The organism is Guyparkeria halophila (assembly GCF_034479635.1).
Lineage (GTDB): Bacteria > Pseudomonadota > Gammaproteobacteria > Halothiobacillales > Halothiobacillaceae > Guyparkeria > Guyparkeria halophila.
The window spans coordinates 1657484-1772327 of record NZ_CP140153.1; the positions used below are offsets into that span (position 1 = coordinate 1657484).

The 114844-nt window shown below is 64.7% G+C and carries 101 protein-coding genes (2 of these 101 cut by a window edge); 45 read left to right on the forward strand and 56 right to left on the reverse strand.

Going from position 1 to position 114844, the window contains the following annotated elements; genetic code table 11:
• On the reverse strand, nt 1-119 hold the start of the coding sequence (katG, locus tag SR882_RS07515) for a catalase/peroxidase HPI (RefSeq protein WP_322520637.1). It extends 2101 nt beyond the left edge of the window; 119 of the gene's 2220 nt are visible here — the first part of the coding sequence; the start codon lies at nt 117-119; its stop codon lies beyond the left edge, outside the window.
• A gap of 395 nt (nt 120-514) precedes the next feature.
• On the opposite strand from katG, the gene SR882_RS07520 reads away from it, so the two are divergent.
• Complete coding sequence (locus SR882_RS07520) at nt 515-1978, forward strand: phospholipase D family protein (protein ID WP_322520638.1); 1464 nt, start codon at nt 515-517, stop codon at nt 1976-1978.
• 16 nt (nt 1979-1994) lie between these two features.
• Here the strand turns inward: SR882_RS07520 and SR882_RS07525 are convergent, their stop codons facing one another.
• Entirely contained in the window at nt 1995-2879 is an 885-nt protein-coding gene (locus tag SR882_RS07525) for an ABC transporter substrate-binding protein (protein WP_322520639.1), read from the reverse strand.
• A 39-nt stretch (nt 2880-2918) separates the two neighbouring features.
• The gene (locus SR882_RS07530; RefSeq protein ID WP_322520640.1) at nt 2919-4922 is read right to left on the reverse strand and encodes a protein-L-isoaspartate(D-aspartate) O-methyltransferase; all 2004 of its coding nucleotides are present in this window, start codon (nt 4920-4922) and stop codon (nt 2919-2921) included.
• 218 nt (nt 4923-5140) lie between these two features.
• Here SR882_RS07530 and SR882_RS07535 point away from each other — a divergent pair, with 218 nt between their 5' ends.
• Nucleotides 5141-6334, forward strand: a complete 1194-nt coding sequence (locus tag SR882_RS07535) for an ammonium transporter (protein ID WP_322520641.1) — start codon at nt 5141-5143, stop codon at nt 6332-6334.
• A 23-nt stretch (nt 6335-6357) separates the two neighbouring features.
• Here the strand turns inward: SR882_RS07535 and SR882_RS07540 are convergent, their stop codons facing one another.
• Nucleotides 6358-8730 carry a diguanylate cyclase domain-containing protein gene (locus tag SR882_RS07540; RefSeq protein ID WP_322520642.1) on the reverse strand — a complete coding sequence of 791 codons (2373 nt, stop codon included), beginning with the start codon at nt 8728-8730 and terminating at the stop codon, nt 6358-6360.
• Nucleotides 8731-8881: 151 nt separating this feature from the next.
• Complete coding sequence (locus SR882_RS07545; protein ID WP_322520643.1) at nt 8882-10183, reverse strand: methyl-accepting chemotaxis protein; 1302 nt, start codon at nt 10181-10183, stop codon at nt 8882-8884.
• 253 nt (nt 10184-10436) lie between these two features.
• Here SR882_RS07545 and trpB point away from each other — a divergent pair, with 253 nt between their 5' ends.
• From trpB to SR882_RS07560, 3 genes are read left to right on the forward strand one after another with little or no spacing between them, the layout of a single operon-like run.
• Nucleotides 10437-11630 (forward strand): tryptophan synthase subunit beta, encoded by a 1194-nt coding sequence (gene trpB / locus SR882_RS07550; protein ID WP_322520644.1) that lies wholly within the window; start codon nt 10437-10439, stop codon nt 11628-11630.
• Nucleotides 11623-12831 carry a formate-dependent phosphoribosylglycinamide formyltransferase gene (gene purT, locus SR882_RS07555; RefSeq protein ID WP_322520645.1) on the forward strand — a complete coding sequence of 403 codons (1209 nt, stop codon included), beginning with the start codon at nt 11623-11625 and terminating at the stop codon, nt 12829-12831. The genes trpB and purT overlap by 8 nt, the downstream gene beginning before the upstream one ends.
• A 46-nt stretch (nt 12832-12877) precedes the next feature.
• A complete protein-coding gene (locus tag SR882_RS07560; RefSeq protein WP_322520646.1) occupies nt 12878-13816 on the forward strand; it encodes a zinc transporter ZntB in 939 nt (312 codons plus the stop codon).
• A 14-nt stretch (nt 13817-13830) separates the two neighbouring features.
• On the opposite strand, the gene SR882_RS07565 is transcribed toward SR882_RS07560, so the two are convergent.
• The gene (locus tag SR882_RS07565; protein ID WP_322520647.1) at nt 13831-14664 is read right to left on the reverse strand and encodes a ZIP family metal transporter; all 834 of its coding nucleotides are present in this window, start codon (nt 14662-14664) and stop codon (nt 13831-13833) included.
• 183 nt (nt 14665-14847) lie between these two features.
• Here SR882_RS07565 and SR882_RS07570 point away from each other — a divergent pair, with 183 nt between their 5' ends.
• Entirely contained in the window at nt 14848-15054 is a 207-nt protein-coding gene (locus SR882_RS07570; RefSeq protein ID WP_322520648.1) for a dodecin family protein, read from the forward strand.
• A 97-nt stretch (nt 15055-15151) separates the two neighbouring features.
• On the opposite strand, the gene SR882_RS07575 is transcribed toward SR882_RS07570, so the two are convergent.
• Nucleotides 15152-15499 (reverse strand): 4a-hydroxytetrahydrobiopterin dehydratase, encoded by a 348-nt coding sequence (locus tag SR882_RS07575; RefSeq protein ID WP_322520649.1) that lies wholly within the window; start codon nt 15497-15499, stop codon nt 15152-15154.
• Nucleotides 15500-15769: 270 nt separating this feature from the next.
• On the opposite strand from SR882_RS07575, the gene SR882_RS07580 reads away from it, so the two are divergent.
• Entirely contained in the window at nt 15770-16666 is an 897-nt protein-coding gene (locus SR882_RS07580; RefSeq protein WP_322520650.1) for a DMT family transporter, read from the forward strand.
• 98 nt (nt 16667-16764) lie between these two features.
• Here SR882_RS07580 and SR882_RS07585 read toward each other — a convergent pair whose 3' ends face one another.
• The 4 genes from SR882_RS07585 to SR882_RS07600 form a co-directional block, all read right to left on the reverse strand.
• Nucleotides 16765-17805 carry a class I fructose-bisphosphate aldolase gene (locus SR882_RS07585; RefSeq protein ID WP_322522403.1) on the reverse strand — a complete coding sequence of 347 codons (1041 nt, stop codon included), beginning with the start codon at nt 17803-17805 and terminating at the stop codon, nt 16765-16767.
• A gap of 105 nt (nt 17806-17910) precedes the next feature.
• Complete coding sequence (locus tag SR882_RS07590; RefSeq protein ID WP_322520651.1) at nt 17911-18363, reverse strand: CopD family protein; 453 nt, start codon at nt 18361-18363, stop codon at nt 17911-17913.
• A gap of 31 nt (nt 18364-18394) precedes the next feature.
• The gene (gene djlA / locus SR882_RS07595; protein ID WP_322520652.1) at nt 18395-19177 is read right to left on the reverse strand and encodes a co-chaperone DjlA; all 783 of its coding nucleotides are present in this window, start codon (nt 19175-19177) and stop codon (nt 18395-18397) included.
• A gap of 65 nt (nt 19178-19242) precedes the next feature.
• Nucleotides 19243-21003 (reverse strand): L-lactate permease, encoded by a 1761-nt coding sequence (locus SR882_RS07600; protein ID WP_322520653.1) that lies wholly within the window; start codon nt 21001-21003, stop codon nt 19243-19245.
• A 131-nt stretch (nt 21004-21134) separates the two neighbouring features.
• Here SR882_RS07600 and SR882_RS07605 point away from each other — a divergent pair, with 131 nt between their 5' ends.
• From SR882_RS07605 to SR882_RS07615, 3 genes are all read left to right on the forward strand, one after another.
• The gene (locus tag SR882_RS07605; protein ID WP_322520654.1) at nt 21135-22451 is read left to right on the forward strand and encodes an APC family permease; all 1317 of its coding nucleotides are present in this window, start codon (nt 21135-21137) and stop codon (nt 22449-22451) included.
• Nucleotides 22452-22776: 325 nt separating this feature from the next.
• The gene (locus SR882_RS07610) at nt 22777-23373 is read left to right on the forward strand and encodes a LemA family protein (protein ID WP_322520655.1); all 597 of its coding nucleotides are present in this window, start codon (nt 22777-22779) and stop codon (nt 23371-23373) included.
• An 11-nt stretch (nt 23374-23384) separates the two neighbouring features.
• Complete coding sequence (locus tag SR882_RS07615; protein ID WP_322520656.1) at nt 23385-24389, forward strand: M48 family metallopeptidase; 1005 nt, start codon at nt 23385-23387, stop codon at nt 24387-24389.
• 252 nt (nt 24390-24641) lie between these two features.
• On the opposite strand, the gene SR882_RS07620 is transcribed toward SR882_RS07615, so the two are convergent.
• From SR882_RS07620 to SR882_RS07645, 6 genes are all read right to left on the reverse strand, one after another.
• A complete protein-coding gene (locus tag SR882_RS07620) occupies nt 24642-25091 on the reverse strand; it encodes an REP-associated tyrosine transposase (RefSeq protein ID WP_322520657.1) in 450 nt (149 codons plus the stop codon).
• A 188-nt stretch (nt 25092-25279) separates the two neighbouring features.
• Nucleotides 25280-26425: a hypothetical protein gene (locus SR882_RS07625; RefSeq protein ID WP_322520658.1), complete on the reverse strand. Its 1146-nt coding sequence runs from the start codon at nt 26423-26425 to the stop codon at nt 25280-25282.
• 130 nt (nt 26426-26555) lie between these two features.
• Complete coding sequence (locus SR882_RS07630) at nt 26556-27752, reverse strand: hypothetical protein (protein ID WP_322520659.1); 1197 nt, start codon at nt 27750-27752, stop codon at nt 26556-26558.
• Nucleotides 27753-28045: 293 nt separating this feature from the next.
• Nucleotides 28046-30724: an outer membrane beta-barrel protein gene (locus SR882_RS07635; RefSeq protein WP_322520660.1), complete on the reverse strand. Its 2679-nt coding sequence runs from the start codon at nt 30722-30724 to the stop codon at nt 28046-28048.
• A gap of 220 nt (nt 30725-30944) precedes the next feature.
• Nucleotides 30945-31250: a hypothetical protein gene (locus tag SR882_RS07640; protein WP_322520661.1), complete on the reverse strand. Its 306-nt coding sequence runs from the start codon at nt 31248-31250 to the stop codon at nt 30945-30947.
• Entirely contained in the window at nt 31247-32608 is a 1362-nt protein-coding gene (locus SR882_RS07645; protein ID WP_322520662.1) for an alanine/glycine:cation symporter family protein, read from the reverse strand. The genes SR882_RS07640 and SR882_RS07645 overlap by 4 nt, the downstream gene beginning before the upstream one ends.
• Nucleotides 32609-32792: 184 nt before the next feature.
• Here SR882_RS07645 and SR882_RS07650 point away from each other — a divergent pair, with 184 nt between their 5' ends.
• The 3 genes from SR882_RS07650 to SR882_RS07660 all read left to right on the forward strand — a co-directional run bounded on the left by SR882_RS07650 (nt 32793) and on the right by SR882_RS07660 (nt 37175).
• Entirely contained in the window at nt 32793-35198 is a 2406-nt protein-coding gene (locus SR882_RS07650; RefSeq protein ID WP_322520663.1) for a Lon protease family protein, read from the forward strand.
• Nucleotides 35195-36142, forward strand: a complete 948-nt coding sequence (locus SR882_RS07655) for a universal stress protein (protein WP_322520664.1) — start codon at nt 35195-35197, stop codon at nt 36140-36142. Before SR882_RS07650 ends, SR882_RS07655 begins: the two co-directional genes overlap by 4 nt.
• 118 nt (nt 36143-36260) lie before the next feature.
• Complete coding sequence (locus SR882_RS07660) at nt 36261-37175, forward strand: Tim44 domain-containing protein (RefSeq protein ID WP_322520665.1); 915 nt, start codon at nt 36261-36263, stop codon at nt 37173-37175.
• A gap of 99 nt (nt 37176-37274) precedes the next feature.
• Here SR882_RS07660 and SR882_RS07665 read toward each other — a convergent pair whose 3' ends face one another.
• Genes SR882_RS07665 through SR882_RS07675 form a run of 3 tightly spaced genes read right to left on the reverse strand, consistent with a single transcriptional unit; the run spans nt 37275 to nt 38396 of the window.
• The gene (locus SR882_RS07665) at nt 37275-37613 is read right to left on the reverse strand and encodes a DUF2173 family protein (RefSeq protein WP_322520666.1); all 339 of its coding nucleotides are present in this window, start codon (nt 37611-37613) and stop codon (nt 37275-37277) included.
• A gap of 10 nt (nt 37614-37623) precedes the next feature.
• Nucleotides 37624-37962: a DUF2173 family protein gene (locus SR882_RS07670; RefSeq protein WP_322520667.1), complete on the reverse strand. Its 339-nt coding sequence runs from the start codon at nt 37960-37962 to the stop codon at nt 37624-37626.
• Nucleotides 37963-38018: 56 nt separating this feature from the next.
• Nucleotides 38019-38396 (reverse strand): DUF2173 family protein, encoded by a 378-nt coding sequence (locus SR882_RS07675; RefSeq protein ID WP_322520668.1) that lies wholly within the window; start codon nt 38394-38396, stop codon nt 38019-38021.
• Nucleotides 38397-38529: 133 nt separating this feature from the next.
• On the opposite strand from SR882_RS07675, the gene SR882_RS07680 reads away from it, so the two are divergent.
• Nucleotides 38530-39297 (forward strand): class I SAM-dependent methyltransferase, encoded by a 768-nt coding sequence (locus tag SR882_RS07680; protein ID WP_322520669.1) that lies wholly within the window; start codon nt 38530-38532, stop codon nt 39295-39297.
• Between the two features lie 36 nt (nt 39298-39333).
• Here SR882_RS07680 and SR882_RS07685 read toward each other — a convergent pair whose 3' ends face one another.
• Both SR882_RS07685 and SR882_RS07690 read right to left on the reverse strand, forming a co-directional pair.
• Nucleotides 39334-39990, reverse strand: a complete 657-nt coding sequence (locus SR882_RS07685; RefSeq protein ID WP_322520670.1) for a DUF72 domain-containing protein — start codon at nt 39988-39990, stop codon at nt 39334-39336.
• Nucleotides 39991-40224: 234 nt separating this feature from the next.
• The gene (locus tag SR882_RS07690) at nt 40225-41604 is read right to left on the reverse strand and encodes a GGDEF domain-containing protein (protein WP_322520671.1); all 1380 of its coding nucleotides are present in this window, start codon (nt 41602-41604) and stop codon (nt 40225-40227) included.
• Nucleotides 41605-41820: 216 nt separating this feature from the next.
• On the opposite strand from SR882_RS07690, the gene wrbA reads away from it, so the two are divergent.
• Nucleotides 41821-42420 (forward strand): NAD(P)H:quinone oxidoreductase, encoded by a 600-nt coding sequence (gene wrbA, locus SR882_RS07695; protein WP_322520672.1) that lies wholly within the window; start codon nt 41821-41823, stop codon nt 42418-42420.
• A 10-nt stretch (nt 42421-42430) separates the two neighbouring features.
• Here the strand turns inward: wrbA and SR882_RS07700 are convergent, their stop codons facing one another.
• Complete coding sequence (locus tag SR882_RS07700) at nt 42431-43138, reverse strand: ZIP family metal transporter (protein ID WP_322520673.1); 708 nt, start codon at nt 43136-43138, stop codon at nt 42431-42433.
• 112 nt (nt 43139-43250) lie between these two features.
• Here SR882_RS07700 and SR882_RS07705 point away from each other — a divergent pair, with 112 nt between their 5' ends.
• On the forward strand, nt 43251-44378 hold the full coding sequence (locus tag SR882_RS07705) for a CapA family protein (protein ID WP_322520674.1): 1128 nt from the start codon (nt 43251-43253) through the stop codon (nt 44376-44378).
• Nucleotides 44379-44386: 8 nt separating this feature from the next.
• Here SR882_RS07705 and SR882_RS07710 read toward each other — a convergent pair whose 3' ends face one another.
• The 3 genes from SR882_RS07710 to SR882_RS07720 are packed head-to-tail and all read right to left on the reverse strand — an operon-like array spanning nt 44387 to nt 47497.
• The gene (locus SR882_RS07710) at nt 44387-46195 is read right to left on the reverse strand and encodes an adenosylcobalamin-dependent ribonucleoside-diphosphate reductase (RefSeq protein ID WP_322520675.1); all 1809 of its coding nucleotides are present in this window, start codon (nt 46193-46195) and stop codon (nt 44387-44389) included.
• Between the two features lie 14 nt (nt 46196-46209).
• Nucleotides 46210-46857, reverse strand: a complete 648-nt coding sequence (locus SR882_RS07715) for a dienelactone hydrolase family protein (RefSeq protein ID WP_322520676.1) — start codon at nt 46855-46857, stop codon at nt 46210-46212.
• Entirely contained in the window at nt 46844-47497 is a 654-nt protein-coding gene (locus SR882_RS07720; RefSeq protein ID WP_322520677.1) for a phosphoribosyltransferase, read from the reverse strand. Before SR882_RS07720 ends, SR882_RS07715 begins: the two co-directional genes overlap by 14 nt.
• Before the next feature lie 471 nt (nt 47498-47968).
• Between SR882_RS07720 and SR882_RS07725 the strand changes: the two genes are divergently transcribed.
• Entirely contained in the window at nt 47969-48697 is a 729-nt protein-coding gene (locus SR882_RS07725; RefSeq protein ID WP_322520678.1) for a Spy/CpxP family protein refolding chaperone, read from the forward strand.
• A 100-nt stretch (nt 48698-48797) separates the two neighbouring features.
• Here the strand turns inward: SR882_RS07725 and SR882_RS07730 are convergent, their stop codons facing one another.
• The 4 genes from SR882_RS07730 to SR882_RS07745 all read right to left on the reverse strand — a co-directional run bounded on the left by SR882_RS07730 (nt 48798) and on the right by SR882_RS07745 (nt 50918).
• Nucleotides 48798-48950 (reverse strand): SHOCT domain-containing protein, encoded by a 153-nt coding sequence (locus SR882_RS07730; RefSeq protein WP_322520679.1) that lies wholly within the window; start codon nt 48948-48950, stop codon nt 48798-48800.
• Nucleotides 48951-49089: 139 nt separating this feature from the next.
• Complete coding sequence (locus SR882_RS07735; RefSeq protein WP_322520680.1) at nt 49090-49233, reverse strand: DUF3096 domain-containing protein; 144 nt, start codon at nt 49231-49233, stop codon at nt 49090-49092.
• Nucleotides 49234-49338: 105 nt separating this feature from the next.
• Nucleotides 49339-49953, reverse strand: a complete 615-nt coding sequence (locus tag SR882_RS07740; RefSeq protein ID WP_322520681.1) for an arylesterase — start codon at nt 49951-49953, stop codon at nt 49339-49341.
• Nucleotides 49953-50918: a GGDEF domain-containing protein gene (locus tag SR882_RS07745; RefSeq protein WP_322520682.1), complete on the reverse strand. Its 966-nt coding sequence runs from the start codon at nt 50916-50918 to the stop codon at nt 49953-49955. Before SR882_RS07745 ends, SR882_RS07740 begins: the two co-directional genes overlap by 1 nt.
• Before the next feature lie 229 nt (nt 50919-51147).
• On the opposite strand from SR882_RS07745, the gene SR882_RS07750 reads away from it, so the two are divergent.
• From SR882_RS07750 to SR882_RS07775, 6 genes are all read left to right on the forward strand, one after another.
• Complete coding sequence (locus SR882_RS07750) at nt 51148-51762, forward strand: BMC domain-containing protein (protein ID WP_322520683.1); 615 nt, start codon at nt 51148-51150, stop codon at nt 51760-51762.
• A gap of 12 nt (nt 51763-51774) precedes the next feature.
• Nucleotides 51775-52326, forward strand: a complete 552-nt coding sequence (locus tag SR882_RS07755) for an NUDIX hydrolase (protein WP_322520684.1) — start codon at nt 51775-51777, stop codon at nt 52324-52326.
• Nucleotides 52327-52498: 172 nt separating this feature from the next.
• Nucleotides 52499-53287: a gamma-glutamylcyclotransferase family protein gene (locus SR882_RS07760; RefSeq protein WP_323132076.1), complete on the forward strand. Its 789-nt coding sequence runs from the start codon at nt 52499-52501 to the stop codon at nt 53285-53287.
• A 31-nt stretch (nt 53288-53318) separates the two neighbouring features.
• Complete coding sequence (locus SR882_RS07765; protein WP_322520686.1) at nt 53319-54062, forward strand: MBL fold metallo-hydrolase; 744 nt, start codon at nt 53319-53321, stop codon at nt 54060-54062.
• Between the two features lie 100 nt (nt 54063-54162).
• Nucleotides 54163-59253, forward strand: a complete 5091-nt coding sequence (locus SR882_RS07770) for a diguanylate cyclase (RefSeq protein WP_322520687.1) — start codon at nt 54163-54165, stop codon at nt 59251-59253.
• A 46-nt stretch (nt 59254-59299) separates the two neighbouring features.
• Entirely contained in the window at nt 59300-60658 is a 1359-nt protein-coding gene (locus tag SR882_RS07775; RefSeq protein ID WP_322520688.1) for a hypothetical protein, read from the forward strand.
• Between the two features lie 9 nt (nt 60659-60667).
• Here the strand turns inward: SR882_RS07775 and SR882_RS07780 are convergent, their stop codons facing one another.
• A complete protein-coding gene (locus SR882_RS07780; RefSeq protein WP_322520689.1) occupies nt 60668-63049 on the reverse strand; it encodes an alkaline phosphatase family protein in 2382 nt (793 codons plus the stop codon).
• 5 nt (nt 63050-63054) lie between these two features.
• Nucleotides 63055-63279, reverse strand: a complete 225-nt coding sequence (locus tag SR882_RS07785; protein ID WP_125199027.1) for a hypothetical protein — start codon at nt 63277-63279, stop codon at nt 63055-63057.
• A gap of 422 nt (nt 63280-63701) precedes the next feature.
• On the opposite strand from SR882_RS07785, the gene SR882_RS07790 reads away from it, so the two are divergent.
• Nucleotides 63702-64262 carry an SgcJ/EcaC family oxidoreductase gene (locus tag SR882_RS07790; protein WP_322520690.1) on the forward strand — a complete coding sequence of 187 codons (561 nt, stop codon included), beginning with the start codon at nt 63702-63704 and terminating at the stop codon, nt 64260-64262.
• A 67-nt stretch (nt 64263-64329) separates the two neighbouring features.
• Here the strand turns inward: SR882_RS07790 and SR882_RS07795 are convergent, their stop codons facing one another.
• The 3 genes from SR882_RS07795 to SR882_RS07805 all read right to left on the reverse strand — a co-directional run bounded on the left by SR882_RS07795 (nt 64330) and on the right by SR882_RS07805 (nt 69163).
• Nucleotides 64330-65256: a DUF808 domain-containing protein gene (locus tag SR882_RS07795; protein ID WP_322520691.1), complete on the reverse strand. Its 927-nt coding sequence runs from the start codon at nt 65254-65256 to the stop codon at nt 64330-64332.
• A gap of 134 nt (nt 65257-65390) precedes the next feature.
• Nucleotides 65391-68711: a hypothetical protein gene (locus tag SR882_RS07800; RefSeq protein WP_322520692.1), complete on the reverse strand. Its 3321-nt coding sequence runs from the start codon at nt 68709-68711 to the stop codon at nt 65391-65393.
• A gap of 302 nt (nt 68712-69013) precedes the next feature.
• Nucleotides 69014-69163, reverse strand: coding sequence for a DUF808 family protein (locus SR882_RS07805; protein WP_322520693.1), 150 nt, complete (start codon nt 69161-69163; stop codon nt 69014-69016).
• A 60-nt stretch (nt 69164-69223) separates the two neighbouring features.
• Here SR882_RS07805 and SR882_RS07810 point away from each other — a divergent pair, with 60 nt between their 5' ends.
• Nucleotides 69224-70075, forward strand: a complete 852-nt coding sequence (locus SR882_RS07810) for an HD-GYP domain-containing protein (RefSeq protein WP_322520694.1) — start codon at nt 69224-69226, stop codon at nt 70073-70075.
• Between the two features lie 18 nt (nt 70076-70093).
• On the opposite strand, the gene SR882_RS07815 is transcribed toward SR882_RS07810, so the two are convergent.
• Entirely contained in the window at nt 70094-70999 is a 906-nt protein-coding gene (locus SR882_RS07815) for a formylmethanofuran dehydrogenase subunit E family protein (protein ID WP_322520695.1), read from the reverse strand.
• A gap of 318 nt (nt 71000-71317) precedes the next feature.
• Nucleotides 71318-71635: a cupin domain-containing protein gene (locus tag SR882_RS07820; protein ID WP_322520696.1), complete on the reverse strand. Its 318-nt coding sequence runs from the start codon at nt 71633-71635 to the stop codon at nt 71318-71320.
• Nucleotides 71636-72216: 581 nt separating this feature from the next.
• On the opposite strand from SR882_RS07820, the gene coxB reads away from it, so the two are divergent.
• The 8 genes from coxB (at nt 72217) to SR882_RS07860 (ending at nt 79904) form a co-directional block, all read left to right on the forward strand.
• Entirely contained in the window at nt 72217-73353 is a 1137-nt protein-coding gene (gene coxB, locus SR882_RS07825) for a cytochrome c oxidase subunit II (RefSeq protein WP_322520697.1), read from the forward strand.
• Nucleotides 73350-74981 carry a cytochrome c oxidase subunit I gene (gene ctaD, locus SR882_RS07830; RefSeq protein ID WP_322520698.1) on the forward strand — a complete coding sequence of 544 codons (1632 nt, stop codon included), beginning with the start codon at nt 73350-73352 and terminating at the stop codon, nt 74979-74981. Before coxB ends, ctaD begins: the two co-directional genes overlap by 4 nt.
• Before the next feature lie 150 nt (nt 74982-75131).
• The gene (locus SR882_RS07835; RefSeq protein ID WP_322520699.1) at nt 75132-75872 is read left to right on the forward strand and encodes an SURF1 family protein; all 741 of its coding nucleotides are present in this window, start codon (nt 75132-75134) and stop codon (nt 75870-75872) included.
• Nucleotides 75872-76432 carry a hypothetical protein gene (locus tag SR882_RS07840; protein WP_322520700.1) on the forward strand — a complete coding sequence of 187 codons (561 nt, stop codon included), beginning with the start codon at nt 75872-75874 and terminating at the stop codon, nt 76430-76432. Before SR882_RS07835 ends, SR882_RS07840 begins: the two co-directional genes overlap by 1 nt.
• 4 nt (nt 76433-76436) lie before the next feature.
• A complete protein-coding gene (locus tag SR882_RS07845) occupies nt 76437-77489 on the forward strand; it encodes a COX15/CtaA family protein (RefSeq protein WP_322520701.1) in 1053 nt (350 codons plus the stop codon).
• Complete coding sequence (gene cyoE / locus SR882_RS07850; RefSeq protein ID WP_322520702.1) at nt 77486-78412, forward strand: heme o synthase; 927 nt, start codon at nt 77486-77488, stop codon at nt 78410-78412. The genes SR882_RS07845 and cyoE overlap by 4 nt, the downstream gene beginning before the upstream one ends.
• 27 nt (nt 78413-78439) lie before the next feature.
• Entirely contained in the window at nt 78440-79303 is an 864-nt protein-coding gene (locus tag SR882_RS07855) for a cytochrome c oxidase assembly protein (RefSeq protein ID WP_322520703.1), read from the forward strand.
• Nucleotides 79304-79307: 4 nt separating this feature from the next.
• Nucleotides 79308-79904 (forward strand): SCO family protein, encoded by a 597-nt coding sequence (locus SR882_RS07860; RefSeq protein ID WP_322520704.1) that lies wholly within the window; start codon nt 79308-79310, stop codon nt 79902-79904.
• A gap of 185 nt (nt 79905-80089) precedes the next feature.
• Here the strand turns inward: SR882_RS07860 and SR882_RS07865 are convergent, their stop codons facing one another.
• Entirely contained in the window at nt 80090-80650 is a 561-nt protein-coding gene (locus tag SR882_RS07865) for a GNAT family N-acetyltransferase (protein WP_322520705.1), read from the reverse strand.
• Nucleotides 80651-80999: 349 nt separating this feature from the next.
• Nucleotides 81000-81890 carry a LysR family transcriptional regulator gene (locus tag SR882_RS07870; RefSeq protein WP_322520706.1) on the reverse strand — a complete coding sequence of 297 codons (891 nt, stop codon included), beginning with the start codon at nt 81888-81890 and terminating at the stop codon, nt 81000-81002.
• A gap of 101 nt (nt 81891-81991) precedes the next feature.
• Here SR882_RS07870 and SR882_RS07875 point away from each other — a divergent pair, with 101 nt between their 5' ends.
• Together SR882_RS07875 and ycaC are read left to right on the forward strand one after the other, a co-directional pair.
• A complete protein-coding gene (locus SR882_RS07875; protein WP_322520707.1) occupies nt 81992-82861 on the forward strand; it encodes a pirin family protein in 870 nt (289 codons plus the stop codon).
• Nucleotides 82862-82886: 25 nt separating this feature from the next.
• The gene (gene ycaC, locus SR882_RS07880; protein WP_322520708.1) at nt 82887-83513 is read left to right on the forward strand and encodes an isochorismate family cysteine hydrolase YcaC; all 627 of its coding nucleotides are present in this window, start codon (nt 82887-82889) and stop codon (nt 83511-83513) included.
• 196 nt (nt 83514-83709) lie between these two features.
• On the opposite strand, the gene SR882_RS07885 is transcribed toward ycaC, so the two are convergent.
• A complete protein-coding gene (locus SR882_RS07885; RefSeq protein WP_322520709.1) occupies nt 83710-84336 on the reverse strand; it encodes a hypothetical protein in 627 nt (208 codons plus the stop codon).
• Nucleotides 84337-84714: 378 nt separating this feature from the next.
• Between SR882_RS07885 and SR882_RS07890 the strand changes: the two genes are divergently transcribed.
• On the forward strand, nt 84715-84912 hold the full coding sequence (locus SR882_RS07890) for a CsbD family protein (RefSeq protein WP_322520710.1): 198 nt from the start codon (nt 84715-84717) through the stop codon (nt 84910-84912).
• Between the two features lie 255 nt (nt 84913-85167).
• Here the strand turns inward: SR882_RS07890 and SR882_RS07895 are convergent, their stop codons facing one another.
• The 5 genes from SR882_RS07895 to SR882_RS07915 form a co-directional block, all read right to left on the reverse strand.
• A complete protein-coding gene (locus tag SR882_RS07895; protein WP_322520711.1) occupies nt 85168-86484 on the reverse strand; it encodes a DedA family protein in 1317 nt (438 codons plus the stop codon).
• A gap of 537 nt (nt 86485-87021) precedes the next feature.
• Nucleotides 87022-87411, reverse strand: coding sequence for a hypothetical protein (locus tag SR882_RS07900; protein ID WP_322520712.1), 390 nt, complete (start codon nt 87409-87411; stop codon nt 87022-87024).
• A 681-nt stretch (nt 87412-88092) separates the two neighbouring features.
• Nucleotides 88093-88797, reverse strand: coding sequence for a GDSL-type esterase/lipase family protein (locus tag SR882_RS07905; protein WP_322520713.1), 705 nt, complete (start codon nt 88795-88797; stop codon nt 88093-88095).
• 317 nt (nt 88798-89114) lie between these two features.
• Nucleotides 89115-89594, reverse strand: coding sequence for a hypothetical protein (locus SR882_RS07910; protein ID WP_322520714.1), 480 nt, complete (start codon nt 89592-89594; stop codon nt 89115-89117).
• A complete protein-coding gene (locus SR882_RS07915) occupies nt 89591-90112 on the reverse strand; it encodes a DUF4124 domain-containing protein (RefSeq protein ID WP_322520715.1) in 522 nt (173 codons plus the stop codon). Before SR882_RS07915 ends, SR882_RS07910 begins: the two co-directional genes overlap by 4 nt.
• 520 nt (nt 90113-90632) lie before the next feature.
• On the opposite strand from SR882_RS07915, the gene SR882_RS07920 reads away from it, so the two are divergent.
• Entirely contained in the window at nt 90633-91397 is a 765-nt protein-coding gene (locus tag SR882_RS07920) for a DNA adenine methylase (RefSeq protein WP_322520716.1), read from the forward strand.
• 55 nt (nt 91398-91452) lie between these two features.
• Here SR882_RS07920 and SR882_RS07925 read toward each other — a convergent pair whose 3' ends face one another.
• Nucleotides 91453-91620: a hypothetical protein gene (locus SR882_RS07925; RefSeq protein ID WP_322520717.1), complete on the reverse strand. Its 168-nt coding sequence runs from the start codon at nt 91618-91620 to the stop codon at nt 91453-91455.
• Nucleotides 91621-92009: 389 nt separating this feature from the next.
• Nucleotides 92010-92783, reverse strand: coding sequence for a nuclease-related domain-containing protein (locus tag SR882_RS07930; RefSeq protein WP_322520718.1), 774 nt, complete (start codon nt 92781-92783; stop codon nt 92010-92012).
• Nucleotides 92784-93018: 235 nt separating this feature from the next.
• Between SR882_RS07930 and SR882_RS07935 the strand changes: the two genes are divergently transcribed.
• The 3 genes from SR882_RS07935 (at nt 93019) to SR882_RS07945 (ending at nt 96066) form a co-directional block, all read left to right on the forward strand.
• Nucleotides 93019-94074: a mechanosensitive ion channel family protein gene (locus SR882_RS07935; RefSeq protein WP_322520719.1), complete on the forward strand. Its 1056-nt coding sequence runs from the start codon at nt 93019-93021 to the stop codon at nt 94072-94074.
• Between the two features lie 116 nt (nt 94075-94190).
• Nucleotides 94191-94388: a CsbD family protein gene (locus tag SR882_RS07940; RefSeq protein WP_322520720.1), complete on the forward strand. Its 198-nt coding sequence runs from the start codon at nt 94191-94193 to the stop codon at nt 94386-94388.
• Between the two features lie 319 nt (nt 94389-94707).
• Entirely contained in the window at nt 94708-96066 is a 1359-nt protein-coding gene (locus tag SR882_RS07945) for a hypothetical protein (protein WP_322520721.1), read from the forward strand.
• Nucleotides 96067-96346: 280 nt separating this feature from the next.
• Here SR882_RS07945 and SR882_RS07950 read toward each other — a convergent pair whose 3' ends face one another.
• The 3 genes from SR882_RS07950 to prfB all read right to left on the reverse strand — a co-directional run bounded on the left by SR882_RS07950 (nt 96347) and on the right by prfB (nt 100691).
• On the reverse strand, nt 96347-97636 hold the full coding sequence (locus SR882_RS07950; RefSeq protein ID WP_322520722.1) for an FRG domain-containing protein: 1290 nt from the start codon (nt 97634-97636) through the stop codon (nt 96347-96349).
• Nucleotides 97637-97707: 71 nt separating this feature from the next.
• The gene (gene lysS, locus SR882_RS07955) at nt 97708-99204 is read right to left on the reverse strand and encodes a lysine--tRNA ligase (RefSeq protein ID WP_322520723.1); all 1497 of its coding nucleotides are present in this window, start codon (nt 99202-99204) and stop codon (nt 97708-97710) included.
• Nucleotides 99205-99592: 388 nt separating this feature from the next.
• A protein-coding gene (prfB, locus tag SR882_RS07960; RefSeq protein WP_322520724.1) for a peptide chain release factor 2 occupies nt 99593-100691 on the reverse strand; the annotation gives its coding sequence in 2 pieces (ribosomal slippage) (nt 99593-100615 and nt 100617-100691; 1098 coding nt in all).
• Nucleotides 100692-100955: 264 nt separating this feature from the next.
• Here prfB and dacB point away from each other — a divergent pair.
• Complete coding sequence (dacB, locus tag SR882_RS07965; RefSeq protein ID WP_322520725.1) at nt 100956-102560, forward strand: D-alanyl-D-alanine carboxypeptidase/D-alanyl-D-alanine endopeptidase; 1605 nt, start codon at nt 100956-100958, stop codon at nt 102558-102560.
• 286 nt (nt 102561-102846) lie between these two features.
• On the opposite strand, the gene tilS is transcribed toward dacB, so the two are convergent.
• The 6 genes from tilS to pcnB all read right to left on the reverse strand — a co-directional run bounded on the left by tilS (nt 102847) and on the right by pcnB (nt 108994).
• Nucleotides 102847-104274 carry a tRNA lysidine(34) synthetase TilS gene (tilS, locus tag SR882_RS07970; RefSeq protein ID WP_322520726.1) on the reverse strand — a complete coding sequence of 476 codons (1428 nt, stop codon included), beginning with the start codon at nt 104272-104274 and terminating at the stop codon, nt 102847-102849.
• Nucleotides 104255-105214 carry an acetyl-CoA carboxylase carboxyltransferase subunit alpha gene (locus tag SR882_RS07975; protein ID WP_322520727.1) on the reverse strand — a complete coding sequence of 320 codons (960 nt, stop codon included), beginning with the start codon at nt 105212-105214 and terminating at the stop codon, nt 104255-104257. Before SR882_RS07975 ends, tilS begins: the two co-directional genes overlap by 20 nt.
• 144 nt (nt 105215-105358) lie before the next feature.
• Entirely contained in the window at nt 105359-106234 is an 876-nt protein-coding gene (gene panC / locus SR882_RS07980; RefSeq protein WP_322520728.1) for a pantoate--beta-alanine ligase, read from the reverse strand.
• Nucleotides 106234-107016: a 3-methyl-2-oxobutanoate hydroxymethyltransferase gene (gene panB / locus SR882_RS07985; protein WP_322520729.1), complete on the reverse strand. Its 783-nt coding sequence runs from the start codon at nt 107014-107016 to the stop codon at nt 106234-106236. The genes panC and panB overlap by 1 nt, the downstream gene beginning before the upstream one ends.
• Nucleotides 107013-107618, reverse strand: coding sequence for a 2-amino-4-hydroxy-6-hydroxymethyldihydropteridine diphosphokinase (gene folK / locus SR882_RS07990; protein ID WP_322520730.1), 606 nt, complete (start codon nt 107616-107618; stop codon nt 107013-107015). Before folK ends, panB begins: the two co-directional genes overlap by 4 nt.
• Nucleotides 107619-107641: 23 nt before the next feature.
• Nucleotides 107642-108994, reverse strand: a complete 1353-nt coding sequence (pcnB, locus tag SR882_RS07995; protein WP_322520731.1) for a polynucleotide adenylyltransferase PcnB — start codon at nt 108992-108994, stop codon at nt 107642-107644.
• Between the two features lie 500 nt (nt 108995-109494).
• On the opposite strand from pcnB, the gene SR882_RS08000 reads away from it, so the two are divergent.
• The 4 genes in view from SR882_RS08000 to SR882_RS08015 are tightly spaced (each overlapping or abutting the next) and all read left to right on the forward strand, a layout consistent with a single transcriptional unit that may run on beyond the window.
• Nucleotides 109495-112374: a monovalent cation/H+ antiporter subunit A gene (locus SR882_RS08000; RefSeq protein WP_322520732.1), complete on the forward strand. Its 2880-nt coding sequence runs from the start codon at nt 109495-109497 to the stop codon at nt 112372-112374.
• Entirely contained in the window at nt 112371-112742 is a 372-nt protein-coding gene (locus SR882_RS08005; protein WP_322520733.1) for a Na+/H+ antiporter subunit C, read from the forward strand. The genes SR882_RS08000 and SR882_RS08005 overlap by 4 nt, the downstream gene beginning before the upstream one ends.
• Nucleotides 112739-114364, forward strand: coding sequence for a monovalent cation/H+ antiporter subunit D (locus SR882_RS08010; protein ID WP_322520734.1), 1626 nt, complete (start codon nt 112739-112741; stop codon nt 114362-114364). The genes SR882_RS08005 and SR882_RS08010 overlap by 4 nt, the downstream gene beginning before the upstream one ends.
• A protein-coding gene (locus SR882_RS08015) for a Na+/H+ antiporter subunit E (RefSeq protein ID WP_322520735.1) crosses the window boundary here: on the forward strand, nt 114365-114844 show its 5' portion. It continues 54 nt past the right edge of the window; only the first 480 of its 534 coding nucleotides appear in the window; it begins with the start codon at nt 114365-114367; the stop codon falls past the right edge of the window. It abuts the gene before it with no gap.

Sequence of the window (114844 nt, forward strand, 5' to 3'; positions counted from 1 at the left end):
AGGATGCCGAGGTTGAGCTGGTTCGGCCACCAGTCCTTGGCGCCACCACCGCCACCGCCCATCTTGGTGCGGCTGCCGTGCATGACCGGACACTTGCCTGCGTTCGCGTTCTCGCCCATTTCCTTTTCCTCGTGGTCTTGGCGGAGCCCACCGGTCGTCGACCGATTCTCCTGTTTCGCTCGTGCGAAAAGCCCCGGCGGGGAAACCCCGTCCGGGAACATCATGGTGACCACGCACGCCCATTCTTTTTGACGGGACGAAATGCCTTGATCACCGACTCAGCTCTCAAAGTAGGCCCCCCACTAACCGGCTGCAAATTGATTTTTCACCGCCTTTTCATAGTGAATGCCTATCAGGCACCCGCGCAGGAGCCGCACCGCTCCCATGACTAAGTCGCGGCCATACTTGGCGGGATTCATCTGCGCCGCGCCACGCGTTGCGTGTAGGATTCCAGGCAGCGAACGGCCAACCCGACGGCCGCGCATCAAACCCGCCTCTCCCGAAGCACAACGCCATGCGCCAACACCGCTACCGTCCCGGCAAACGCACGTTGATGATCCTGCTGTCGATCGGCCTGTTCGCCTGGCTGATTGTCGGCAGCTGGCACGTCTACAAGCCGATGCCGGGTGGGCTGGACGTGGCGACCCCGTGGGTGCCCGCCACGGAGGTGACCTTCCTCGCCGATACCACCTACACCGGCCCCGACGGCAAACGCGTCAGCGACCAGCAGATCTTCGATGCGATTGTCGAGATGGTGGACGGGACAAGGGAACGGCTCGTGCTCGACATGTTCCTGTTCAACGACTTTGCCGGCGAGGTCACTGACGGTCACCGCCCGCTATCGGCCGAACTGACCACGGCGTTGGTCGAACAGAAGCGCCGTCATCCCGATCTCGATGCGGCGCTGATCACCGACCCGGTCAATACCGTCTACGGCAGCATCGACTCCGCCCATCTCGAGCGACTGCGGTCTGCCGGCGTGCGGGTCATCATCACCGACCTGGACCGATTGCGCGATCCCAATCCGCTGTGGTCGGGGCTGTGGCGACTGTGCTGCGGCTGGCTGGAAAGCGAGCCCGGCTCCGGCTGGCTACCCAATCCACTGACCGAGGATCGCGCCTCGACCCTGGCCGCCTGGATGCGATTGCTCAACTTCAAGGCCAACCATCGCAAGACCGTGGTTGCCGACCGGGGCGACAACTGGATCGGGCTGGTCACCTCGGCCAACCCGCATGATGCCAGCAGCCGTCACGGCAATGTGGCGCTGCGGTTCGCCGGCCCCGCCGCCCTCGACCTGCTGTCAACCGAGGCGGCCGCCGCACGCCTCTCGGGGGCCGAACGGGCCATCACCCTGCCCTCGCCTCCCCGAGGCGACTATTTCGAGGCGACCGAGGGGCGCCTGCGTGTGCTCACCGAGGCACGCATCCGTGAGGCCGCCGTGTCGATCATCGAGGCGGCCGAAGACGGCGAGCGACTGGACCTGGCGATGTTCTACCTCGCGCATAGAGAGATCATCGAGGCGCTCAAGCGCGCCGCGGCGCGCGGGGTGAACCTGCGCGTCCTGCTCGACCCGAACCACGACGCCTTCGGCCGACAGAAAAGCGGCATCCCCAATCGCCCCGTCGGCATGGAACTGCATCGGGCGGGCGTGGAGGTGCGCTGGTGCCATACCGATGGCGAGCAGTGTCACAGCAAGCTGCTGCTCCATCACGCCGCTGATGGCTCGGCCCGCCTGCTGCTCGGCTCGGCGAATTTCACCCGCCGCAATCTCGACAACTTCAACATGGAGACCAATGTCGAGTGGCAGGCGCCTCCCAATCACCCCGCGCTTCGCGCGGCCACCGGTTTTTTCGACACCCGTTGGAACAACCCCGATGGCGAGCGTCACAGCCTGCCCTTCGAAGACTACGCCGACGACTCGTCGTGGCGTTATTGGCGCTACCGGGTCATGGAGGCCACCGGGCTGTCGACCTTCTGAGCAGCCGCCGGTCCGGTCAGACCGGCGAGAAGATCGTCTCGAAACCGGTCTGGTCGACTTGGGAAAGGCCCATGCGATGGAACTGCTGCCACATCGCCCGCCAGCGCTCGGCGTCCGGCACGACAGGGGCCACCAGGCGATGGCAGGTGTCCAGAACGATCGCATCCATCAGATCACTTCGTTGTTCGCCGCTAAAGCGGTACCAGAGCTGTTTGGCCTCCTCCGGATCGTCGCGGCAGAGCGTCGCCCCCTCCGAGGCGATGCGCGTGACCGACTCGATCACCTCGGGGTATTCCCGGCGGAAGGCCTCACCGGTAAAGAGTTCGAGCGCCGAGAAGTTGGGCAGTCCCACCTCGACGCTGGAGATCAGACGCGCGGCCACGCCCAGCTCGTGGGCCTCGACCCCTTCGAAGTTCGCAAAACACAGCCACGCGCCATGAAATCCCGCCTGAAGGTTCTTGAGATGCTCGAAACCGGCTGCCTCGATCTGCAGCTGCGATGACTCGAAGCGGATACCCTCGCGTTCGCACCAGCGGGCGACGATCAATCGGGCAAGGTCATCGGTCACCTCGCCGGCCACCGGTGAGGCCACCCGGATCGTTTCGCCGCGCGCGAGCGCCTGCTCGCCTTCCGGCGTCAACATCACCCCGCCCTCGGTCTCGAAGAAACACCCCAGCGCCCGCAGTCCCGGCCGGGCCTCGTCGATCATGTGCAGTGGCTCGTTGCAGGCAAACGCCAGCTTGCCCCTGGCGACGTCGGCGAGACCATCGTAGTGACCCTCGGGCTCGATCAAGGTCAGCTCCAGCCCCGCGTCACGGAACCAGCCCTTCTCGATGCCGGCGATGAATGGCAGGTGGTCCGGGTTGAGAAACCACTCCAGTCCCAGTTCGATCGATTTCATGGGGTCTCCTGATGACGTGATAATGCGTTGGCGAACAGTCTAGAGGCCAAACGGATAGGTGTCGGGGGCACCCGCAAGCTCCCGGCTGTCGAGCGGCGTGACCGCCCGGCTGCGATCAACCCAGACGTACTCGTCGAACTGCGCCGGCAACTCGGCGTGAAAGTAGTGGCTGGCGCGTTCGGTTTCCGGGCGGTAGATCACCCCGACGGCGCGCTCCAGGCGTGGCTCGGCCAGGCCCTCACGCACCCGGGCATCAGCATCCCTGCCCAACGGCAACAGGAAACCGGCCCGCCCGGCCTCGTGGCAGAGACGCTCGTAGCTGTCGGGCAGTGACGCGCGCAGGGTCTTGACCTCCATCGGCTCGTCCCAGTTGGAGGCGGCCGCCACCGTGCCGGTGTCCGTGCCAAAGCCGATCGTGTAGGCGTCATCGCCGAAACGCGCCCGGCACAGCTGGCCGATATTGAATTCGCCGCGGCGCGACATGTCGGTGGCCCGCGCATCCCCGACGTGGGAGTTGTGCGCCCAGATAATGCCCCGGCTACCCTCACCGTGGTGGGCCAGCAGCGTCTCGAGGGTCTCGAACATGTGGCCGTCGCGCAGGTTCCAGGCACTGCGTGAACCGTAGAACATCGAGCGGTAGTACTCCTCGGCATTGGCGACCAGGCGCGCGTTCTGCACCGCGTCGAGAAAGCGATCGCCGTCCTGCTCGGCGTACTGGCGGTGACGTTGCTGCAGGTCGCGCAGCATCTCGACCACCGGGGTCTCGCAGCCGGCATAACCCGGGCTCAGCGACATCCGGGCATAGGCGGCCGGGTCGGGCTCGAACGGGGTCAGGCAACCGTAACGCTCGCGCGCGACGACCGCCGCCACGGGATCGACGTCGTCGAGGTATTCCAGTACCGAGGCGATCGAGTTGTAGAGGCTGTAGAGGTCCAGGCCGTGAAAGGCGACACGCTCGGCGGGCGCCCGATCGGCATTGTGCTCGCGCAGCCAGTCGACAAACCCGCACACCTCCTCGTTGCGCCACATCCAGGTGGGAAACCGGGCGAAGGCGGTCCATTCGGACGGCGGATACTCGGCGTGGCGCACGTAGTGATCGATCCGGGCGGCATCCGGCCAGTCGCCCTCGATGGCGACGAAATCGAAGCCCTTTTGCTCGATCAGCGCCCGGGTAATCCGTTGGCGGGCCCGGTAGAACTCCGAGGTGCCGTGCGTGGCCTCGCCGATCAACACCAGGCGCGAATCACCGATGCGATCCAGCAGGCCGTCCAGCGGCAGGTCGTCGACCGAATCGAACCCCTCGGCCACCTCGGCAATGCGGCGACTGAGCGACTGATCGCGTGTGGAGGTCGTGCGCCGGCCGAACCCCCGCTGCGGACGGGCGCGAGCCTTGTCCCAGCCGGCCTCCCCCAGCAGCGGGACGAAGCGCACATCGGCCAGATCCTCGGCGCGATACTCGTTCTCGCCCAGACGCGTGATCCGCACCAGCTCCTGTGCCTCATCATCCTCGCCCACCGGGATCACCAGTCGGCCGCCAATCGCCAGCTGGCGCTTGAGTTGTTCCGGGACACGGGGGCTCGCCGCGGCCACCATGATGGCATCGAAGGGCGCCGCCTCGGGCCAGCCCAGCGACCCGTCACCCTCGCGCACCTCGACATTCCCAATCCCCTGGTCGCTCAACGCGCGACGCGCCTGGTCGGCGAGCTCACCGATGCGCTCGATGCTGTGCACCGCTCCGGCAATACGCGCCAATAGCGCGGCGGCGTAACCCGAGCCGGTACCCACGTCGAGCACCCGCTCGCCCCCCTGAAGATCGAGCGCCTCGATCATCATCGCGACGACCCAGGGCTGGGTGATGGTCTGGCCGGCGGCAATCGGCAGCGCGGTGTCATCGTAGGCGAACTCGCGCAGATCCCTGGGCACGAACGCCTCGCGTGGCACCTGCCGCATCGCCTCGAGCAACCTCGGCGATCGAACGCCCCGCGCACGCACCTGGTAGTCCACCATCGCCTCGCGACGGGCCTGCTGGTCTGGATCGGTCATCACTCCCCCCGTGGTTAAGGAATACGAGGTGAGGAGAGCATAGCCAATGCGCAACCGAGGGTGCTTGCTTGCGCCCATTGCACCCCGACTGTGCGTTCGCGGGCCTGAATGCACCACCGTGATGCACACACGTCGGGATTATTGCCCCGCCATGCGGCATACGGCCATGGAACGATTCCTGCTCATGGTGCAGTCAGCAATTCTGACGGGAGACTTCGATGGAAACGTTTCAGGACGGTGCGAACACCTTCTTTCTCTTGATCGGCGCGGCCATGGTGCTCGCCATGCATGCCGGCTTCGCCTTTCTCGAGGTGGGCACGGTGCGCGAAAAGAACCAGGTCAACGCCCTGGTGAAGATTATCGGCGACTTTGCCGTCGCGACGATCGCCTACTTCTTCATCGGCTACTCGATCGCCTACGGCATGGACTTCTATGCCGCGGCGGCGGAACTCAACGTCGGCAACGGCTACGAGCTGGTGAAGTTCTTCTTCCTGCTCACCTTCGCGGCGGCCATCCCGGCGATCATCTCCGGCGGCATCGCCGAGCGGGCCAAGTTCTACCCGGTGCTCGCGGCCACCTTCCTGATCGTGGCGTTCATCTACCCGGTCTACGAGGGCATGATCTGGAATGGGCGCTTCGGCCTGCAGGGCTGGCTGGAATCGACCTTCGGCGCCGGCTTCCACGACTTCGCGGGCTCGATGGTAGTGCACGGCATGGGCGGCTGGATCGCGCTGGCCGCCGTCCTGTTGCTGGGCGCCCGCCGCGGTCGCTACAACAAGAACGGCATGGCGGCACACCCGCCGTCGAGCATCCCGTTTCTGGCCCTGGGCGCGTGGATACTGACCGTGGGCTGGTTCGGCTTTAACGTCATGTCCGCCCAGTCGGTCGAGGCGGTCTCCGGCCTGGTGGCGCTCAATTCGCTGATGGCCATGGTGGGCGGCGTGCTCGCCGCGCTGTTCGTCGGACGCAACGACCCGGGCTTCGTCCATAACGGCCCGCTCGCCGGCCTGGTCGCCATCTGTGCTGGCTCGGACATCGTGCATCCGCTCGGTGCGCTCGCCATCGGGGCGATTGCCGGGGCGCTGTTCGTCGCGACCTTCATCCTGACGCAGAACCGCTGGAAGATCGACGACGTGCTGGGTGTCTGGCCGTTGCACGGCCTCTGCGGTGCCTGGGGGGCGATTGCCGCCGGCATCTTCGGTCTCGAGGCGCTGGGCGGCATGGGAGGGGTGAGTATCCTCTCGCAGCTGATCGGCACCGCTGTGGGGATTACCATCGCGCTGGCCGGCGGCTTTCTGGTCTACTGGCTGCTCAAGCGCAGCGTGGGCATCCGCCTGACCGAGGAACAGGAGTTCGAAGGCGCCGACCTGTCGATCCACCGGATCAGCGCCACGCCGCCGAACGGCAGCTGATCACGGGTCGCTCGAACCGCTAATCAGCCCACCTCCGGCCCGGCGGCGCCCTCGCGTCGCCGGGCCTTTTCCTGGTACATGGCCTCGTCGGCGACCTGCAGCAAGGCATCCGCGGTCACGCCATCGGCGGGATAGACCGCCGGTCCAATGCTGACCCTCACGCGAAGCGTGCCTTCCGCCACCGAGACGGGCCGCTCGATCTCCTCGCGCAGCTTCTCCGCCACCATCCGGACATCGTCGGCATCGGTCGGCCGCACCAGCAGCACCGCGAACTCATCGCCGCCCAGACGGGCGACACTGTCCGTCTCGCGGGTCGCCTCCTGCAAGCGGCGCACCAGGGTCACGAGCATCTGGTCACCGACGTCATGACCGTAGGTGTCATTGATTGGCTTGAACCCATCCAGGTCGAGATAGAGCACCGCCGCCAGATCACCATGACGTTCGGCCTCGGCAATCACCCGGTTGAGGCGTTCGTGGAACAGCACTCGGTTGGCCGCCCCGGTGAGTGGGTCGTGATGGGCCCGGTGCCACATGTGCCGCTCACGGTCATGGATGTCGGAGATGTCACTGAACAGACCCACCATGCGCCGCTCGCCCCAATCGAGCGTCAACGCGGTCAACGACAACAGGACCGGGGTACCCGCATCCTGCCGGTCGATCAACGACAGTTCCCCCTCCCAGTAACCCTGCTCGCGTGCCTCACGCCAGGCCACATCGAAATCGTCGGCATCCTCCCGGCCGGTCGCCCGAAAGAGCGTCTGGATCGTCAACGACTCCGCCTCGGTCTCGTCGACCCCGGCAAGACGCCGGAAGGAGGCGTTGCAGCGCTGCAGCCGTCCCTCGGTGTCACAGACGAAGATCGCCTCGTGGGCCGACTCGATGATCGCCTCGGCCTCCAGTCGGGTCTCCGCCAGCTCGCGCTGCTCACTAACATCCTGGACCGTGCCGATCATGCGTCGCCGACCGTCCTCACTGGTCTCGACCACGCCACGCTCGAGCACATGGCGCACCTGCCCATCCGGGCACAGGACGCGGTGCTCGATCACATACGGGGCGTCGGTGGCAAACGACCGACTTGCCGCCTGTTCGACACGCTCACGGTCGGCCGGATGCACCAGCGCCATGAACGACTCGTGTGTGGGACGGAAGGTGCTCGGCGAGACGCCGAAGATGTCGTACACCTGGTCCGACCATTGGATCTCACCTTCCGGCCCGTCCGATTCCCAGCTGCCCAGCCGGGCGATCCATTGCGCCTGCTCAAGGCGCTGATGCTCTGCATGCAGATCGGCCAGCAAACGTGCTCGCATTCGGTTGCCGAGGTAATCGCGGCGGTCGAGCACCACCAACGTGCCGAGCACCAGCAGCAGCAACCCCAGCGCGATCCCTATCTTCAGCCACATCCAGCGCCAGGACATCGCCACGTCGGGCGCACGCTGGTAACGCAGGACCCAGGCGGAGGTATCACCCAGGGTGTTCTCGACCGGCAGGGCCGAGATGACTACCGGGCTCGGGTGCAGGGAAATCAAGGAGAACGGGCGCCCGGCGGCCAATTTCCCGGCAGCCCGTCCGGCAACCGCTGCCTCCAGGGCATCCACCTCGTCCGAGGACCAATCACCCGCCGGTGGCAGCAACGCCGGATTGCTGAAGGGATCGGCCTCCTGATCACGCAGGTAGTCCGGGTGGAGCGGCGTGATTTCGTAGTAACGCTCGCGCGCCTCGCCCCAGACCTTTGCATCGACCAGCGACCGCCGCAGGATCAGCCGATAGAGGCTGTCATCGAGATCGACGTGGTGCATCAGGAAGGTGCGAAACGAGAACGAGGCCTCGACCGAGCCGACAAACTCGCCCTCGAACATCAGCGGATAGATGTGCCGAAAGCCGTTGTATACCCGCCCTTCCTCAAAGCCGAAGACCGGCCGGTGCGTCTCGTTGACCAGCCGCAGGCCGGCCCGCACGTCCCAGAGGTCGTCACCGAACGACGCCGGCCGGTGAAAGCGCAGGAAACTCACCGCGCCGGGCAGATGAAAGTGCAACTGGCGAAAGCCGTTGCCCTTCATGCGCTCGTAGATCGGCAGGAGCCGGGCATGCAGTCGCTCACGCAACCGCGCACGCTCGCTCTCCTGCGTGGTCGTCGCGGCCTGGTGCATCAGTTCGACCACCGCGGGAGTGCGCAGGTGATCGATCACCACCTCCTCGGCCAGCGTGCGCTGGTAACTCTTGAGGAGGTCGTACTCCATGGTCAGGTGACTCAAGGCTTCCTTGCCGAGCGATCGCTTGAGGTCACGATGCGAATCGACGAACGTCCACACCAGCACCGAAAACCCCACCAGCACGGTCAGGATGACCAGCGCATGGCGGAGGTAGAGGCGTCTGATGGGGGTGTGACTCTGCGGCATCCGTCGTCCGTCGGTGATCCGTTGCCAGAAGAAAGATCGGCACCGGATACGAGACGACCCGCCCCGGTGGCTGGCACTGGGACGAGCTTACAACATGTGGGCCGATGGGGCCTGAGCCGACCGGCCGTGAAGCCGTTAGCGGTTCGGGTGGTTAACCGCGTGGAATCGACGATACCGAATCGAGGACGTGGGTAGCGCCCTCGCGAATCTCGTCGACGATCGCCTCGACCGAGCGCACCTGCTCCCGGCCGAGATCGGCGACCCGGCTGGCGTTCTCGATCCGCTGGACGATGTCGCCGGTGTAATCGAGGTTGCCGCGAATCACCTCGGCGATCTCGCCGGTGGCGGCACTGGTGCGCGCGGCCAGCTGGCGGACTTCGTCCGCGACCACTGCGAAGCCCCGTCCCTGCTCGCCGGCGCGGGCCGCCTCGATGGCGGCATTCAGGGCCAGCAGGTTGGTTTGATCGGCCACCGCACTGATGGTGGCGACGATGGTCTCGATGTTCTTGGACTCGTCGTTGAGATTGCCGATCACCGCCTTGGCCTCCGCAATCAGATCGCGGATCTGCTCCGAGGTCTCGATCGAGGTGCGCAACGAGTCGGCGCCCCGGGCGGCGATGTCGGCGGTCTGCTGCGCGGTGGTGTAGGCGACCGACGAGGCATCCCGGGTCTGCTCGGCGGCCAGCACCGACTCGGTGATGTCGGACGCAAACTTGATCACCTTCTCCACCCGCCCGTCCTCGTCGAAGATCGGGTTATAGGTGGCCTCAAGCCAGACCTCCTGGCCGTTGGAACGCAACCGGCGGAATTTGCCCGAGCGAAACACCCCGTCGGCCAGCTCCGACCAGAAATCCGGATGCTCGCGGTAGAAGGCCTCGTCACAGAACAGGCGGTGGTGCTTGCCGCGCACCTGGTCGAGTGAGTAGCCCACCGTGTCGAGGAAATTGCGGTTGGCATCGATGATCGTGCCGTCGGGGGTGAACGAGATCACCGCCATGGAACGATCCAGCGCCTTGAACACCGCCTCGTGGTCGCGGAGCTCTTCGGCCCGCTCGGTGACGTCCGAGGCGATCTTGACCACCCGTTCTACCCGGCCGTCTTCGGACTTAACCGGGAAATACGTCGCCTCCAGCCACAGGCGGTCGCCATTGGCCGTTACCCGCGGGAAGGTCCCCGAATGGGATTCCCCGCTACGCAGGATGTCCCAGAAACGCCGATAGGCATTCGACTCGGCGTAGTCGCCATCGCAGAACAACCGGTGATGTGCCCCCATCACGTCGCCACGCGCACGGCCGACCGTCTCCAGGAAGCGCTCGTTGACGTCCAGCACGTAGCCGTCCGGGCTGAACTCGATGTAGGCGACCGAGCCGCGCACCGCATCCAACACGGCATTGCGCTGGCGTAATTGGTCCTGGCAATCGGCCAGTTCGTTGTGCAGACGACGGTTGAACATCTTCGCTTCCTCCCGGCCGGCTCGCCCCCGACCGAAAGGTCGGGGCACGGCCGCCGTATTTGTATCGCTATTGTACATACCTTGTATAACTATGCGCACTTTAGTTCATCAACCCCGAACGTGCTGCATTTCGGGCCAAAAACGGTCCGGCAGCGGCTGTCGGTTGAGCCGGATCGCCGAGGTGGGCTTGGCAACGCCTCTCCGGCGTTGGATCATGCAGACACGCAACACAATCATCTGGCAGGGAGTTTGAATGTCTTATCTAAAGGACTTTCCGAACAAAGAGGGCTACTTCGGTGAATTTGGGGGCGCTTTTCTCCCCCCGGAACTCGAGCCGCATTTCGCCGAAATCGAACAGGCCTACCTGCGCCTGATGCGCTCGGCGGACTTTCTCAACGAGTTGCGCTACATCCGCAAGCACTACCAGGGCCGCCCCACCCCCGTTTACTACGCCCACAACCTCAGCGCCGATGTCGGCGCGCACATCTACTTCAAGCGCGAGGACCTCAACCACTCCGGCGCGCACAAGCTCAACCACTGCATGGGCGAGGCCCTGCTCGCCAAGCACATGGGCAAGAAGAAACTGATCGCCGAAACCGGTGCCGGCCAGCACGGGGTGGCACTGGCCACGGCCGCGGCCTATTTCGGCATGGAGTGCGAGATCCACATGGGCGAGATCGATATCGCCAAGGAAGCGCCCAATGTCACCCGCATGAAGCTGCTTGGGGCGAACGTGGTGCCGGTGGGCTTCGGTGGCCGCAGTCTCAAGGAGGCGGTCGACTCGGCCTTCCAGAGCTATCTCTCACAGGCCGACGAGGCGATCTTCGCGATCGGCTCGGTGGTCGGGCCGCACCCCTTCCCCAAGATGGTGCGCAATTTCCAGTCGGTCATGGGCATCGAGGCGCGCGAGCAGTACCGGGAGATGACCGGTGAATTGCCGGACCACGTCGCCGCCTGCGTCGGTGGCGGCTCCAACGCCCTGGGCCTGTTTGCCGGCTTTATCGACGATGACGACGTCCAGCTCCACGGCGTCGAGCCTCTGGGCCGCGGCACCGAGCTCGGCCAGCACTCGGCCACCATGACCTACGGCAAGCCGGGGATGATCCACGGCTTCAAGTGCCTGCTCTTGAGCGACGAGGAAGGCAACCCGGCCCCGGTGCACTCGATCGCCTCGGGACTGGACTACCCGGGCGTCGGTCCCGAGCACTCGCATCTCAAGACCTCCGGGCGGGTGAACTACCACGCCATCAGTGACGACGAAACGCTGGATGCCTTCTACAAGATCTCGCGCCGCGAAGGCATCATCCCGGCGCTCGAATCCGCCCACGCGATCGCCTGGGCCATGAAGTTCGGCCGCGAGAACCCCGGCACCACCATCCTGGCCAACCTCTCGGGGCGTGGCGACAAGGACATCGACTACGTCACGGAGCACTTTGGCCATGGCTGATCACGGCAGCATCGACACGCGTGCGGCGAGGATCGGCGCCCCCGGTTCGCCCGAGGCGCTGCGGCTGATGCTGCTGGGTGCCGGCGAGCTGGGCAAGGAGGTCGCCATCGAGGCCCAGCGGCTGGGCCTGGAGGTGATCGCGGTCGACCGCTACGCCAACGCCCCGGCGATGCAGGTCGCGCACCGCTCGCACGTGATCGACATGCTCGACGGCGCGGCGCTGAAAAGCGTGATCACCCAGGAGATGCCGGCGTTGATCGTCCCGGAGATCGAGGCGATCGCGACCCAAACCCTGATCGAGCTGGAGGCGCAGGGTTTCGTGGTCACCCCGAACGCGCGCGCCGCACGACTGACCATGGATCGCGAAGGCATCCGCCGGCTGGCCGCCGAGACGCTCTCGCTGCCGACCAGCCGCTTTGCCTTCGCCGAGACCGAGGCGCAATTTCTGACCGCCATCGACGAGATCGGCACGCCCTGCGTGGTCAAGCCGGTGACGAGTTCGTCCGGCAAGGGCCAGTCGCTCGTGCGCGAGCCGGGCGCGGCACTGCGCGCCTGGGAATTCGCCCAGTCCGGCGGTCGGGCGGGTCGTGGCCGCGTCATCGTCGAGTCGTTCATCGACTTCGACTACGAGATCACCCTGCTGACCATCCGTCACCGTGACGGCATCACCCTCTGTCCGCCGATCGGCCACACCCAGGTCGACGGCGACTACCGCGAGAGCTGGCAACCGCACCCGATGAGCGAGACGGCACTGGCACGGGCCGGTGAGATCGCGCGGGCGATCGTCGATGAACTGGGCGGTTACGGCATTTTCGGGGTGGAACTGTTCGTCAAGGACGACCAGGTGTGGTTCAGCGAGGTCTCGCCGCGCCCGCACGACACCGGGCTGGTCACCCTGGTTTCCCAGGATCTGTCGGAATTCGCCCTGCACCTGCGGGCGATGCTAGGCCTGCCCGTCCACGAGATCACCCAGCGCGGCCCGTCGGCCTCCTGCGCCATTGTCCGCGAGGGTGAGACCAGTCACCCTGCCCTGACCGGCACGAGCGCCGCGTTGGCCGAACCGGGCACCGAGCTGCGCCTGTTCGGCAAGCCCTCGTTGACCGGCAAGCGGCGGTTGGGCGTCGCCCTGGCGCGGGCGGAAAGCATCGAGCTGGCCCGGAAACGCGCCCGTCGTGCGGCCGGTTCGGTGCAGCTCAAGTGATGACGGCACGCCGTTCCACAACCACGTCGAGGGAGGACGGCCACGGATGAGCACGCGTCAGGGGATTCGCCTGGATGGCAGCGGCGGCCGGGTCGGGCCGCATCAAAAGCCCGCCGGCACCTGGATTCGATTCAACTGGGAGGACGCCGACGACCGGGAATGGCTCGAGCGGGAGGCCGGCGTCGACGAGCTGGTCGCCGACAGCCTGCTGGCCGAGGACACCCGTCCCAGGGTGGTCGAGCACGACAACGGCCTGCTCCTGATCCTGCGGGGTGTGAACCTCAACGCCGGCAGCCGCCCCGAGGACATGATCTCGCTGCGACTGTGGTTCGACGGCGAGCGCCTGATCAGCACCTCGCGTTTCCCGCTGCGTACCGTCGAGGGGATCGTGCAACAATTGGAGCAAGGCACCGGCCCGGCCACGCTGGCCGACCTGATGATGGCGTTGATGGAGGGGCTGGCCGAGCGCACCGACGAGCTGATCGAATCGATCGAAGAGGAAATCGACGAGTTGGAGGCGCAGCTTCTCGATGGGGCCGATCGAAAGCTACGGGGCCGCATTGGCGAAATCCGCCGCACGATCATCGTCATTCGCCGCTATCTTGCCCCGCAACGGGACGCGCTGGCCCGCCTGTCATCGATCAACCGCCCCCTGCTCGCCGGCCTGGATGGGCGCCGCATCCGCGAACAGGCCGATGCCCTCACCCGCCTGGTCGAAGATCTCGACATGGCCCGCGAGCGTGGTGCGATGATCCACGAACAATTGCTCACGCGGCTGTCGGACCAGCTCAACGCCCGCATGTATCTGCTCTCGATCGTCGCCGCCATCTTCCTGCCGCTGGGCTTTGTCACCGGGTTGTTCGGCATCAACGTCGGCGGCATGCCCTGGGTGGAGACCCCGATGGGGTTCTGGTGGGTCATGCTGGTGATCGTCGGCATCGGTGCCGGGCTGGGCATCTGGCTCAAGCGACGGCGCTGGTTCTAGCCGAGGCGGGAGTATTAACCCAGGGCCACGTCCAGCACCATCATCAGGATAAACCCGCCGATGACGCCCAGCGTGGCGTCATCGGCGTGACCGCTGCGCTGGGCCTCGGGAATCACCTCCTCGACCACCACGAAGATCATCGCCCCGGCGGCAAAGGCCAGCGCGTAGGGCAGGATGGGTTGCCAGAACAGCACCGCGGCCGCGCCGATCACCCCCGCGATCGGTTCGACCACCCCGGATAGCTGGCCGTACCAGAAACTCTTTCTCCGGCTCATCCCCTCGCGGCGCAGCGGCATGGCCACGGCCATGCCCTCGGGAAAATTCTGAATCCCGATGCCCACGGCCAAGGCAATCGCGCCGCCAAGGCTCGCGTGATCAAAGCCGTAGGCCAGCGCGCCGAAGGCCACCCCGACGGCGAGGCCTTCGGGAATGTTGTGCAGCGTGATTGCGAGAACCAGCAAGGTCGTCCGCCGCCAGGTGGTCGGCACGCCCTCTGCCTCGTGCATCGGCGCATTGAGGTGCAGATGCGGCAGGACCAGGTCTGCGCCGCGCAGGAACGCCGCGCCCAATGCAAACCCGACCGCCGCCGGGAACCAGGCCGGCACGGACAAGTCACCGGCCATCTCGATCGACGGGGCCAGCAAGGACCAGAAACTGGCGGCAATCATCACCCCGCCGGTGAAACCCAACAGGATATCGAGCAGACGTCGATTTTCCCGGTCGGTGAAGAAGACGGGCAGCGCACCGGCAGCGGTCATGCCCCATGTAAACAGGGTGGCGACCAGTGCCTGCATGACCGGCGAGGCGCTCAGGAAGGCCTGCCACGGCGCGAGCAACCAGTCGATCACGCCGATCTTCCCTGATTCGTTTCACACCCGACCTGGCCGCGCATCAATTCCCTCCTCACGTTAGCCGGGAAATGATAGCCCAGCGACCGGATGCCGCGCGACCACACGCTCTCGTACGACACCCGGCTTCGTTGTCTAAGCTACTGATGGTAGGAGCCAAACCCGACAGACAGGAGGTGAGCCATGAGCAACGACATGTTGAAGGTCATCGAGGTCCTCGCCGAATCCGACAAGTCCTGGGAGGATGCGGCCGACCAGGCGATTGCCAAGGCGAGTCGCAGTGTCCACGGCATCAAGTCGATCTACATCAAGGACTTCGAGGCCAAGGTCGAGGACAACCGCATCACCAAGTACCGCATCAACGCCAAGATCACCTTCGAACTCGACTGATCGAGACGTTGGTCGAACCGGAAAACCGGCCCGGCGCATAGCGAGCCGGCCGGTTTTTTTGATCGACCCATCGCACTACTAGCCAAGCGGTCCGCGCCTAGTGCTCGGTGGCCAGCTTGTCGGTGCGCGCGGCCATGATGAAGTCGTTGCGATGCAGGCCGCGAATCTTGTGGCTCCACCAGGTGACGGTCGCCCGACCCCACTCGGTCAGCAGAGCGGGGTGATGGCCTTCCGCCTCGGCAATTTCGCCCACGGCGTTGGTAAACGCCAGGGCACTCGCAAAATCGTCAAAACGAAACACGCGCTCGAGCTGACGCACCCCGTCGCGGGTGATCACCTGCCAGTCATCCTGCAGTTCCTTCTGCAGTGCGGTGATTTCGTCATCGTCCAGCTTCGGCGCATCGGCCCGGCAGGCCTCACAGCGATTCGTAGCCAGTTCGCTCATTTCGGTCTGATCTCCTCGATATCAATGCTCAGGGCCCACGTCGTCCCGGCATGAGATCGGCGTCGGGCAGGTAAAGGTTCTCACTGGACTGTAGGCAACGAGCACAAGCACGTCTATCGGTGTCCTTATTCGACCCGGCGTGTTAGTTTGTATAGCTACCTAACTAAAACCGCACGAACCCGCCAAGGACACCGTTGCCGGCATGGACACCGTTACCGGGCTTACGTGACACCGGGCTCGTGCAGAGCCGTCCCGATACAAAGGTGCACCATGACCGAGAACCAACACCATCACCGCCTGGGCCTGATCCTGATGGCCCTTGCCGTGTTGACCATCCCGATGTCGGACACCATCGCCAAGTGGCTGTCGACCGCGTTGTCCGTGGGCGAGATTGCGTGGCTACGGTTCGTGTTCCAGACCCTCTTCCTGCTGCCCTTTGTTGCCATGTACTGGCGCGGTGGGCGACTGCAGCCAATCCATCTCTTACTGGGTGCGCTGATTGCCGCCTCGATCCTGTTCCTCTTCTGGGGGCTGGCCCATTTGCCGCTGGCCAACAATATCGCGCTGTTCTTCGTCGAACCCCTGATCCTGGTCATCTTCTCCGCCCTGTTCCTGGGCGAGCGCATCACCGCCAGGCGCTGGATCGGCGTCCTTGGCGGGCTGGTCGGTGCCGTGGTCATCCTGCGTCCCAACTGGAGTGCCTACGGGCTCGCCTCCCTACTGCCGATCGCCGCGGCCGCCTGCTATGCCGGCTACCTGACCGCAACGCGGGCCTGGGCCGACGCACCTCGGCCCCGCGATGCCCTGGTGCTTCAATTCTGGGTCGGGGCCGCCGCCTCGCTGGTCATGCTGGCCTTCATGCTCCTGGGCGCCGGCCTGGACTGGTCGCTCGCCCGCTGGGACATGCCGGCCACGCATGAATGGTTCTGGCTGGCCATCGCCGGGCTGCTCGCCGCGTTCGCTCACGTCCTGATCGCGATGGCCTTCGCCCGCAGCGATGCCAGCCTGCTCGCCCCGCTGCAATACCTCGAGATCTTCGGCGCCACGTTGCTCGGCTGGTTGATATTCGCCGAGTGGCCGGACGCGTTCACCATCCTCGGCGGCCTGATCATCATTGCCGCAGGGCTGATCGTGATCCGCGAACGGCCGTACGATGCCCACCCCTGAGGTGGGCAACCGGGACGTCGCCGGAACGGCAATCCGGAAACCAAAAAAATCCCGCCGAGTCGGCGGGATCCTTGTGTCCATTCGGCTGGCTGCCGGAATCAGGCGCTTTCCATGTCCTCGCTGTACTTGCCGAGGCTTGCCAGGCCGTTGAACTTGGCCCGCTCGAGCGCACGCTGCTGGGCCTCCGCCACGTTACCCGGCTCGCCCTTCCAGTAGTCGAGCGCCGGACCCTGGATGGCGCGGGCGTAGGAGAAGGTCAGCGGCCACGGCAGGCGATCGCCGTGGCGGGTGTGCATGGCGTTGAGATGCGCGCTCGATTCCTCGACGCCCTGCCCGCCGGAGAGGAACACCACGCCACCCAGCGCCGCCGGGACGGTACGCAACAGGGTCTCGACCGTGCGGTCGGCCACTTCGTCGACGCCCGCCCGGTTCGAGGCATTCTTGGCCGAGATCACCATGCTGGTCTTGAGGATCACGCCCTCGAGCATGACGTTCTGGTGATAAAGCTGACGGAAGACCTCGTTGAGCTCCTCCTCGGTGACCCGCTCGCAGGTGGCGATGTCGTGATCACCGTCGATCAGCACCTCCGGCTCGATAATCGGCACCAGACCAGCCTCCTGGCACAAGGCAGCATAGCGCGCCAAGGCGTGGGCATTGGCCTCGATGCAGCCTCGGGTCGGCAGGCCCTTGGCGGTGTCGATCGCGATCACCGCCCGCCACTTGGCAAAGCGCGCGCCCATCCCGTAGTACTCGGCCAGACGCTCACGCAAGCCGTCGAGGCCCTCGGTGACCTTCTCGCCATCCGAGCCCGCCAGCGGCTTGGCACCGGTGTCGACCTTGATGCCGACCACCTGGCCGCGCTCGCGCATCACGTCGATGAACGACTTGCCGTCGCCGGTGGACTGGCGGATGGTCTCGTCGTAGAGGATCGCGCCGCTGACGTATTCCTCCAGGCTCGGCGTGGTCAGCAGCAGTTCACGGTACTCGCGCCGCTTTTGCTCGGTGGCGTCGATGCCGACGGCCTCGAACCGCTTGTTGCAGGTGCCGTTGCTCTCGTCGATGGCCAGGATGCCCTTGCCGGGGGCGACCATCGCCTGGGCGGTCCGGATCAACTCATCGGCTTTCTCGGGACGATACATGGTCATGCGCGAACTCCTTGATTCCGTATGTGAAATCGTGTCGTGAAAAGAGACCACCCAACACAATAGCCCCTAGCCCGGCGCACTTTCAAACGGTAGCGATCATCACAGGAAGGCACCGCCCCCACCGATCGCGATGCTCACCAGGCCCAGCCACATGATGATGTGCACCAGCCGACGTATGCGCGGAATCATCTCCCCGCCGCGCGACCAGTCCTCGGCCGCCACCGCGAGATGCAGTTGCCGGTAGGGCCCGAAGGCAAGCACGGCGAACGTGATGATCGTCAGCCAACCGAACAGCTGCATTCCGTGCAGGTAGCCCGGCGAGCCGAACCCGCCGAAGCTCGAGAACAGCATCCCGTAGCCACTGATCAACAGGGCGGCAATCAGTACCCACACCCAGCGGAAAAAGCGCGTAAACACCCGATCCCAGAGCGATATCCGCTCGGGGCCGGAAAGAAACCCTACCGACGGGCGCAGGATCACGTAGGCGTAGAAGACCCCACCGATCCACAGAACCGCGGACAGCAGGTGGATTACCATCAGCAAACCGGTCATCACGTCACTCCTTTCTTGTAAAAACGCGTTTTCAGCCTTGTGCCTGCCGCGAACGACGGACGGTCTCGTAGGCGTTCTGGATTTCCTGGCTGCGCTCCTTGGCCAGTTCGACCATCGAATCCGGCAGCCCCTTGGCAATCAGCTTGTCCGGGTGATGCTCGCTCATCAACTTGCGATAGGCCCGCTTGACCTCGGCATCGGTCGCCGAGCGCTCCACTCCCAGCGCCTGATAGGCATTGTCCAGGGCCGCGGCCGTGGTCGGGGCGCCGGGGCCACGCTGGTAGTGCCCGGCCAACAGCGCCTCCAGCCGGGAGAAGTCGGCATCCGACACCCCCAGCGCATGGGCGATACGCAGCAACGCCTCGCGCTCGGCTGGCGCAATCTGGCCATCGGCGAACGCCGCCTGGATCTGAATCTCGAGAAAGACGCGCAGCAACGTCGGCTGGCTGCCGCAAACGCGCACGAAGCGACGAATGATCTCGTCCGGATCAAAATCACTGGCCTTGCCCCGATTGAAGGCCTCGATCGCCTGTCTGCGCCTCACCTTGGTCAGGCGCATCTGCGTCATGATCTGCTCGGCGGCGCGAATCTCCGCCTGCGTGACCTGTCCATCGGCCTTGCAGACATAACCGAGCACGGTGAAGGTCGTCTCGAAGAAGGTTTTCTGCACCTCCAGCAAGCGCCCACCGACCCGCTTGATCCGGCCGAGGAATCGGTCGAGAAAGTGGCCGAGCAGCAGTCCGATCCCGGCCCCGATCCAACCGAATATCCAGAAGCCCAGCCCGGCCCCCACCGCTTTACCAATCCAGGACATGCGTATTCCCATCAATGAACCAAGCGTGCAGTGTGCCAAAAACCACCGGGCGACAGGCGATCACGTCACCGTGGCGATCGCCCGAACCTCATGAAAACCAGCATCGCCAGGACCACCAGCAGCCATCCGCCGTACCAGGGATTGATGCCGCCCACGATCAACGCCATGCCAAGCGTCCCGGCCGCCAGGACATAGTATCCCAGTGGGATCAGGGCCTTGCGGATCAGGTCGCCCTCCCGACCCACCAGCCCCACGGTCGCCGAGGCGGCGACGACGTTGTGGACACAGATCATGTTGCCTGCCGCCCCGCCGACCACCTGCAAGGCAACGACCCAGGCCGCCCCCGCCGATCCCAGGCCGATCGAATCGGCCGAGGCAAACTGGAACAGCGAGAACATCATGTTGCTGATCGTCGCCGATCCCGCCATGAACGATCCGGTGGCGCCGATCAACGGCGCGAACAGCGGCCAGAACGGTCCGGCCAGCCACGAGACCCCCTCGGCAAGCACCAAGGGCATGCTGGCGTAGGGTGAGGCCTGCCCCGAGTGTATGAAGACCTGAACCATGGGCACGGCGAACGCCAGGGCCAGCGCCGCAGAGAACAGCACACGCCCCGACTGACGCCACGCTCGCGCGTACGAGCCGGGGCGTTGATGCATGCGGTGAAGGAAAAAGGTCAGCAGGGAGACCACGACCAGGATGAAACCGGGCAGGTAGAACGGCTGCGCCGACGTCCCAACCTCGGTGCCGAAGATACCTGGCCACTCCAGCGTCAGGGCCGGTGATTGCAGCCACTCGCGCAGGGGCGTCACGGCACGACTCAACACCAGCAAGCCGACCACGAGGACGTAGGGCAGCCATGCCTGCCAAAGGGGCATCCGTGACCCAATCGGCAAGGCCTGGAGCTCGTCCTGAAGGCGGCTGACCCAGTCCGGCTGCCATCGATCGCGCGGCTCGAAGTCGAACACGTGCCGTGGCACCAGAAACCCCCGTCGGGCGGCCGTCACCACGATCAACAGGCCGACCATTCCGCCCACCAACGAGGGAAACTCGGGGCCCAGCCATGCCGCGACGGCCAGGTGAGGCACGGTGAACGCCAATCCGGCGAACAGCGCGAACGGCCAGGCCGCCAGGCCTTCGCGAAACGAGCGCGAGGCACCGAAGAATCGGGTAAGGACGGCCACCATGATCAACGGCATCAGCACACCCACCACCGTGTTGATCACGGCCGCATACAGGGTGATTTGATCGAGATAGTCCGGAAACAGGGGCACATCGAGCAGTGCTTCGACCGACGGATGCCCCGTCAGCCCTGCATTCACGCCCACGAGCAGCGGCGTGCCCACCGCACCGAAGGAGACCGGGGTCGACTGGACGATCAGTGCAGAGAGCACCGCGGCCATGGCGGGAAAACCGATCGCCACCAGCAGCGGTGCCGCGATGGCCGCCGGCGTGCCGAATCCGGCGGCGCCCTCCAGCAACCCGCCGAACAGCCACGCCACGATGATCGCCTGCACGCGACGATCGGGCGAGATGCTCACGAACCCCGCCCGGATCGACTCGATCGCGCCGGATTCCCGCAAGGTGTAGAGCAGCAGGATGGCGCCGAACACAATCGTGAGGATGTTCAGCGCCGTCACCACGCCATGCATGCTCGCCGCGGCCGCAACGGCCGGCTCGGTTCGCCAGACCAGCAGCGCGAGGACGACCGTCATCAGCCAGGCGACCGGCATCGCTCGCCAGGCGGGCCATCGCCGCACGACCAGCAGCACGAAGACCGTCGCCAGCGGCAACAGCGCCAATGTGAACAAGGCTCCCAGCGGCATCCCGACGAACCCTCTCCTGGTGACTGCCGCCCTGATGACGACGTTATATCTTTGCGACGTCTAGGATGGGTATAGCAGTCCTTGCGCGTTTTGCGTCAGAAAGGGTTTCCGGACGCTTTTTCGAGGTGTTCATGGTGGACCACGACGACCGAACCCCGCAGTACCGCGAGAACAGCCTCAGCCTGATCGGGGCCATCGCACTCGGCACCGGGGTGATGATCGGGGCCGGGATATTCGCGCTGACCGGTCAGATGGCCGAAATCGCCGGCCCATTGTTCCCGCTCGCCTTTATCGCCGCCGCGGTAATCGTCGGATTCAGTGCCTACAGCTACGTCAAGATGTCGAACGCGTTCCCCTCGGCGGGCGGTATCGCCATGTACCTCGAGAAGGCCTACGGCAAGGGCCTGACGACTGCGTTTCACGCCCTGCTGATGTACTTCTCGATGGTTATCGCGCAGAGCTTCCTGGCGCGCACCTTCGGCTCCTATACGTTGCAGCTGTTCGACGTCGCCAACATCGACATGTTGGTCCCGACGCTCGGCGTGGGATTGCTGCTGTTCGCCTTCCTGATCAATCTCTCCGGCAATCGGCTGATCGAGGAATTCGCCTCCTGGATCGGTCTGATCAAGATCGGCGGCATCGTGCTCTTCGGGGTGGTGGGGGTGCTCGCTGCCGACACCTTCTCCATCCCTGACGGCAGCGGCGGCGGCCCCGAAGCCAGCATCAGCGGCTTTCTCGCCGCCACCGCGCTGGGCATTCTCGCCTTCAAGGGCTTTACCACCATCACCAACAGCGGCTCGGAAATCACCGATCCGCACCGCAATGTCGGTCGGGCCATCGTGATTTCGATCCTGCTCTGCGTTGGCATCTACGCCCTGGTCGGAACCGCCGTGGCCATCAACCTCTCCCTGCCGGAGATCATCGAGAGTCGCGACTACTCGCTCGCGGCCGCCGCCCGCCCGGTCGCTGGCGAATGGGGGCTTTGGTTCACGGTCATCCTCGCGATCATCGCCACGGCCGGCGGGATCGTCGCCAGCATCTTCGCCGTCTCGCGCATGCTGGCGATGCTCACCGAAATGAAGCTGGTGCCGCACAGCCATTTCGGCATGCCCGGCAGCATCCAGAAGCACACCCTCGTCTACACCGTCGTGCTGGGCCTGATCCTGACCGCGTTTTTCGACCTCTCACGGATCGCCTCGCTCGGCATTATCTTCTACCTCGTGATGGACATCGCGATCCACTGGGGCGTGCTGCGACACCTGCATCGCGAGGTAAAGGCCAATCGCGGCATCCTCGCCGTGGCCATCGGCCTCGATTTGCTCGCGCTGGGCGGCTTTCTCTGGGTCAAGATCGAGAACGATCCGCTGGTCGTCGCCATCGCCGTGGCGGGCATGCTCATCATTCTCGCCGGCGAGGCGTTGTTCCTTCGGCATCGGCGGACCGACTGACCCCCTCTGCGACATTACCTCGGAAATGTTGACCGGGGACTGGACGCCCGCGCGGCACCGGAGTCAGCCCCGGATCAGCCCCGGATCAGCCCCGGATCAGCCCGGATCAGCCTCGGGAAGAACGGCCCACCATCCCGCCACCCGTCTTTATCGCCAACGCGGGCTGGCACGGCCAGGGCGAGAGCGAGCGTCACCGCGTCCGACAATACGACCTTCAGACAAAGCCGCCTCGTGAGCAATCAGCGCGGTACACTGCCCCGGTCCATCCAAATAGGGTCAGCCGGCCCGCGACCATCCGTCGCGCTCAGCCAAGGAGAATGCCGCCATGGGAATCGAAACCTGGATCGTGATCGCGCTGGTAGCGATTGCCGTCATCTATGTGATTTACGTCTACAACAAGCTCACCTCCTACCAGACCCAGTACGAGAACGGCTTCGCGCAGATCGAGACGCAGCTCAAGCGCCGCCACGACCTGATTCCCAACCTGGTCAACACGGCCAAGGGTTACATGGACCACGAAGCCTCGGTCCTCAAGGAAGTCACCGAGGCACGCGCCGCGGCCGAGAAGGCCGTCGACGCCGCCCATGACCGACCGGGCAACGCGGAGACCATGGATCTGCTTTCCCAGGCGGAATCGGCGCTCACCAGCGGCCTGGGCCGATTAAACGCCACCTTCGAGGCCTACCCGGACCTCAAGGCCGATGCCAACATGCGCCAATTGTCAGAGGAACTGGCGACCACCGAAAACCGCGTCGCCTACGCACGCCAGGCCTTCAACGACCTGGTCCAGAAGTACAACGAGTACCGACGCTCCTTCCCGCCGGTGATGATCGGCAAGCTCGTCGGCCATGGCGAGGATGCCCAGCTGCTCGAGTTCGAGGACAGCGAGGCCATCCAGAAAGCCCCCGAAGTGAGTTTCTGAGCTGATCTGCCATGGACTTTCGCGAACAGCAGGATCTGGCTAGACGCCAGACACGGATACTGGTCGGCCTTTACGTGCTGCTCCTGATCGTCGCCGCAGCGGCCGTGGGCGGGCTGATGTGGCTCGGGCTGACGCTCGGTGAACAAGCCCAGGCAAACCAGGCGACCGGCTCGGCCACGATCCCGGCAGAGGCCACCTGGCAGGCCTTCGCCTGGGCCGCCGGCCTCACCGGCGGCGGCATTCTCCTGGTCACCCTCTTTCGCTGGTTCACCCGATCGGACGGCGCCAAGGTGGCCAAGTCGCTGGGCGGTCGCGAGCTGACCGGCGCGGGCGAGACCAATCTCAGCCCGGCCGAAAGGCAGTACCTGAACGTGGTCGACGAGATGGCGATCGCCTCCTCCCTACCCCGACCGCGGGTGTTCGTGCTCGATCAGGAGTCGGGTATCAATGCCTTTGCCGCCGGCACCAAGCCGGAGAACGCCGCGGTGGCCGTGACACAGGGGGCACTCGACCATCTCAGCCGTGACGAGCTGGCCGGGGTGGTCGCCCACGAGTTCGGTCACATCGCCAACAGCGATATCAAGCTGTCGGTGCGCGTGGCGGCGATGGTGTTCGGCTTTACCTTCCTGTTCTTCGTCGCCCGCTGGTGGTTCCACGTCGGCGTCGGGCCCGGACGACGGGATGCCCGCCTGCGCATCGCCATGCTGGTTGGGGCGGCGGCCATCGCGTTGGTGGGCCTCTTGACCGTGTTCTTCGGTCGGATCCTGCAGGCGGCCGTCAGCCGCCAGCGCGAATTCCTAGCCGACGCCTCCGCCGTGCAGTTCACCCGCTATCCGGACGGGCTGAAGAGCGCCTTCGAGAAGCTCAAGGGCGGCGCGTCTTCCCGCGTGGAGTCCGATGCCGCCGCGGAGATGAACCACGCCTTTCTGTTCCGTGCCGGCGGCGCGCGCCTGTTCGACACCCACCCGCCGCTCGAGGAACGGATTCGCCGACTGGAAGGCCAGCCGTCAGCGTAGGAGCGGCTTTAGCCGCGAAGCGCGCGACTGCCAACATCAAGCCATCGCGCCTGAAGGCGCTCCTACATCGATGACCAACCCCCGTAGGAGCGGCTTTAGCCGCGAAACGCACGGCTGCCAACATCCAGCCATCGCGCCTGAAGGCGCTCCTACAACAATCACCCCCCGTAGGAGCGGCTTTAGCCACGAAACACAGGGATGGCAACATCAACCCATTGCACCTCAAGCCGCTCCTTCGGCGACCCTGGCGGATCACAACCAGACCGCATCCCAATGCGGATACTCGCCCACACGACGGACCAGACCCGCGCGAACGGGATTGGAAACAATGTAGCGAGCCAGTCGCCGCAGATCCTCGTCATTGCGCACCGCATGATCGTGAAAGCCACGCTGCCAGCGCAACAGCGGGATATGACGTGCACTGCGGCCCTTCAACTGTCCAACCACCACAGACAGATCATCGCCGTGTCCTAGTCGAAACCGCCAGTGCAGGTGATCCGGCATCAGGCAAAAGGCCAACGTTTCCGAATGGCCCATCTCCTCCATGTCGCGCAGACAGCCGATGACGCGCCGCGCCACCGATATATCCGCCAGCCCGGGCCATCGTCCGTGGGTAACGAGGGTCACCGAATACACCTGCCCGGGGATCGACACGCGACCACGACGCAAACGCCATCCATGGCGCATTTGCTCAGTAGGCATCCTTGCCTCCTTCGTCCTACGTCAGAATTTCCGCGAAACGAATCCATCCTAAATTTCGCGTCCCCACGAGTCCGAGCACCTAGATTGCAGGAGCGGCTTTAGCCGCGAAACCCACGGGTCGCAGCATCAGGCCATCGCGCCTGAAGGCGCTCCTACGCGGCGCGATGGCCCAACGACCGCCGCCGTTCTTAGTGGATCGGCTCGTGGGTAAACTCGATCACCGCGCGGGCGTCGTCGGCGGCTTGGGCGAAGGCATCGGCGCCGGTGCCGCTGTAACCCGAGCCGCCGAACACGGCATCCAGTATCGACTGGGTCCGCTCGACGTAGACCCCATCGCCATCCGGGTCGGTCAGGTAGGTGATGCTGCCGGTGTGAACCCCGCTGCGGTCGTAATTGAATCCCGACAAGTCGTAGTAGCCGTCCTCGGGGTTGTTGATGCCAAGGATGGTGTTCAGGTAGACCACCGTGTCCGTGGTGATCGCCTTGGTCTTGGACGAGGCACCCCCGAGGAACACCGCGGCATCCTGCAGTGTCCAGCTGCCATCGGTCAGCGCCGCCCGATAGAGCGACAGGTTCGCCAGCGGCGAATCAATGGTGTACTCGTTGCCCTCGGCGTCCACCACCACGAGACGGCCGGCGGCGTCGGTCTCCAGTTCGCCATCGGCATCCAGTGACAGTGTGCGCAGCGCCTCTTCGAAGGCGTGGTCGAGCACGGATGGCGGGGCGCGACCGACGTTCAGCCGCTCGAACTCGACCTCCTGCAATGCCGACTCGTCGACCACCTCGGTAAAGCCTTCCGCGTCGGGGTCGTTCGAGGCGTAGGCAATCACGTTGCCGGCGGCATCGATGAACTGCACGCGGCCGAGATCGTCCAGGTCAGGCGAGCCGTCGGCTTCACGCAGGATCACGTACAGATCGCCGTACAGGCTGCCCTTGCCCGCCGAACCGCCCTGAATACGATCGAGGCTGTCTCGCCCGCCACCGCGAAACACGCTGTCGACCAGGTGCTGGCTGCCGGCGCCGGCATGACCACCGCCCTTGCCACCGGCGCCGCCCTTTCCGCCCGGGCCTTTCTTGCCGTGATCGCTATCGGCGTGATCGTCCGTGTGGTCATCGGTGTGCGTGGTACCGGTGTCGTGTCCGCCGCCGGACGAACGCCCGCCGCCGGCGTACCCACCGGAATGACCACCCTCGGCCGCCTGAACGGTCGCGATGGCCGTGAACGGCGCAAGATGGGCCGGGGCGGTGAACAGCGGCACGGCCATCAGGCCCGCCGCAAGCAAGCCGGCCGCCACCGGTTTGAAATTCAACGTCTTTGTCTTGTCGGTATTCATGTGGGCCTCCCAATGGATTACCCGGGCAATTGCCTATCGCGGATTGACTCGTGGTGAAGCACAAAAAGAAGGCCCCGGTCATCACGGGGCCTTCAAGGTGGCTACCAGCCATTCCACCTCACCACGTGCTTCAGTGAATCGGTTCGTGGATGAACTCGATGACCTGAAGCGCGTCATCCGTCGACTGCGCGTAGCCGGCCGCGCCGTCACCCGTTGCGGTCTCGCCATCGAACACCGCATCCAGAAGCGGCTCGGTGACCGTGATGTAGGTCCCGTCGCCCTCCGGATCGCTCAGGTACGACACGGTAACTCCGTCATACGCATCGGAGCGGTCGTAGCTGAAGTCCGCCAGATCGGCCCACGCGATGGAGGTCTCGCCCGTGTCGGGGTCGGTGACCTTACGGTTCAGACCCAGGATCGTGTTCAGGTAGACGACCATATCGAGATTCACGTTGCCGAACTTGCTCGCCGCCGCGGCCAGCAGGGAATCCGTCTGGTCCAGGGTGAACGTCTCGTTACCGTCGATGTCGTCGTTCAGTCGCACCATGGCGTCCTGGTAGAGCGCCAGGTTCTCCAGCGGAGAATCGATGGTGTAGACCACACCGTCGGCATCCTCGATCACGATGCGGCCGGCTGCGTCGAACTCGAACACACCATCGGCGTCAAGGGCGATGGTCTCGAGCGCCGTGTCGAGGGAGTGACTCAGAACCGACTGCGGTGACCGCGCCAGATTCAGGCGATCGAAGGCGACTTCCTGCAGCAGGGCCTCGTCGGCCACCTCGGTATAGCCCTCGTCCTCGGGGTCGTCCGAGAGGTACGGAATCACGTTGCCCTCGGCATCGAGGAACTGCACGCGTCCTTCATCGTCCAGAATCGGCGAGCCCGTTGACTGGTCGCGTAGCACCACGTAGAGATCGCCGTAGAGATCGCCCTTGGTGGTGCCCGCGTTGGGGTTGCCGCCGCCCATGTCGCCGGTCGGACCATCGCCTTCCGGCGGGCCCTTGTCGTCGGGCCGTCCGCTTCCACCAGCGGCATCACGGCCACCGGAACCCTTGCCGCGCAGGACGTCGTTCACGTCCATGCTCTGGTGACCGCCGGAGACGCCGCCGGCGCCACCGATGCCACCCTGACCCTTCATGGCACCACCCGCGCCCTGGCCGCCTTGACCGCCTTGGCCATGATCGGAGGCGGCATGCGCCACGGACACGGGCATCAGGTTATGTGTATAGGTGTTACCGACCAGCATGGGCACCGCGAACACGCCGGCAGCCACCAGGCTGACAGTCAGGTGTTTGCGGTTGGTATCAAAGAGCGATTTCGTATTCATGAAGGTGCCTCCTTTCTCAGCTTTCCCAATTCACTTATATGCCCATAAGCTTCTATTGGCAAGGTGGTAAGCCCATCAAATTTCAAGGGCCAGGCCAATACAAATTTATCAAACCGACTATCAAATAAAGTCACAGCATATCAGTCACTTAATACAGCGAACGGCTGATGCCATTTGCGCGACCTAACGCCCGTTACCACGGCGCATCTTTCCCCATAGAAACAACGAACCCCGCTCGGTGGCGGGGTTCTTCTCACTCAGGGGAAATGGCGTTTCCCCAACCCAGGAACCGGCTAGAAACGGAAGCCCACCCCGAGCCGGAACTGATCGATCTCGTTGTCCAGGCTCACTGTGTCGGTGTTGTCGTGCGTGGTCGCGAAATCGATGTCTCCGTAGTCCGTGCGGTTGTAGTCCAGGCGCACGAAGGTGTTGGGCGTCAACGGCAGCTCGGCGCCCAGGCCGATGCGGGTGCCGATCTCGCTGACATCACGGTTGACGTCGTTATCGAGATTCTCGCCCTTGCGATAGCGGTAGTTGAACTGGCTGCGCGCCTTGCCCAACCGGGCGTAGAGCAGCGTGCCGTTATCCAGCTGGTAACCCAGCCGCGCCGACAGGGCCTGTCCGCCCTTCTGCTCGGCGGAGAACTGGCGACCGGTCGGCTCGCGCACGTGCTGCCACTCGGCGCCGCTGTTCTCGACGTCCAGTTCGAGACCGAGGTAGATCCGATCCCATTGCCAGCCGTAACCGGCGAACACGCCCGTGCTCACGCCGTCATTGCCGAAGCTGGCCTGAAGCCGGTAGGGTCCGTCGCCGGAATCGAAGTGTTCGGCGTCCATGTCGCTGGTCAGTAAGGTATGACCGACCTGGGCGCCGGCGTAGAAACCGCCGATATCGCCCTCGGTCGGATCGATCGGCGCATAGTCCTGGGCACCGAAGCGCCAGCCGAGACCGAGACGGAACAGGCCTTCCCGGGTCTCGAACCGTTCCACACCATCGGGCGTGGTGTCGAAGACTACGTCATAACCGTCGTAATCCGTGATGCTGTAGCCCATGCGCCAGAACAGGTGCTTGCCGGCCGGCACGTCGACACCCACCCCGTAGCGGATGCCGGTCTGGTCGTCCGACCCGTCAGCAGCGTTCTGCGGCGCGTCGTTGGCCTGATAGAAAGTGTCGAACTCGCTTCGTACCATGCCGAGGCGTCCGAACAGCAAGGCGCCGTTGGCCAGCACGCGACCGCCGCGCAGGCTCGCGCCCAAGCTGTCGTTCATGTCGAGCGAAAAGGTGCGGCTGTCCGGCTTGTTCTTGCCGTGATCCCAGTCGGCAGCACTGCGCGCGCCCTCGAGCTCGATACCGCCGTACCAGTGGTCGGCAGTCGTCAGGCCCCAACCGGCAAACAGGCCGGTGTTCCATCCCCGGCCCACCATGGTGGCGGTGTCCGTGCCTCGCTCGCCGCGCGGGCCGCTGGTGTCGGTGGCCATGCCACTCACCCCGGCCTGGGCACCGGCGTAGAACCCGCCACCCAGGCCCGTGCCGCGCGTGTCGGCCAGCCCGGAGAAGGTGCCGGCGACCACCGCCGGTTCGCGCACCGGGTACAGCAGTGCCTTCAAGCGCAGGTAGAACTGGTCGCGCTGGTAGTTGCCGTCGAACAGGTCGCCGGTGAACTGCCCCCGGTTTTCGTTGAACGGATCACGGAAGTCCGAATCACGCTGGAAATGGCGGTAATCAAACTGCAGCAAGAGGTTCTTGGTCAGCTTGTACTCCACGCCCACGCCGGCACCGATCAGGTCGTCGGTGCGATCGACCTCCTGATAGTCGACCTGACCATAGGAAGCCAGTGCGGACAGGGTCATGCGGGGCGTCAAGCGGTGCTCGACGCTGGCCTCGGCACGCGTGTACAGGTAACTGGACGCCACGTCGCCGGGGGCGGCCGACAGGGCATAGGTCGTTTCCTCAAGCGACCGGTCGATCGCGCCGCGCAGCCGCGTGAACGGCGTGACCTGCCAGTTAACCTGCGCACCGACGTCGGGCGTGGTGATCGAGGAAAAGCGCGGGTCATCGAAATCCTGGTACAGCAAACCGCCGTAGACCTCGCCGCTCACGCCTGCGCCGGAATCGAAGGTCGCACCCAGGGCGAGCCGCTGACCGTCCGAATCGCGCTGGTAGTCCAGATCGTCGCGGGAATCGCGGTAGCGCCGGGTCTCGGTGGATGCCTGGACGAACGGCTGAATCTGAGGCGAACGCAGGTAGGTGAGTCGCGCGCCCAGGGCATAGATGTCTCGGTCCCGGTCGTCGTGGTTGATCGACGTGCCGTCGGCGTTGATCCCGCTGTCGTAGTCCAGCCGCTGGGCCGTGCCGCCGACGCGCAGCACGGTGCGCCCAATGCGCCGCGCGTAACCGCCGTGGGCATCGAGGCTGTCGTAGGTCACCGGCTCGACCCCGGCCTCGCCCTCGGGCGAGGTGCGATCCTCGTGGCTGCGGCTGTAACCCAGGCCACCGAAGACGTTCGAGACGGTATTGATGTCGTAGCGACCGTCGGTGTTGAGCCAGAAGTCGTCGTAGTTCTCGTCGCTGTTATCACGGTAGCGGGCGAGATCGGCCCCGGCGTTGAAATTGAGCTCGTGGCTGTCCCAATCCGAGCGCACGGCCAGGCTCGGCGTGAAAATGCCGACGGTATCGGCGGTTTCGTCCGTGATAAGGCCGCGGGCGTCAGGATCGCCCTTATTGACCGGCACCGAGCCGTTCACGCCGAAGATATTGGTGTCGTAGAGCGTGGTGACGGTGAGCTGGGGAAAGAAGAGAAAACCTCCCGCAGCGAGACCGCTGCGCGGCGCAGCGCTTGACTCGGCTGCCGCCAACGGTGCCGCACCGGGCTTGGCCGGCAGCGGGACCTCGTCCTGTGCGTATGCGGTCAAGGGGCCAACGGATACCACGCCGAGGGCCATGGCGATCGACCGGGAAAGGCGTGAGGACATAGGGCAGATCTCCTTCTGCTAAGACGGCCAAGATGGCTGATCCAATCATGGATCGTTCGCCTGTATGCCCACGTTGATACGCCTGATGAGGCAAAAAGTCGATTAGGTTATTAACCACCTGTTGCGAAATTGCGACATCGCGCGTTGCCGTGGCGGCAGACGACCGCTACGGAACACCGCCACGGTCAGGGGGTCGCGAGAGACGCCAAGCGAGGGTGGCTCACCCCCGAACGAGCACCGCGCCGGCCGGGACGGCACGCTGCAGATCACGACAGTCGCCCGGGTGCGGCTGGTCATCCGGCGCACGATCCGGGTACCAGATGCGGCATTCGCCCGCTGGCGGCAGGGCACTCGCCGGCAGGATCACCGGGTCGAGGGAGGTATCCCCACCGGGATAGACAATTACCGTGCGTTGGTCGCCTGCCGGCTCGGCATCGAACAGGGCACAGCCACCGAGTGCGCCCATTGCCGCGATGAGAATGACCGCCCGACCGGGCAGCCCCAGCCATGGTCTCAATGCGCTCATCGTCCGCCCCCCTGGTTCTCGGCCCGGGCGAAGTACTCGCGGGTGATGGCGAACACGGTGCCCGACAGGGCGATCAGTGCGATCAGGTTCGGGATTGCCATCAGGGCATTGAGGACGTCGGCGACCAGCCAGATCAGTTCGAGGTTGGCGATCGCGCCGAGGAACAAGGCCCCGACCCAGACGTAGCGGTACGGCTTGATCACCTTCACGCCGAACAGGTACTCGGCGGAACGTTCGCCGTAGTAGCTCCACGCCACGATGGTGGTGAAGGCAAACAGCACCAGACCGGCGGTGACCACCCAGTTGCCGCCGCCCAGGGTCGCGGCGAAGGCCGCCGAGGTCAGCGCCGCACCGCTCTCGCCGGTCTCCCAGACACCGGAAAGTACGATCACCAGCGCGGTCATGGTGCAGATGATGATGGTGTCGATGAAGGTGCCGAGCATCGCGATGGTGCCCTGGCGGACCGGATCATTGGTCTGGGCCGCGGCGTGGGCGATCGGCGCGGAGCCCAGACCGGCCTCGTTGGAGAAAATGCCCCGGGCGACGCCGAAGCGGATCGCCGCCCAGACCGCCGCGCCGGCAAACCCACCCGTCGCCGCCGTGCCGGTGAAGGCATCGGATACGATTTGCCCCAGGGCCGCCGGCACGTCCGTGATATTCAGCAGGATGATCACCAGCGCGAAGCCGACGTAGAGAATCGCCATCGACGGCACCAGGTATTCGGCCAGGTGCGCGATGCGACGGATGCCGCCGATGATCACCACGAACACCAACGCGGCCAGCACCAGCCCGGTGGCCCAGTCGGGAATGGCGAGATTGGATTCGAGCACGTCGGCCACGGAATTGGCCTGCACGGTGTTGCCGATGCCGAAGGCGGCGATCATGGCGAACAGCGCGAAGGCCGCGCCCAGCCATTTCCACTTCGCGCCCATGCCGTTCTTGATGTAGTACATCGGCCCGCCAACGTAGCGACCGCGCTCGTCGACCTCGCGATAACGCACCGCCAGCACCGCCTCGGAATACTTGGTCGCCATGCCCACCAGCGCGGTCAGCCACATCCAGAAAATCGCGCCGGGGCCACCCAGGGCGATCGCGGTGGCCACCCCGGCGATGTTGCCCGTGCCGATGGTCGCCGAGAGTGCCGTGGCCAGTGCCTGGAAGGGCGTGATGTCGCCGCGATCATCCTTGCCGGCGTGCCGACCGCGAACCAGCTGGCGAAACCCGTAGCCGATGCGCCGAATCGGCATGCCGCGCAGCCCGGCGGTGAGATACACCCCCGTGCCGAGCAACAGGGCCAGCATCACCGGCCCCCAGACGAATCCACTGATGCTGCCAAGAAACTCGGTCACTGCGTCCATTGTGTCTGCTCACTCCCTTTGGTGATTTCGCGTCGGTGGTTGGCGGGCGATAGCTGCAAACCCTAACCGGTTTTCCTGCCGATGCGCCAGTGCGATGGGCACGTGACGCCCGTTTGACCGCTACCACGGTGTCAAGCGCATGCTAGTCTCGATTGCATCGCTCCCACGGATTCGAGAGGCACTCATGGCCGACGCGCCGACCCGGCTGGAAGCCGATCAACTCTACCGCCCCTGCCCGGCGAACTCGTTGCCGTTCGAGACCACCGCCGAGCTCGATCCCCCGGCCGCCCCGCCCGGCCAGGAACGGGCGCTGGAGGCCCTGTCGTTCGGCACCGAGATCGGGGACGGCGGCTTCAACCTCTATGCGCTGGGCGCGACCGGCAGCGGCAAGTATGCGGTGGTGCGCGACTTTCTCGAACGTCGCGCCCGTCGCGACGCCCCGCCGCCCAGCTGGGCCTACGTCTACAATTTCGACGACCCCGACAAGCCCCGCTTGCTGCAATTGCCGGCGCGGGCCGGACGCGATCTTCAGGCGGATCTGGACAACCTGATCGACGAATTTCGCACCGCGATCCCGGCGGTGTTCGAGAGCGATGAGTACCACAACCGCATCCAGGAGCTGCGCGAGACCTACAAACGCCGCCAGCACGAGGCTATTGCCGCGATCAGCAAGGAGGCCGAAAGCCGGCACGTGGCGATGGTGAACACGCCCAACGGTTTCACGCTGGGCCCGTACCGCGACGGCAAGATCCTCGATCCCGAAGCCTTCAGCAAGTTGCCCGAAGAAGAGCAGAAGGCATGGCAGGCCGCCATCGATGAACTCGAGGAAAAGCTCAAGCAGACCCTGCACCAGGTGCCGAAATGGCAGAAGGAGGCAGGCGAGCGACTGCAGGCACTCAACGAGGAGATGCTGCGCGTGGCCGTGGGCCAGCAACTTCAGGCGCTCGAGGAGCGCTGGGCGCACCTGCTTGACGTGACCCGGTTTATCCACGCGATTCGCGATGACATCATCTCGCACGTCAACGATCTGGAGGACGACAGCAGCGCTGTCCCCGAGGAAATCCTCAACCAGTACCAGATCAACCTGATCGTCGATAACGCCGAGCTTCACGGTGCGCCGGTGATCTACGAGGACCTGCCTACCCACGCGCGACTGATCGGACGCATCGAGCACCACTTCCGGGAAGGCGCCCTGCTGACCGACTTCCGCCTGATTCGCGCCGGCGCCCTGCACCGTGCCAACGGCGGCTACCTGATCCTGCACGCCCGGCAAATACTCATGCAGCCGTTCGCCTGGGAGACCCTCAAACGGGCAATCTACGGCAAGCAGGTGCGCATCGAATCGCTGGAACAGCTCTATGCCGTGTTCACCACGATCACGCTGGAGCCCGACCCGATCCCACTGGACGTCAAGGTCGTGCTGATCGGCGACCGCCTGCTCTACTACCTGCTCGCCGAGTACGATCCGGACTTCGCCAAGCTGTTCAAGGTGCAGGCCGACTTCGAGGACACGCTGCCTCGACAGGCGGAAAACGAGCTCGACTACGCCCGCACGCTGGCCGCGATTGCCCGACGAGACGGGCTACGACCGCTTGACCGCGGGGCCGTGGCCCGCAGTATCGAGCATGCCAGCCGCCTGGCCGACGATCGCGAGAAACTGGCCGCCGGCACCCGCCCGCTGGCCGACCTGCTCGCCGAGGCGAACCACCTTGCGGCCTCGAGCCATGCCGAACTCCTCAGCGCCCACCATATCGAGGCCGCCATCCGCCGCCAGGAGCAGCGCGCCGAGCGGCTGCGCGAACGCGCCGTCGAGGCGATCCTGCGCGAGACGCTGAACGTGCCGACCCAGGGCGAGCGTATCGGCGCAATCAATGGCCTGGCCGTCAGCGAGCTGGGCGGGTTCCGTTTCGGCCTGCCCACGCGCATCACCGCCACCGCGCGCCCGGGTCGAGGCCAGGTAGTCGACATCGAGCGCGAGGCCAAGCTCGGCGGAAACATCCACGCCAAGGCGGTGATGATCCTGTCGCGATACCTTGCCAGCCACTATGCGCCGGAGGGCGAACTGTCCCTGTCAGCGAGCATTGCCTTCGAACAGCTCTACGGCACGGTCGACGGCGACTCGGCCTCGGTGGCCGAACTCTGCGCGCTGGTCTCGGCGGTCGCACGCGTGCCCATCCGCCAGTCGTTTGCCGTGACCGGATCGATGAACCAGTTGGGCGAAGTCCAGGCCATCGGCGGCGTCAACGAGAAGATCGAGGGGTTTTTCCGCATTTGCCGCGACCGCGGGCTGGACGGCAGCCACGGCGTGCTGATCCCGACCAGCAACCTTCCGCACCTGATGCTCAGCCACGAAGTGCGCAGCGCGGTCGCCGCCGGGCGCTTCCAGCTCCACGCCATCAGCCACGTCGAACAGGCGCTGGGCCTGCTCACCGGTCTCGAGCCCGGCGAAGCCGATGCCCACGGCGTGTTCCCCAAGGACAGCCTCAACCGCCGGGTGGTCGACCGGTTGGCCCGGTTCGAGCGGGCCACGCGACACGACCGCCACCGTGAGCGCGATGACCCGGGACGAGATGGGGTCGGACCGGGATGACCGGGCCACACGTCCTGCTGCTGATCGATGCCTCGCCGACCAGTCTGGCGGCGTTGTCCAGTGCCGCCAGGTTGGCACGGCACCACCATTGCGAACTGATCGCGCTGTTCGTCGAAGACCAGGATCTGCTTGCCTCGGCCGGTCATCCATTCACCCGAGAAATCAGCGCCCTGTCGGGTGAATCCCGACCCTTTGATCGCGAGATCCTGCTCACGCGCCTGACCCAGCAACGCCGCCAGATCGAGGCGGTGCTGACCGAACTCAATCGGGATGCACCGCTGCGCTGGCATTTCGAGGTGGTCGCCGGCCCGGTGTTCGAAAGCATCCACGCCGCGGCGCAGGCCGCCGACTGGGTCGTGATGGGCAAGGCGGGTTGGTCGGCGGATCACGGGGCACAACTGGGCTCGGTGGCCAGACGCCTGCTGGAAACCGGCGGCAACCGGTTGCTGCTGTGGCAGAGCGAGACCGGCGGTAATGCCCGCCCAGAACCTCCGCATCACCCGGCGAGGACTCGCCAGCCACGCCGGGCATTGCTGCCTGGCGGCAGGCCATCTCCGGTCGCGGAACGGCTGACTCCCGTGGTCGGTCTGCTGGCGACGCAGCGGGCCGCGGAAACCGTGGTGCAAACGGCCCATGCACTCGCCGTGGCTACCGACAGGCCCTGCCACCTGTTCCTGCTCTCGTCGGTCGACCCCGCCACCCTGCCGTCGCTGGTGGCCTGGCGACAGCTGGGAGAGCCGCCGCTGGTGCTGGAGATTGTCGAGTCCGGCACCACCGAGGCGGATTCGCCACCGGACCCGTCACTGTTTCGAACCTTGCAACAAAGCTCGGTCTCGGCGCTGGTGGTTGCAGACGACGCGGCCGAGGCCCTTGGCCTGCCTCTAGCCGACCTGATCACCGCGATCCATGCCCCGGTCATCCGGGTGCCCCTGAGCGGTCGCTGAGCGGTTCGCATGACTACGCGAACGCCGGCCACGCTCTCCGACGGCGTGGTAGGATTCCGGCGCGCCGATGCGCCGCGCCGTGCGCGAACCATCGGAAATCCCGACCGCAGGAGCCCCCATGACGTCCAGCCAACCGCTCGCCCGATCCCTCGTCCTGCTCGCCATCAGCGCGCTGCTGGCCGTAATGCTGAGCACGCCCGCCGAGGCCAAACGCTTCGGTGGCGGCAAGAGCTTCGGCTTTCAGGGCCAGAAGAGCTCGCAGACCACCAACCAGCGGCAGGCCGCCACCGACCAGAAGGCCACCCGCAGCCCGGGCGCCGGGCTGGGCGGCATGTTCGCCGGGCTGGCCGCCGGCGGCCTGCTGGCGTGGATGTTCATGGGTGGTGCCTTCGAGGGATTCCAGCCGATGGACTTTCTCGTGATCCTGCTGCTGGCCGCTGGGGCGTTTTTCCTGATTCGTCACCTGCGCGGCGGTGCCATGGCGACCCGCCCGGCCTATGCCGGCGCTTCCCGTCCGGAGCCGATGGTCGAGCCACCGACCCACCAGGCCCGGGCATCGAACGAGACGCTCGGCGGCTCGACCAACGACAAAGGGGGCGCGCGCCCTGGCTCGCTGATGGACGAGTTCGGCTTTGGCGGCACGTCCGGCTACCAGCCTCCCAGCTGGTTCGACGAGACCCGATTCCTTGGTGCGGCACGCACCCATTTCACCAACCTGCAGCTCGCCTGGGATGCGAATCGCATGGACGAGATCCGCGAATTCGTCACCCCCGAGCTGTTCCGTGAGCTGGTGCGCGAACGCGCGGCCCTGGGTGATGCCGAGAACGTCACCGAGGTGCTCGACCTGACTGTCTCGCTGGAAGAGCTTGGCGAGGAGAGTGGCGACCTGATTGCGGCCGTGCGCTTTGACGGCCGAATCCGTGAGGGCAGTGAGGCCCCGGCCGAGTCGCTCGACGAGACCTGGCTGGTCAGCCGCAATCTCGATGACGAGAACGCCAACTGGCTCATCGCCGGGATTCGTCAGAACCGCTGAGCCGTTCGGCAACCGAACACCCGTTCGTCACACAGACAAAACCCCGCGCATCCGACGATGTGCGGGGTTTTTTCTGGTCCCGTTTGCTTGTACCGGGAATCAGAGAAAGAACGCTTCGCGCGCCAGCCCCTTCATCACGTCGGTCAGGTTGGCCTCGGCATTATCGACCACCGCCACCATGCTCGCCACACCACATACGGTGCGCTGCCCACCATGGACGATCCAGCCGTTGGCCGGGGTCCAGCCCGGCTGGTTGACGAACAGGGCCAACTGGTCGGCATGCCCCTGCGTCATGCGCTTGAAGTCGTGCGCCAGGCGAGTCAGACGGTTGGCGTCCGCCTCGGACAACTCGCCGTGCACCTGCCACGGCTCGCCGGACTCCTCACGAAAATGGGCGACGGCCTGCACGCCCTTGATATCGAGCAGTTGCTTGAGCATGAGATCCTCCTCATCCCGCCAGGGCCTTGTAGGCGGCGTCGTAGTCGGCCTGGTCATTAGACAGGACAACGCCTTGCCGGCCGCGCGAGACGGCGGACCAGTCCAGACCGACAAACGTGAAACCCTCGACCGGGTAGAAGCCCCTGACGTCGCTCATCCCTTCCCAGCCACGCGCCTGCATGGCACCGATCGCCATGTTGGCAATGCAGAGGTGGCCCAGCAGGTCCAGGGTGTCTCGATCGATGGCCTCCTCATCGGCAATCACCGCATCCTCGAGGCGGCCGTCATCGTCGAACTGAAAGGCGGCAACCGCGCCGGGCATCGAGCTGAGTGTCTTGAGATCAGACATGGTCATTCCTCCTTGCAGGGAGCCTCGTCGTCGAGGCAAGTCCCACCGTGATCAGATCAGTGCATATCGGGCGCGTTGGCCAGCCGCTCGCGCATCAGGCCTAGCACCTTCGTCAACGATGCCTTTTCGTTGTCGAGCACGCAGTACACGTTGGAGATCACGCAGATACTGCGCGACTCGCCGTGCACCACCCAGCCCTTGGTTGGCTCGAAGCCGCAACCACCCGCCCCGGGCTGACAGACTCGGGAGAACATCGCCAGCACGTCGCCCTCCATGCGAACCGCCGCCGTATTCGCGCGACACAACGTCGAAACCAGCTTGGTCTCGGATTCGGACAGAGCGCCCTTGTGGTGGTAATACTGATCGCCGCGGTAGGCGAAATCGCCTGCCGCCACGACGCCGGGCTGGCCCATCAGGTCGGTCACCAGATTCATGTTGTCGCCTCTCTTCTGGACTCCGTAGAGGGGTTATAGACCCCCGGAAGATGAAAGGCGCCGTTTCGCATATTCAATCTTTTGATTTCAACGAGTTCTGGCTTATGCGCGTTTGCTCAAAGGAGAGAAGGCATTGATCACGTCACCGGACCAGGGCAGCCACTTCGACCCGTTGGCAGCCGACTATGCTCGACACCGACCGGTCTATCCCGAGGCATTGATCGAGTGGCTGGCGGACCGTGCACCAGGTCGGAGCCTGGCCTGGGACTGCGGCACGGGGAACGGACAGGTCGCCGGGATGCTCGCCCGCCATGTCGAGCAGGTCGTCGCCACGGATATCAGTGCCGCACAACTCGCCCAGGCGCCGCGCTTGCCAACGGTGACATTTCGCCGGGCACCGGCAGACGAGTCGGGCTTGGCGCCCGGCAGCGTCGACCTGGTGGTCGTCGCCCAGGCCCTGCACTGGTTCGATATCGACAACTTCAACCGCGAGGCCGAACGCGTGCTTCGCCCCGGTGGCTTGATGGCGCAGTGGTGCTACGGACTGATCAAAACGGGTGTGCCGCCGATCGACGCTGCGCTGTCCACCTTCTACCGGGATATCGTCGGCCCGTACTGGCCCGCTGAACGTCGCCACGTCGAAAACGGCTACCGTGACCTGCCCTTCCCGTTTCGACGCATCCCGGCCAGGGAATTCTCGATGACAGCGGAATGGACACTGGCCGACCTGCTCGGCTACCTGCGCAGTTGGTCGGCCACGGCGCGGTATGCCCAAATGACTGGTACCGATCCCGTCTCCGATCTGGCCGATCGGCTCGTGCTTCTTTGGGGCAACCATGAGCGCACACGACACGTGGGCTGGCCGCTCACGCTACGCGTCGGTCGGACCGATAGGTCCTAACGTATTCGATCACGGTGTCCCGCCAGCGCACCTCGATCACCGGGTAGCCAGCATTGCCCGAAGACGCTTAGCATCACGCGGCGCCTGTGCCTCGGTATCGTTGTCGAAATAGGCATGAATGGCCCGACCCTCACCCAGCCATCCCCGAAAACGCTGAGCCAGTGACCGCAATTGCGCGTCGCTGTATCCACCCCGATACGGTCCGGCTGCCCCGTGCCAGCGCAAGTAGACGAAATCCGCAGTCTCGATGAACGGGCTGGTCTGCCCGTCGAGATCGAACACGCAAAACGCCGCTCCTTGCTTGGCCAACAGGTCGGTCACCGCCGCATCCCACCAACTGGGATCGCGAAACTCGAAGGCGTAGCGATACCCGTCGGGCAGTGCATCGAGGAAGGCGGACAACCGTTCGATGTTGGCATGCCAGCGGGGCGGCAACTGGAACAGGATCGGCCCCAGCCGGTCGCCAAGCCGATCGATGCGCTCGAAGAAGGCGGCGATGCTGGATTGCGGATCCTTGAGCTTTTTCAGGTGGGTGATGTAACGGCTGGCCTTCACCGCGAAGCGAAAATCGGCCGGGACGGCGTCCCGCCAGGTTGCCAGCGTCTCGGGGCTGGGCAGGCGGTAGAAGGTCGCGTTGATCTCGACGCTGGAGAAGTGCCGCGCATAGAACGACAACCACTCGGCCGTTGGCATTCCGGACGGGTAAAAGGCTTCCCGCCAATGGGGGTAATTCCAACCGGATGTGCCGATATAAAGCGCCACGTCTGGTCTCCTCAAGATCAAGACAATCGAGGTTAGACGATGGAATCAGGACGCTTGGTTCGTTGGCTCAAATGAAAACGTGCCTTGAACAGACGATCCGGCCAAGAAAAACGCCCCATCCCCGCAACCGGGAATGAGGCGTGCTTCAATTCGTGGTGGAAGCAATCAGCTCGCGAGCGCCTGGCCGGCCCCCTCGGCGATCACCCGGTCACGTCCTCCCGACTTGGCGGCATAGAGGCGCGAGTCGGCCAGCTTCATCAACGGTTCGGCGCTGGTGAGACGGTCGTCGGCGGTGCAGGAGACCCCGAGGCTGGCCGTGACCGACAGCGTATGCCCGGCAATCTCCACCTGGCTCTGGGCCAGGGCAAACCGGATGCGCTCGGCCACATCCTGACCATCCTCGATATCCGAGCCGGGCAGGATGGCGATGAACTCCTCGCCACCGTAGCGCATCACCACGTCGCCCTTGCGCAGCATGTCGCGGATGACGCTTGCGGCACGCACCAGCACCTTGTCGCCGGCCAAATGGCCGTAGGTGTCATTAAGGCGCTTGAAGTGATCCAGGTCGACAATGATCAACGAGAGTGGCGTCTGGTTGCGCTGGATGCGAGCCAGTTCCTCCTCGAGACGCTTCATGCCGAAGCGGCGGTTGTACAGCCCGGTCAGCGGATCGAGTGCCGCGACCCGCTGCAGGTCGTCGTGCAGCAGCGCGTTGTTCAGTGCCAGGCCGAGCCCCTGGATCATCAATGGCAACAGGCGGGTGGTCTTGTCGCTGAAGGGAGAGGCCGCCGCCAGCACGACCCAGCCAAGCAGCAGGCCGTGGTGCTTGATCGGCAGCAACAGCACGTCACTGGGCATGAAGTGCGAGAGCACCGCATCGACCTTCACCTCGGCCGGCAGGTCGTAGCGTCGAACCGCCGCCTGCTCGTGGGCCGCCTGCAGCGCGGAGCTCTTGAGGATCGCCTCGGGCTCGATCAACCCCGTGGAGGCGGGGATGGTCCATTCGCCCTGCTTTTCCAGGATGATCGCGCCGCCATCGGCCTCGGAATGCTCGATCAGCAGTGCCAGTGCCTGCTCGCTCAAGTCGTGCAGGTCGAGCTGACTGGAAAGGGTGTTGTTAAAGTTCTGGATGCGCTCCTCAACGCGATGGGCGGCGTGAAGTGCCTGCAACAGGGCGTTGTAGCTGTCGGCCACGTCGCCGAGTTCATCCTCGGCCTGCTCCTGGAGCTGGCAAACCGACGGATCGCATTCCGACCAGTCACCCGAATAGGTGGCCTGGTCCATTGCCGAACGCACCTGACGCATCCGATCGGTCAGCCGGCGCAGCCGTGGCCGCACGATGCGACTGGCCAACGCGAAGTTGAGCCCACCCACGATCAGGCCCGCGGCCAAGGTGGTGACGATAAAGCTTGGTGACAGGGCCAAGTCGGCCGACACCCCCAGCTCCATCGCGACGAGCGGGAAGATTGCGCCGGTGAGAATCCCCAGTGACACCATGCCCCAGGCAAGCGCTCGAAACACATGCTTCGATCGGTAGAAACTCATCCTTGTTTCCCTCGCTATGTACGATTTGACGCCGGACGTTAGCATGCCGCGACGGATTAATAACCCCCTGGTTTGCGCGGAAATATCACCGACAATCGATCGGGCTTCCCCAGCGATTCTCCCTGTGGTCTACCCTTTCCGGCAGCCGAATCGGCGCATCAGCCGACGACCCAACCGTCATCCCCCACGCTGAGTCCACCACACCGAGGTAATCGCATGAGCAAGGTTCTCGTTCTCTACTACTCCATGTACGGCCACATCGAGACGATGGCGCAAGCGGTAGCCGACGGCGCCCGTGAAGTCGACGGCACGGAGGTAGTCATCAAGCGTGTACCGGAGCTGATGGACGAGGAAACCGCCACACGCGCCGGCGCCAAGCTCGACCAGGCCGCTGCGATCGCCAGCCCCAAAGAACTTGGCGACTACGACGCGGTAATCTTCGGCACGCCCACGCGCTTCGGCAACATGGCCGCGCAGATGCGCAATTTCCTCGACCAGACGGGCAGCCTGTGGGCCGAGGGCAAGCTGATCGGCAAGGTCGGCAGCGTCTTTACCTCCACCGGCACCGGCGCAGGCAACGAGACCACCATCACCTCCACCTGGAACACCCTCGCCCACCTCGGGATGGTGATCGTCGGCACGCCCTACGGGATTCCCGAGATGTTCGATATCTCCGAACCGCGTGGCGGTGGTCCCTACGGCTCCGGCACCCTGGCGGGCGGCGATGGCAGCCGCCAGCCCAGCGAGATGGAGCTGACCATCGCCCGCTACCAGGGCCGGCACGTCGCGGAGATCGCCGGCAAGCTCTGCCGCTGAATGCCTCGGCTCAGTGAATGAGCATCGCGCCGATCAGACCGAGGAGGAACCCGGCCACTGCCCCCATCGCCGGCAGGGTTTCACGCGACATGTGTGCACCCGGCGCGATGTCCTCGAAAATCAGGTAGAGAATCCCTCCGCTGCAAAACAGCATCAGCAGGGCGAGCACCTGGTCTTCCGCGGCTAGCAGGGCGAACCCGAACCACGCCGCAAGCGGGCCAGCCAACGGGGCGAGCAGGAAGATGGTCCAGAGTCGGCCAAGACGCATGCCGCCCCGGCGCATCTCGTGGAAGGAGGCGAATCCCTCCGGCATGTTCTGCAGGGCGATAAGCAGGGCGAGCAGGTAGGCGACGTTCGACCCGGTCGCCACCGCCGCTCCCAGGGCGATCCCTTCGGGAATGAAGTCGAGCAGCATGCCGAGAAACTGCGCGACCGCCGTGCCTCGGCGCTTGAGCCACGAACTGACCTGCCAGAAGACCAACCCGCCGATCAGAAAGGCCACCGCCGCACTGGCGACATGCGCGTGTTCCATGCCGAACGGCACCAGGACCAGGGCCACGGCCGCCAACAGGGCCCCGCCCCCGAAATACGACACGAAGCTGTCGATCTCGTGCTCGACCCAGTACGAGCGCATCCGGTGGTGCGCCGAGACCAGCGCCCCGGCGGGGATGGCCAAACCCGCCATCAGGGCCAGACCAAGCGTAGCTTCCAGGGTCATGGGCTCTCCTGTCGGGGCGACCGCGGATCACGCACCGGGCCGGTTCTGCTTTAATCCCAGCATAGGTCAGGCCGGCCGGATCGGCGCCGGATCAGCGAAAGGGCGAGAGACCATGTCCACCCGTCATCACACGACGATCGAGGATTCATTGCCGCTACTGCTTGCCGGGGACGTGATGCTCGGCCGTGGCATCGACCAGATCCTGCGCTCGCCTTCCGACCCTGTCCTCTACGAGGATTACCTCAAGGACGCCCGAGACTACGTCCGGCTGGCTGAGCGCGCCAATGGGACGGTGCCCCGTACCGTCAATCCCGACTATGTCTGGGGCGCGTCCCGGGATGCGCTGACGGATCGCTCCCGTGTGCGCCTCCTCAATCTCGAGACCGCGATCACCACCAACGACTCGCCGTGGCCGTCCAAGGGCATCCATTACCGCATGCACCCGGCGAATATCGATTGCCTGAAAGCGATCGCGCCGGACTGCCTGGTCCTGGCCAACAACCACGTGCTCGACTGGGGCCGGGCGGGGTTGATCGAAACCCTGCGGACACTCGAGGCCGCTGGCATTCCATTCGTCGGCGCAGGCCAAGATCAACGCGAGGCCGAGCGCCCCGCCATCCTGCCCGCCGCGAAAGGCAAGCGGCTGCTGGTATTCGCCGCCGGTCACGGCGACAGCGGCATCCCGACCGACTGGGCGGCCGACGAGTCGAGCCCCGGCGTGCACTACCTCCCCGCGCTCGACGAGGCGGCAATCGAGCAGCTGGCGCGCCTCGTCCACTCCCACCGCCAACCGGGTGACACGGTGGTGTTCTCGATCCACTGGGGCAGCAACTGGGGCTACCAGGTCCCCGAGGCGCACCGGCGCTTTGCCCGTTCACTGATCGACCAGGTGGGCGTCGACCTGGTCCACGGGCACTCCTCGCACCACCCGCGGACCTTCGAGGTCCACCACGGTCGACTGATCCTCTACGGCTGCGGCGACCTGATCAACGACTACGAGGGCATCGGTGACACCGCCCCCTACCGCTCGGATCTGGCCCTGCTCTATCGACCGGTATTGCGTGGCGGGCAGCTGACCCATCTCGAACTCGACCCGTTCGCCATCCGCCGCCTGCAGCTACAGGCCTGCGAGCCACCCGAGCGAAGCTGGCTGGTCGGTGTTCTCGACCGGCAGGCACAACGCTTTGGTGGGCGGGTCATCGATAACGGCTCTCACCTGACCTGCCGTTGGCAGACGTAAACGGCCGCTCAGTCCGACTCGCGCTCGATCCCGCAGCAGGGCGTGGCCGTGTCCACGTCTTGCAGGATCGCGCCAGTGATCGGGTTGGGCCGATAGGTGGTGCAGCCCTTCAGTCCCAGGTTGAAGGCGCGCTGGTAAATGGCCTCGAAGTCGGTGAACGGCATCGATTCGGGCACGTTGATGGTCTTGGAGATCGCGCTGTCGACATACGGCTGCAACGCGGCCTGCATCGCCAGATGCGCCTCGGGCAGCAGGGCCTCGGCCTCGACGAACGTATCCGGTGCCGGGCCGTGCGGATGCCCGGCGCGCCACTGCTGCCAGGCGCGGTCCTCGAGACGATACGACTCGCGCGAGCCGTCGCCGGTCAGCACCGAGCGGCACAGCTCGCGGCGAAAGATCGGCTCGACGCCGGAGGACACGTTCCCCGCCAGCAGACTGATGGTGCCGGTGGGCGCGATCGCGGTCAGATGGCTGTTGCGGATGCCATCGCGGGCAATGCCCGCTCGGATGTCGCCCGGCAGTCCCCGAACAAACGGCCGGTCGAGAAAGCGGGCCACCTCGAACAACGCAAACGGCCGCTTCTCCCGTGCCAGTTCGATCGAGGCGCGATAGGCAGCGTGCGTGATCGCCTGCATGATCGCGCCGGCCTGTTCGCGCGCCTCGGGACTGTCGTAATGCCACCCCAGCATGATCAGCGTATCGGCCAGCCCGGTGACGCCCAGGCCGATCCGCCGGCTGCCGCGCGCCTGCTCGGCCTGCGACGGCAAGGGGAACGACGAGGCATCGATCACGTTGTCGAGAAAGCGCACCGCCAGTCGGGCGGTCTCCTCCAGCCCGTCGTGATCCAGCGTCGCCCGTGACGTGAACGGGTCGCGTACGAAACGCGTCAGGTTGATCGAGCCGAGATCACAGGCCCCATAGGGCGGTAGCGGGATTTCGCCGCAGGGGTTGGTGGCCGAAATCCGCTCAAGACCGCCCAGGTTGTTCCACTGATTGATCCGGTCGATGAACAACACACCCGGCTCGGCGTGATCGTAGGTCGCCCGCATTATGTGCTCCCAGAGCTCGCGGGCGCGCACCCGGCGGATCACCCGACAGGCAACCGGCTGGTCGAATCCGGGCCAGTCGCGCCGAACCGCATCCCCCCTGCCCTCGCCGCTCGCGCCGTCCAGCGCGGCAGCCGGAAAGACCAGCGGCCAGTCGGCATCGGCGTGTACCGCGGCCATGAAGGCATCGCTGACCAGCACCGAGCAGTTGAAATGCGTGAGCTCCCCGGAGCGATGCTTGGCATCGACAAACGCCTCGATATCCGGGTGATCGACCCGCAGGGTGGCCATCATCGCCCCGCGCCGGGCGCCGGTGGAGAGAATGGTGGCGCACATGCTGTCCCAGATGCGCATGAAGGAAACCGGTCCCGAGGCGATCGTGCCGGCGTGCCGCGCCGCCGTGCCGGCCGGCCGCAACGTGGAGAAGTCGTAGCCGACACCCCCGCCCTGCTGCATGGTGATCGCGCCTTCCTTGAGCGCCTCGAAGATCCCGTCCATCGAATCCTGGATCGTGCCCATGACAAAGCAGTTGAACAGTGTCACCTGGCGGTTGGTGCCCGCCCCGGCGAGGATGCGCCCCCCCGGCAGGAACCGAAAGTCAGCCAGCAGGTCGGCAAATCGCCGTTCCCAAACCGCCGGCTCGGCTTCGACCGTCGCCAGGGCGCGTGCCACGCGTCGCCACGTGGCCTCGATACCGGGCTCGTCGGCATACCGGTAGCGGCTGGCCCAGATCTCTCGGGCGATGGCCGTATCGAGTGCCTCCTGTCCCATGGGTCACCCAGCGATTAGCCAGGCACCAGCCAGCGCGTGAACCACTCGGCCGCCAGCCGCGCGGCCTGAAACAGGGTGCCCGGTTCCTCGAACAGGTGCGTGGCCCGCGGCACGATGGCCAGTTCGGTGGTTGCCTGCATGCGTTCGCGGGCCTGCTGGTTGAGTTCGATCACCTGGGTATCCGCCCCGCCGACGATCAGCAGGGTCGGGGCGACCACGCGAGGCAATGCCTCGCCCGCCAGATCCGGTCGACCGCCGCGCGAGACCACCGCCCGAATCGAATCGGGCAACTGCGCGGCGGCCTTGAGGGCGGCGGCCGCCCCGGTACTGGCGCCAAAATACCCCTGCGGCAACACGGCCAGCTCGGGCTGTTCGGCCACCCAGGCGGAGGCCTGCGTCAGGCGTTCGGCAAGCCGGTCGATGTCGAAGCGATTCTCGTAAACCGCGTCCTCCGACTCGCTCAACAGGTCGAACAGGAGCGTGGCCAACCCCACCTCGTGCAGCTGGCGTGCGACGAACTGGTTGCGCGAGCTGTGGCGGCTGCTGCCGCTGCCATGCGCGAACAGCACCAGCCCTTGCGGCTGGGGCGGCACCGCCAGCATGCCCTCGTGAATTGCCCCGCCCAGCCGCATCTCGACGTTCTGTTGTCTATCGGCGTTCATGGCGCGCCTCCCGGTCGGTAGCCTGCTCGAGCATGGCGATGACCTCGTGGTCGCTCACCTGCGGAAAGCTGTCGTAGTAGGCGCCGACCGCCCCCAGGTACTGGTCGGTGATCTCCAGCGCCACCAGCTCGTCGGCCTCCGTTTCCAGTTGAGCGGCAGTCGAGGCCGGCACAACCGGGATGGCGACCACCACCCGGGCCGGATCACGGGCGTCGGCATCGCGAATGGCCGCACGCATCGTCAGCCCGGTGGCAATACCGTCATCCACGATGATCGCGAGCTTGCCCTCAACCGTCGGGGCATCCGCACGCCCGTAGAGCGCCCGTCGCCGGGAGGCCTCGACCCGCTCGCGCGTTTCGGCATCCGCGAGCCAGTTCGGATCGACGGCCGCCTCCTCACGCGCATTGCAGACCCGCTCGCCCTGCTCGGGCACCGCGCAGATGGCGTATTCCGGCTGCATCGGGTGACCGATCTTGCGCGGAATCAACACGTCCAACGGCATATTCAGGTGGCGCGCCACTTCCAGGCCGAGGGAGACCCCGCCCCGGGGGAGCGCATAGACCACGCCGGGCTGCCCCCGGAAGCGTTCCAGGGCCTCGGCCAACTGGCACCCGGCCTCGCGTCGATCGGCAAATCGCATGACACCCTCCCCTGACATCGTGGGTGGAGGACCCGCACGTCGGGCCTGACACGACTATAGCCACTTGGCCGAGGAACGCTGTCACAAATCGCTATTTTTCACGCTCAAACAGTAGGTTGCGAACGATAACGCGGTAATTTGCTGTGCTATGTTTCCTGGTGGAATGCCGGTTCGTTAATCGTGCCACCTGCGCCCCCGCCATCAGGCGATGTCAAATCGACTGATGCCCTATCGATCAGGAAGCCACGATGGTTGGCCGCGTTCCGGGACATCCGCGCCAGCGGGTGATCAGCAACACGGGGAATCAGCCGAGCGCGTCGTGACAACCGCCTGCTCGGCGTTCCTCAATCGGGCCGTCTGGAAAATTCGTGTGTCGTCGCATTCTGGGGGCAACGTCGCTCCGAGTAATGAGCTGACCCACCGGGATTTCCGCGACCCTGGCCTTCAACCCGAAAAAGGAGGAGAAGCGCCATGATCAGGAAGCGACTGTTACGAGAACTGACCGCCTGCGGGCTTGCGGCAACCATGCTGACCGCCGCCCCGGCGGTACTGGCCGATGACGACAAGCCGCGGCGCGGCATGTACGGACCGGGCATGATGGACGGCTCCGGCCCCTATGGACCCGGCTATGGCCAAGGCTATGGACAGGGCTATGGCCCCGGTTACGGCATGCAGGGTGGCGCCCCGTGCACGCCCGGCGCCGGCTACGGTCAAGGCATGATGGGCCCCGGCATGATGGGGCCGGGCATGATGGGCCCCGGCTATGGCGGTGGTTACGGCGGTGGCTACGGCCACGGCATGATGCAGCCGGGCTACGGCCCGGGCATGATGGGCCCCGGTTACGGTGCGGGTTACGGTCCCGGCATGATGGGCCCGGGTTACGGCCAAGGCATGATGGGCTCTGGTGGTTACGGCCCGATGATGAACGGCTCTGGACCGGGATGGGGTGGCCAACCGCTTTCCGAGAAACAGCGCGAGCGGATGCGCGAGCTTCAGCAGGAAGAACAGAAGGCGCACTGGGAGCGCATGCAGAAAATGCAGGATCGCCAGCGCGAACTCCAGCGCCTGCAGCTCGCCGAGGAACCCGATTACGACGCCATCAAGGAGAAATCACGGGAGATCGGCGAGCTCCAGCAACAAATGGCCGAGGAACGCATCGAGATGCACAAGCGCATGCGCGAGGCCCTGGATCAGAACTGACCGTCTGTTTCGATCCGACACGAAACCAGGAAGGCCGCCCACGAATGGGCGGCCTTCCCTTTTGCCGCTGGCGATTGGCGTGGGATGGCGCGTCAAGCCATCAATCGTTCACCCGTCGTCGGCGCTCCTCGAACTCCTCGTGGTCGATCTCGCCGAGCGCACAGCGTTCCTTGAGTATGTCCAGTGCCGTGCGCCGACCGTCACGCGGCTCGAATGGCCGCTGATGGCCCGAGGAACGCAGCCATTTGAACAACGCGACGATGCCGATAATCAGCAGTACAGAAGCACCCAGCCTGCTCCATACATGCCGCCATGCGGCATCCAGCCATACCTCAGTCGTACATCCCCGGCCTCCGTGGAGTTCAGCAACGGTTCGGGCACCTTGGCGGTTGTCAGAAACCGTAACCCAGCAAACCCAGCACCCCGAGGGTGATCAGGTAGATCGCCACGATGTAGTTGAGCAGCTTGGGAACGATCAGGATCGCGATGCCCGCGCCCAGGGAGATCAGCGGAACGAGTTCGATATGGAGGGTCATGTCATGCTCCTTGTTACGACGACCAATTATCTGGATATCGATCGTGCCGCGCCGAGGACCGGTTGTCCACTGACGGCCAGACGAAAACACGGAGTAACCGATCGATCACAGGGCCCCCTCGTCGCGCAATACCTCGGCGATGCGCTCGGCCATGGCACGATAACCGTCGGCGTTCAGATGGACGGCGTCGGCCTTGTACCCCGGGCGACGTAACAGGCCGGCGACCAGGTCATCCAACAGGACCACGCCGTGCTCCTCGGCCAGTTCCTCGTAGAGGGGCGCGGACTGCGAGAACAAGGACTTCTCCGGCACCCCGACGAGCACCACGGCCACGTCATGTGCCTGAGCCTCTTCGATCATCCGGGCCAGGTTGCGCTTGGCCTCGGCCAGATCCTGGTTGCGCAGCACGTCGTTGCCGCCCATCAGGAGGATCATCAGGGCCGGCGCCTGTGTCTCGATGGTCTCCGGCAGGCGGGCCAGCCCGTCGGCGGTAGTCTCGCCGGCCACGCCGGCATTCACCACGGTACGTCCCGTCAGCCGGGCAAGCTGCGCGGGATAGGCCGCCCCGTCCGGCGCACCCACGCCCTCGGTCAGGCTATCGCCAAACGCCAGAATGGTCGCATCACGTGGCAGCGGCTCGAGTGCCGGCTCGCCGCAGCCCGCCAATGCCAGCACGACAATGGCCAACAGCCAGCGGCCTGATCGTCCCCACCCTGTCATCAATGACTTGTCGCCTCCTTTCGCGCGGCGCGTTTCTCCTCGAGCATGGCGCGATCCGCCTCGATCACCGCCGACTCGATACCCTGACGCGGGTCGCGTGCCGACCAGCCCACCGAGGCTTCGACACCAACCTCCGCCAGTGCCCGGCGGATCTTGGCCTCGATGCGCCGGCCCGCGTCGGCCCCGCTCTCCATGCAGAGCACGGCGAACTCGTCGCCGCCAATGCGTGCCACGGCATCGGTGTCGCGCATTGCAGTGCGCAGCGACTCGCCGGCAAGTCTCAGCAATTCGTCGCCGGCGTCGTGCCCGTGGGTGTCGTTGATTTCCTTGAGGCGGTCCAGGTCGATGATGACCACCGTCGCCGGACTACCGTAGCGGCGGGCCCGGCGTTCCTCGATCTCGAGCCGTTCGTGCCAACCACGGCGGTTGAGCAACCCGGTCAGCGGATCGAGGCTGGCCTCTTCTCTGACCGCCTGCAGTGTGCGCGCCAGTTCCACGCGCTGGAGTTCGGCCTCGAGGAGGCTGCCCAGCAGGCGGGCGAACAGCCGGATCAGGGGCAGCTGCACGTTGAGTGCCTCAGGCTGCGGATCGGGATCGATTGCGCACAGGGTGCCGAACAGCTCGCCATCGGCGCGCCGAACCGGCACGCCGATGTAGGCCCCGATCGGCACCTGACGTCCGATGGGGGCCTCCCGGTAGCTCGCGACCTCGTTGGCATCGGGCGCGGTCTGCGGCCCCTCGCCCGCCACCATCAGCGCACAGAACGAGTCGGCCCAGCGCAGCACATCGCCATCGCCCACCGAGTAGCGATCTCCCTCCGCCTGCAGGATGATCCAGTCCTCGCCCTCGGTGCGGGTCATCATCCATAACCCCAACCCGGTGCGTTCGCGCAATTCCGCCAAGACGTTCCGACAGGCGGAATCAAATCCCGTGAATGGCAATGCGTCGTCGGGGTTTCCGGTCATCGAACGAGACCCTCACTGGGAGACGAGATCGATCATTCATCGACCCTATGGAAAGACCGAGTGTAGCGGTAAGGAATGGATCCTGCGCGTCGTTGCCATTCACTTTCCTGGCTCCTACGTATGGCAACCATAAGGGATCGCAATTCCTCCCCCTTCTTCCTGATGGTAGACTCGCCGCCATTCGACCTTTCCTGATACTTGAACTGGCCCGCGCCAAGGTCCCCGCTCGATGATCGAACTTCGGACGTACGTCTTTATCGACTCGCTCCAGCCCCAGTTGGCTGAGTACTTGGCGACGGCGTCCCAGGGCTTTTTGCCGGTCCCGGGCGATGCCTGCCTGTGGGTGGAAGTCTCGCCGGGCATGGCCGTCCACCGGCTGACCGACATCGCGCTCAAGGCCTCCAGCGTCCGTCTGGCGCAGCAGGTGGTCGAGCGGGCCTTCGGCTCGATGGTCATCCACCACCGCGTGCAGAGCGACGTGGTCCAGGCCGGCAACATGGTACTCGAGTACCTCGGCCGCGAGCAGACCGAGCGCCAGCCCTGCGAAATCGCCTGGCAGGAAATCATCCGCGGCATGACGCCGGACCACACGGTACTGATCAACCGCCAGAACCGCCGCGGCAACATGATCCTGCCGGATCAGAGCATGTTCATTCTCGAGGTCGAGCCGGCCGGTTACGTCGTCTACGCTGCCAACCAGGCGGAGAAGGCGGCCAACATCTCGCTGATCGACGTGCGCGCGGTGGGCAAGTACGGCCGCCTGACCATCGCCGGCACCGAAGGCAACGTCGACGAAGCCGCCCGCGCGGCCATCGCCGCGGTCAAGAACCCCGCCATGACCTAGGGGCGCCGACTCATGCATCGCTGCGACCTGCTTGACCAACTCGCCCGCTACGACACGCGCTACCTCGACGAGGCCGCCTTCGTTCAGCGTGCGCGACAGTTCGTCGCCACGCACCCCGACACCTTCTACCGCGAGCACCTGCCCGCCCACGTCTCGGCCTCCACCTGGGTGGTCAACCCCTCGCGCACCGCGGTGCTCTTGATGCACCACCGGAAGCTCGACTGCTGGCTGCAGCCCGGCGGGCATGCCGACGGCGACACCGACATGCGCAGCGTGGCCCTGAAGGAATGCATCGAGGAGACGGGCGTCTCGCCCGAGCATGTCCGACTGGTCGGCGACGAGATCTTCGACGTCGATATCCACGCCACACAGGAACCGCACCCGGATGCCCAGCTCCATCACCACATCGACGTGCGTTACCTGGTGGAAGTCGACGACAACGTGCCCGTGCCGGGCAACGACGAATCCTTCGAGCTGCGTTGGGTGCCGGTCTCCATGGTCACGCGACTGAACAACAGCCGTTCGACCCTGCGCATGGTGGACAAGACGCGCAAGATGCGTTGACGCCATCGCCCAGGGGCACCGACCGTATCGGCCGGAGCCCCGACGCCTCCCCGCCTCCCCGCCTCGTCCGATTCCGGCCGCTCCCCCCGCCCCGCGACACGACCAGATTGACCCTGCCCCCTCCTCGCGGGACACTCGCCTGCGGACGTTTCGCCCGCACGGAGTTCCACGAGTGTTCTGGTATTTCGGCTTCGGATCCAATCTGGACATGACGTCGCTGCGTGCCAAGGGTGTGCAGCCGGTCCGTTCGCAGCCGGCGGCACTGCCGGGCTGGCGGCTGCGATTCAACGTCCGGCATTTCTTTCGTCACGAAGGCGGCGTGGGCAATATCGAGCCCTCCGACGCCCCGGGCGACCAGGTATTGGGCGTGCTGCACGAGTGCCCGGACGACAGCCTGCCGACACTCGACCAGGCCGAGGCGCGAGGTGTCGGCTACGACCGGATCGTGGTCGACGTGGAAACCGCCGCGGGCACCGTGCCCGCCTTCGCCTACGTGGGACGTCCCGATTTCATCGATGAGAGTTGTCTGCCGAGCCGCCGCTACCTCAACATCCTGTTGCGCGGTGCGCGGCTGGCGGAACTCGACCCGGCCTACATCAAGCGACTGGCGCACCAGCCCACCCTGGCCGTCGTCGCTGCCCCACCATTCGAGCATCCCCCGGGTCCCCACCCGATCTTCAACGCCGACTCACTGCGCGCCCACCCCGACTACACCGCCCTCTACGGCGCCGTCTTCGACATGAGCGACGCGCGACCCAGCCACGACTTCCTCAAGGGCCTGTTCGGCGGACGCGACATGACCCTGTTCCACCTGCAGCGCATGGACTCGAGCGATGGCAACGAGACGCTCGATGACATCCGCGCCGACCGTCTCGACGAGGCGCAGCGACGCTACCTGAACGGCTATCTGCAGGAATACAAACGGGAATACCGATATATCGGCCGCTTCGCGTACTATTGATCGTTGGCGACCGTTTCCAAGGAGGACCCCGATGACCGCACTGCCCGATGCCCTTTCGCATGGCCCCATCAAGGAGATCTTCCCGGACGTTTTCTTCGTCTCTGGCGCGATGGAAACCTGTCTGATGGATATGGACTGGAAGTTCAGTCGCAACATGACGGTGGTCCGCGACGGCGATCGACTCACTATCATCAACAGCGTCCGGCTGGACGACGAAGGGCTCGCCGCGCTCGACCAGCTGGGCCAAGTGACCGACGTGGTTCGCCTGGGCTCGCTGCACGGTCGCGACGACCCGTTCTACGTCCAGCACTACGGCGCCCGCTACTGGATGATGCCGGGCATGGAGCACGAAACCGGCCTGCCGGCGGACGAAACGCTTTCGGCGGATGCGCCACTGCCGATCGCCGACGCCGAGCTGTTCACCTTCGAGACCACCGCGATCCCCGAAGGTATCCTCCACATCGACCGGGCCGGCGGCATCCTCGTGGCCTGCGACGCGCTGCAGAACTGGGAGGCACCAGACGAGTTCTTCTCCGACGGCTCGCGCGACATGATGCAGGAAATGGGCTTTTTCAAACCGGCCAACATCGGCCCGTTGTGGATGCAGAAGGCCGAACCGCAGGCCGATGACTTCCACCGGCTCATGCAGCGGGATTTCCGGCACGCCCTCTGCGGCCATGGCTCGCCGCTGTGCGATACCGCCCGCGACGACTTCGCCGCCACCGTCGATCACTTCTTCGGCCGCCCGGGCACCGCCCAGACCGCCACCGAATGATCCCGACGCGCATCTTGCCCGACCGGTCGGCGCGCCAGTCCTCGTCATGCCCGGCCAAGGTCGTGGGCAGGGTCGTCGAGCGGCTCGCCAGGGGCTGATCATGCACGGCAACGGCCCGCCACTTCCCGGCTACGAGATCGGTCCCGTATTGCGACGGGGCCGCGATCGGATCATCTATGAGGCCCAGCGGGGCGAAAGCGAGCAGCGAGTCGTCATCGAGACACTCGCCAGCGACTATCCCACTCAACGCCAGGTCGCCGAGATCCAGCGTGACGGGCGACTCGCCCGCCGCCTCGCCTCGGTCGCCGGCGTGCTCAAGGTCCACGCGGTTCGACCCCATGGCAGCGGCAACGTCGCGCTGATCACCGAACCGATCGTGGACACCCTGGCCGACCGGCTGGCGCGCAATGGCGGCGACGGCCTCCCCCTGGCCGAGGTGCTCTCGGTCGGCCGGCAACTGACCCACATTCTCGATGGTCTCCATGCCAGCAGCATCGTCCACAAGTCGATCACCCCGGAGCATGTCCGGCTCGACTCGGTCGATGGCACCTTGCGACTCGCCGGCTTCGGCATCGCCTCGGAACTGGATCGCGAGCGCCAGTCCCGGCTGGACCACGGCCTCGAATCGCTACTGCCCTACCTGTCCCCCGAACAGACCGGCCGCATGAACCGCGAACTGGACTACCGCAGCGATTACTACTCGCTGGGGGTGACCCTGTTCGAGCTGCTCACCGGCCGGCCGCCGTTCCAGGCCGACAGCGTGCTTGAGTGGGTTCACCACCACATCAGCCGGCGGCCGCCCTCGCCCCGCGATTTCGTGCCCGGCATCCCCACCGCTGTCTGTGACATCGTGCTCAAGCTGCTCGCCAAGAACCCGGACGAGCGCTACCAAAGCGCCCATGGCCTGACCATGGACCTGCAACGCTGTGTCGAGTCGATCGAGGCCGGCCAGTCGCTGAGGACGTTCAACCCCGGCCAGGACGACCGGTCGCGCCGATTCACCCTGCCTCAGACGCTCTATGGGCGCGAACGGGAACTCGACATCCTTGGCGAGCTGTTCGAAAACGCGGCCGACGGCGGCAACGAACTGTGCCTGGTGCATGGCTTCTCCGGCGTGGGCAAATCGGCGCTGGTTAACGAGATCGATCGCCCGCTTGTCCGCCAGCGCGGCTTCTTCGCCCAGGGCAAGTTCGACCAGTTTCACACCGCCAGCTACGGTGCGGTGGCCGCCACCCTGCGCAGCCTGGTCCGCCAACTGCTGTCCGAGTCCGAAGACCGGCTCGCCGGCTGGCGTCAGAAGCTGACGCAGGCGCTCGCACCCAATGCGCGGCTGGTGATCGACCTGGTGCCCGAACTCGAGCTGATCATCGGACCGCAACCGCACGTCGCCGACCTGCCACCAGCCGAGGCACGCAATCGCCGACAGATCGTCCTGGTCACGTTCGTCCGCCTGTTTGCCACCGCCGATCATCCACTGGTGCTGTTTCTCGACGACCTGCAATGGAGCGACGGACCGACACGCGATCTGATCGCACAGCTGGCCGTCAGCCGCGACCTGGGCCATCTGCTGCTGATCGGCGCGTATCGCAGCAACGAGGTCGGTCCCGGACACCCGCTGCGGCTGATGCTCGACAACCTGCGCTCGGCGCGCACATTCCATGACCTGCCGGTAAAACCGCTCGACCGGACCTCCATTCACCACCTGGTCACCGACACCCTGAAAGCCGATGCCGACCGAGTTCGCCCCATGAGCGATCTCATCTACAGCAAGGCACAGGGCAACCCGTTCTTTACCAACGAGTTGTTGCAGACACTGCACGACGAGGAGGTGATCCGCCCCACGCCGAACCACGACAGCTGGGACTGGGATCTGAATGCCGCCATCTGGGCGGGGTTCAGCGACGATATCGTCGAGTTCATGGTCTCGACGCTGAAAAAGCTTCCCGGCGAGACGCAGCACGCCCTCCAGCTCGCCGCCTGCATCGGCAGCACCTTCGATCTGAAGACCCTCGCGATCATCTTCGAGCGCTCCAGCGACGAAACCGCCAACGCCCTGATGCCCGCGTTGCGACAGCACAGCGTCGTTCCATTGCATCCCGAATACCGTCTCGTGGGCCGGACAGCGCCCCGGGACGACGAACGGGTCACGACGTTCGACTGGAACCCGGCCTACCGATTCGTCCATGACCGAGTGCAGCAGGCGGCCTACACGCTTTCCGACGCCCGTCACATGGAGGCAGTCCACCTGTCCATCGGCCGGCTGATGCGCCGCCACGCCGGCGGCGAGCCTGAAGGCGACCGCCTGATGGAAATCGTCCGCCACCTCAATGCCGGGCGGGCGCTTATCGACGACCCGGGCGAACGACTGACGCTGGCCGGCCTCAACTTGCGAGCTGGCCGCCAGGCCCACGGTGTCGCGGCCTACGAGACCGCGCTGACATGCCTGCAGACCGGCTGGGATCTGTTGCCGGCCAATCCCTGGTCAACGCATCCCGATCTCGCCATCGATCTCGGGCGGGAAATCCAGCAATGCGCCTACCTCACTGGCCGGCAGGACGAAGCCGAACGCTGGACCGAGATCCTGCTCCACCAGGCGAGAAACGACTTCGAGAGAGTGGAATTCCTCTCGGCCCGGACGCGCCAGTACGCCACCCTGGGACGCATGGACGATTCCATTCGTGCAGCCATTGACGGCCTCGTCCTGCTCGGCATGCCGGTCGACCACCATCCGAGCGAGGCGCTGGTCCGCGAGGAACGCGAACGGATCACCATCAATCGCGCCGGTCGACGCTCCGAAGAACTGGTCGACGCCCCGCCGGTGAACGATCGCTCGGTCCTGCTGGCCATGCGCCTGCTGATGGAAATCTTCCCGGCGTCGTTCCTCTCGGGCAGCGGCAACCTGTTTCCCTATCTCGTCCTCCGGGCGGTGAACCTCTCGCTGCGCCACGGCAACTGCCCCGAGTCGGCCTTCGCCTACGCCGCCTACGGCATGCTGCTCTGCGGCGATCTGGACGACCCCGCCGCCGGCCACGAATACGGCCGGATCGGTCTCGCCATCAACGAGCGCCTTGACGACATCACCCTGAGAGCACGGGTGATCTACGTCTACGCGATGTTCGTCCATCACTGGAACGAACACTGGTCCACGCTCACGCCCTGGTTTCACGAAGGTATCGAGGCGGGCTATCAGTCCGGCGACCTCCTCTACCTGGCCTACAGCGCGCAGGACTGCGTCATCTGGGACCCGACTCTCGACCTCCCGGAAGCGACCCGTCGGCACGAGGAGAACCTCGAGATCGTCCGCGAGTGCGATTACCGCGACTCGCTCGATTCCGCCACCCTGTTCCTGCAGATGCAGTACGCCCTGCAAGGTCGCACCGAGCATGTCTGCTCCCTGAACGACCCGCAGTTCGACGAGGCCGCCTGCCTCGCCGGCATGCACGACCGCCAGTTCATGACGGGGGTGGCCAACTATCACATCTACAAGGCCGAGGTTTGCTTCCTGCACGGTCAGGCCGGGCAGGCGCTCGACCACCTCCAGGACCAGGCGCGGCTGATCCGCTCGGCGATGTCGCTGCCGCAGCTGGTGCGTTTCTACCTGATCGACTTCCTCGCCAACGTCACTTGCTTCCCCGAGCGCGCCGACCAGACCGAGGATCCCGTCGCCCAGCGCCTGCAACGCGACCTTGGCCGGATCCGTCGCTGGGCGGACAACTGTCCCGAGAACTTCCGTCACCTGCAATACCTGATGGAGGCCGAGCTGGACGCGGTGGCCGGAGAACCATCAGCGGCCATGGAACGCTTCGATGCCGCCATCGCCGCTGCCGGCGAAAGCGGTTTTAGCCGCGACGAGGCCATGGCATGCGAACGCGCTGCCATCTACCTGCTCAACCTCGGCCGGCAACGGGCCGCCGAAGGCTACCTGCGGGCGGCACACCGCCTTTATTCGCGCTGGGGCGCCCGGCGCAAGGTTGCCCTGCTCGAGGATCAGCATCCGGTCCTGCACGAGATCACCGGTGAAGGCGCACGGGGACGCATTGATGGCTTCCACCTCGACCTTGCATCGATAATGAAGGCATCGCGCGCCATTGCCGGCGAAATGCGAACAAAAAGCCTGCTGCGCACCAGCATGGACATCCTGCTGGAAAATGCGGGCGGCCAGTGGGCCTGCCTGGTCCGCCATCATGACGGCCAGACGCAGGTAGAGGCCGTGGGCGGCGACGTGCCCGAACCCGGGACCGGCCTGCCCCGCTACGCACGCGCCATCGACCCGGTCGGCCGCATCGTGCCGATCCCGATGACACTACTCAGCCACGTCCTCGCTAGCGGCGAAACCGTGGTGCTGGACGACGCCGCCGAAGTGGGCGCCTACAGCGAAGACCCTTGCATTGCCGCCCGGCGCCCCCTGTCGGTCCTCTGCGTCCCATTGCAACGCGAAGGCTTCGTCGGCGCGCTCTACATGGAAAACAATCTCGCCGCCGGGGCATTCACCCAGGATCGGGCCGAGGTAGTGCGCCTGCTCGCCGCTCAGGCCGCGGTCGCCCTGGAGAATGCCCGCCTCTACGAACAGATCCAGGACTATTCCCATACGCTCGAGGCCCGCGTGGCCGAACGCACCGAGCGCCTCGAACAGCTCAACAGCGAGTTGCAGAACCTCGCCGAACGCGACGAACTCACCGGGCTGGCCAACCGGCGCCGCGGCAGCAGCTACCTGCGGGAGACCTGGGAGACCCTGCGCCGCGAACAACGCCCGCTGTCCGTGGTCATGTTCGACGTCGACCATTTCAAGGCCTACAACGACAACTACGGCCACCCAATGGGCGACCGCTGCCTCAAGGCCATCGCCCAGACCGTCAACGAGACGCTCAAGCGCCCGGCCGACCTGGCGGTCCGCTACGGCGGCGAGGAATTCCTGATCATCCTCCCCGGCACGGACGCACCGGGTGCCGCCACCGTCGCCGAACGGCTGCGCCAGGCGGTCAACGACAAGGGAGTGCCGCATGCCCACTCCTCGACCGAAACCGTCGTGACCATCAGTGTCGGCGCCGCCACCCGCATCCCAAGCGAGGACGATGCCGAAGACCTCTTGATTCACCACGCCGACGCCGCGCTCTATCGGGCCAAGCGCGCCGGGCGAAACCGCGTGGAAGTCGGCGAAGCGATACACAGCGACGACCGCGCGCCATCCTGATTCCGCTTCGCAACCAACCGCCCGAGGCACTCACCAGGAGATTCACATGACCACCCCGCCCTTCATCATGGGTGCCCGCTCACGGGCGGCGCTGTTCGCCCTGGCGCTGACCGCCGCCCTCGCGACGCCACAAGTGCAAGCGACGACCGAATCGGACGGTGTCGTCTACGACCTTGGATCAGAGTCCACACTGCGCAACCTTTATCCGGACGCCTCCTGGCTGCCTGCGGCCTACGCCGGGGACTACACGAACCTGGCCGAGACAATCGAGCACTACACCGAGCAGTCACTGCGCCGGGATGGTGTCGAAGCCCCACGGGTCGACGTCCGATTCGTCGATCGGGACTCAACCCGGACCGTCCGGGTGACGATTCACCCAGAAAACGAAATCACACGCCGCTATGCCGACTTGCATCCGGCCTTCTTCGATTCGGATCACGCCGGCCAGGCCCGCGCCGGTGTGGAAGCTTGCAAGGCAGCAAAGGGCTGCTGGGACCCAAAACCGCGCCAGGGCCAACCTTGGGCGATGTTCCTGCCGCTTGGCCTGCCCATGGCGACCCAACAGACCGTGCTGTTTCTCGATTACCCACCCATTCCCGCACTGACCGGCCGCGATTACCTCAACAACTACACCATGTGCCGCTGGGGCCGGGTCATGGGTGCGGCAGGCGCGGATACCCCCACGGCCTTTGAAACCATCGTCGATGCCCGCCCGATCGCCGCGCCCGGAAGTGGCGAATCGCAGTATCTTCCCGACCCGATCACGCGTTTCGACACCAACACGGCTACCGGCGCTGACTACCTCAGCCCCATGCTGCGGTTGCTAACCGAGACCGATCAGGCCTCCCGCCCGGTCGCGGTATTCGGTTCCGATGCCCGAAACGCGTGGGCCCGCATGGTGGGTCGCACGTCGGTGGATGTGCTCGACGCCGGTACCACGCATCTGGCAAAGGACGCCCCGGCCACACCCTGGATTGCCACCAACCACCCCGACGTCACCTCGTACAACTGCTGCCCCGGCGATCCGGCCTCCCGCTGTGGCGACAGTCACAATCTGGTCGCTGACGAGAAAAAGGATTTTGTCGCCGCCTGCTGGCTGATCACCATGAGTGAAAAGCCGGGACAGTCCCCCGAGACCGTCCGGCAACAATGCGAGAACCGCTGGATGAACGCCCCCGACGATCAGGCGCAGCAGGCACTGTGTGTACAGGCCAAACTCGACAACAACAATCCAGCAGCCACCTGCCGTTCATACACCGACGCCTGGAATTACTGCTCGGCGCACAACACGAATGCCTGCGCCAGCTACGACTGTCACTACGATCTGGACAAGGTGAGCCAGCCGGTGCCCGCGCCATCTGAGCGACCGGCGGGGTGGGGCCAGACCTGCAACCAGTACCGTTGAGGGTCGCGTTCAGCCATCTTGCGGAAATGACTTGTCGTAGGGCGGTGTGAAACTCGGCGTAGTGGTGCGCGGCTGGGCTGCCTGAAGCACCGTCTCGAAGGTCGGTGCGACCGCGACGCGGTCACCCAGACCCCACTGGGGCCGGGGCACGCCGAACCAGTCCAGCAGGGTGGCGGCGAACGAGGTCGAATCGAACGGCACCTCGCCCTCCGCCCGGACGACCGTCCCTTCCTGAATCCAGGGCGACACCATGATGGCCGGCACGCGCGGCCCCATCAGGTCGTAGGCAAAGCCATCGTGGCAATCGTTGGGCCAGGGCTTGCGCGCATACGGCGGCGGCACGTGGTCGTATACGCCGCCGTTCTTGTCGAAGGTGACCACCAGCAGGGTGTGCTCCCAGCCGGGCCCGTTACTGATCGCCTCGTAGATCTCGTTGAGGGCGCGCTCGCCGGGTATGGGGTCCGTCCCCGGGTGATATGACGTCGTCCCCGACGGTGCGTACCAGATCGGTTCCAGGTAGCTGAATGCCGGCAGCTTGCCGTCTTTCGCGTCCTGCGTGAACTGGTCGAGCCCGGCAATGTAATGCGACGGGTCAGCATCGACCGTGGGAATTTGCCCCTTCAGATAGAGCTGGTAGGTGAAGACATGCTTCTTCCAGAGCATGGCATCGTAGATCTTCCAGTCCGTGATGCCCTGGCTCCACAACACCTTCCAGATCGACTGACGGTGACGCGATTTGGGCCAGTATTCGTAGGCGTTCCCGCCCTCCCACGTGCCGAGCCGATTGAACGCTGAGCCGGTGACCGAGAAGGCCCGATTGACGTCCGTACCACCGGGAATCGAGGAAAACCATCGATCCGAGACGGCGAACCTGGCCGCCAAGCCGTTCAATACCGGCAACTGTTCGGCGCTGAACGTCTCCATCACCTGATCGTTGGCGTTGTTGAGGACGAAACCACCCATGTCCGGCGTGGCGCGCTCCCAGTAGTCCGCCGGATCGACGAACATCTGCTGCAAGACGTCGGTGGTGTCATGAAATGGGTCTTGGTCGAGGGCCTTGAGATCCCAGTTGTCACTCAGCCGCCCGTCCTTGTACTGACTGACGTGGACCTTGCGGTCACCGTGCCAGTTGTAATCGTCCGTGTTGGCCCCGTCGAAGTCCCCCGCCGGACCGATGACATGGTTCGGCTCACCCTTCTCACACAACCAGCCGCAGACGTTGTCGAACGAGCGGCTTTCGAGCATGTAATAGACGACATGCCGAATCTTGGAACGCATGAAGTCCATGGTGCCGGGTGTTTCGGCTCGGCTCGAGTCGACCGGAACACGCGACTGAAAGCCATTCAGGCGCGCTCCAGGGCCGATCTTTGCGGGCAGCCAGCCTTCGCGAACCGGACCGATCAGCACCTCGGGGCTCTCCGGGTCAAACCCCCATAGGCGGTAACGACCGTCCTCGGGACGCCAGTCAAGCAGGTGCTCGCCGATCGCCACGATTTCGTGGCTCGCGTCGATCTCGTCCCAGCGGCCCGCCTGGATCGCAGGTAGGGAAAGCGGCATTTCCTTCTGGGGGTCGAAGCTCCACAGCCGGAAGTCCCGACCATCCGGGAGCCGATCGAGAACGTAATTGCCAACGGGAATCAGTGCATGCCCCTGCCGGATAAGCGGGAAGCCACCCTGCCCCGTATAGGGTTCGGAAAGCGGATCGGCATGTCCTGGCTCTTCCGGCTTCGGATCGAAGTTCCATAGTTCGAATGTCCCCCGCCCCTTCGCCGGGATCAAGCTGAACACGAAGCTCGCCACGGGCAGCAGATCGAGATGCTCGTCCTCGTTGGGGTCATCGCTGTAGTAGTCGCGGTACCCCCAGAACTTCGTCTTTTTCCAGATACCGTGCTGCAACAGCGGACCGTTGAGCGGGTCGGCCGCTTGCGGATCGAACGTTCTCAGCGCGAATCGGTACCCGGGAACCCCGTCGTTATCGCACAGCGGGCTCCACTGCAGCAGGTAGCCGCCTACCTGCGCCACGGCATACGAACGATCGAAACTCGCCTCGGCTCCCACTGGGACAAAGACCTCGGCTGCCTCCGGGTCCACCCGATAGAGCTGATACGAATCACTCTGTCGCTGGCGACAGATCAGAAAATCGTTGCAACTCGACGTCGAGGGTGACACGGACATGAAAGATCTCTCCCTGTGTTGATTCGAGGACGTCACCTCCGCGTCGTCCCTTCCGGCGCTGATCGGCGCCCTTGAGGCATTCTCGGCGGACCGGCACATCCAGCACAAGCACAGCCTTTGCCCGGCAAATCTCGGCCCGATCAACCGGACACGAAAAAGCCCGGATCCGTCGGATCCGGGCTTCGTCGTCATGGGGCCGCGCTGGGCGGCCCGCAAGGCCGTTAGCTTGCCTTGGCTAGGCCGCGGGCGTGGTCGACCGCATCGTCGAAAACCGTGGTCTCGTAGAGGGTCTCCATGTCGCCCGGCACGGTCATGCGGCCGTTGGTCGATCCCTTGCGGGGTCGCCGAGCAGGTCGCTGCACCAGATACATGCCGTCGGTGGCCTGTTCAACCAGGATGTTGCCGTTGCGGTAGAAACCGCGTTCCGCGTCCATCTTCTCTGCCATGAGCATCACACCTTTGTCGTGATCAGGCCGTACCGCGAAACGGCGGCCGGCCATGGTGAGTGACAGCCCCGGAACACTCCGAGGCGCCCACCGGTCCACTGTAGGCCAGTCGTCACCGTTGTGTCATGGAAAAATATCGAAGCGAGCCGAGCCCTGATTCCCGTGGCACCCCGTCTCGACGAAGCTCGTCAGGATGCGGGCACCGGCGCTACCCGGTGATTTCGAAGATGTCGAACAAGGCATGAAAACCGAACCCCGCCATTCGACTCCGCCGGAAATGACATCGCCGCCCGGAATCCCTACAATGGCGGGCTTCCCGAGGGCTTCCCCGCTGAATTCCCTGGCAGTATTCCAGGCAACATGCCTGGCAGCATTCCTGGCAGGCATTCCCGGCCCCATCGAATTGTGACGGAGACCAATCAGTGACCAGCAGCAACCGCCCGCGTATCAGTGGCTCTCGCTTTCTCAGCGCCGACGATGCGCCCAATTCGCGCCTGAGCATGGGCTCGTCACACCGTGATGCCTACCGCGCGGTCACTGGCACCGGGAGCCATTACGGCGCGATCGACGTACCCGCCGACGAGAGCTGCATGGTCTGTGCACCGGCCACACGTCGACTGGCCGAGGACCTCTTCAACCAGTGGAATGACGCCCTGCAGACCGGCGATGCCCGCCAGGTCACGGCCCTGTACGCCGAGGACGGCGTGCTGCTGCCCACCGTCTCCAACGTGCCGCGCACCAGCCACGCGGAAATCCAGGACTACTTCGAGCACTTCCTGGAAAAAAGCCCGGTCGGCACCATCAACACGCGCAACGTCAAGATCGGTTGCAACAAGCTGACCGACGCCGGCACTTACACCTTCCGCGTCACCGACGGTGACGAGACCCGCGACGTCCCGGCCCGCTACACCTTTGTCTACGAGAACCGCGACGGACGCTGGCTGATCGTGCATCACCACTCCTCGATGATGCCGACCGAATAACACCGCTCGCGCTCACCACGCTCGTACGACCACGCCCGCAATCATGGCGGGCGTTTTGCGTCAGATATTAGGGCCCCGAACGAACCCGCTGCACGCCAGTCACGCCCGCCAGCACGATCGCCCCGGCGATCAGGCCCACGGCGCCGTTGAACAGCGTCGGGACCAGCAGCCCGGCCAGCCCCTCGAGATCGGGAACGAGCCATTCGAGAAGGTGATGCAGGAACGGCAGACCGTGGACGAGAATCCCGCCACCGACCAGGAACATGGCGATCATGCCGACGATCGACAGCCCGCGCATGAATTTCGGCGCCGCGACCAGGATGCCGCGCCCGAGCGCCTGCTTGACGCGCCCCCAGGCATCGGCCCCGACACTCTTTACCATCGCCAGCCCCCAGTCATCGAAGCGCACGATCCCGGCGACCAGCCCGTAGACCCCGGCCGTCGCCACCAGCGCCACCAGTGAAACTACGACGGCCTGCGTCCAGATGCCAGCCGCACTGGCCGCCCCCAGCGCGATCACGATGATCTCGGCGGAGAGGATGAAGTCGGTGCGGATCGCGCCCTTAATCTGCTCCTTCTCCGCTTGCTTGATGTCCTTTTTCCCGTCGACGGCGGCCTCGAGCACCTCCTTGCGGTGCGCCTCGTCCCCCTCGGCGCTGTGCAACCACTTATGGGCGATCTTTTCCGCCCCCTCGAAGCACAGGAACAGCCCGCCGAGCATCAGCAGCGGGGTGATCAGCCACGGCAGAAAGGCGCTGATCAGCAAGGCCGCCGGCACCAGGATCAGTTTGTTGAGGAACGAGCCCTTGGCCACCGCCCAGACCACCGCCAACTCGCGCTTGGCGCCCACACCGGTGACCTGCTGCGCATTGAGCGCCAGGTCATCGCCGAGCACGCCGGCGGTGTTCTTGGCGGCGACCTTGGAGTAAACGGCAACGTCATCGAGCAGCGTGGCGATGTCGTCGAGCAGCGCGAGCAGTCCGGCTGTGGCCATAGGTAATATCTCTCCGCGTCGGTAAAACCATTAAACAAAACGGCCTGCCCAGATGAGCTGTCCGGGCAGGCCTTCGATAATTCACTCGGGTTCCGGCCGACAACCGCACGGCCGTCCCCTTTGCTGTCATGCGCTCATATAGGCGTAGTGGTCGGCCCGCTTGGTCGCATGGGCACTTCGCGCCACCCATGATCGGGATCAATTTCCCCACTGCCAAAAAGCGATGCCGGAGTGTGCCCCGTGGCTACAGGATCATGGGCATACGCCAGTTGTCCATTGAGATAGAGCTCATAGGCTGGAAACCCGTCATGCTGGCCACGCAGTCGATAAAGCGTTTTCTTCTGCAGGGCGTCGGCAGTGAGATATAGATCCATATCTCCCGTAATCTCGGGCGCCGGCCAAAACACTTCGTCCGGTATCGCCGCATTGATCACGATATTCAACTTGATGGTGGGTGATGGCGAATCGGTGACTCGTGACGAATACAACGGGTTGTCTTCAAATCGCTGAGCTCGGGCCGCGATGTGAGCATCGGTCACAGACTGTGTAGCTCGTTCCGTCGGCGTAGCGCCAGGTTTGATCGCCATGAACCAACTCGGCTTGCCCGAGACCTCGACCGCATCCTCTTCGGCATACGCCGTGGATTCACCGAATTCGCGTCGGTACGAACCAATGATCGGCGAGGCCAGATCGGGGTCGAGCCCCAGCACGCACTCGACCATGGCGCGATGTGTGCCGCCATCATAGGAAAAACCCCGACCGTCGCCTCCCAAAGGCGGAGCGCCCGGGAGGTCGACAGCTTCGCTGGGGATGAAGAGTCGCAGTCGAACATCGACGGGCTCTGTCTGGATGTGACTGGCAAACATGACACCGGACTGGGAGGTGTCACCCAGACGATTGCTGGTGGCGGACTGCCGGCCCTCATCCGTGAGGGCACCACGATCGTAGGCCTCCTCAATCAATTGCAGATCGTCGTAGGTCCGGGCCGGATCGCCTAAGGATTTCGATGTCGATCCCTGACCGGCGGACGAGCCGTCCGAAGCGCCACCACCTCCATTCTGCATGATCTCGCGCGCACGCTGCTGAGCTTCGTCCGCACCAACCGATCCGGTCGCCAGGCCCGTCATCAGGTCGGCAAGCTCCTGACGACCCGACATGTCACGGAAGATATTCGACTGCCCGAGCAGACCGAGCGCGCCGGCCATACCGGTGGGATCGGGCGCCGGCTGCGGATTGACGATGTTGACCACCGAGTCCGGCATTGAAGTTGGCTCGAGGTCCGGGTCACGGGCGCGCGAACCGGGGCTCACGCCGCTGATTTCCGGCGCCTCGGCGTCCCGGCACGGCGATTGGCTCCAATCCTTCCGTCGGCTCACATCACGCTTCTCACAGACGCTGCAACTGGAGAGCTGCGCCTCGGCGAAGACACCGCGCGCCGGCAAGCTAACCACCCGTTCGGCCACTGAATCGCTCGCTGACTCCGATGCCCGTTCGGACACCTCGCGCAGCGGATAAGCCAGGTAACGGCCCTGAACTGCCAGCGGCCGATCCACGACGTAGTCCAGCAGCGTGCCCTGACCATACGCCTGAGCATCGAGTGCGGCGGTCCGAGCGGTGTTGCTCTGATTCAACCAGATCAGCCGGCTGTAGTGGTATTGCTGGGCGTTGAGATGGTCCAGCAAGCGCTGCTGACAGAAGCGATCACGTCGTTGGGCCGTCGCCGTCGCCTCATCGGCGTCCGACGAGCCTTCCTCCTCGTCCGGTTCGGTTGCGAGCGACACGTCATCCCGCCACTCGCCGTCGGCGGAAAACATCTTGTTCACGCCCAGATTGCGATACAACGGGCGCAGCTCGCTCTCGCCCTCGAGCAAATACTCGACCTGCACGCCCTTGAACTTCCAATCGTCGCCGACGGATTTGTTGTAGCGCACCCCGACTTCGCGCACGTCCTCGATGCGCACGCCCTGACCCATGACGGGAAAGTCATAAGTCTTGCTGCTGTTGGAGCCGTAATCGCTGCCCTGCGCGGTAAGCTTGTGCTCCTTGTCGCCACCGTTTGCCAGACTGACGATGGCGAATACCGTGCCGACCCACGCGCCCTCGTCACCGGTATACAGCCGCACCTTGAACCGTTCCACGGTGCCGATTGCCCCCGACGAATCCGCGTCCGGTTCGGGCGCATCCACCTCATGCATGCCATGCACGAGCCGAGCGTTAGCGTCGAAACATTCGCGCAACCGGGGGGCCTGTAATGCAGGCTCCAGGATGTGACGGTAGCGGGGGAGATTGTCGGGCGTGAAATCGATCAGATCCTGCTCAACCAGCAGCACCTCGACTTCGCGATTGAATTCGGTCCGAACCAGATAATTGCGCAGCACCTCGTGGTAAAGAACGGTGAGCGCATGGCAGTTATTGTGATTGCGCACGGTGCGCGTCTCGATCACCTCGGATTCGCTCTGATCCGATTGTGTGACGATGGTGCTGTTGCGGGAGCGCACCGACGCACTAGACTGCACGATGGTGTCTGCGAGTTCCTGCGTGGTTTCCGCCGAGGTCTGACGACGGCCGCCGGAAAACGACAAGCCGGAACCCGCCGCAGCGTTTACCTCCACTGCTTCGATCGGGATAGTCGCCGCCGCGGCCGACATCAGCGAACCGCCGCCCTGAATCTCGCGGACACTTGCCTCGACGGTCTCCTCGATCGAGCGATCGCGTCGCTGGCGATGACGCAGGTTCTCGGTAACGGTCGTGTTCTCGCCGCGACTGGCGTCATCGCTTCTGGACCAATCGATCACGGCGAGATTAACCGCCTCGCACGGCGCTAGGGGCACGCTGTACACCACCTCCCCCAAGGTGTGCCGGGCTGGAGACCAGGTGACGCGATACTCGCGGACCTTACCGGTGCGAACGCCAGCCTCCGACTTCACCCAATGTCCGCGGCCCTCGGGGCTCTCTTCCCAGGGCACGTCGCGAATCACCTCCCGCAGGAAGTAGCTCTTGGTGGCCTTGTTGCTGGGTATGACCTGGCGGCAATCATCCTCGCCGAGCGAGAGATCGGCATTCCCACCGAACGCGCCTGGCGAATGACGAAAGTCGAACACCGAAGGCATGACGGACTGCGGCGCATCGTATCCGCTAGCGCCAATCGCCCCGCTTGCCTTGGGAACACCGAGCGTCACCACGTCACCGCCCCGACCGTATTGCGCGTCGGCCACGACGTCGATGCGGGCCTCAGCGTCGTCCAGCGGCTGAACCCAGAGGTGTTTCAATGGGCCGATCGCTTTCGTCGGCACCAGATCGAACGCCAAGAAGCCGTTGGCATTCGACGCCAACACACCGAGATTGACTAAGTTTCCCTTCTCGTCCTCGGCCATGCTCGACACGAGCATGTTGGGCACGCGCTCACCGTTTTCGGCGTCACGAACCACGACGCCAAGCTTGGATTCCCTATCCATTCAACCCTACCTCCATGTCTTTGGTCTACACTCAAGTCATTGACATATTTGACGTTAACATCAATCGACATCGGGATTCCAACAACTTCCGTGAGCCTTTCTCGGGGCCCCGCCAGCCGGAAAATCCACGTCTCTCGACACCGGCCGCGCCCGAACATTGACAGCGGCAGCTTTCGACGCGGCGAGAGTATTTCCAACCCGTTCAACCGGCAGTGACTCGCACCAATCGAACCCCACCCGGCGACCCAATCAGACAAATTCAGTCCTGATGCACCGCCAGCCAGATCATATCCAGGTCCGGATCAGTCCAGACCACGCGGTGGGCGGATCTTCTCCGCGCCCTCGAAACACAAGAACAGCCCACCGAGCATCATTTGTGGGGTTATCAGCCAAGGCAGGAAGGCGCTGATCAGCAAGGCCGCCGGTACCGGATGGTCGCGTATCCACGGCACGGCCAAGGCATGCGAAGATAACGCCCTCGCCCAGACGGGTCTTTTCGCAACGGAAGCGACATGAATTCCTACCGACGCAAGGCAGCCATACTGATCGCCGTGGTGAGCGTCGCGCTCGCCCTCGTCGCGGGCAGCGTCGCATGGTTGATCGTGCCGGGCGAGGGGGCTGTGGATGGCGCGCTGATGGCCGCCCTCGCGGCGATCGCCTGCGGGCTGGCGATCTACCCGATCGTGGTGCATCTCAACAACGAGAACGACCGCAAGTCGCGTGACCTGCTGAAATCGCACATCGCGCTGCTCGAGGCCATGGGCAAAGCCGTGGCCAAGCGCGACTCCGACACCGGCGATCACAATTACCGCGTCACCAACATCGCCATGGCCATCGGCGAAAAGCTCGGCCTGGCCGACAAGCCCATGCGCGCCCTGCTCTCCGGCGCCCTGCTCCACGACGTCGGCAAGATCGGCGTGCCGGATCGGATCCTGCTCAAGCCCGGCCGCCTGGACGACCAGGAAATGGCCCTGATGCGCTCCCACGTGCCGCAGGGCGAGGACATCGTCGACGGCATCCCCTCGTTGGCCGATGCCCGCGACGTCATCGCCTACCACCACGAAAAGTGGGATGGCACCGGCTACCCGCGCGGGCTGGCCGGCGAGGACATCCCGCTCAGTGCCCGCATCTTCGCCGTCGCCGACGTGTTCGACGCGCTGTGCTCGCCGCGCCCCTACAAGGACGCCATGTCCTTCGAGACCGCCTGGGGCATCATCCGCGACGACGCCGGCAGCCACTTCGATCCCAGGGTGGTCGAGGCCTTCCGTCCCCTCGCCCGCAGGCTCCACCGGCAGCACTTCGGCGAGAACGGCGGCCGCTCGCGCGAGATCCTGGAACGCGGCATCGCCAAGTACTTCTTCTAAGCGTCGCGCCGACCCTGCCTACTCGGGCATTTCCACCTCGGCGTCCGGCACGACCGGACGACTGCGATAGGGATAGTTCTTCAGCCGCGTATCGCCGCGCGTGTGCGGCTCGACCAGAGTCTTGTCGGGATCGATCCAGTCCTCCCAGACAAAATCCTCGATCACCTTCGCCTGGTAGCTTGCCGCCAGCGGGTGCTCGAGGATGTCGTTGACGTGCTGCCACTGGTAGTGGCGCATCAGATCGACCTGGTAGGGCGTCGGGTTCCCGCCGGCCTGCTTGACCACGGCCTTGAGCGCCTTGACCCGCTCCATCGAGACCCTGGGCTGCCAATCGATTTCGCCGGGCAACATCACCGGCTCGTCGGGGATGTTGTTGATACCCGTTCTCCAAGTGGCGAGCACGGCCACGTCGGTGTCCTCGCGGTACAGCAGGATCGCGTGGCTGTAACGTTTGTCCTTGAAGAAACCGAGCGTGCCGTATTGCAGGCGCGCCCCGGTCAGATAGGCGACCGCGTCCGACCAGCACGGCGAGGTACCGCTGATGCCGCGCAGTACGCTGCGATCGATGATCCCGTCCGGGAACAGCGTCCGGAAGGCCACCCACGCCGCGTTCGCCGCGTGCGTGGTGCCCTCGCAGTCGTGGCCGTGGAAGCGCACCAAATCCTTCAGCGTGACCGGATAGGTGTAGGGGTAGTAGCGCCCCTGCGTACCCCGCGTCGCCAGTATCTGAAACACCGGCGCATGGGGTTTCGCCACCATCGAGGCGTACCACGTCGGCTCGCGATCCGGCGCCTCAACGTCCGTCTCGATAAAGATCGTCCGGCCCTGATCGAAGATTGGCTCAGCGGCCAGCGCGGCCGACGGCAGCCCCCACAGGCCGATTGCAGCCAATGAGACCACCAGGGTTATCCAACTCGGCTTCATGGCGAGATCCTCCACGCCGGCCCCTATCAACCGCCCCCATCGGGGACGGCGCCATGGACAGGTCTCGCGCATCCATGCCCAGCGCACGCCCTGCCCTCTGTGGAGCATAGGCGCCGACACCCCGGAAACAACAAGGCCCGTCGAATGACGGGCCTTTCTGGATACGTGGGCGTGCCCCGATTGAGGCGGTCGGCAACCCCGAAACGCCCAAGGGCGTGCTGAGATCGACGCGACAAGGCGACAACGCGACATCCGCGCGCCGGCAAGCCATTCCCCTGCGTCATCAGATCAGGGCAACCGGGTCCGGCGCATTGACGCTCAATCGTAATGCACGGCCAACCAGACGGTGTCCTGATCCGGATCGGTCCAGGCCACGCGGTGGCGGCAATGGGCCGGAATGCGCAGATGGTCACCCGGACCAAGCGTCACCTCCTCGCCCGTCTCGAACGCCACCACGCCCCGCCCCCTGAGGACGACAACCCATTCATGCCGTGGCTGGTCGTACCAGCCGGAAGCCGGCGAGGTATGACCACGCGAGACGATGCGTTCAACCGTCACGTTCTCGGCCTCGACCAGGGTGTCGAACCACTCGTCCCGAAGACGCTCGGGCAGGTTCTCGAACAGACTGGCACTCATGCGCTTCTCCTTTGTCGGCTACCGGCCATGGATGCCCATCCTGCCTCACCCGGCAACCGCAATCAGCCAGCGCGCTCCTCTCCGCCCCGTTGTCCAGCGCGGAAAACCGTTCGATTACGGGTAAACCCATAAAAACCAAAGGGTCAATTCGACCCTCGAACACACCCTCCATTGTCCGAACATAATACCCTCAAACACTTCGTGGTTTTCTGGAATAAAAATCAGTTATAAATCGCTGGACAAACACTGTTGCATCGAGAGCAATTCACTCATCCAGAGCGACACCGGGAGGGCATCGTGGCGGGCCTTACGGGAGATTATCGCCGGACTAACAACCGCTGATCAATCACTTGTGGCCACACCCTGCACACGCCCCACGCGCCCCTCGTCAAACGAACCCGCCATCCCTGGAAAACGAAAGGGGTTGTACTCGAAACCGAAATCTATGCTAAGAATTCACGGAAGAAATCGCTAAGTCGCACTCAATATTAAGTATTAAAGGTTTTTCTAATTAACTAAAAACGGTTTCGATTCCGTCCACCCGCATTCCGAGAGCTTTTAAGCCAAGGAGGGCCACGATCATGTGGAAACGACTGATACTGGCTTTAATGACCCTGCCCACAGCGGTGGGAGCCGCTGCGCAGGAGGAACCAAGCGCGCTCAACATGACCCGCGGGGTCACCGAGATCAGCCGCGACGCCTACGACATGCACATGCTGCTGTTCTGGATCTGCGTCGCGATCGGCGTTGGCGTGTTCGGCGTCATGACCTGGTCGCTTATCCGTCACCGCCGATCTCGCGGCGCGAAGGCCGCCAAGTTCTCGGAAAACACCGTGGTCGAGGTGGTCTGGACCGTCATCCCGGTGCTGATCCTCGTCGGGGTAGCCGTTCCCGCAACGGCAATCCTGCTAAAGACCAACGGGGAGTCTCCCGATCCCGAGGTCGTGGTCGATGTCCACGGTTCGCAATGGAAGTGGGAATACGTCTACCCCGACGAGGAGATCTCCTTCTTCAGCAACCTGTCGTCCACTAGCCGCGATGCGAGCCAGCTGGACGCCAAGGAATCCCCGGCCAACGCCCCCAATTACCTGCTGGATGTCGACAACCCGCTGGTCGTGCCGGCGGGCAAGGATGTTCGTCTGCGCATCACCAGTGACGACGTGATCCACGCCTGGTGGGTGCCGCAACTGGGCTTCAAGAAAGACGCGGTCCCCGGCCAGTTCAACAACATCGACATCCGTATTGATGAACCCGGCACCTACCGTGGCCAGTGCGCGGAGCTGTGCGGCTCGGGGCATGCCTACATGCCCGTCGTCGTCGAGGCGGTAAAGCCCGCGGCCTACACCGAGTGGGTAGCTCAGAAGAAAAAGGCCGCGGCCCAGGAGGCGGAGAAGGCTTCCGCCCCGTATAGCCGCGAGGTGGCCATGTCGCAGGGCAAGAAGATCTACGAATCGGCCTGTGCGTCCTGCCACCAGACAAACGGCCAAGGCATCGAGGGCACGTTCCCCGCACTGGAAGGCGGCAAGATCACCACCGGTCCGGTGGAAGGCCATCTCAAGATCGTGATCCACGGCAGTGAGAAGAACCCGGTCATGCAGGCCTACGGCGACCAACTGAGCGATCGCGAGATCGCGGCCGTGATCACCTACGAGCGCAATGCCTGGAGCAATGACACCGGTGACCTGGTCACCCCGCAAGCAGTGGAGGCGGCACGATGAGTCAAACAGCGGATTCTGTAGTCGATCAGATCGAACACGATCACAGCCATCACGGGCCGAGGAAAGGCCCGCTGCGCTGGCTGCTGACGGTCAATCACAAGGACGTCGGCACGATGTACCTGGTGCTTGCGCTGGTGGCCCTGCTGGTCGGCGGCGTCATGGCATTGGTTATCCGGGCCGAGCTCTTCCAGCCGGGGCTGCAACTCACGCAGCCTCAGTTCTTCAACTCGCTGACCACCATGCACGGCCTGACCATGATCTTTCTGGCGATCATGCCCGGACTGACGGGGCTGGCCAACTGGATGGTGCCGTTGCAGGTCGGAGCCGACGACATGTACTGGCCGCGGGTCAACAACTGGGCGTTCTGGATGCTGCCACCGGCGGCACTCCTGCTGTGGTGGGGTTTCTTCATGCCGCAGGGGGCGCCTGGTGGCGGCTGGACCATGTACGCACCGCTCTCGTCGACCTACGCCCCGCCATCGATCGACTACGTGATCATGGCGATCCACATCATGGGCATCTCCTCGATCCTGGGTGCACTGAACATCATCCTCACGATCCTCAAGATGCGCGCCAAGGGGATGAAGCTGTGGGACATGCCGCTGTTCACCTGGACCTGGCTGATCACCGGCTTTCTGCTGCTGCTGGCGATGCCGACGCTGGCCATCGCGGTCACCATGCTCCTGACCGATCGGCACCTGGGCACCAACTTCTTCGAGGCCGCGGCCGGCGGGGACCCGGTGTTGTTCCAGCACATCTTCTGGTTCTTCGGTCACCCCGAGGTCTACATCATGATCCTGCCGGCCTTCGGCGTGGTCTCGGAGATCGTGCCGGCCTTCAGCCGCAAGCCGCTGTTCGGGCGCACGTCGATGATCTGGGCGGTGATCGCGATCACCTTCCTGTCGGCGATCGTCTGGGCGCACCACATGTTCACCGTGGGGCTGCCGGTCGAGGCTCAGGTGCTGTTCATGTACACCACGATGCTGATCGCGATACCCACGGGCATCAAGATCTTCAACTGGGTCGCGACGATGTGGCGAGGATCGATGACCTTCGAGGCACCGATGCTCTGGGCGCTCGCCTTCATCTTCCTGTTCACCATCGGCGGCTTTTCCGGGCTGATGCTGGCCGACGTGCCGGCTGACTACCAGTACCACGACACCTATTTCGTCGTGGCGCACCTGCACTACGTCGTGGTGACCGGCTCGCTGTTCGCGATCATCGCCGGGGTCTACTACTGGCTGCCCAAGTGGACCGGCCACATGTACAACGAGAGGCTCAGCCAGTGGCACTTCTGGTTGTCGGTGATCTCGGTCAACGTCACGTTCTTCCCGATGCACTTCGCCGGGCTGGCGGGCATGCCTCGCCGGATTCCCGACTACCCGATGCAGTTCATGGACTTCAACATGATCTCGACGGTGGGGGCGTTCGTCTTCGGTTTTTCCCAGCTGTTGTTCATCTGGCTGATTATCCAGACGATCCGTGGCGGCAAAGAGGCGGGCGACCGGCCCTGGGATGGGGCGAAAGGTTTGGAATGGACGCTGTCCTCACCGCCGCCGTACCACACGTTTACCGAACCGCCGTCTCCCCAGACGGTGCATAACGAAGGCCCGCACGGCTACCACTGATGCGGACCTGAGACGACTCGGCAGCAGGCGCAGTGGAACGGAACCGCGTCGTCAATGAAGGACACTCGCGGCAACACGACAGAGCGAGGGGCAAACATGGCAACGGCCAGGGAAAACCGAGCGGCCGACCTCACTGGAGGGGCTGCATCGGTGAAAGGGCGCAACCCCGGGGGGCCTCGATTTCGCCCTGCCCTGGTGCAAAGCCTCGCCACGCTGGTCCTGCTGCCCATCTTTCTCGGGCTGGGCTCCTGGCAGATCCAGCGCGCGGCGGAAAAGCAGCTCCTGCTCGACGCCGAGTCGGCGGCCAGGCACGCCTCGCCGGTACCGGTCGAATCACTCGGTCCGACCAACGTGCCATTGCATGCCCGAGCCAGCGGGCAGTACGGCGAACACCGGTTCCTGCTGGACAACCGGGTACGGAATCGCCGCCCGGGCTACGAGGTGCTGGCCCCCTTGCGAATCGCGGACGATCAGGCCGTGCTGGTCAATCTGGGGTGGGTGGCACAAGGCGCGAGCCGCGCGCAACTACCGACCGTCGAGGTGCCCACGGGAACGGTGCAGGTCACCGGCCTGGCCATGACGCCCCAGCCACCGCCGTTCGAGCTGTCGGATCGCGAGACCTTCGCCGCCGGCTGGCCCAAGGTGGTCCAGACCGCGGTACCCGACACGCTCGAAAAGGAACTGGACTATCAACTGCGGCCGGTCGTGCTCTACCCCGACGGCTCGGAGGTTGCGGCCCACAAGGTCAAAGTCATGCATGAGTTCGGGCCGTCACGGCACCACGGCTACGCGGCACAGTGGTTCGGATTCGCCGTGGTGCTGATGATTGTTTACCTGTGGCACGGCCTGCACCGGGGCCGGCAAAGGAGAAATCGAGAATGGAAGCAGTAATGACGACTTCGAGTCGGCGGCAATGGTTCATTCTGGGCAGCCTGGCGGCAATCTTCATACTGCCGCTGGCCGCGTCATGGACCATGTACGCCCTTCAGCCGTTCGAGAAGCCAGGTGGACTCGAACATGGGCAATTGCTCACCCCCGTCGAGCAAGTGCCGGTCGCCGGGCTCAAGACACTCGACGGCGAGCCCGTCGACACCGACTTTTTCCAGGGAAAATGGACGTTGCTCCATCACGTGCCCGCGGCCGAAAACCAGGTCGGTTGCGACACGGAATGCCGTTCGCTGATGGATACCCTACGCCGGGTCCGCCTGGCACAGGACGAAGGGATGCGATCGGTCCAGCGGGTGCTGCTGGAGCCTGCCGGCACAAGCCGCCCCGCGGATTTTGACCAGGGGTTGCAGGTGCTCGAAAGCACCCAGTGGCCGCTGGCAAAAGGGGCCGTCTATCTCGTCGACCGGCAGGGTTACCTGGTGTTGCGCTACGACGCCGGTTTCGATCCGCAGGGATTGCTGGACGATCTGGAACGTCTGTTGCGTCTGGCCGGGGAGGGTTGAGCTGATGGTTCACCTGTCCGCAAAGCAGCGTAAGACAACCCCGGGGGACGGCCGTACCTACCGCCGCCTCACCTACCTGGCCACGATCCTGGCCCTGGTGGTCGTCGTACTCGGCGCCTACGTCCGCCTGACCGACGCCGGCCTGGGCTGCCCGGACTGGCCGGGCTGCTACGGCCATCTGACGGTCAGCTCGGCCCAGGCCAACGAAAGCCAGGTCAATGCCATGTACCCCGATCAGCCGCTGGAGGCCGGCAAGGCCCTCAACGAGATGGTGCATCGCTATGCCGCCGGGACGCTCGGCCTGCTGATCCTGATGCTGGTCGGCATCGGCTGGTGGTACAAGCGCCACCGCGCCATCCTCTCCACCCTCGCCGGCCTGGTCGTGTTCCAGGCCCTGCTGGGCATGTGGACCGTGACCATGCTGCTCAAGCCACTGGTGGTCACCGCCCATCTGCTCGGCGGCATGACCGTGCTGTCCATGCTCTGGTGGATATGGCTCGACAACCGGCACCGATGGCTGCGTCAGGCCGGGGCAGAACCGTCGCCACCATCGACGGTCACGTCCGGCATGCGCTGGTTCGCCGCAGTCGGCCTGGTGCTGCTGATCGTGCAGATCTTCCTCGGCGGCTGGACCTCGACCAATTACGCCGGCCTGGCCTGCAGCGGCTTTCCCACCTGCAACGGGCAGTGGTGGCCGGACGCCGACTACAGCAACGTATTCGGGCTGCATGAGGTGAACGACCTGCATGGCGCGGGCTTGATCGCCATTCAGTGGCTGCATCGACTCGGGGCACTGGCCGTGTTCATCACCCTGCTGGCGCTGGCGATCAAGGCAAGTCCGATCGCCCCGAGGCTCGCCCTGGCCATCGGCATCCTGTTGGGGGCGCAGATAGCGATCGGTGTCGGCAATGTCCTCTTCGGACTGCCCCTGCCGCTGGCTGACGCCCACAACGCGGTCGCAGCGTTGTTGCTGCTGGCGGTAATCGCGCTCAACCACCACCTCAATTATCCGCTGACCCCCTCGACGGGTCAGGCATCGAAGGGAGTGCTGACATGAATGTTCGAGCCCAGACGGTCGCCGCGATCGGCGCCTTCCCGTGGCGCAGCTATGTCAAGCTGTGCAAGCCCAAGGTCGTCTCGCTGGTGGTGTTCACGGCGCTGGTTGCCATGCTCCTGGCGACACCACCGGGGGATCTGCCCTGGACGCTGCTCCTGGCCGGCACCATCGGCATCACGCTCGCCGGTTTTTCGGCGGCGGCGTTCAACCACGTCGCCGACCGCGAGATCGACGCGGCGATGGGCCGGACCAAGGCCCGGCCGCTGCCCACGGGCGACGTCTCCCGAAGCGCGGCGACGATCTTCGCCGCCCTGCTGGGCGGGGTGTCGCTGGCGCTGCTGTGGTTCGCGGTCAACCCGCTCACCGCGGTGCTGACCCTGTTCACCCTGATCGGCTACGCCGTGATCTATACCCGCTACCTCAAGTGGATCGGCCCGCAGAACATCGTGCTGGGCGGCGCCTCGGGTGCGGCACCCGCCTTGCTGGGCTGGACTGCCGTCACCGGCCAGGTTGGCTGGGAGGCCATCGCGCTGTTCCTGATCATCTTCGTCTGGACGCCACCGCATTTCTGGCCGCTGGCCATCGCCCGGCGCGAGGAATATGCCGCCGCCAAGGTGCCGATGATGCCGGTCACCAACGGCGTGGCCTACACCAAGCGCCAAACCCTGTACTACGCCATCGCCCTGCTCCCGGTGAGCCTGCTGCCGGTGCTGGTGGGCATGAGCGGCCCGGTCTACCTGGTTGGCGCGACCTTGCTCAGCGGCAGCTTCATCCTGCGCGCCTGGCGGTTGCTGCACGTCGACAGCGACCAGCAGGCGATGAAACTGTTCGGTTTCTCGATCACCTACCTGACCGCCCTGTTCGCCCTGATGCTGGCCGATCACTACCTGCCACTCGGCTCGCTGCCGACCGTGCTCGGCTAGGCTGACCGGCCGAATGGGGAGCCGACCATGACGTTGCCAACCCTGCTCGAGCAGACCGTCGCCTTCCTTGTGCCGTACGAGTTCTCGCCGACGGTGCTGCTGGTCTGTGCCGGCGCCGCCCTGCTCTACCAGCGGGGCTGGCGCCGGGCGGGCGGCGGTGTTGGCCAGGCGGTGATGTTCTGGATCGGGCTCGTGGGCATGTATGTCGTCCTGCAGACCCAGTTCGAGTACTACGCCCAGCACAGCTTCTTCATGCACCGCCTGCAGCACCTGGTGCTGCATCACATCGCCCCGTTCCTGATCGCCGTCTCGGCACCGGCCGCGATCCTCGGGGCCGGCCTGCCCGCGAGCCTCCATCGTTACATCGTGACGCCGCTGCGGCGCAATTGGCTGCTGCGCCACCTGTACGCGGCCATTCAGGAACCGATGGTGGCCGGCGCGATCTTCGTCGGCCTGATCTACTTCTGGTTGATCCCGTCGGTGCACTTCTACGCCATGCTCAACGTGCCGCTCTACAACACGATGAACTGGGGCATGGCCATCGACGGGCTGCTGTTCTGGTGGATGATCTTCAACCTGCGCGCGCCGGGCGCGAGCGACATGCGCCACTACGGCTATCGCTTGCTGGTGCTGTTCCTGGTGATGTTCCCGCAGATCGCGCTGGGCGCCTACATCGCCCTGAGCAACCACGACCTGTTTGGCATCTACGCCGCCTGCGGGCGCATCCTGCCGATCACCCCACTGGTAGATCAGTCGATCGGCGGGCTGCTCACCTGGGTGCCCGCGGCGATGATGAGCTTCGTCGGCGGGCTGGTGCTGGTGTATCGATGGAACCGCCAGAACCGTCACGTCGAGAAAACCGCTTCCCCCACCCTTGGCTGTGCGAGGTAAGACCGTGTCGCGATTCAAGAGTCTTCTGATCCTGGGGCTGCTCCCCCTCATGCTGCTCGGCTGCAGCGAGGAGCCACCGGGTGGCTGGCACGGCCACGACATCACCGGTGTCATGCCAGACCTCGAGTTTGACCTGACCAACCACAACAGCGAGCCGGTCACCGCCGAGAAGTACCGCGGCAAGATCACGATGATGTTCTTCGGCTACACCAGCTGCCCGCACGTCTGCCCGGTCGCGCTACGCAAGCTGGCCGCGGCAACCCGGGACCTGGGCCAGCAGGCCGACCAGGTCGAAATCCTGTTCGTGGCGGTGGACCCAAAGCGCGACAAGAAGGTCCTCGACGAGTACGTCAGCGATTTCACGCCCGAACTGGTCGGGCTGACCGGCACCCAGGAACAGCTCAAGGAGGTGGCCAAGCGCTACCGCGTCGCCTTTAGCTATGAAGAACCTCAGGATGACGGGTTTTACATCGTCAACCACAGCGGCGCGGTGTTCGTTTTCGACCAACAGGGCAAGGTACGTCTGCTGATCGACGAGCAGTCCAAGACCGCCAATATCACCGAGGACCTCCGCCACCTGCTCGAGCAATCGAGCAGTTAACCCGCAGCCACGCCCCTCGCCGACCCGGCACCACCGGCTCGCGTAGACCACCGGCAGCTCATTGATTCCGGGAGGCAGCGAAGGCGGCTGCCGAATGACAGCAACCGGAGCCCGGCGCACGCCACAAACCCGCCGTTTGCGGCGAGCTTCGGCATCTCGGGGACCCCCGATCTCTCCGCCCCACCCTACTCGATCCACAACTCCTCGTGATCGACCGCCGTGGCGCAGCGCACCCGGCCGGTGATACAACCGAGCCAATCGGGACGCAACGCCTTGACCATCCAGGCCGCCGAGTGCCGCTCGGGAATGGGATAGGGAGCGGAAAACCCGCGCGCGCCGGCCGGCTCGAAACCCGAGCGCGGGTAGTAGTCGGGATGCCCGAGGACGAACACCAAGCCGACATCCATCGCCTCGAGTGCCGCAAGGCCAGCGGTGATCAGGCGTGCGCCGATGCCCTGACCCTGACAATCCGGGTCGACGGCCATCGGCGCGAGCAGGCTTGCCGCGATGGATTCGGTCCCCGTGTCGACCTCGGCATGGGTGAACAGGATGTGACCGATCACCCGGTCGCCACGAACGGCAACCAGCGACAGCAGCGGGCGCGCGCTCGGATCGGCCACTGCCTCGTCGACCATGCGGATAATGCGCGGGGCATCCTTCACGCCAAACGCGGCTGTCAGCAGTGCGTGGATCGCAGGCAGTTCGTCAGGGCGCGCCGGACGGATTTTGACCGGTTCCGAAGTCATCGTTCCTCTCCCAGAATCACCGCAAGCGGCGGTGAGATCAATCGTACTGAATCGCAAGAAGGCATTTTCCCGAACCGATTGGGGACGCAGTCGATCTGGGTGCTGCCGTCCTGGGTGCGCATCGTGACAATGTGATACGGGTGGTAGACGCCGGCAGGCAGCCTGGCCCGTGCCACGAGCCTTACCCGGCACTCGCCAACCATGCAGCCAAGCCCCTGAACCACGGCGTCTCGAGCACCCCGGCAGTGACGATAAGCGGGATCAGCCACCAGATCCGCGCCGAGCGCATTGCCGGACCCCGAGAGGTAGTCCGTTACCCAAGTTTCGCCGGCAAATGCGATCTGTCGGTTCAGCGTTTCAGCCAGGCTTGCAGTTCCTCGGCGACGATGTCGACGAAGGCTCGCAGTTTGGGCGGCACGAATCGCTGCCATGGATAGACGAGGTGGATCGGGTCGGCCCTGGCGTGCCAGTCGGGCAGTACCCGGACCAGGCGACCTGACTCCACCTCCGCTCGGCAGTCGTATGTGGGTAGCAGCCCGATGCCGTCGCCGGCCAGCATCATCTCCCGCACCACACTGAAATCATTGACGATCACCCGTCCGTCCATCGGCACGGAGAGCCGGGTGGCCGAATCGGAAAGCTGCCATTCCTCCCGCCCCAGGGAGGCGAACTGGACGCACTCGTGCCCGGCCAGGTCGTCGGGGTGTGTCAGCCGAGGCGCGGATTGCAGATAGTCGGGGCTGGCAAACAGGGCCCAGCAGGCCATGCCGACGCCCTTGGCCACCAGGGATGAGTCCTCGAGCTCCCCCGCGCGGATGGCCACGTCCAGACCTTCCCCCACCAGGTCCACCAAGCGGTCGGTCAGAAACAGTTCGATCTCGATGCCCGGGTGCGCCTGACGCACCCGGCGGATGATCGCGGCCAGCAAGGCATCGCCGAAGTCGGTCGGTGCCGTGACCCGCAAGAGCCCACAAGGCGCCTCGGTTGTCGCATTGACGGCGGCCTCGGCCTCGTTCAGGTGGTCGAGACCGACCGTCGCGTGGCGATAGAAGAGCTCGCCGACATCCGTGAGCGTGACCTTGCGCGTAGTGCGCTGCAACAGCGTGACGCCGAGCCGCTTCTCCAGGCGCGCGACCCGCTGGCTGACGGTCGAGGTCGGCAACCCCATCTGTCTCGCCGCGGCACTGAAGCCACCGGCCTGCACCACCTTGACGAAGACCGCCGCCTCGTTGAAATCCATGTCGATTGTCCAGCCAGATGAAAAGTGTTTCCCGCGTTTGCCGGCTAGTCGCCCGTCGCGGCGGCGCCTAGTGTGTCGGAAACAGCCAACGGGAGACCCCGATGAAAACAGTATCCCTGATCAAGCGCAGCAACGGCAGCCACTTGGTCGGCGACGGCTTCCCGGTGCGCAATATCTTCTCCTATCACGATCTCGCACGCGAGCTCTCGCCCTTCGTGCTGATGGACTACGCCGGCCCGGCGGACTTCGAGCCGACCGACGCCCGCCGCGGCGTCGGCGCCCATCCGCACCGCGGCTTCGAGACGGTGACCATCGTCTATGCCGGCGGCGTATCGCACCGCGATTCCGGCGGAGGCGGCGGCACCATCGGCCCCGGCGACGTGCAATGGATGACGGCCGGCTCCGGTGTGGAGCACGAGGAATTTCACAGCCCCGAGTACGCCCGTCGTGGCGGGCCGTTCGAGATGGTGCAGCTGTGGGTCAACCTGCCCGCCCGAGACAAGACGACCCCGCCCGCCTACCAGGGAATCACCGATGCCGACATTCCCGAAGTCATGCTGCCCGGCGGCGCCGGCGCGGTACGTCTGATCGCGGGCGAGTACGCAAACGTCCCGGGTGCAGCGGACACCTTCACCCCGATGAACGTGTGGGACATGCGTCTCGATGCCGGGCACGAGGTGAGTTTCCGGCTGCCTGAAGGCCACACCACCGCCCTTTTCGTCCTCGAGGGCGAGATCCGCATCGACGACCAACGCGTCGGGGACGCGGAACTCGCCATCATGGAGCGCGACGGCAGCGAGCTTGCCTTCGAGGTGAATACCGAGGCCCGGGTGCTGCTGCTTGGCGGCGAACCCATCGACGAGCCCATCGCGGCGCAAGGCCCCTTCGTCATGAACAGCCAGACCGAGATCACCCAAGCAATCAACGACTACCAGGCCGGTCGCTTCGGCCGGATCCCCGCAACCACTTGACCCACAACCCTACGAGGACAACGCCATGAGCACTTCCTACACCCGGCTTGACAAGAACGACGCCGCCGTCCTGCTGGTCGACCACCAGACCGGACTGGCCTCCCTGGTGCGGGACATCGAGCCCGACAAGTTCAAGAACAACGTCATGGCCCTGGCCGATCTGGCGAAGTACTTCGAGCTGCCGACCATCCTGACCACCAGCTTCGAGACCGGACCCAACGGCCCGCTGATGTCGGAGCTCAAGGAGACGTTCCCGGAGGCGCCCTACATCGCCCGTCCGGGGCAGATCAACGCCTGGGACAACGACGACTTCGTCGAGGCCGTCCGGGCCACCGGCAAGAAACAGCTGATCATCGCGGGCATCGTCACCGAGGTGTGCGTCGCCTTCCCGACGCTCTCCGCGCTGGCCGAGGATTTCGAGGTGTTCCTGGTCACCGACGCCTCGGGCACCTTCAACGCGCTCACCCGCGATTCGGCACTCGACCGCATGTCCGCCGCCGGCGCCCAGCTGATGACCTGGTTCGGCGTGGCCTGCGAACTGCACCGCGACTGGCGCAACGACATCGAAGGACTGGGCACGCTGTTCGCCAACCACATCCCCGACTACAAGCACCTCATCGAGAGCCACAACACCCTGCAATCGACCCCGTAACCCATCAAATCCCCCGGGAGGCGCGTGCAACGCCGCTCCCGGGCGACCCCGGTACCACCGGCCTTCACTTCATTGCCTGCCACACACCGAGGATCAGGCAAGACACCGCGCGATCAAATGGCCCCGCCCTTCGCCGAGCCCAACTCACAGTGCACGGACAGCCAGACCGTGATCTCGTCCCGGATGGCCTCCTCGCTTATCGTGGCGCTTTCACCCCGTCGGCACCGGTCACTTTCCACCAGGCCCACAAGGCACTCCCCTCGATAGCGCAGCCCAGCCGCCGCAGCCATTCGGCGACCTTGTGATTGGAATTATTCCAGAACGCATACGTCTCCGGGTGCTCGACAAAGGCGAGATCGTAGACGGCGTTGTACTTCAGGCTGGCGAAATGATCCTGGTAAAGCCCTTCAAGCGACGAGCGCAAGGCGTCCACTCGAGCCGTCTCCACCTGAATCTCGTGGAGTTCCTGGATGCCGACCTTGAGACCGGCACGCACCTCGCCCGCGGTTGCGGACCGTCCCGTCACACTTCGCCCCAATCCGGCACGGGTCGGCAAAAGCACGGCCCGGCTCGCCTCCGCCACGCCCGTCTCGACCTCGGCATACCAACCCCAGTCACCGTAGGCATAGCGGACAAAGCCGTCGGGGTGCGGGAGCACCAGACTGGAATGACGACCGTGGTCCAGAACGAAAACCGCCTGCGGCTGCTCCACCGACGCCGGAGGAACGATGGTCGTGCTGCACCCACCCAGCAGCAAGGCCGCCCCACCCGCGAGGGCAATGGCAGCGGCAAACCGAAAAACACGCCGGAGACTTCGTGTCATAGCAGCTCGTTGATTTTTGGCACTCGACAAGCACGGCAGATGCCGGTGCGTGCCGATAGAACCGAGCGTAAGCCAGAACGGCTCACCTGACCGACGGTGACGTCGATGGCGACAGTCGGATGAACCCGACCCGGGGAAGACGGACTCGGATCCTTTGTCCCACGAGTCAACGGAAACGTAGCAGGCAGCGGATAGGAGCATAGTGGCGCGGGTGGGATTTCCCCCTTCGCCTTGCTGAGCCACCTGGGTGCGCACGTCAATAAGGGCGCTGCCCCCCTTTTCCTTTTGCTAATCCCCATCGTCGGTACTAGCTTCCTCAGGCAGCTCGCCTCGCGAGTGCACGGACTTGTGTCGTTCAAACCACTGGGAGGAATTCTCATGGATTCAGATCGCATCAAAGGCAGCTGGAAACAGATCAAGGGCCGTATTCAGCAGGAATGGGGAGAGCTGAGCGATGACGACCTTAGCGAGGCCGAAGGTCATCGCGATTACCTGATCGGCAAGGTGCAGGAGCGATACGGCATCGCCAAGGAAGAGGCTCGCAAGCAGGTCGAGGCGTTCGAGAAAAAGCTCTGACCGGCTGCCCTACCGGCCGCTGCATCCGAAACACAGCGGCCCCTTGAATCCAGCTTTCCCCTGCTCGTGCTGGCACACCCGCCTGCCACGGGCAGGGGAAAAATCGGTCAGGCCGCTCACTCCCAGCCGACGAGTGCCACCCCCAAGCAAGCCGGGGCGATGCCACAAGGCAGCGGAAGGCCGCGGGGGTCGGGCCGAGACCAAATATCCGTTTTCGGGCCGCTCAAGCGCCACTCATCGGGTGGTCAAACGCGGCTAGGGCTCTAACGGAGGCCGGGAGTCGGATTGCGGCGCGGGACGGCCGCGTTCCGAACCGAGCACATGCCGGAGCAGTTCCACCACCGAGGCCCAGGCTATCCCCAGCGCCAGCCCCAAGACGACCCCCGAGGGGGCCGCCGAGCCGGCCACGAGGGTTCCCAGCCCCACGGCAAAGAGCACGAACGTGCCGACCCCGGCACAGACCACCGCGGACCGCCAGTTCGACATTCGGAACGTGAACGCCGTCGTTTGCACCAACAGGGCGGCCACGGCCGTGACCGGCACCGAAGGAAACTCGGCATTGGGCACGACGCCTGTCAGCGCAAAGCGGTCAAGCAGATAGGCGCCGCCGGCGGCGAAGACCAGCCCGACGCCGATTCGAAGCGCGGCGCCCCACCCGGCACGCCAGAGCACGAACGCCATTAACGGGATCAGCACCACAAGGATTCCGGGCCAGTAAAACGCCTGGAGACCGCCGCGCGCGAACGCGACCGCCTGGTCGGTTCTCACGGCACCAATCCACTCGAGAACGGGGAAGTCGATCAGGGCCAGACCGGCAACCGCCCGCGTCTGGCTGAGCACCAGGACGATACCGCCAACGGCACCGAACAGGGCCAGAAAGCCAAACGTTAGACTCAACCCATGCGCCACACCCGGATTGAGCCGCCGAGCCAGCCAGCGAACCCCCGGGGCGAGCGTGCGGACGACACCGTCGGTGCCGGTCACCCGCAGGGCGACGCGGACCACCTCCTCCACCCGTTGCCGGTTTGCCGCAATGCGGGCAGCCGCCCAGCGAATGACCAGCGCCATGATGAACAGGATCAGCACCAGCAAAGCGGCGGTGCCCGTTGCCTCCTGCAGAACATCCCAGGAGGCCCCGAGCACGACCCCGAGCGTGCTGAACGTGACGGCCCAGATGATGCTTGCCGGCACGTCGAACAGCAGGAAACGGCGATACGGCACCTCAGAGGCGCCCGCGAGAAACGGCACGATGATCCGGGTGGGGGTGGACACCCGGCCCAGGACGATGGCCCATTCGCCCTTGCGCTGCATGAAGCCCTGCACCCGCCGGATGGACGGGCCGAAGAAACGCTCCAGCGGCGCCCACTGCAGCATGCGGGTGCCCCAACGACGCCCGATATAAAAACCGGTCGCATTCCCCATGAGCGTGGCCGACACCACGACACCCAGCAGCGGTCCCATCTCGATCTGACCACGGGAGGCCAGGATGCCCCCGATCACCACAGCCACCTCGCCGGGCGTGAAAAAGCCGAGAAAGAATGCGGCCTCCGCCCAGCAGAGCACCCCCAGCACGACATAGATCGTCAGGGGCGAGAGCTCCAGAGCCGACTGAAGAAGCTTGTCGATGAGTTCACCCGTGTGCGGTTCAAAGGGAGCCGAAAAGTATAGCTATCGCGCCCGAGACCGCGCGGACGGCGATCAACGCCATGACGCGAACAGGGACTGTTCGCCAGCCGACTGCCTGTTCGGACACTCGCCGGTCCGACTTAGTTCTCTCATAGCCGACGAACAGCCGACGGGGCGAACAGGCACTTAAGGACGAGGAACTGCACCCGAGATACGCGACAGTCCGAGAGCGTGGCCGTTGGGAGCTAGGCGTTCGTCGAAGGGGGGCCAGGCGCAACATGGGGCCTGGGCACCGGCAAGACGAGTGGAAGACGCTGACGGTGCGGCGCGCCTGCGGGAGTCGCCAGCCGTTTACGCTGCGTATTTCAGGCGCGAAAACGTGACTCTAAAGCCGAATTAGCAGCGCCGAGCGGGGCAGCGTTGCCAACAATCAGTCGCTTCGCTAGATCCGACCCCGCCTAGCCCACCTGCACCACCTATTTGTCAGGAGCCGGGAACGGGGGTCTGGCAACGTTTACTCAAAGAATTGTGAGCCAGCCACGCCCCCACTACCAACAGCGCCACGTACGCGAAAATTTCGTAAACCACGATGACGGTGGTGATTCCATGAAGCGTCGTGTCAAACAACGCCGGACCTCGAAACACCAGAACGGGAGAAGCGACGGCAAGAGCGGCCCAAAAGGCATACCTACCGGTAAGCCAGGCGATGGGGTAACTCATCAACCCGCCTACCACCAGCGCGGCCAGGAAACCCTGCAACACCAACAGAGCGATGGCCGACCGAAGATCCTGACCGGGTGGGAACAAGTTTGGAAGAAGCTCAAGCAAATACCCATAGGCTATAAACCCGATCAACGCCAGCACGATCAGCACAAGAAAGCGAACAAAATAAACATAGCGGAATCCATTCCCAAGGTCAGGAAAGGCACGATATCAGTAATGGCACCGCACGTTCACCGAACACATCGTGCGCAAAACTGAATCGCCCCCGGGGGTTTCTAGACACTCGCGAGCCGGTTGAAATAGCGCTCCATTCATCGGGCTGGGCGTCCCCTTCGCCTTGCCGAGCGGCCGGGGTGTCGCAGGGTCGGCGCCACAGGGACGTGGCGCCGAGGCTCGCCGCGACAGGAGGTCGCGTCGAACCGACCCGTACGCGGCACCCGGGACGGGAGGGAAGCCCGCAGGACCAAGGCGAGGGGTGCCCTTCTCTTTGGGTATTTTCTCTTGGGCAAGCAAGAGAAAGTGCCTCGCGCGCTGGGCACCGCTCAGTAAAGAAACCACTTTACGTAACAGCGTGCGAAAAAAGCAGCCTGTCGCGCTAAATGGTTCTGACCCCCTTTTTCCTAGCGTTTGTCGAAGGGGTTCCGGCACCACTCGGGACCTGGGCACAGGCAAAACCTGTGGGTGACGCGAACGATGCGGCCCACCTACGTCAGTCGCCTGTCGCTTACATCGCCGATTTCAGGCCCGAAAACGCGGCTCGAAAGCCGGATTAGCCGGGGCATCGACGTGCAAATCTCCAATAATCCAACGCTTAGATAGGTCAGACCCCGCTTAGCCCCGGAACCACCAATCCGGCGACGAGGCGATCACCTCCGTCATTCGCGCATAACCCGTGCTCTCCGGGTGGGCGCCGTCACCCTGCTGCACTGCTCGGCGGTAGGCCGCTTCATCAGCCAGGGGGCCGAAAAGATCGATGAAGGGAACGCCGCGCTCACGGGCCAGGCCGGCAAACGCCGCGGACAACGATTCGATACGGTGGTTGTGCTCGTCGTCATCGACTGGTGGCGGACCCACGACCAGACACAGGACCGAACTCGCGAAGCCGAGCATCGTGTCGAGGTTGGCGACAGATTCCTCAAAGGGTACGCGCGTCGAATCCTTCTCCCACATGGTGTCATTCACGCCGCAGGAGAGCACGATCCGTCCGTCACAGTCGGCGGGCAGCCTTGGGGTGCATTCGGCCTCCAATCGCCGGCAAATATCGCGGCTGGTCTCCCGGCGCACGCCCAGGTTATAGCCGGTCACCGGGATGCCCTGCCCGTGCGCGTCACGGCACAGTCGGCCCGCCCAGCCCAGCGCAGACTCGTCGCCCATGCCGTTGACGAATGAATCACCAACGAAGCAGATGCGGATATCTTTCATCTGATGCACTACGTCCGACTGTTGAAGAACTGACGCGGCACCCGCCCGCAGTGTGCACCGTGGGGTCGACTCGGTGAAGCGGACGGAATGATTGCAGGCCAGCCCCTTGCCCATCGTCTGGGGCGTCGCCGCTTACAACATCCATTTCACGCCCAAAAACGCGGCACTAACGTCAAATTAGACGGGGACAGAAGCGAACTATCCGCGCATATTCAACGGGTTAGCTAGGTCCGACCCCATACGCGATCGCGAACCAGGAGCCGACACCAGATGGGGAGCAGTTCGAGTGCGGTAGGTTGATCCATACAAATGGCTTAACTGCCGCGGTTGACCCTATCAGGTTTGCCAGCGATTACCCGCCATACGTATCGATTCACCCAGTCACTGGCGAGGCTGCAGCAAGCAACGATGGGCCGGTGTGCTGGGTCTGATCACGGGATCTCGAGGTAACGCTTAAAAGGGCCTTCCGGCAATTGAAGGCGCTCTTCAGATAACCACCCCCAAACCGTATCGCGCTCGGCGTTCAACCGCTTTCGATCATCAAGATCATCCGCGCTGAGAGGATCCCGACTCTCTAGCTTTCGGTTCTTGGACTGAAGGACGCTGGCTTGATCCATGATGTGCTCAACGTAGCTATGTACGTCGAAGCGGTACAGGAACTGGGACCGGACCTTCTCCTTGATGAGCCGATCATAGTCCTCGAGCCTTGCATCGCCGCGCTCGCACACCGTGGACAGGAAATCGGCCGTGGCCCGGTAGAGGGCCATCCGGTCGTCGTGTAGCTCGTGTCGGCGTCGGAGCTCATTCGTTCGCCACTGGGCGTAGGCAATCCACGCCACGACACCCGCTATCACCGGCACCAGCGCGGCGGACACGGCCTCCACGATGACGGAAAACGTGTCCAGGCTCATGGCTGCCAGTCCTGCGACCAGTACGAGACTCGCCCATCACGAAAGGTGACGGCGTTCAGGTACGACCGGTAGTTGACTCGCTTCCAGTACAGCCAGCGCTCGCTGCCCGACGTGATGTCCGTCTCGTCAGGATCACCCCACGAGTCCCGCACGTCGTCCTTTGTCATGCCCTCGATAACACGGTCGTCCATCTTCGCGTCGCGGACCTTGGCCTCCCACTCGTCGCGGGCCTTCTTGTCCAGCACCGCCTGGCGGCGGCGATCCATATTCGACTGGATCTCGGCTTCGCGCCGGCGATCGTACTCCTCGGCCATCCGCCGCTGCGCCTCGAGCGGGTCGCCCGCCGAACGCGGCGCCTCGTGCCCCTCGTCATGCAGCTGGACCTGCTCGCTGGGCGCATCCGGACACGGCATGTCGGAAAAGGTCACCGCCCCGTCAGGTCCAGTGCACTTGTACGCGGCCGCCTGGGCGGCGCCGGTGACGGTGAGAAAGGCGATGGTGAGTGTGGTGCGGAGCATGGCGGCCTCCTTGTGCCATGCGGGCATAACAGCCCGATATTAGTCGTGTCGGCTTCAACAGCCGGGCCTTCATTCTGATAAGAAGGCCCTGGCAAGGCAAATGACCGGGCGGCTTGTGGGTTGGACCGGTCACAAGATGATTATGTGACCCCTCCCTCCTGGAACAGCTTTACTGACTGGGAGAGTCTGACGATGTGACGTTCAGACGGGAGATAAGCATGGCGAAGCACGACTTAAAATCATCTTTTAACCACACGGGCACGCAGGTGTGCGATCTCTGCCGACGGTTAGGACCTTGCGCGTGTTTCTTGATCGTGGTGATCAACGGATGAAACCACTGAAGGGCTTCGAGGCGAGGAGGGATCGGTGGGAAACGTAATCTTGAGTGGAAAAGGGCGACCTTGCATTGGCTGCCACCAATGCAAGGCCCCTGAACCCACGGGGCACCGCCCGTGAGAGCAGACAAGGCCCTTCCAGCCACTAGCGGCAGAAGGAGCCTATCACGAAGGAGCTTTCACCGGTGGCCAATCCCATCATCCCGTGGATGGGCGGCAAACGTCGCCTTGCCCGTCGAATCATCCCCCTCATCCCGTCCCACGAATGTTACGTCGAGCCCTTCGCAGGTGCCGGCGCAATCTTCTTTCGCAAAGACCCAAGCAGGGTCGAAGTCCTTAACGATGTCGACGCCGACCTGGTCAATCTCTACCGCGTGGTGCAGCACCACCTCGAGGAGTTCGTTCGTCAGTTCAAGTGGGCATTGGTCTCGCGCCAGTCATTCCTCTGGAACCAGCACGCTGACCCAGACGGCCTGACGGATATCCAACGGGCGGCTCGTTTCTACTACCTCCAAAAGCTAACCTTTGGTGCCAAGCCGACCGGACGGACCTTCGGTGTCTCCACAACAACGCCACCGCGCCTGAACTTGTTGCGTATGGAGGAGGATCTCAGCGAAGCCCACCTGCGACTGTCACGCGTGGTTGTTGAACGCCTGGATTGGTTGGAGTGCATGCGTCGTTACGACCGCCCCAGCACGTTCTTTTACTGCGACCCTCCATACTGGGAGACCGCCGGTTACGGCAAATCCAAAGACCTGAATCTCGACCACTACGAGGAGCTGGCCAAGCAGGCCCGAGACGGCAAGGCCAAGGTGATGGTCAGCATCAACGATCACCCCGATATCCGGGAGGTTTTCCGCGGCTTCGACATGACCGAACTGGACATCAGCTATACCGTCGGAGGCAAACGCAAAGCAGCAAAAGAACTGCTCATTCGTTCATGGCATTAAGCCTTCACGAAGCGCGCACGTTAATCCGCAAATCTGCGCAAACTATCGCGCCGCTTTACACTTCCGCCCAGCAGAGCACCCCCTGCACGACATAGACCGTCAGGGGCGAGAGCTCCAAAGCCGACTGAAGAATCTTGTCGATGAGTTCACCCGTGCGCGGTTCAAAGGAGCCGAAAAGTATAGCTATCGCGCCCGAGACCGCGCGGACGTCGATCAACGCCATGACGCGAACAGGGACTGGTCGCCAGCCGACTGCCTGTTCGGACACTCGCCGGTCCGACTTAGTTCTCTCATAGCCGACGAACAGCCGACGGGTCGAACAGGCACTTAAGGACGAGGAACTGCACCGAGATACGCGACAGTCCGAGAGCTTGGCCGTTGGGAGCTAGGCGTTCGTCGAAGGGGGTTCAGGCGCCACTCGGGACCTGGGCGCAGGCGAGACGTTGTGAAAGACGCGGGCGATGCGGCCTGCCTGCGCAAGTGGCCTGCCGCTTGTATCGCCAATTTCAGGCCCGAAACGTGGCTCTAAAGCCCAATTAGTTGGGCTGCGCGGGGAAGCCTTGCCAACAATCCGTGGCTTAACTTAGGTGCGACCCCGCCTAAAGCAACAGATCATTCGATGTCCTGCCTCGCTCGGCAGACGGGAAAGGCCGAGCAGCCCCAGAAACGATTGCCGACATTGGTGCCACGCTTGACCGTCCGCAATACCATTTCGCTGCCGCACTTCGGGCACTGCCGTGCGGCATTCGGCTCGGCACGGCTTTTCAGTTGCGCCACATGCTGGCGATGGGTCTCCCACGTCGGCGCGAGTCGGCCCGACACGATCGTGGCAATCACCTCTTGCACCTGTGCGTCAGTCAGGACGTTCTTCCTGAAGGAACGGATGTAGCGCACGTACCCGCCGCCATGGATGACGTTGGCCGGCATGGGTGTCTTGAACGTGCTCTCCCCCGTGAAGGCTACGACTGAATGAATCACTTCGCCCGGCACGTCGAGCATCGCCTCGAGCGCCTTGCCGTGCTTGTAGTTCTGCCGGAGCGGGTTCTGGAAGGCCACCGTCTTGCGGTAGATCTTCTGGGTCCATTTCGGCTGACTCTCGCCACCGAAGATCCAGCCCTTCATGTGCTTGGTCTCGACCACGAAGATGCCGAAACAGGAGACGAAGACGTGATCGATCTGCGTGGTGCCGTCCGGGGTAGGCACCGTGACGTTGTGCATCGCGTGATAGACGTCGGCGGGTAACCGCAGTCGCGCGGCCAGCTTCACCAGGAACTCGCCGACCATGCCCTTGAACCAGGGTGTCTTGATCAGTGCGAGCACCACGGCGACCGGTATCAACCACCACATGGTGCCAAGCGCACTCACGATCGCGGGGAGGAAATCCATTCCGCTGCATCTCCCGAAAAATCGAATCGTATACCAGCTTCGAGAACGGGAGAACGATCACGGCACAAACTCACCCGCTCTGAACAGGGCCTGCTTTCCTATCGCCGACCAACGGCGTCTATAGTTCAAGTAAACCGACCCGATCGACAACAGGGGCCGAACGCATCGAAAGATGCCGGCTCCCCGGACCTCTTTGGGAGCGACATCCCGCCCAGCGACCTCGAGGAATGCCGACATGAGCCCTCTGGAATGGACCATCGGTCCGGTCAATCTCGTTGATGCCCTGATCGCCTTGGGGGTTGCGGCGGGCATCTTCGCCCTGCTCGTTTTTGCCCAGCGCGTGCTCCTCAACCGCTGGGGCAAGTTTGCCGAAGGAACGACCAATACCATCGACGACGACCTGGTGGCCGTACTGCGGCGCTCCCAGTGGTGGTTCCTGCTGGTGATGGCAATTTACCTCGGCACGCTGCATCTCGATCTCCCGGCTCAGGGCGACCGGTTCGTCCGGTCGGTGACCGTGCTGGTCCTGCTGCTGCAGGCCGGCCTGTGGTCCAGCACCTTTCTCGTCCAGCGACTGGAGCGCTACCGGCTGAAACGACGCGAGACCGATCCCGGCAGCGAAATGACGCTCAGCGCGGTCGGCTTTCTCGGGCGGATCGCGCTGTGGTCGTTCGTCCTGCTGCTCGCCCTGGACAACCTCGGCATCAACGTCACCGCCCTGATCGCCGGGCTGGGCGTGGGTGGCATTGCCGTCGCCCTGGCGGTGCAAAACATCCTCGGCGACCTGTTCGCCTCCCTGTCGATCGTGCTCGACAAGCCTTTCACCGTCGGGGACTTCCTGATCATCGACGACCTGCTCGGCAAGGTGGAGCACGTCGGTCTCAAGACCACTCGCCTGCGCAGCCTTTCGGGCGAGCAGCTGGTGTTTTCCAACTCGGATCTGCTCCAGAGTCGCATCCGCAACTACGGGCGCATGCACGAACGGCGCGTGGTCTTTGAAATCGGCGTGACCTACCAGACGCCCCGGACCAAGCTGCAGATAATCCCCACCATCATGCGCGAGGCCGTGGAATCGGCCGAAGAGACCCGTTTCGACCGCTCCCATTTCAAGGCCTACGGGAATTTCTCGCTCAACTTCGAAACGGTGTACTTCGTGCTTAGCGCCGACTACACCCGCTACATGGACATCCAGCAGGCAGTGAACCTGCATGTCCATCAGCGTTTCGAGGAGGAAGGCATCGAGTTCGCCTACCCCACCCAGACACTGTTCATCGCCACACCCGACGCCTGAGGCGGAAGGGTACGCGGACGGTTCTGAAAAGCTGGCCAGTCGCAACTAATCTCGCCAGACGGTGCGGCACCTCCGGTGCGCCCGCTCGTCTTTTCTATCAGTCGGAGGAAACCGCGATGGATGCAGAGCAGATCAAGGCCAACTGGAACAAGGTCAAGGGCGACATCAAGAAGCAATGGGGCAAACTGACCGACGACGACCTCGCCGAAGCCGAGGGTCATCGTGACTACCTGATCGGCAAGATCCAGGAGCGTTACGGCATTGCCAAGGACGAGGCACGCCGGCAGCTAGACGAATTCGAGAAGAAGCTCTGACTGGCTGCACAAGGAAACGCGGCATCAAGACACAGCCGCCCAATGGCTTTGCCCTCCCCGCCCGTGCTTGCAGGCCTCCCGACCACGGGCGGGGGAGCCACCTACCCGGCCATACCCACCGCCCAACTCGCCCCGCCCCGTGAACCGGAATTTCCATGCGGGTAAAGGGTTCTGACCCCTTTTCTCGACGCGGCTATGGACACACCACAAAACCTCGGCATGCAATTTTGATTAGCCCGCCCACCATATTCGTTCACACCGACATAACCGGGTAGAGTCGCTGCGTGACGATATTCACACCGAACAAGGAGCGTCCCGAGTGAATCAGCTACCCGATTTCCTGAAACATGGCGAACCCGCCCGTCTCTTCCCGGTCCTCGCCGACACCAACAGGGAACAGCGGATCGCATCGATCCTGCTGGCCGCCCTGCCGCAAATCCCAGCGCTCGCAACCGAACTGTTCCGCACCGCCGGCATCCGTATCGGCAAGCGCTCGAAGATCGAGACATTTACCGAAGTGGTGCTCAAGGAGACCAAACCGTCATCCTGCCGCCCGGACGGACTCATCGTTGTGTCGACGCCGAAGTCCACTTGGACCGCGCTCGTTGAAGCGAAGATCGGAAAAGCCGAGCTCAATCAGGAACAGGTCGAGCGATACCTGAACCTTGCCAAGGCCAACGGCATCGATGCCGTCATCACCCTTTCAAACCAATTCGTCGCCCGCGCCGATCATCCGCCGGTGCCGGTTTCCAAGACACTGCTCAGAAAAACCGAGCTTTTCCACTGGTCCTGGACCTGGATCGCCACCCAGTGCGAGATCCTCGACTATCAGCAGGCGGTCGAAGACGAAGAGCAGTTGTTCCTGCTCGAAGAACTCACCCGGTTCCTGAACCACTCCGGCACCGGTGTCGAGCGCTTTACACAGATGGGCAAGGACTGGAAAGACCTAGTCATGGCAGTAGCCAACCAGGAGAAGCTCAAGAAAACCGGGGAAGACGTCGAGAGTGCCGTCGGGTGCTGGCATGCCGAAGAACGCGACCTGAGCCTGCAACTGTCACGTCATGTCGGCCACCCGGTAAAAGCCAAGATCGAGCGCAAGCTGGTCGATGATCCCAATCAACGACTCAAGCAAGGCATCTCCGAACTGGTGGATACCCATCGGCTGCAATCGAGCTTTCTGGTTCCCGACAGCGCCGCCGACCTGGACGTCTGTGCCGACCTTGCCCGCAAGACCATCACCGTCAGCATGAAGCTCAAGGCCCCGCAGGACCGAAAGTCCACCAAGGCCCGCGTCAACTGGCTAATACGCATGCTGAAGAAGGATGATCCCCGACTTTTGATTCGAGCGTACTGGCCGGGACGCGCACCGTTCACACAGAAAGACATTGCCGCCGTGCGGGAAGACCCGACCGCACTGCAAACCGACAACGAGAAATCCACCCCGCATTCCTTCGAGGTACTGCTCGTCGAGGGGTTGGGCAAGCGTTTCAATGGTCGCCGGACCTTCATCGAGGACCTCGAACGCCTCGTCCCCGAGTTCTACGACCTAGTTGGGCAGCATCTGCACGCCTGGCAACCCAAGCCACCCAAGCCGGTCGCTAGAAAGCCGAAGGAATCCCTTGAAGCGCTACCTAAAGAATCATCGGGCGAGCAAGAAGAAATGGATACCGGCACCTAATCATCGGGCGGGGAAGCCCCCCCTTCGCCCTTGCCGAGCGGCCGGGGTGCCGCAGGGTCGGGGCGGCATGGACGCCGCCCCGAGGTTCGCCGCGACAGGACGTCGCGGAGGACCGACCCGTCCGCGGCACCCCGGACGGGAGGGAAGCCTGCAGGGCCAAGGCGAGGGGTGTACTTCTCTTTGGCTCACTCTCATGGAAAGCACAAGCAAGTGCCTGGTACGGCTAAAGAGGACGACAGCAGAATCAAATCTGGGTGCTGAACACAAGGCGCCAAGCTTCTCACGCGCCCTTCTCGAAACTAAATTTTCTTGCAACATACCTCGCGGAATTCTCAATGTAAGGAAAAACTGTACTTTCGTTTATATTAAGAAGGTCTAGCTCTTCTAATATATCTTTCTTATTACTAACTGAAACACGTGCGATATCGATATCATCAGTCCCCGACTCATCAAAGACCGCATCCTGACCAAACAACAAAAATGCACCTGACTGTGACGCAATCCTATCGTTACTCTTTTTTCCTTTCACGCAAACGATCCGCCTCAAATCTTCTGGGTCGACACGAGACTCAAAAAATGGCTTCTCTTCTCTAATAAAATGAAGCAAACGGCCAACAGGCTTCTGGTTGTTAAAATCAGGCAAGTTGAAATCAATCAAATCTTTCTCTGACTTGGGGAGCCGCGCCAAGTTAGCGATACAGCTCGCCACATCTGAATCGAAGTATTTAACTTGCTTACGATCCATTGAAAAAATTACGACCTCACCATCTTGCTCTGGCGCCGATCGGCACGAAAAATAAAGCGCAATCAATGGATTAGATGTTATATCAAGCAAACGAGTTGGAAGAGAATAATGCTGCATCCTCACAAGGGAATCCAGAGTGTACACATCGCCTTGAAAGTCAGACGAATTGGAAACCAATAGCTCTCTATACAGTATGTGCTCGTTATCTAGATAAATATAATTCCCACTATTATCGGTCCTAAACAAAGACGGCTCAATACGATACGTCTTCTTCGAATGACCACGATAAAAAACCTCTTTCTGCCTCGGGAATCCGAGTTCAAAAATCTTTGAAATAAAACCCTTTACAGTACTAACCCTCGGATTAGAAGATCTGTCTTTAGCCGGCTCCTCTTCTTGAGGTGTAATCGGCGAAACATTCTCCTCAATAACTTCGTATTTTTTTAACACTCGAAGCAAGTCAACATCTTTGACAGCCCAATGTGTCCTATTGATCTCCCACCCCCTTATATCAAGCAGAGGCGCATAAGGATTAATAGCATCGAAGGGAATTTCCGGTATAGAGTCACTAAACTCAAACTCTATAACCAAAAAAGGCCCCGAGCTCGCAATAGAAGTAAGGTATCCAATTCTCATTGGGTCATCCTCTCCTTCATATGCAAACAAGCAGGGATATGCCTTTAGACTGGCAAGCTGTTTCGCGGAAAGGAAATCGTATTTAGTAACAATATCTTTGTTGGTGTACTCGAGAAACCTACTTTTATGGAACTTATAAAACCCTTGCTCCCAAGCACCTTTTTCAGCTGTAACTAAATAGTTATACACAACCGCCTCCCTTCGAAACAAAAAAACCCGCTATTCGCGGGCTTTTTAACATTAATCCTAAGTTACTGAAATCATTCCGGCCGCATATGCGGAAACAGTAGCACGTCCCGAATCGACGCCGAGTCGGTCAACAACATGATCAACCGATCGATGCCGATCCCCTCCCCCGCCGTCGGCGGCATGCCGTGCTCCAGCGCCCGGATGTAGTCGGCGTCGAAGTGCATGGCCTCTTCGTCGCCGGCGTCCTTCTCGTTGACCTGCTGGGCGAAGCGCTCGGCTTGGTCCTCGGCGTCGTTGAGCTCCGAGAAACCGTTGGCGATCTCGCGCCCGCCGACGAAGAACTCGAAGCGCTCGGTGACGAACGGGTCGTCGTCCTTGCGGCGGGCCAGCGGTGAGACCTCGGCCGGGTACTCGGTGATGAAGGTCGGGTCGTGCAGCTTGTGCTCGGCAGTTTTCTCGAAAATCTCGATCTGTACCTTGCCCAGCCCGTACGAGTCCTTGAGCGGGATGCCCAGCTTCTCGGCCACCGCGCGCGCCTTGTCTTCATCGTCGATGTCGTCGGCGGTCAGGTCCGGGTTATGACGCAGGATCGCCTCGCGGACGGTCAGGCGCTCGAACGGCTTGCCGAACTCGAAGGTATCGCCCTGGTACTCGATCGAGGTGCCGCCGTGGACTTCCTGCGTGCACTGGCGCAACAGGTCCTCGGTGAGGTTCATCAGGTCCAGGTAGTCGGCGTAGGCCTGGTAGAACTCGATCATCGTGAACTCGGGGTTGTGCCGCGTGGAGAGCCCCTCGTTACGGAAGTTGCGGTTGATCTCGTAGACCCGCTCGAAGCCACCCACCACCAGGCGCTTGAGGTACAGCTCCGGTGCGATGCGCAGGTACAGCGGCATGTCGAGCGCGTTGTGGTGGGTCATGAACGGCTTGGCCGCCGCGCCGCCGGGGATGACGTGCATCATCGGCGTCTCGACCTCGAGATAGCCGCGCTGGTTGAGGTAGTCGCGGATGAACTGGATCACGCGCGAGCGCAGGCGGAAGGTCTTGCGCGCCGATTCGTTCATGACCAGATCGAGGTAGCGCTGGCGATAGCGCGACTCGGTGTCCGACAGGCCGTGGAACTTGTCCGGCAGCGGGCGCAGGCTCTTGGTAAGCATGCGCAGGGTGTCGACACGCACGGAGAGCTCGCCCTTGTTGGTCTTGAAGAGCACACCCTCGCCGCCGACGATGTCGCCGATGTCCCAGGTCTTGAAGTCCTGGTAGACGTCCGTGCCGACGTCGTCACGGGCGACGTAGAACTGGATGCGGCCGGACTGGTCGAGGATGGAGAGGAAGCTCGCCTTGCCCATCACCCGCTTGGCCATGACGCGACCGGCGACGGCGACGCGCACGGTGTTTTCCTCGAACCAAGGCTTGTCGTGCTCGCCGTACTCGGCCTGCAGCTCGCCTGCCATGTGCTCGCGGTCGAAGTCGTTGGGGAACGGGTTGCCGGTCTCGCGCAGCTTCTTGAGCTTCTCGCGACGTTCGGCAATCAGTTGGTTCTCGTCGAGGGCGGGCTTTTGCTCGGCCATGGTTTCGGCTCTTGGTGGTTGGGTTGGGCCGGGTTGCCGGCGTGTCTGTTCGGTCAGTTGTAGGAGCGCCTTCAGGCGCGATGTTGTCGGGCTGCGATTCGGTTTCGCGGCTAAAGCCGCTCCTACGGTTGTCTGGTTGTGGGAGCTTGCCGTGCCATTGTGTGGCAAGCGAATCGCGCCCTGGTCCATTGACTTGGGCGCGAGTCCCCGTTTCGGCCTTGTATTCGGCGTGAACGGGGACGGCCGCCGTTGCGGCCTTCGCGAGCGGGGCTCGCTCCCACGGTGGGGCTTCGTTCGCGTTTCGCGGCTAAAGCCGCTCCTACGGCAACATCGTCACGCGGTCTGTTGCGTTTTGCGTTTCGCGGCTAAAGCCGCTCCTACGGTGTTCTTACAAGCCGCTCTTGAGGCTGGCCTCGATGAACGGATCGAGGTCGCCGTCGAGCACGGCCTGCGTGTTGCCGGTCTCGTGGCTGGTGCGCAGGTCCTTGATGCGGCTCTGGTCGAGCACGTAGGAGCGGATCTGGCTGCCCCAGCCGACGTCGGCCTTGGTGTCCTCGACCGCCTGGGCCTCGGCGCGACGCTTTTGCATCTCCAGCTCGTAGAGCTTGGCCTTGAGCTGCTTCATGGCGCGGTCGCGGTTCTGGATCTGCGAGCGCTCGGATTGGCAGGCGACCACCACCCCGGTGGGGATGTGCGTGAAGCGCACGGCGGATTCGGTCCGGTTGACGTGCTGACCGCCGGCGCCGGAGGCGCGGTAGACGTCGACGCGGATGTCCGCCGGGTTGACCTCGATCTCGATGTTGTCGTCGATCTCGGGGGAGACGAACACCGAGGCGAACGAGGTGTGGCGGCGGTTGTCCGAGTCGAACGGCGACTTGCGCACCAGGCGGTGCACGCCGGTCTCGGAGCGCAGCCAGCCGAAGGCGAACTCGCCCTCGAAGCGGATGGTCACCGACTTGATGCCGGCGACTTCGCCGTCGGAGATCTCGGTAATCTCGGTCTTGAAGCCGTGCTTCTCGCCCCAGCGCAGGTACATGCGTAGGAGGATCGATGCCCAGTCCTGCGCCTCGGTGCCGCCGGCACCGGCCTGGATGTCCATGAAGGCGTTGGACTCGTCCATCTCGCCGGAGAACATGCGGCGGAACTCGAGGTCCTCGATCTGACCCTCGAAGGTGGCGACGTCGGATTCGACCGAAGCGATGGTGTCCTCGTCGTCTTCCTCCCCGGCCATCTCGAGGATCTCGCGCGCGTCGGTCAGCCCGTCGCGCATCTCGGAGAGCGTGTCGACGATGCGCACCAGCGAGGCGCGCTCCTTGTTCAGTGCCTGGGCGCGATCCGGATCGTTCCAGACGTCGGGAACTTCCAGCTCGCGATCGACCTCTTCTAGACGTTCTTTCTTCTGATCGTAGTCAAAGGTACCCCCGGAGCGACTCGGAGCGCTCGATGAGGTTGTCGATTCGATTCACGATCGGATTGATTTCGGCCATGGAATGCGGTTTCGCTGGTAGTCGATAAGAGTTGAAGCAAGCGTCATCCGATCAAATCCGGGTGACGCCCGGATTCGACGGGAAGTGCGGTAGTTTACTGAATGCCCACGGTTACCTCAAAGCGCATGGAGACGGGAAAACGAGGGACCGCCATCGCCATATTCCCAAGCGTTTTCCCTGTGGCATGATGACGCTCATCCGCGGGGGCCCGCGCGGCCCCTGGACACGTTGCACCTGGACACGTTGTACCCGATCGATCCGGCAGTGAGCCGCGATCTCGGCGCGGCCCGGATTTCCGACCCAACGGACGACCACTACCGACGACCACTACCCATGGAACCGATGCTCTCCGAACACACGTCCACGCGCCGTTCCTCCCCCCGGACCGCCGGGCGGCTCCTCCAGGCCAAGGCCAAGACCCTGGGCCGTACCTTGGGCCGTACCTTGGGCCTTTCCTTGGGCCTGGCCTGCCTGCTGGTCGTGCCGTGGGCGGCCCCGTCGGCGAACAGCGCGCTGCCGGCCACGGTGAACTCGGAGTTGGCGGCCCAGAAGCTGGATGCCAATCATCTCGGGCTGTGGGTGCAGGCGGTCGACAGCGATACCCCGCTGATCAACCATCAGGGCGAGCGATTGTTCAATCCCGCCTCGGTGATGAAGCTGGTGACCACGGTCGCCGCCCTGGACGTGCTCGGGCCGACCTTCAAGTGGAAGACCGAGTTCCTGGCCGACTCGATGCCGGTCAACGGCGTAATCAAGGGCGATCTCTACATCAAGGGCTACGGCGACCCGTGGTTCCGCAGCGAGGATCTGTGGGACGTCGTGCGCCGCCTGCGCGAACTGGGGGTGAAGGAGATCCGCGGGGACGTGGTGCTCGACGACTCGTATTTCGCCCCGATCGCCGCCGACCCGGGCGATTTCGACAACCGCCCGGACCGCGTCTACAACGCCCTGCCCAACGCGTTGCTGCTCGACAACCGCGCCGTGCGTATCAGCATCACGCCCCACGGCGAGGACGAATCGGCGGTGACCACCTGGCCGCCGAACCCGCGCATGGCGCTGGACAACAGCCTCAAGCTTGTCAATCAGCCCTGCCGCAATAGCACCAACCAGCCGGTGATCGACATCCGCAACCCTACCGATCCGGGCGCGGAGATCCAGGTGCGCGGCACCGTCTCGCGCCAGTGCGCACCGCATCTGTACTACCGCGTCGCCGGCGACCCGCACGATGCCTTCTTCCACGCCTTCAAGCAGCTGTTCGAATCCGCCGGCGGCACGATCACCGGGCACTGGCGCGAGGGGCTGGTGCAGGCCGGTTCGACACGGCTGCTCAGCCATGATTCGCGGCCGCTGTCGAACTACCTCTGGCTGATGAACAAGTGGTCGAACAACGTCATGGCGCGCCAGATCATGCTGACCATGGGCGCGGAACTCGAGGGTACGCCGGCCACCGAGCTCAAGGCCGCCCGGGTGATCGAACGTTGGGCCACCGATCGTGGCCTGAACTGGGACGGCGCCGTGGTCGAGAACGGCTCGGGGCTGTCGCGCATCTCCCGGCTGTCGCCACGTCAACTCGGCAACATGCTGCTGTCGGTGTGGAAAAGCCCGTACATGCCCGAGGTGATGGCCACCCTGCCGATTGCCGGGATCGACGGCACCATGCGCAAGCGCCTGACCAGCGGCTCGATCCGCGGCCACGCCCACATCAAGACCGGCACCCTGCGCGACGTGCGCGCCGGGGCGGGCTTCCTGCTCGCCAAATCGGGGCGGCGCTACGTGGTGGTCATGCTGCACAACGAACAGGGCGTGCAGTACGGCGGCGGCACCCGCGTGCAGGACGCGCTGCTCACCTGGCTGTACGAGAACGGTTGAAGGCCGCTGGCGCCTGAACCGACCGTAGGAGCGCCTTCAGGCGCGATACCTTCGGGCTTTGTTGGTGTTTCGGGGCTAAAGCCACTCCTACGGACCGGGACGGCCGCCGGCGCGGCCTTCGCGAGCAGGACTCGCTCCCACAATGGGTAGCGACGCCTCGGGGCAATCCATTTCTCACTGTGGGAGCTTGCCCTGCAAGCGAATCGCGCGGTCGCGCGAGCCCCCGCTTCGGACTATTTCCTCGCTCAACCGGGGACGGCCGCCGGCGCATCGAGGTCCAGGCGGGTTAATCTCCCTCGCCTGCCCGCCGTTCGCTCACCGCCCAACCCGGCTCGCCCGGGGCCGGCCGGAACGCGACATCCACCAGCCAGTGCTCGCCGGCCAGCACGGCGGCCAGTTGCCCGCCGATCTCCACCCCGATGGCCGCGGGCCGCTCCCAGGGCGGGATGCCCTGATCCTGGAACCACTGCTTGACCGGCAGGCTCGGCCGAGCCTCGGCCGGGCGCAATCGTTCGCTGCCGCCCACCGGCCGCAAGCGCCACGCGTCGACCGATTGCCGCAATGCCGCCCCATCGCCGCTACCGGCGCGGGTCGACCGGCGGCAGATGGCTCGCCCGCCCTCGAGAGGCAGGCAATGCTGGTCGGCCGGCCAGTCGAGCGGTCGCGTCGGTTCGGGCAAGACCTTCAACCAGTGGATGTGGTCGCGGTAGCGGCGCAGCTGGCCGCCGGGCCACTCGAGCAGGGGTTGGCGGTCGGCTGCGGCGGTACGCAACTGGGCCAGCCATTCGCCCAGCCGTTCGGGCGGCGGGGGCAGGCATCCCAGGCGGGCGAGCCACTGGCGCAGCAGGTTGCACTGGCGATGCGGCGGCAGTGCCGCGGCCTTGTCCCAGGCAAGCGTCGGCCCGTCCAGTGGCTGGTCGGCGTCCATCTCGGCCAGTTCCCCGAGCAGTCGCTGTTCCATCACCAGTCGCTGGGCACTGGTGCGAATCCGCCCGACGGCATCGGGCCAGAATGTGCGCAATTCGGGCAGGACGTAGTGGCGCAGGTGATTGCGGGCGAATCCGGGGTCGTCATTGGCCGGGTCGTCGACCCAGCCCAACCCGCTGTCACGCGCCGCTGCCTCGAGCTCGTCACGGGGCGTTTCCAGGAAGGGGCGCCAATGGGCGAACGCCCCGCGCGGACGCCAGGCGGACATGCCCGACAGGCCCTGTCCGCCGGACCCACGCATCAGGGCAAGCAGGATGGTTTCGGCCTGGTCGTCGGCGTGGTGGGCAGTGACGAGTACGGGGGGATGGTCGGGGTCGTTCGAGGCGGATTCGACCAGCGCGTCATCCAGCGCCCGGTAACGCGCCTCGCGCGCCGCCGCCTCGGTCGATCCGCGCCCCGCGCCTGCCGAGGCCCGTTTGACGGCGACCCGGCGCACCTCGAACGGGCAGCCATGGGCCTGGGCCTGCTGACGGGCGATCTCGACCCAGTCCGGGGCGTCGGGGTGCAGGCCATGATCGACGTGAACCACCGACAGGCGCGCAAAGCGCCCCTGGTCTTGCCATTGCGACAATCGGGCCAGGGCGCCAAGCGAATCGCGCCCGCCGGAACTGGCGAGCAGGACATGGGCGTCATGCAGCGAGGGGACCGACGGGGTGGGCCGGTCGTCGCCGGCCGACGGATCCCGGCGGGTGGCCCGGCGGGTGGCGTTAGCGCTCGGTGAATTCACCGTAGCTCATCAGTCGCTCGTAGCGACGCTCGAGCAGCGCCTGGGTGGGTCGATCGATCTGGGCGAGCACCGCCTTTTTCAGGCTGGTCTTGAGCGAACGGGCCATGGCCGGCACGTCGCGATGCGCCCCGCCGCAGGGCTCGGGGATGATCTCGTCGATCAGGCCCAGCTCCTTGAGACGCTCGGAGGTAACGCCCAGCGCCTCGGCGGCCTCGGGGGCCTTCTCGGCGCTCTTGTAGAGGATCGAGGCGCAGCCTTCCGGGGAGATCACCGAGTAGGTGCTGTACTGCAGCATCATGACGTGGTCGCCCACGCCGATGGCGAGCGCGCCGCCGGAGCCGCCCTCACCGATCACGGTGACGATGATCGGGGTCTCGAGCTCGGCCATGACGTAGAGGTTGCGGGCGATGGCCTCGCTCTGGCCGCGCGCCTCGGCATCGATGCCCGGGTAGGCGCCGGGCGTGTCGATGAAGGTCAGCACCGGCAGGCCGAACTTCTCGGCCAGTTCCATCAGGCGCTTGGCCTTGCGGTAGCCCTCGGGGCGCGGCATGCCGAAGTTGCGGCGGATCTTTTCCTTGGTATCGCGGCCCTTCTGCTGGCCGATGACCATGACCGGCAGGCCGTCGAGTCGTGCCATGCCGCCGATGATCGCCGGGTCGTCGCCGAAGGCACGGTCGCCGTGCAGTTCACGGAAATCGGTGAACACCCGCTCGAGGTAGTCGGCGAGATACGGGCGCTGCGGATGGCGGGCCAGCTGGTTGACCTGCCAGGCACCCAGATTGGAGAAGATCGAACGCGTCAGATCCGTCGACTTGGTGCGCAGCCGCTCGATCTCCTCGTCGATGTCCAGGCCCTGATCGTCGTCCATCAGCTGGAGTTCGCGGATCTTGGCCTCGAGTTCGGCGATCGGCTGTTCAAAGTCGAGATAGTTCGGATTCATAGACGGCTGCGCTGTATGGGCGGGTAGTTAGGTATGCCGCCTCGCCATTGCATCGGGACCGAAAAGGCCGCCCATGGTCGCGAGACAGACGCGTATTGTGCCGAAATTGCCGCCCCGGCGTAAATCGGCGCCTGGGTGGATCGTCTAGCGATCGCTCCCGACGCTTGCCGGGTGCGGGCTGTGCACGGCCAGGTTGTCGATCAGTCGGACGCGACCGAGCCGCGCGGCGACCAGCAGCCGCCCGTGCGTGACCAGTCGGGTCTGCTCCTCGAAACGTTCATCGTCACAATAGACCAGATAGTCGACCACGAAGCCCTGCTGGGTCAGCCAATGACGGGCACCGGCGAGGGTCGCGGCGACCGTGTGGCCACCGGCCAGCGACTCCGCGGCGCGCTTCAAGGCGCGATGCACCGCCGGGGCCTGGCGGCGCTGTTCGGCATCGAGAAAACGATTGCGCGAGCTGATCGCCAGTCCATCAGGCTCCCGGTGGGTCGGCTCGATCGCGAGCTCCACCGACATGTCGAGATCGGCCACCAGGCGGCGGATCACGGCCACCTGCTGGGCGTCCTTCTCGCCGAAGACGGCCACGTCCGGACGCACCAGGTTGAACAGCTTGGTGACCACGGTCGCCACGCCGGTGAAATGGCCTGGGCGGGTCGCGCCTTCCAGGCGCTCGCCCAACGGGCCGGCGTCGACGCGCACGATGTCCTTCTGGCCATGCGGATAGAGCTCCGGCTCGGTCGGCAGGAAGACCGCCGCCACCCCGGCCCGCTCGAGCAGTTCGAGGTCGCGCTCCTCGGTGCGCGGATAACGCGCCAGGTCGTCCGGGTCCTCGAACTGCAGCGGATTGACGAAGACGCTCACGACCACCGTGTCGGCGCGTCGCTTGGCGTGATCGATCAACGCGAGATGGCCGGCGTGCAGGTTGCCCATCGTCGGCACGAAGCCCACGCGCCGGGCATCGAATGCCACCGACTCGCGCCAGTCGCGCAGCTCGGCGATATCGCGAATCACCTCCATCAGAAGCTTTCCTCGGCGGTGGGGAAACGGCGCTCGCGCACGGCCTCGACGTAGGCGGCAAACGCGCCGTGGATCGATCCGCCCTCGACCAGGAAATCGCGCACGAAGCGCGGCGGCTTCTCGGTCAGGCCCAGCATGTCGTGCATCACCAGCACCTGGCCGTCGGTATCGGCCCCGGCACCGATGCCGATCACCGGCACGTCGACCGCTTCGGCCAGCGCGCGGCCCAGTTCGCTGGGCACGCATTCGACCACCAGCAGGTCGATGCCCGCGGCGACCAGGGCCTGGGCGTCGTCGAGGATGCGGCGGGCATCGGCCGCCTCGCGGCCCTGCACCCGGTAACCGCCCAGCTTGCGTACCCGCTGGGGCAGCAATCCGACATGCCCGCAGACCGGCACCCCGCTCTGGGTCAGGGCGCGCACGATCTCGGCCTTCTCGGCGCCGCCCTCGAGCTTGACCATGTCCGCGCCGCCCTCGCCCATAAGCACGCCGGCGGCATCCAGTGCCCGGTCGACGGTCGCATCGCTGAGAAACGGCATGTCGGCGATCACGAGCGCATCGCCCACACCGAGACGCACCATGGCCGCGTGGTAGGCGACGTCGTCGATGGAAACGGCCAGCGTGTCGCGCTGACCCTGGACCACCATGCCGAGCGAATCGCCCACCAGGAAGGCATCGACCCCGGCCGCGGCGGCGGCCCGCGCAAAGCCGGCCTCGTAGGCCGTCAACATGGCAATGGGTGTGCGATCGATCTTGGCCTGGCGCAATCGGGAACGGGTCATGTCGATCTCCGCGTGGGGGTGGTGCGAACGTCCTTGCCGTCACCGGGGCGATCGGTCGTGCGGGGACGAGCCGCACCGGTTGCTCCGGTCTCGTCGCGGCCGCGCTGCCAGCGCATGGCCCGCATGAAGCGCAGCGGATGATCGGCAACCGCCTCCAGCCAGCCGGCCAGGGGCGCGCCATCGGGCAGGCGCGCATCCGGGCGGATCTCGAGCCACGGGGCGAGCACGAAGTGCCGATGCACAATTTCCGGATGCGGCACGGTCAGTTCGGGGGAGTCTATCTGGCGGTCGCCGAAGGCGAGGATGTCCAGGTCGAGCATGCGTTCGCCCCAGTGACGCGTGTAGGAGCGTCCGGCCGCCCGCTCGAGGCCCTTGAGGGCGCGGAGCAGCGCCTCGGGAGCCAGCGCGGTCTCGATCTCGACGACGGCGTTGATGTAATCCGGCTGGTCCTGCGGGCCGATCGGCGGATTGGCGTAGAGGCCGGAGACCGCGCGCACCCGGCAAAGCGGCAGGCTGTCGATCGCCTCCACCGCCCGTTCGATCTGGTCGACCGGGTCACCGAGATTGGCGCCCAGGCCGATGGTCGCGATTTCCCGAACCATCACTATCCCCCGCGTGGCCGGAATCAGCTACCGGCGGATTGCGGCTTGCCGCCTGGCTTGCGCCGACGGGGGCGACGGCGGCGTTTCTTGCCGAAATCCGACGGCTGCAATGCCTCGATCGGCGCCTCGTCGCGGCTGCCCCGTTCCGGGGCGTGCCGACGCCAGAAGGTGCAGACCGCCTCGTCGACCTCGTTGGTCCGCGAGCGCAGGCAGAGGAAATCCACCGCCGCCCGGAACCATGGCGCCTCGGTCAGTGCGCGCTGCTCGTCGGTCAATTTGTCTTTGCCCTTGTCACCGGCCTTTGCACCGGGGACCGGGACGTGACGCTCGAGGTCCGGCTGCAGGGTCCAGATCGCGCGGATGATCTCGGCCAGCCGGCGCGGGATCATCAGGCGGCGTGCCGCCACGGCCAGCACCTCGTCGGCCGCCAGCACCATCGCATCCTCACCCGGCACGCGCTGGTGCATCCACTGGACACGGTGGCGCCCCAGCATCCGCCAGAACAGGCCGGCGAACAGGAAGGCCGGGTTGACCGGCAGGTCCTTGGCGACCCGCTCGTCGGTCGCCTCGAGCACCGGCTCGATCAGCACCCAGTCGCTCGCCGGGTCGTTGGGCTCGATCCAGGTCGCCAGGCCGTCGAACAGGTACTCGAGCAGGCCGAGGCGCTTGAGCTCGAGCACGGTCTGCCGGCCGGCGCCGCCTTGCAGCAGCTTGACGGTCTCGTCGAACAGGCGGGCCGGGGAAATGTCGGCGAGCGTCTCGCGGCAATGCGAGATGGCCTGCTCGCTGTCGGGCGTGAGGTGAAAGCCGAGCTTGGCGGCGAAGCGCGCGGCGCGCAGCATCCGCACCGGGTCCTCGCGGTAGCGCGCCTCGGGCTCGCCGATCACGCGCAGCCGACCGCTGTGGATGTCGGTCAGGCCTTCGACGTAGTCGATCAACTCGCCCGAGGCGAAGTCGAGGTAGAGCGCGTTGCAGGAGAAGTCACGCCGCCAGACATCCTCGTCGATGCTGCCGAAGACGTTGTCACGGGTGATCATGCCGCCGTCGGCGCGCTTGATCTCGCCGGTATCGCCACCGCGGAAGGTGGTCACCTCGATCAGCTCGTCGCGGAAGACCACGTGCACGATCTTGAAACGCCGGCCGATGATGCGCGCCCGCTTGAACAAGCGCTTGACCTGCTCGGGGCGGGCGTCGGTGACCACGTCGAAGTCCTTGGGGCTGCGGCCGCGCAACAGGTCGCGGACGCAACCGCCAACGGCGTAGGCCTCGAAGCCGCCCTCGTGCAGGCGCTCGAGGACGAACCGAGCGTTGTCGCTCAGGTCATTGAGCGAGATGCCATGGGTCTCGGCGGGAATGCGGGTCTGGGTTGGAGTCACGTTGTCTGACAAAACGGTCTGCCATTGATCGCCGTGGCCGGCATCGACCCGGTTGGGGCGCTGTGCGGGCCGGTCGCGTCAGTTCGAACGCACCGACGGGCCACGGATGGGTTATCGAACCCCTGCACGGATTGCAGCGCCACTCTGACTCGCAGAGTCGTATTGCTATTCGTGCAGAGGCTCCTCAGGAAAGGCGAAGTCTATCACTATGGCCGGGCTCGCGTGATTTACCCGCCGACCCGGCCAACCTCATGACCCGGGTCGCGACCCGGGCCACGGTCGGGGCGCCTGCCGATCCCGGCTCGCGCGCGCCCGCAGGATAAACACGTGTGGCGGGGCGCAAATGCGATGCTGTCGCGGCTTTAGCGGCAATCCCGCCGACTTTCTGTGCTAGGATTTTGCGCTGGGAAGGTCGCGCAGGCCTTCCCGAATTGTACCCACCGGGCAGCCGAACCGACCCTGGGTCCAGGCCCCATTCCACCCGCATAAGGACGGTGTTCGTGAACGCGATCGAACTCTTGGCCGCAGTCGTCTTGCTGCCGTTCCTGGCCGCCCCGCTGGCAGCCTGGAGCGCCCGATTCAACCGTTATGCGGCCGCCTGGGTGGCGGGTGGCGTCACGCTCCTTGCCCTGGCGATCTTCTCCTGGCTGGTCGTGTTGCACATCGGCCAGATGCCCGTGGCCACCTCGCACGCGTGGATCGAGGCCGCGGGGCTGTCCTTCGGTTTCCGCCTCGATGGCCTGTCGCTGCTGTTCACCGGCCTGATCCTGGTGATCGGCCTGCTGATCGTCATCTACGCCCGCTACTACCTGTCGCCCAACGACTCGATGGGGCGCTTCTTCGCCTACATGATGATGTTCATGGGCGCGATGCTGGGCGTGGTGCTCTCCGAGAACATGATCAACCTGGTCATCTTCTGGGAGCTGACCTCGCTGGCCTCCTTCCTGCTGATCAGCTACTGGCAACACCGGAAAGAGGCCCGCTACGGCGCGCGCCTGGCCCTGGCGATCACCGGTGCCGGCGGGCTGGCGCTGCTCGGCGGCGTGCTGATCCTCGGCCATATCGTCGGCTCCTACGAGCTGACCGACGTGCTGGCATCGGGCGAGCTGATCAAGAACCACGAGCTCTACGCCCCGGCGCTGATCCTGATCCTGCTGGGCGTGTTCACCAAGTCCGCGCAGTTCCCGTTCCACTTCTGGCTGCCCAACGCCATGGCCGCACCGACACCGGTGTCGGCCTACCTGCACTCGGCCACCATGGTGAAGGCGGGCATCTTCCTGCTGGCGCGCTTCTTCCCGGCGCTGGCCGGCACGGAACTGTGGGTGATCATCGTCTCCACCGCCGGTCTGATCACCTTCCTGCTGGGCGCCTACACCGCCCTGTTCCGGCATGACCTCAAGGGGCTGCTGGCCTACTCGACCATCAGCCACTTAGGGTTGATCACGCTGCTGTTCGGCTTCGGCACGCCGCTGGCCGCCGTGGCGGGCATCTTCCACATCATCAACCACGCCACCTTCAAGGCGAGCCTGTTCATGGTCGCCGGCATCGTCGACCACGAGACCGGCACCCGCGACATGCGCCGGCTGGGCGGGCTGATCAAGTACATGCCGCACACCGCGGCGCTGGGCATGATCGCGGCGATGGCGATGGCCGGCGTGCCGCTGTTCAACGGCTTTCTCTCCAAGGAGATGTTCTTCACCGAGTCGGTCCGCGTGGCCGGCGACCTGGGGCCGGTGTGGCTGTTGCCGATCCTGGTCTCGCTGGGCGGGCTGCTGTCGGTGGCCTACTCGCTGCGTTTCGTGCATGACACCTTCTTCGGCAAGCCCGATGGCGACCTGCCGAAAAAGCCCCACGAGCCGCCCGGCATGATGAAGCGTCCGGTCGACCTGCTGGTGGTGCTGTGCCTCGCCGTGGGCATCCTGCCCGCGCTGGTGGTCGGCCCGCTGCTGCACGTGGCGGTGAGGGGCGTCCTGCAGGCCGAGCCGCCCTACTACAGCCTGTCGCTGTGGCACGGCTTCAACCTGCCGCTGCTGATGAGCGCCGTGGCCCTGATCGGTGGCCTGGTCATCTACCTGTACCGGGCGCCGATCTTCCGCTGGCATGCCCGCTCGCTGGCGCATCTCGACGCCCGCGTCGTCTACAACCGCAGCATGGAACTGCTGATGCGCAGCAGCGCCGGCGTGACGGCCCTGGTGGACAACGGCCGCCTGGGTCGGATCGTGATCATGACGCTGATCTTCTCGCTGATCGCCGGACTGGTCGGCTACTTCCATGCCGCCGGATTGCCGGGCGTGCAAGCGGCGCTCGACCGCGGCACGGTCGAAGACAGTGGCGACTGGGTGACCCTGCTGGGCATCCTGTTGATCATCATCGCCACCCTGGTCACCGTGATCGGCCATCGTCAGCGCCTGTTCGCCCTGATCACCATGAGCGTGGCCGGCCTGGGCGTGGCGATGATCTTCGCGCGCTTCTCCGCGCCGGATCTCGCCATGACGCAGCTGTCGGTCGAGGTGGTCACCATGATCCTCCTGCTGCTGGCGCTGTTCTACCTGCCGCAGCAGAGCCGCCGCCTTTCCTCGCCGAGCCGGCGTTGGCGTGATGCGGGCATCGCCACCGTGATCGGCGGCGGCATCGCGGCACTGACCTACGCGATCATCAGCCGGCCGTTCGAGACGATCTCGGGGTATTTCCTCGAACACTCGGTGCCCGGCGGTGGCGGTACCAACGTGGTCAACGTGATCCTGGTCGACTTCCGGGGCTACGATACCTTCGGCGAGATCACGGTGCTGGCACTGGCCGCGCTGGGCATATTCGCCATGCTGCACAACCTCTCGCTGCCCTCGTCGCGCCGCGACCCGTTCGGCCGGGCGTGGAGCGATGATCCGCATCCGTTGATGCTGCGCACCTTCACGCAGATCATCCTGCCGCTGACCCTGCTGTTCGGCGTCTACGTCTTCCTGCGCGGGCACAACGAGCCGGGCGGTGGCTTCATCGCCGGGCTGATCGTGGCCAGCGCCCTGGTGGCGCAGTACATGGCCAACGGCATCGAGGCCGCCGAGCGCAAGCTGCACCTGCCGATCCACGGCATCATCGGGGCAGGGATCCTGATCGCACTGGGTACCGGGCTGGTCGCCACGGTCGTGGGCGTGCCGTTCCTCACCTCGGCGACCTGGCACTTCACGCTGCCGGTGGTCGGCGAGATCCACCTGGCCTCGGCCATCGCCTTTGACCTGGGCGTGTTCCTGGTGGTGGTCGGCTCGACCATGCTGATCCTGCTCAACCTCGGCCGCCTGACCGATCACGCGGTCGAGCACCCCGACTACGCATCCATCGAGGCAAGCCCCGCCGGCAACCAGACTCGCGGGGGGAGAGACGCATGACCAACCTGGCCATTTCCCTGCTGATCGGCGTGCTCACCGGGGCCGGCGTGTACCTGGTGCTGCGCGCCCAGACGTTCCCGGTGGTCCTGGGCCTGACCCTGATGTCCTACGGCGTCAACCTGTTCCTGTTCACCATGGGCCGGCTGCACACCGCGGCCCCGGCGGTGGTCGGCGCCGCCGAACAGTCGGCCGATGCCCTGCCCCAGGCGCTGGTGCTGACCGCCATCGTGATCGCGTTCGCCATGACCGCCTTCGTCATCGTGCTGGCGCTCAAGGCGCGCGCCGCGCTGGGCAATGACCATGTCGACGGCACGCACATCCCCGAGGCCAACCGGGTGATCGATCGCCGAGAGGAGCCGCGCGCATGACCGCCAACCTGATTACCCTGTTGGTCCTGCTGCCGGTCGCCCTGGCGGCGATCCTCGCCATGACGGACAAGCGGGCGCCCGGCCTGTCGCGCGGCATCAGCCTGGCCGGCGTGGCGGTGTTGCTGGTCGTGAGCGTCGGGCTGTTGCTCGGCGGTCAGGGCAACACCCCGCAGGTGATCGAGCTGGGCAGCTGGGCCGCGCCATTCGGCATCGTCTGGGTGTTCGACCGGCTGTCCGGCCTGATGGTGGTGCTCACCTCGATCGTCGCGATACTCTCGCTGCTCTACGCGGTGCGCCGCGACGAGGACAGTGCCGGCCCGCACTTTCACGCCCTGTTCCAGGCGCAGCTGTTCGGCCTGAACGGCGCGTTCCTCACCGGCGACCTGTTCAACCTGTTCGTGTTCTTCGAGGTGCTGCTGCTGGCCTCCTACGGCCTGCTGCTGCACGGCAACGGCCGCAAGCGTACCCGGGCGGGTTTCCACTACGTCGTGGTCAACCTGATCGGCTCGACGCTGTTCCTGTTCGCGGTCGGGGCGCTCTACGGCACGGTCGGCAGTCTGAATCTGGCCGACATCACGCTCAAGCTGCCCCAGATCGCCCCGGACGCGGTGCCGATCGTCACCACGGCGATCTTCCTGCTATTCACGGTGTTCCTGATCAAGGGCGCGGCCTTCCCGCTCTATCTCTGGCTGCCCGGGGCCTACGGCTACGCCTCGATCCCGGTGGCTGCCCTGTTCGCGATCATGACCAAGGTGGGGCTGTACTCGGTGCTGCGGGTCGACTCGGTGATGCTCTCGGGCAACTCCATTGGCGGGCTGGTCGAGACCACCGCGCTGATCGCGCCGTGGCTGCTGTGGCTGGGCCTGATCACCCTGCTGCTCGCCGCGCTGGGTGTGGTGGCCGGGCGTTTCCTGCGTCGCCAGGTGGCCTACCTGATCGTGGCCTCGGTGGGCACGATCCTGATCGCCCTGGGCCTGGTTACCGGTTCCGAGCGGGAGCTGGCGATCAGCGGTGCGCTGTTCTACTGGATTCACACCACCGTGCTGAGTGCCGGCTTCTTCCTGTTGGCCGGCCTGTTGATGCGCCACCGGCCCGAGGCCGGTGACGGCATCGAGGCCGCCCCGCCCATGCCGCACGCGGTGCTGGTCGGCTCGCTGTTCTTCGCCTACGCAATCGCCATGGCCGGCCTGCCGCCGCTGACCGGTTTCTTCGGCAAGGTGATGATCCTGGCCGCCGCGTTGGACAACCCGCTGATGGCGCCGATCTTCGCCGTGGTGCTGGTCAGCGGGCTGATCATGGTGATCGCCCTGGCGCGCGCGGGCAGCCGGCTCTTCTACCAGTCACAGGCCACGCCGGGCCACCCCGCTCACGCCACCGTGTGCGACGGGCGCACGCCGTTGCCGGGCCTGGCCCTTGCCATCGCCCCGTTGGCCGTTGCCACGGTGATGGTGGTGGGCGCCCAGCCGCTATCCGACTGGCTGGACGTCACCGCCGAGCAGATCACGACGCCAGCGGGCTACCTGGAGGCGGTGATGCCCGACGGCATCCTGTCGCCGGAAACCGCGCCCGGCAAGTTCGGCCAGGATTACCCGGATTACCCGGATTACGAGGGAGGTCACTAAATGCGTCGCATCCTGCCTCAACCGCTGCTCAGCCTGATCCTGCTGATCAGCTGGCTGGTGATCAACAACAGCATTCATCCCGGCTCGATCGTCATGGGCGCGATCGTCGCGCTGGTGATCCCCTGGATCACGCATCGCTTCTGGGAGATCCGCGCCGGGGTCAAGAACCCGGCTGCTCTCGCCGGCTACATCGGCGTGGTGCTGGTCGACATCATCCGGGCGAACTTCGTCGTGGCCCGCCAGGTGCTGGGCCCCAACCGCGCGCTGCACTCGCAACTGTTCGAGATGGAGCTGGATCTCCAGGGCGCGCTGCCGGTGAGCATCCTCGCCGCGACCATCACGCTCACGCCGGGTACGGTCTCCTGCCGGATCAGCCCCGACCAAAGCCGGCTGTGGGTGCATGCCCTGCACGCCGACGATCTGAGCGAGGAGATCGCCGAGATCAAGCAACGCTACGAATCGCGCCTGATCCGGGTCTTC

What these genes read in the sequence shown, in the direction of transcription:
- SR882_RS07520 (WP_322520638.1), top strand. Translation starts at nt 515, where the DNA reads ATGCGCCAACACCGCTACCGTCCCGGCAAACGCACGTTGATGATCCTG.
- SR882_RS07525 (WP_322520639.1), bottom strand. Translation starts at nt 2,879, where the DNA reads ATGAAATCGATCGAACTGGGACTGGAGTGGTTTCTCAACCCGGACCAC.
- SR882_RS07530 (WP_322520640.1), bottom strand. Translation starts at nt 4,922, where the DNA reads ATGACCGATCCAGACCAGCAGGCCCGTCGCGAGGCGATGGTGGACTAC.
- SR882_RS07535 (WP_322520641.1), top strand. Translation starts at nt 5,141, where the DNA reads ATGGAAACGTTTCAGGACGGTGCGAACACCTTCTTTCTCTTGATCGGC.
- SR882_RS07540 (WP_322520642.1), bottom strand. Translation starts at nt 8,730, where the DNA reads ATGCCGCAGAGTCACACCCCCATCAGACGCCTCTACCTCCGCCATGCG.
- SR882_RS07545 (WP_322520643.1), bottom strand. Translation starts at nt 10,183, where the DNA reads ATGTTCAACCGTCGTCTGCACAACGAACTGGCCGATTGCCAGGACCAA.
- trpB (WP_322520644.1), top strand. Translation starts at nt 10,437, where the DNA reads ATGTCTTATCTAAAGGACTTTCCGAACAAAGAGGGCTACTTCGGTGAA.
- purT (WP_322520645.1), top strand. Translation starts at nt 11,623, where the DNA reads ATGGCTGATCACGGCAGCATCGACACGCGTGCGGCGAGGATCGGCGCC.
- SR882_RS07560 (WP_322520646.1), top strand. Translation starts at nt 12,878, where the DNA reads ATGAGCACGCGTCAGGGGATTCGCCTGGATGGCAGCGGCGGCCGGGTC.
- SR882_RS07570 (WP_322520648.1), top strand. Translation starts at nt 14,848, where the DNA reads ATGAGCAACGACATGTTGAAGGTCATCGAGGTCCTCGCCGAATCCGAC.
- SR882_RS07575 (WP_322520649.1), bottom strand. Translation starts at nt 15,499, where the DNA reads ATGAGCGAACTGGCTACGAATCGCTGTGAGGCCTGCCGGGCCGATGCG.
- SR882_RS07580 (WP_322520650.1), top strand. Translation starts at nt 15,770, where the DNA reads ATGACCGAGAACCAACACCATCACCGCCTGGGCCTGATCCTGATGGCC.
- SR882_RS07585 (WP_322522403.1), bottom strand. Translation starts at nt 17,805, where the DNA reads ATGTATCGTCCCGAGAAAGCCGATGAGTTGATCCGGACCGCCCAGGCG.
- SR882_RS07590 (WP_322520651.1), bottom strand. Translation starts at nt 18,363, where the DNA reads ATGACCGGTTTGCTGATGGTAATCCACCTGCTGTCCGCGGTTCTGTGG.
- djlA (WP_322520652.1), bottom strand. Translation starts at nt 19,177, where the DNA reads ATGTCCTGGATTGGTAAAGCGGTGGGGGCCGGGCTGGGCTTCTGGATA.
- SR882_RS07600 (WP_322520653.1), bottom strand. Translation starts at nt 21,003, where the DNA reads ATGCCGCTGGGAGCCTTGTTCACATTGGCGCTGTTGCCGCTGGCGACG.
- SR882_RS07605 (WP_322520654.1), top strand. Translation starts at nt 21,135, where the DNA reads ATGGTGGACCACGACGACCGAACCCCGCAGTACCGCGAGAACAGCCTC.
- SR882_RS07610 (WP_322520655.1), top strand. Translation starts at nt 22,777, where the DNA reads ATGGGAATCGAAACCTGGATCGTGATCGCGCTGGTAGCGATTGCCGTC.
- SR882_RS07615 (WP_322520656.1), top strand. Translation starts at nt 23,385, where the DNA reads ATGGACTTTCGCGAACAGCAGGATCTGGCTAGACGCCAGACACGGATA.
- SR882_RS07620 (WP_322520657.1), bottom strand. Translation starts at nt 25,091, where the DNA reads ATGCCTACTGAGCAAATGCGCCATGGATGGCGTTTGCGTCGTGGTCGC.
- SR882_RS07625 (WP_322520658.1), bottom strand. Translation starts at nt 26,425, where the DNA reads ATGAATACCGACAAGACAAAGACGTTGAATTTCAAACCGGTGGCGGCC.
- SR882_RS07630 (WP_322520659.1), bottom strand. Translation starts at nt 27,752, where the DNA reads ATGAATACGAAATCGCTCTTTGATACCAACCGCAAACACCTGACTGTC.
- SR882_RS07635 (WP_322520660.1), bottom strand. Translation starts at nt 30,724, where the DNA reads ATGTCCTCACGCCTTTCCCGGTCGATCGCCATGGCCCTCGGCGTGGTA.
- SR882_RS07640 (WP_322520661.1), bottom strand. Translation starts at nt 31,250, where the DNA reads ATGAGCGCATTGAGACCATGGCTGGGGCTGCCCGGTCGGGCGGTCATT.
- SR882_RS07645 (WP_322520662.1), bottom strand. Translation starts at nt 32,608, where the DNA reads ATGGACGCAGTGACCGAGTTTCTTGGCAGCATCAGTGGATTCGTCTGG.
- SR882_RS07650 (WP_322520663.1), top strand. Translation starts at nt 32,793, where the DNA reads ATGGCCGACGCGCCGACCCGGCTGGAAGCCGATCAACTCTACCGCCCC.
- SR882_RS07655 (WP_322520664.1), top strand. Translation starts at nt 35,195, where the DNA reads ATGACCGGGCCACACGTCCTGCTGCTGATCGATGCCTCGCCGACCAGT.
- SR882_RS07660 (WP_322520665.1), top strand. Translation starts at nt 36,261, where the DNA reads ATGACGTCCAGCCAACCGCTCGCCCGATCCCTCGTCCTGCTCGCCATC.
- SR882_RS07665 (WP_322520666.1), bottom strand. Translation starts at nt 37,613, where the DNA reads ATGCTCAAGCAACTGCTCGATATCAAGGGCGTGCAGGCCGTCGCCCAT.
- SR882_RS07670 (WP_322520667.1), bottom strand. Translation starts at nt 37,962, where the DNA reads ATGTCTGATCTCAAGACACTCAGCTCGATGCCCGGCGCGGTTGCCGCC.
- SR882_RS07675 (WP_322520668.1), bottom strand. Translation starts at nt 38,396, where the DNA reads ATGAATCTGGTGACCGACCTGATGGGCCAGCCCGGCGTCGTGGCGGCA.
- SR882_RS07685 (WP_322520670.1), bottom strand. Translation starts at nt 39,990, where the DNA reads ATGCCAACGGCCGAGTGGTTGTCGTTCTATGCGCGGCACTTCTCCAGC.
- SR882_RS07690 (WP_322520671.1), bottom strand. Translation starts at nt 41,604, where the DNA reads ATGAGTTTCTACCGATCGAAGCATGTGTTTCGAGCGCTTGCCTGGGGC.
- wrbA (WP_322520672.1), top strand. Translation starts at nt 41,821, where the DNA reads ATGAGCAAGGTTCTCGTTCTCTACTACTCCATGTACGGCCACATCGAG.
- SR882_RS07700 (WP_322520673.1), bottom strand. Translation starts at nt 43,138, where the DNA reads ATGACCCTGGAAGCTACGCTTGGTCTGGCCCTGATGGCGGGTTTGGCC.
- SR882_RS07705 (WP_322520674.1), top strand. Translation starts at nt 43,251, where the DNA reads ATGTCCACCCGTCATCACACGACGATCGAGGATTCATTGCCGCTACTG.
- SR882_RS07710 (WP_322520675.1), bottom strand. Translation starts at nt 46,195, where the DNA reads ATGGGACAGGAGGCACTCGATACGGCCATCGCCCGAGAGATCTGGGCC.
- SR882_RS07715 (WP_322520676.1), bottom strand. Translation starts at nt 46,857, where the DNA reads ATGAACGCCGATAGACAACAGAACGTCGAGATGCGGCTGGGCGGGGCA.
- SR882_RS07720 (WP_322520677.1), bottom strand. Translation starts at nt 47,497, where the DNA reads ATGCGATTTGCCGATCGACGCGAGGCCGGGTGCCAGTTGGCCGAGGCC.
- SR882_RS07725 (WP_322520678.1), top strand. Translation starts at nt 47,969, where the DNA reads ATGATCAGGAAGCGACTGTTACGAGAACTGACCGCCTGCGGGCTTGCG.
- SR882_RS07735 (WP_322520680.1), bottom strand. Translation starts at nt 49,233, where the DNA reads ATGACCCTCCATATCGAACTCGTTCCGCTGATCTCCCTGGGCGCGGGC.
- SR882_RS07740 (WP_322520681.1), bottom strand. Translation starts at nt 49,953, where the DNA reads ATGACAGGGTGGGGACGATCAGGCCGCTGGCTGTTGGCCATTGTCGTG.
- SR882_RS07745 (WP_322520682.1), bottom strand. Translation starts at nt 50,918, where the DNA reads ATGACCGGAAACCCCGACGACGCATTGCCATTCACGGGATTTGATTCC.
- SR882_RS07750 (WP_322520683.1), top strand. Translation starts at nt 51,148, where the DNA reads ATGATCGAACTTCGGACGTACGTCTTTATCGACTCGCTCCAGCCCCAG.
- SR882_RS07755 (WP_322520684.1), top strand. Translation starts at nt 51,775, where the DNA reads ATGCATCGCTGCGACCTGCTTGACCAACTCGCCCGCTACGACACGCGC.
- SR882_RS07765 (WP_322520686.1), top strand. Translation starts at nt 53,319, where the DNA reads ATGACCGCACTGCCCGATGCCCTTTCGCATGGCCCCATCAAGGAGATC.
- SR882_RS07770 (WP_322520687.1), top strand. Translation starts at nt 54,163, where the DNA reads ATGCACGGCAACGGCCCGCCACTTCCCGGCTACGAGATCGGTCCCGTA.
- SR882_RS07775 (WP_322520688.1), top strand. Translation starts at nt 59,300, where the DNA reads ATGACCACCCCGCCCTTCATCATGGGTGCCCGCTCACGGGCGGCGCTG.
- SR882_RS07785 (WP_125199027.1), bottom strand. Translation starts at nt 63,279, where the DNA reads ATGGCAGAGAAGATGGACGCGGAACGCGGTTTCTACCGCAACGGCAAC.
- SR882_RS07795 (WP_322520691.1), bottom strand. Translation starts at nt 65,256, where the DNA reads ATGGCCACAGCCGGACTGCTCGCGCTGCTCGACGACATCGCCACGCTG.
- SR882_RS07800 (WP_322520692.1), bottom strand. Translation starts at nt 68,711, where the DNA reads ATGGATAGGGAATCCAAGCTTGGCGTCGTGGTTCGTGACGCCGAAAAC.
- SR882_RS07810 (WP_322520694.1), top strand. Translation starts at nt 69,224, where the DNA reads ATGAATTCCTACCGACGCAAGGCAGCCATACTGATCGCCGTGGTGAGC.
- SR882_RS07815 (WP_322520695.1), bottom strand. Translation starts at nt 70,999, where the DNA reads ATGAAGCCGAGTTGGATAACCCTGGTGGTCTCATTGGCTGCAATCGGC.
- SR882_RS07820 (WP_322520696.1), bottom strand. Translation starts at nt 71,635, where the DNA reads ATGAGTGCCAGTCTGTTCGAGAACCTGCCCGAGCGTCTTCGGGACGAG.
- coxB (WP_322520697.1), top strand. Translation starts at nt 72,217, where the DNA reads ATGTGGAAACGACTGATACTGGCTTTAATGACCCTGCCCACAGCGGTG.
- ctaD (WP_322520698.1), top strand. Translation starts at nt 73,350, where the DNA reads ATGAGTCAAACAGCGGATTCTGTAGTCGATCAGATCGAACACGATCAC.
- SR882_RS07840 (WP_322520700.1), top strand. Translation starts at nt 75,872, where the DNA reads ATGACGACTTCGAGTCGGCGGCAATGGTTCATTCTGGGCAGCCTGGCG.
- SR882_RS07845 (WP_322520701.1), top strand. Translation starts at nt 76,437, where the DNA reads ATGGTTCACCTGTCCGCAAAGCAGCGTAAGACAACCCCGGGGGACGGC.
- cyoE (WP_322520702.1), top strand. Translation starts at nt 77,486, where the DNA reads ATGAATGTTCGAGCCCAGACGGTCGCCGCGATCGGCGCCTTCCCGTGG.
- SR882_RS07855 (WP_322520703.1), top strand. Translation starts at nt 78,440, where the DNA reads ATGACGTTGCCAACCCTGCTCGAGCAGACCGTCGCCTTCCTTGTGCCG.
- SR882_RS07865 (WP_322520705.1), bottom strand. Translation starts at nt 80,650, where the DNA reads ATGACTTCGGAACCGGTCAAAATCCGTCCGGCGCGCCCTGACGAACTG.
- SR882_RS07870 (WP_322520706.1), bottom strand. Translation starts at nt 81,890, where the DNA reads ATGGATTTCAACGAGGCGGCGGTCTTCGTCAAGGTGGTGCAGGCCGGT.
- SR882_RS07875 (WP_322520707.1), top strand. Translation starts at nt 81,992, where the DNA reads ATGAAAACAGTATCCCTGATCAAGCGCAGCAACGGCAGCCACTTGGTC.
- ycaC (WP_322520708.1), top strand. Translation starts at nt 82,887, where the DNA reads ATGAGCACTTCCTACACCCGGCTTGACAAGAACGACGCCGCCGTCCTG.
- SR882_RS07885 (WP_322520709.1), bottom strand. Translation starts at nt 84,336, where the DNA reads ATGACACGAAGTCTCCGGCGTGTTTTTCGGTTTGCCGCTGCCATTGCC.
- SR882_RS07890 (WP_322520710.1), top strand. Translation starts at nt 84,715, where the DNA reads ATGGATTCAGATCGCATCAAAGGCAGCTGGAAACAGATCAAGGGCCGT.
- SR882_RS07905 (WP_322520713.1), bottom strand. Translation starts at nt 88,797, where the DNA reads ATGGGCAAGGGGCTGGCCTGCAATCATTCCGTCCGCTTCACCGAGTCG.
- SR882_RS07910 (WP_322520714.1), bottom strand. Translation starts at nt 89,594, where the DNA reads ATGAGCCTGGACACGTTTTCCGTCATCGTGGAGGCCGTGTCCGCCGCG.
- SR882_RS07915 (WP_322520715.1), bottom strand. Translation starts at nt 90,112, where the DNA reads ATGCTCCGCACCACACTCACCATCGCCTTTCTCACCGTCACCGGCGCC.
- SR882_RS07925 (WP_322520717.1), bottom strand. Translation starts at nt 91,620, where the DNA reads ATGGCGTTGATCGACGTCCGCGCGGTCTCGGGCGCGATAGCTATACTT.
- SR882_RS07930 (WP_322520718.1), bottom strand. Translation starts at nt 92,783, where the DNA reads ATGGATTTCCTCCCCGCGATCGTGAGTGCGCTTGGCACCATGTGGTGG.
- SR882_RS07935 (WP_322520719.1), top strand. Translation starts at nt 93,019, where the DNA reads ATGAGCCCTCTGGAATGGACCATCGGTCCGGTCAATCTCGTTGATGCC.
- SR882_RS07940 (WP_322520720.1), top strand. Translation starts at nt 94,191, where the DNA reads ATGGATGCAGAGCAGATCAAGGCCAACTGGAACAAGGTCAAGGGCGAC.
- lysS (WP_322520723.1), bottom strand. Translation starts at nt 99,204, where the DNA reads ATGGCCGAGCAAAAGCCCGCCCTCGACGAGAACCAACTGATTGCCGAA.
- SR882_RS07975 (WP_322520727.1), bottom strand. Translation starts at nt 105,214, where the DNA reads ATGAATCCGAACTATCTCGACTTTGAACAGCCGATCGCCGAACTCGAG.
- panC (WP_322520728.1), bottom strand. Translation starts at nt 106,234, where the DNA reads ATGGAGGTGATTCGCGATATCGCCGAGCTGCGCGACTGGCGCGAGTCG.
- panB (WP_322520729.1), bottom strand. Translation starts at nt 107,016, where the DNA reads ATGACCCGTTCCCGATTGCGCCAGGCCAAGATCGATCGCACACCCATT.
- folK (WP_322520730.1), bottom strand. Translation starts at nt 107,618, where the DNA reads ATGGTTCGGGAAATCGCGACCATCGGCCTGGGCGCCAATCTCGGTGAC.
- SR882_RS08005 (WP_322520733.1), top strand. Translation starts at nt 112,371, where the DNA reads ATGACCAACCTGGCCATTTCCCTGCTGATCGGCGTGCTCACCGGGGCC.
- SR882_RS08010 (WP_322520734.1), top strand. Translation starts at nt 112,739, where the DNA reads ATGACCGCCAACCTGATTACCCTGTTGGTCCTGCTGCCGGTCGCCCTG.